87 protein-coding genes, 3 tRNA genes and 3 pseudogenes are annotated in these 115,343 nt (G+C 71.8%); 51 read left to right on the top strand and 42 right to left on the bottom strand.

Annotation, left to right across the window (positions count from 1 at the left end):
• Positions 1-226: 226 nt before the first annotated feature.
• The 3 genes from B073_RS0114830 to B073_RS0114840 all read right to left on the bottom strand — a co-directional run bounded on the left by B073_RS0114830 (position 227) and on the right by B073_RS0114840 (position 3,670).
• On the bottom strand, positions 227-571 hold the full coding sequence (locus tag B073_RS0114830) for a DUF4233 domain-containing protein (RefSeq protein ID WP_018538872.1): 345 nt from the start codon (positions 569-571) through the stop codon (positions 227-229).
• Positions 572-573: 2 nt separating this feature from the next.
• Positions 574-2,127: a bifunctional tetrahydrofolate synthase/dihydrofolate synthase gene (gene folC / locus B073_RS0114835; RefSeq protein WP_018538873.1), complete on the bottom strand. Its 1,554-nt coding sequence runs from the start codon at positions 2,125-2,127 to the stop codon at positions 574-576.
• Between the two features lie 94 nt (positions 2,128-2,221).
• Positions 2,222-3,670, bottom strand: coding sequence for a peptidoglycan D,D-transpeptidase FtsI family protein (locus B073_RS0114840; protein ID WP_018538874.1), 1,449 nt, complete (start codon positions 3,668-3,670; stop codon positions 2,222-2,224).
• A gap of 286 nt (positions 3,671-3,956) precedes the next feature.
• Between B073_RS0114840 and B073_RS39990 the strand changes: the two genes are divergently transcribed.
• Positions 3,957-5,174 (top strand): hypothetical protein, encoded by a 1,218-nt coding sequence (locus B073_RS39990; protein ID WP_018538875.1) that lies wholly within the window; start codon positions 3,957-3,959, stop codon positions 5,172-5,174.
• On the opposite strand, the gene B073_RS0114850 is transcribed toward B073_RS39990, so the two are convergent.
• Positions 5,140-7,758 (bottom strand): valine--tRNA ligase, encoded by a 2,619-nt coding sequence (locus tag B073_RS0114850; RefSeq protein ID WP_026247380.1) that lies wholly within the window; start codon positions 7,756-7,758, stop codon positions 5,140-5,142. The two genes, B073_RS39990 and B073_RS0114850, sit on opposite strands and share 35 nt — an antisense overlap.
• Before the next feature lie 170 nt (positions 7,759-7,928).
• On the opposite strand from B073_RS0114850, the gene B073_RS0114855 reads away from it, so the two are divergent.
• Positions 7,929-8,939, top strand: coding sequence for a hypothetical protein (locus B073_RS0114855; RefSeq protein WP_018538877.1), 1,011 nt, complete (start codon positions 7,929-7,931; stop codon positions 8,937-8,939).
• Positions 8,940-9,036: 97 nt separating this feature from the next.
• Here the strand turns inward: B073_RS0114855 and clpX are convergent, their stop codons facing one another.
• The 5 genes from clpX to B073_RS0114880 all read right to left on the bottom strand — a co-directional run bounded on the left by clpX (position 9,037) and on the right by B073_RS0114880 (position 13,841).
• Positions 9,037-10,320: an ATP-dependent Clp protease ATP-binding subunit ClpX gene (clpX, locus tag B073_RS0114860; RefSeq protein ID WP_018538878.1), complete on the bottom strand. Its 1,284-nt coding sequence runs from the start codon at positions 10,318-10,320 to the stop codon at positions 9,037-9,039.
• A gap of 194 nt (positions 10,321-10,514) precedes the next feature.
• Positions 10,515-11,189, bottom strand: coding sequence for an ATP-dependent Clp protease proteolytic subunit (locus tag B073_RS0114865; RefSeq protein WP_026247381.1), 675 nt, complete (start codon positions 11,187-11,189; stop codon positions 10,515-10,517).
• Positions 11,190-11,253: 64 nt separating this feature from the next.
• Positions 11,254-11,856 carry an ATP-dependent Clp protease proteolytic subunit gene (locus tag B073_RS0114870; protein ID WP_026247382.1) on the bottom strand — a complete coding sequence of 201 codons (603 nt, stop codon included), beginning with the start codon at positions 11,854-11,856 and terminating at the stop codon, positions 11,254-11,256.
• A 299-nt stretch (positions 11,857-12,155) separates the two neighbouring features.
• Positions 12,156-13,553, bottom strand: a complete 1,398-nt coding sequence (gene tig, locus B073_RS0114875) for a trigger factor (protein ID WP_018538881.1) — start codon at positions 13,551-13,553, stop codon at positions 12,156-12,158.
• A 211-nt stretch (positions 13,554-13,764) separates the two neighbouring features.
• Positions 13,765-13,841 (bottom strand) — tRNA-Pro (locus B073_RS0114880).
• A gap of 135 nt (positions 13,842-13,976) precedes the next feature.
• On the opposite strand from B073_RS0114880, the gene B073_RS0114885 reads away from it, so the two are divergent.
• Positions 13,977-14,047, top strand: a tRNA-Gly gene (locus tag B073_RS0114885).
• Positions 14,048-14,234: 187 nt separating this feature from the next.
• A complete protein-coding gene (locus B073_RS0114890) occupies positions 14,235-14,615 on the top strand; it encodes an arsenate reductase family protein (RefSeq protein WP_018538882.1) in 381 nt (126 codons plus the stop codon).
• A gap of 118 nt (positions 14,616-14,733) precedes the next feature.
• Here B073_RS0114890 and B073_RS0114895 read toward each other — a convergent pair whose 3' ends face one another.
• Positions 14,734-14,928 carry a hypothetical protein gene (locus tag B073_RS0114895; protein WP_026247383.1) on the bottom strand — a complete coding sequence of 65 codons (195 nt, stop codon included), beginning with the start codon at positions 14,926-14,928 and terminating at the stop codon, positions 14,734-14,736.
• A gap of 408 nt (positions 14,929-15,336) precedes the next feature.
• Between B073_RS0114895 and B073_RS0114900 the strand changes: the two genes are divergently transcribed.
• The gene (locus B073_RS0114900; protein ID WP_018538884.1) at positions 15,337-16,569 is read left to right on the top strand and encodes a cation:proton antiporter; all 1,233 of its coding nucleotides are present in this window, start codon (positions 15,337-15,339) and stop codon (positions 16,567-16,569) included.
• On the opposite strand, the gene B073_RS0114905 is transcribed toward B073_RS0114900, so the two are convergent.
• Positions 16,550-17,695, bottom strand: coding sequence for a PP2C family protein-serine/threonine phosphatase (locus B073_RS0114905; RefSeq protein ID WP_051094012.1), 1,146 nt, complete (start codon positions 17,693-17,695; stop codon positions 16,550-16,552). The genes B073_RS0114900 and B073_RS0114905 overlap by 20 nt on opposite strands.
• 127 nt (positions 17,696-17,822) lie before the next feature.
• On the opposite strand from B073_RS0114905, the gene B073_RS0114910 reads away from it, so the two are divergent.
• A complete protein-coding gene (locus B073_RS0114910; protein WP_026247384.1) occupies positions 17,823-19,052 on the top strand; it encodes a GNAT family N-acetyltransferase in 1,230 nt (409 codons plus the stop codon).
• A gap of 25 nt (positions 19,053-19,077) precedes the next feature.
• Here the strand turns inward: B073_RS0114910 and B073_RS0114915 are convergent, their stop codons facing one another.
• Positions 19,078-19,899: an Fpg/Nei family DNA glycosylase gene (locus B073_RS0114915; protein ID WP_018538887.1), complete on the bottom strand. Its 822-nt coding sequence runs from the start codon at positions 19,897-19,899 to the stop codon at positions 19,078-19,080.
• Between the two features lie 144 nt (positions 19,900-20,043).
• Positions 20,044-20,532, bottom strand: a complete 489-nt coding sequence (locus tag B073_RS0114920; protein WP_018538888.1) for a ribose-5-phosphate isomerase — start codon at positions 20,530-20,532, stop codon at positions 20,044-20,046.
• A gap of 188 nt (positions 20,533-20,720) precedes the next feature.
• Between B073_RS0114920 and B073_RS0114925 the strand changes: the two genes are divergently transcribed.
• Positions 20,721-22,187, top strand: coding sequence for an amino acid permease (locus tag B073_RS0114925; protein WP_018538889.1), 1,467 nt, complete (start codon positions 20,721-20,723; stop codon positions 22,185-22,187).
• Between the two features lie 69 nt (positions 22,188-22,256).
• Here the strand turns inward: B073_RS0114925 and B073_RS0114930 are convergent, their stop codons facing one another.
• Positions 22,257-22,856, bottom strand: a complete 600-nt coding sequence (locus B073_RS0114930) for a biotin transporter BioY (RefSeq protein ID WP_018538890.1) — start codon at positions 22,854-22,856, stop codon at positions 22,257-22,259.
• A gap of 345 nt (positions 22,857-23,201) precedes the next feature.
• On the opposite strand from B073_RS0114930, the gene B073_RS0114935 reads away from it, so the two are divergent.
• From B073_RS0114935 to B073_RS0114945, 3 genes are all read left to right on the top strand, one after another.
• Positions 23,202-24,596: an amino acid permease gene (locus B073_RS0114935; RefSeq protein WP_018538891.1), complete on the top strand. Its 1,395-nt coding sequence runs from the start codon at positions 23,202-23,204 to the stop codon at positions 24,594-24,596.
• A 275-nt stretch (positions 24,597-24,871) separates the two neighbouring features.
• Positions 24,872-26,293 carry an amino acid permease gene (locus tag B073_RS0114940; RefSeq protein WP_018538892.1) on the top strand — a complete coding sequence of 474 codons (1,422 nt, stop codon included), beginning with the start codon at positions 24,872-24,874 and terminating at the stop codon, positions 26,291-26,293.
• Between the two features lie 200 nt (positions 26,294-26,493).
• Entirely contained in the window at positions 26,494-27,135 is a 642-nt protein-coding gene (locus B073_RS0114945) for a superoxide dismutase (protein WP_018538893.1), read from the top strand.
• Positions 27,136-27,278: 143 nt separating this feature from the next.
• Here B073_RS0114945 and B073_RS0114950 read toward each other — a convergent pair whose 3' ends face one another.
• Entirely contained in the window at positions 27,279-27,923 is a 645-nt protein-coding gene (locus B073_RS0114950) for a DsbA family protein (protein ID WP_018538894.1), read from the bottom strand.
• Between the two features lie 114 nt (positions 27,924-28,037).
• On the opposite strand from B073_RS0114950, the gene pepN (B073_RS0114955) reads away from it, so the two are divergent.
• The 3 genes from pepN (B073_RS0114955) to B073_RS0114965 all read left to right on the top strand — a co-directional run bounded on the left by pepN (B073_RS0114955) (position 28,038) and on the right by B073_RS0114965 (position 33,021).
• On the top strand, positions 28,038-30,626 hold the full coding sequence (pepN, locus tag B073_RS0114955; RefSeq protein WP_018538895.1) for an aminopeptidase N: 2,589 nt from the start codon (positions 28,038-28,040) through the stop codon (positions 30,624-30,626).
• Between the two features lie 124 nt (positions 30,627-30,750).
• Positions 30,751-31,776, top strand: coding sequence for a hypothetical protein (locus B073_RS0114960; protein ID WP_018538896.1), 1,026 nt, complete (start codon positions 30,751-30,753; stop codon positions 31,774-31,776).
• A gap of 213 nt (positions 31,777-31,989) precedes the next feature.
• Positions 31,990-33,021 carry an aspartate-semialdehyde dehydrogenase gene (locus B073_RS0114965; protein WP_018538897.1) on the top strand — a complete coding sequence of 344 codons (1,032 nt, stop codon included), beginning with the start codon at positions 31,990-31,992 and terminating at the stop codon, positions 33,019-33,021.
• 88 nt (positions 33,022-33,109) lie between these two features.
• Here B073_RS0114965 and B073_RS0114970 read toward each other — a convergent pair whose 3' ends face one another.
• From B073_RS0114970 to B073_RS39995, 3 genes and pseudogenes are all read right to left on the bottom strand, one after another.
• The gene (locus tag B073_RS0114970) at positions 33,110-33,439 is read right to left on the bottom strand and encodes a helix-turn-helix domain-containing protein (RefSeq protein WP_018538898.1); all 330 of its coding nucleotides are present in this window, start codon (positions 33,437-33,439) and stop codon (positions 33,110-33,112) included.
• A pseudogene (locus B073_RS43970) lies at positions 33,436-33,808 on the bottom strand (type II toxin-antitoxin system RelE/ParE family toxin). The gene B073_RS0114970 and the pseudogene B073_RS43970 overlap by 4 nt, the downstream one beginning before the upstream one ends.
• A 16-nt stretch (positions 33,809-33,824) precedes the next feature.
• Complete coding sequence (locus tag B073_RS39995; RefSeq protein ID WP_158690130.1) at positions 33,825-34,061, bottom strand: hypothetical protein; 237 nt, start codon at positions 34,059-34,061, stop codon at positions 33,825-33,827.
• Positions 34,062-34,184: 123 nt separating this feature from the next.
• On the opposite strand from B073_RS39995, the gene pepN (B073_RS0114985) reads away from it, so the two are divergent.
• The gene (gene pepN, locus B073_RS0114985; protein WP_018538901.1) at positions 34,185-36,758 is read left to right on the top strand and encodes an aminopeptidase N; all 2,574 of its coding nucleotides are present in this window, start codon (positions 34,185-34,187) and stop codon (positions 36,756-36,758) included.
• Positions 36,759-36,909: 151 nt separating this feature from the next.
• Here pepN (B073_RS0114985) and alc read toward each other — a convergent pair whose 3' ends face one another.
• The 6 genes from alc to B073_RS0115015 all read right to left on the bottom strand — a co-directional run bounded on the left by alc (position 36,910) and on the right by B073_RS0115015 (position 43,268).
• Positions 36,910-38,055, bottom strand: a complete 1,146-nt coding sequence (gene alc, locus B073_RS0114990) for an allantoicase (protein WP_018538902.1) — start codon at positions 38,053-38,055, stop codon at positions 36,910-36,912.
• Between the two features lie 96 nt (positions 38,056-38,151).
• Complete coding sequence (locus B073_RS0114995; RefSeq protein WP_018538903.1) at positions 38,152-39,114, bottom strand: LysR family transcriptional regulator; 963 nt, start codon at positions 39,112-39,114, stop codon at positions 38,152-38,154.
• Positions 39,115-39,214: 100 nt separating this feature from the next.
• Positions 39,215-40,189 carry an acyl-ACP desaturase gene (locus B073_RS0115000; RefSeq protein ID WP_018538904.1) on the bottom strand — a complete coding sequence of 325 codons (975 nt, stop codon included), beginning with the start codon at positions 40,187-40,189 and terminating at the stop codon, positions 39,215-39,217.
• Between the two features lie 283 nt (positions 40,190-40,472).
• A complete protein-coding gene (locus tag B073_RS0115005) occupies positions 40,473-40,721 on the bottom strand; it encodes a hypothetical protein (protein ID WP_018538905.1) in 249 nt (82 codons plus the stop codon).
• Positions 40,722-40,826: 105 nt separating this feature from the next.
• Positions 40,827-43,001 (bottom strand): 4-alpha-glucanotransferase, encoded by a 2,175-nt coding sequence (gene malQ / locus B073_RS0115010; protein ID WP_018538906.1) that lies wholly within the window; start codon positions 42,999-43,001, stop codon positions 40,827-40,829.
• 6 nt (positions 43,002-43,007) lie between these two features.
• Positions 43,008-43,268 carry a hypothetical protein gene (locus tag B073_RS0115015; protein ID WP_026247385.1) on the bottom strand — a complete coding sequence of 87 codons (261 nt, stop codon included), beginning with the start codon at positions 43,266-43,268 and terminating at the stop codon, positions 43,008-43,010.
• Positions 43,269-43,840: 572 nt separating this feature from the next.
• Here B073_RS0115015 and B073_RS0115020 point away from each other — a divergent pair.
• Positions 43,841-46,798: a beta-N-acetylglucosaminidase domain-containing protein gene (locus B073_RS0115020; RefSeq protein ID WP_018538908.1), complete on the top strand. Its 2,958-nt coding sequence runs from the start codon at positions 43,841-43,843 to the stop codon at positions 46,796-46,798.
• Positions 46,799-46,872: 74 nt separating this feature from the next.
• Here the strand turns inward: B073_RS0115020 and B073_RS0115025 are convergent, their stop codons facing one another.
• On the bottom strand, positions 46,873-47,409 hold the full coding sequence (locus B073_RS0115025; RefSeq protein WP_018538909.1) for an HNH endonuclease: 537 nt from the start codon (positions 47,407-47,409) through the stop codon (positions 46,873-46,875).
• A 290-nt stretch (positions 47,410-47,699) separates the two neighbouring features.
• On the opposite strand from B073_RS0115025, the gene B073_RS0115030 reads away from it, so the two are divergent.
• The 17 genes and pseudogenes from B073_RS0115030 (at position 47,700) to B073_RS0115115 (ending at position 72,688) form a co-directional block, all read left to right on the top strand.
• On the top strand, positions 47,700-48,788 hold the full coding sequence (locus tag B073_RS0115030; protein ID WP_018538910.1) for a mechanosensitive ion channel family protein: 1,089 nt from the start codon (positions 47,700-47,702) through the stop codon (positions 48,786-48,788).
• 149 nt (positions 48,789-48,937) lie between these two features.
• Positions 48,938-49,276 carry a hypothetical protein gene (locus B073_RS0115035; protein WP_026247386.1) on the top strand — a complete coding sequence of 113 codons (339 nt, stop codon included), beginning with the start codon at positions 48,938-48,940 and terminating at the stop codon, positions 49,274-49,276.
• A 340-nt stretch (positions 49,277-49,616) separates the two neighbouring features.
• The gene (locus tag B073_RS0115040; protein WP_234025082.1) at positions 49,617-50,801 is read left to right on the top strand and encodes an ROK family transcriptional regulator; all 1,185 of its coding nucleotides are present in this window, start codon (positions 49,617-49,619) and stop codon (positions 50,799-50,801) included.
• 190 nt (positions 50,802-50,991) lie between these two features.
• Positions 50,992-51,237, top strand: a pseudogene (locus B073_RS47820) (carbohydrate ABC transporter permease); the annotation flags it as partial.
• A gap of 61 nt (positions 51,238-51,298) precedes the next feature.
• Positions 51,299-52,648, top strand: a complete 1,350-nt coding sequence (locus B073_RS0115050; RefSeq protein WP_018538914.1) for a 6-phospho-beta-glucosidase — start codon at positions 51,299-51,301, stop codon at positions 52,646-52,648.
• Entirely contained in the window at positions 52,639-53,631 is a 993-nt protein-coding gene (locus B073_RS0115055; RefSeq protein ID WP_018538915.1) for an N-acetylglucosamine kinase, read from the top strand. The genes B073_RS0115050 and B073_RS0115055 overlap by 10 nt, the downstream gene beginning before the upstream one ends.
• Positions 53,632-54,023: 392 nt before the next feature.
• Positions 54,024-55,478, top strand: coding sequence for a hypothetical protein (locus B073_RS0115060; RefSeq protein WP_018538916.1), 1,455 nt, complete (start codon positions 54,024-54,026; stop codon positions 55,476-55,478).
• Positions 55,479-55,492: 14 nt separating this feature from the next.
• On the top strand, positions 55,493-56,500 hold the full coding sequence (locus B073_RS0115065) for a glutamate ABC transporter substrate-binding protein (RefSeq protein ID WP_018538917.1): 1,008 nt from the start codon (positions 55,493-55,495) through the stop codon (positions 56,498-56,500).
• A gap of 151 nt (positions 56,501-56,651) precedes the next feature.
• Complete coding sequence (locus B073_RS0115070) at positions 56,652-57,947, top strand: hypothetical protein (protein ID WP_026247390.1); 1,296 nt, start codon at positions 56,652-56,654, stop codon at positions 57,945-57,947.
• Entirely contained in the window at positions 57,944-60,472 is a 2,529-nt protein-coding gene (locus B073_RS0115080; RefSeq protein WP_078508023.1) for a serine/threonine-protein kinase, read from the top strand. Before B073_RS0115070 ends, B073_RS0115080 begins: the two co-directional genes overlap by 4 nt.
• Before the next feature lies 1 nt (position 60,473).
• Complete coding sequence (locus tag B073_RS0115085; protein ID WP_018538920.1) at positions 60,474-61,853, top strand: PP2C family protein-serine/threonine phosphatase; 1,380 nt, start codon at positions 60,474-60,476, stop codon at positions 61,851-61,853.
• A gap of 97 nt (positions 61,854-61,950) precedes the next feature.
• Positions 61,951-62,793, top strand: a complete 843-nt coding sequence (locus B073_RS0115090) for a hypothetical protein (RefSeq protein ID WP_018538921.1) — start codon at positions 61,951-61,953, stop codon at positions 62,791-62,793.
• Between the two features lie 548 nt (positions 62,794-63,341).
• The gene (locus B073_RS43980; protein ID WP_324608794.1) at positions 63,342-64,520 is read left to right on the top strand and encodes an FHA domain-containing protein; all 1,179 of its coding nucleotides are present in this window, start codon (positions 63,342-63,344) and stop codon (positions 64,518-64,520) included.
• Between the two features lie 132 nt (positions 64,521-64,652).
• Complete coding sequence (locus B073_RS0115100) at positions 64,653-65,057, top strand: globin (protein WP_018538923.1); 405 nt, start codon at positions 64,653-64,655, stop codon at positions 65,055-65,057.
• A gap of 269 nt (positions 65,058-65,326) precedes the next feature.
• Entirely contained in the window at positions 65,327-68,782 is a 3,456-nt protein-coding gene (locus B073_RS0115105) for an ABC transporter permease (RefSeq protein ID WP_018538924.1), read from the top strand.
• 1 nt (position 68,783) lies between these two features.
• A complete protein-coding gene (locus tag B073_RS46370) occupies positions 68,784-71,570 on the top strand; it encodes a hypothetical protein (RefSeq protein ID WP_158690131.1) in 2,787 nt (928 codons plus the stop codon).
• Positions 71,571-71,659: 89 nt separating this feature from the next.
• Entirely contained in the window at positions 71,660-72,688 is a 1,029-nt protein-coding gene (locus B073_RS0115115) for an ABC transporter ATP-binding protein (RefSeq protein ID WP_018538926.1), read from the top strand.
• Between the two features lie 160 nt (positions 72,689-72,848).
• Here B073_RS0115115 and B073_RS0115120 read toward each other — a convergent pair whose 3' ends face one another.
• The 7 genes from B073_RS0115120 to B073_RS0115150 form a co-directional block, all read right to left on the bottom strand.
• On the bottom strand, positions 72,849-73,655 hold the full coding sequence (locus B073_RS0115120) for a hypothetical protein (RefSeq protein WP_018538927.1): 807 nt from the start codon (positions 73,653-73,655) through the stop codon (positions 72,849-72,851).
• A complete protein-coding gene (locus B073_RS0115125) occupies positions 73,652-74,086 on the bottom strand; it encodes an acyl-CoA thioesterase (RefSeq protein WP_018538928.1) in 435 nt (144 codons plus the stop codon). The genes B073_RS0115120 and B073_RS0115125 overlap by 4 nt, the downstream gene beginning before the upstream one ends.
• Before the next feature lie 4 nt (positions 74,087-74,090).
• Positions 74,091-75,755 carry an energy-dependent translational throttle protein EttA gene (ettA, locus tag B073_RS0115130; RefSeq protein ID WP_026247393.1) on the bottom strand — a complete coding sequence of 555 codons (1,665 nt, stop codon included), beginning with the start codon at positions 75,753-75,755 and terminating at the stop codon, positions 74,091-74,093.
• 262 nt (positions 75,756-76,017) lie between these two features.
• Positions 76,018-77,421, bottom strand: coding sequence for an LAETG motif-containing sortase-dependent surface protein (locus B073_RS0115135; RefSeq protein ID WP_037811733.1), 1,404 nt, complete (start codon positions 77,419-77,421; stop codon positions 76,018-76,020).
• Positions 77,422-77,653: 232 nt separating this feature from the next.
• On the bottom strand, positions 77,654-78,208 hold the full coding sequence (locus B073_RS0115140; RefSeq protein ID WP_018538931.1) for a single-stranded DNA-binding protein: 555 nt from the start codon (positions 78,206-78,208) through the stop codon (positions 77,654-77,656).
• Between the two features lie 559 nt (positions 78,209-78,767).
• On the bottom strand, positions 78,768-80,960 hold the full coding sequence (locus tag B073_RS0115145) for a GTPase (RefSeq protein WP_086023793.1): 2,193 nt from the start codon (positions 80,958-80,960) through the stop codon (positions 78,768-78,770).
• 281 nt (positions 80,961-81,241) lie between these two features.
• Positions 81,242-82,993 (bottom strand): dynamin family protein, encoded by a 1,752-nt coding sequence (locus B073_RS0115150; protein WP_078508028.1) that lies wholly within the window; start codon positions 82,991-82,993, stop codon positions 81,242-81,244.
• 311 nt (positions 82,994-83,304) lie between these two features.
• On the opposite strand from B073_RS0115150, the gene B073_RS0115155 reads away from it, so the two are divergent.
• Positions 83,305-83,377 (top strand) — tRNA-Arg (locus B073_RS0115155).
• A gap of 162 nt (positions 83,378-83,539) precedes the next feature.
• Positions 83,540-83,836, top strand: a complete 297-nt coding sequence (locus B073_RS47825; protein ID WP_026247394.1) for a hypothetical protein — start codon at positions 83,540-83,542, stop codon at positions 83,834-83,836.
• A 414-nt stretch (positions 83,837-84,250) separates the two neighbouring features.
• Here B073_RS47825 and B073_RS47830 read toward each other — a convergent pair.
• Positions 84,251-84,478, bottom strand: a pseudogene (locus B073_RS47830) (recombinase family protein); the annotation flags it as partial.
• Here B073_RS47830 and B073_RS47835 point away from each other — a divergent pair.
• A complete protein-coding gene (locus B073_RS47835; RefSeq protein WP_234025083.1) occupies positions 84,371-85,171 on the top strand; it encodes a hypothetical protein in 801 nt (266 codons plus the stop codon). The pseudogene B073_RS47830 and the gene B073_RS47835 overlap by 108 nt on opposite strands.
• A gap of 104 nt (positions 85,172-85,275) precedes the next feature.
• On the opposite strand, the gene B073_RS46375 is transcribed toward B073_RS47835, so the two are convergent.
• The 3 genes from B073_RS46375 to B073_RS0115185 form a co-directional block, all read right to left on the bottom strand.
• A complete protein-coding gene (locus B073_RS46375) occupies positions 85,276-85,425 on the bottom strand; it encodes a hypothetical protein (RefSeq protein WP_018538934.1) in 150 nt (49 codons plus the stop codon).
• 342 nt (positions 85,426-85,767) lie between these two features.
• Entirely contained in the window at positions 85,768-86,733 is a 966-nt protein-coding gene (locus tag B073_RS0115180) for a TRM11 family SAM-dependent methyltransferase (protein WP_018538935.1), read from the bottom strand.
• A 20-nt stretch (positions 86,734-86,753) separates the two neighbouring features.
• Positions 86,754-87,410: a hypothetical protein gene (locus B073_RS0115185; RefSeq protein ID WP_018538936.1), complete on the bottom strand. Its 657-nt coding sequence runs from the start codon at positions 87,408-87,410 to the stop codon at positions 86,754-86,756.
• A gap of 512 nt (positions 87,411-87,922) precedes the next feature.
• On the opposite strand from B073_RS0115185, the gene B073_RS0115190 reads away from it, so the two are divergent.
• From B073_RS0115190 to B073_RS47145, 13 genes are all read left to right on the top strand, one after another.
• The gene (locus tag B073_RS0115190) at positions 87,923-88,237 is read left to right on the top strand and encodes a type VII secretion target (protein WP_018538937.1); all 315 of its coding nucleotides are present in this window, start codon (positions 87,923-87,925) and stop codon (positions 88,235-88,237) included.
• A gap of 233 nt (positions 88,238-88,470) precedes the next feature.
• Positions 88,471-89,319, top strand: a complete 849-nt coding sequence (locus B073_RS40005) for a WXG100 family type VII secretion target (protein WP_234025084.1) — start codon at positions 88,471-88,473, stop codon at positions 89,317-89,319.
• Between the two features lie 6 nt (positions 89,320-89,325).
• Positions 89,326-89,940, top strand: a complete 615-nt coding sequence (locus B073_RS0115200; RefSeq protein WP_018538939.1) for a hypothetical protein — start codon at positions 89,326-89,328, stop codon at positions 89,938-89,940.
• A 438-nt stretch (positions 89,941-90,378) separates the two neighbouring features.
• A complete protein-coding gene (locus B073_RS0115205) occupies positions 90,379-91,122 on the top strand; it encodes a hypothetical protein (protein WP_018538940.1) in 744 nt (247 codons plus the stop codon).
• A 358-nt stretch (positions 91,123-91,480) separates the two neighbouring features.
• Positions 91,481-91,861: a pilin gene (locus B073_RS0115210; protein WP_026247398.1), complete on the top strand. Its 381-nt coding sequence runs from the start codon at positions 91,481-91,483 to the stop codon at positions 91,859-91,861.
• Positions 91,862-92,268: 407 nt separating this feature from the next.
• The gene (locus B073_RS43990; RefSeq protein WP_078508025.1) at positions 92,269-93,843 is read left to right on the top strand and encodes a hypothetical protein; all 1,575 of its coding nucleotides are present in this window, start codon (positions 92,269-92,271) and stop codon (positions 93,841-93,843) included.
• Positions 93,844-93,848: 5 nt separating this feature from the next.
• A complete protein-coding gene (locus B073_RS0115225) occupies positions 93,849-94,799 on the top strand; it encodes a PrgI family protein (RefSeq protein ID WP_018538944.1) in 951 nt (316 codons plus the stop codon).
• Positions 94,796-96,670: a VirB4 family type IV secretion system protein gene (locus tag B073_RS40010; protein WP_106731855.1), complete on the top strand. Its 1,875-nt coding sequence runs from the start codon at positions 94,796-94,798 to the stop codon at positions 96,668-96,670. The genes B073_RS0115225 and B073_RS40010 overlap by 4 nt, the downstream gene beginning before the upstream one ends.
• A gap of 8 nt (positions 96,671-96,678) precedes the next feature.
• Positions 96,679-99,081, top strand: coding sequence for a helicase HerA domain-containing protein (locus tag B073_RS0115235; RefSeq protein WP_037811750.1), 2,403 nt, complete (start codon positions 96,679-96,681; stop codon positions 99,079-99,081).
• Positions 99,082-99,127: 46 nt separating this feature from the next.
• Complete coding sequence (locus B073_RS0115240; RefSeq protein WP_018538947.1) at positions 99,128-100,117, top strand: replication-relaxation family protein; 990 nt, start codon at positions 99,128-99,130, stop codon at positions 100,115-100,117.
• The gene (locus B073_RS0115245; RefSeq protein ID WP_018538948.1) at positions 100,114-101,049 is read left to right on the top strand and encodes a C40 family peptidase; all 936 of its coding nucleotides are present in this window, start codon (positions 100,114-100,116) and stop codon (positions 101,047-101,049) included. Before B073_RS0115240 ends, B073_RS0115245 begins: the two co-directional genes overlap by 4 nt.
• The gene (locus B073_RS0115250; RefSeq protein WP_018538949.1) at positions 101,046-102,083 is read left to right on the top strand and encodes a hypothetical protein; all 1,038 of its coding nucleotides are present in this window, start codon (positions 101,046-101,048) and stop codon (positions 102,081-102,083) included. The genes B073_RS0115245 and B073_RS0115250 overlap by 4 nt, the downstream gene beginning before the upstream one ends.
• 204 nt (positions 102,084-102,287) lie before the next feature.
• The gene (locus B073_RS47145) at positions 102,288-103,232 is read left to right on the top strand and encodes a MarR family transcriptional regulator (protein WP_026247400.1); all 945 of its coding nucleotides are present in this window, start codon (positions 102,288-102,290) and stop codon (positions 103,230-103,232) included.
• Between the two features lie 157 nt (positions 103,233-103,389).
• Here the strand turns inward: B073_RS47145 and B073_RS0115260 are convergent, their stop codons facing one another.
• Positions 103,390-105,498 carry a LamG-like jellyroll fold domain-containing protein gene (locus B073_RS0115260; RefSeq protein WP_158690132.1) on the bottom strand — a complete coding sequence of 703 codons (2,109 nt, stop codon included), beginning with the start codon at positions 105,496-105,498 and terminating at the stop codon, positions 103,390-103,392.
• 157 nt (positions 105,499-105,655) lie between these two features.
• Positions 105,656-108,106 carry a LamG-like jellyroll fold domain-containing protein gene (locus tag B073_RS0115265; RefSeq protein WP_026247402.1) on the bottom strand — a complete coding sequence of 817 codons (2,451 nt, stop codon included), beginning with the start codon at positions 108,104-108,106 and terminating at the stop codon, positions 105,656-105,658.
• Between the two features lie 374 nt (positions 108,107-108,480).
• Here B073_RS0115265 and B073_RS0115270 point away from each other — a divergent pair, with 374 nt between their 5' ends.
• Together B073_RS0115270 and B073_RS44000 are read left to right on the top strand one after the other, a co-directional pair.
• Positions 108,481-111,864, top strand: a complete 3,384-nt coding sequence (locus tag B073_RS0115270) for a hypothetical protein (RefSeq protein WP_026247403.1) — start codon at positions 108,481-108,483, stop codon at positions 111,862-111,864.
• A gap of 78 nt (positions 111,865-111,942) precedes the next feature.
• The gene (locus B073_RS44000; RefSeq protein WP_018538951.1) at positions 111,943-112,332 is read left to right on the top strand and encodes a hypothetical protein; all 390 of its coding nucleotides are present in this window, start codon (positions 111,943-111,945) and stop codon (positions 112,330-112,332) included.
• Between the two features lie 101 nt (positions 112,333-112,433).
• Here B073_RS44000 and B073_RS0115280 read toward each other — a convergent pair whose 3' ends face one another.
• Positions 112,434-112,733, bottom strand: a complete 300-nt coding sequence (locus tag B073_RS0115280) for a hypothetical protein (RefSeq protein ID WP_018538952.1) — start codon at positions 112,731-112,733, stop codon at positions 112,434-112,436.
• On the opposite strand from B073_RS0115280, the gene B073_RS47840 reads away from it, so the two are divergent.
• A complete protein-coding gene (locus B073_RS47840) occupies positions 112,725-112,910 on the top strand; it encodes a hypothetical protein (RefSeq protein WP_234025085.1) in 186 nt (61 codons plus the stop codon). The two genes, B073_RS0115280 and B073_RS47840, sit on opposite strands and share 9 nt — an antisense overlap.
• A gap of 496 nt (positions 112,911-113,406) precedes the next feature.
• Here the strand turns inward: B073_RS47840 and B073_RS0115290 are convergent, their stop codons facing one another.
• From B073_RS0115290 to B073_RS46390, 3 genes are read right to left on the bottom strand one after another with little or no spacing between them, the layout of a single operon-like run.
• A complete protein-coding gene (locus B073_RS0115290; RefSeq protein WP_018538954.1) occupies positions 113,407-113,613 on the bottom strand; it encodes a hypothetical protein in 207 nt (68 codons plus the stop codon).
• A gap of 34 nt (positions 113,614-113,647) precedes the next feature.
• Positions 113,648-114,694, bottom strand: a complete 1,047-nt coding sequence (locus B073_RS46385) for a hypothetical protein (RefSeq protein WP_158690133.1) — start codon at positions 114,692-114,694, stop codon at positions 113,648-113,650.
• Between the two features lie 11 nt (positions 114,695-114,705).
• Positions 114,706-115,152, bottom strand: coding sequence for a WXG100 family type VII secretion target (locus B073_RS46390; protein WP_158690134.1), 447 nt, complete (start codon positions 115,150-115,152; stop codon positions 114,706-114,708).
• Positions 115,153-115,343: the final 191 nt, after the last annotated feature.

Here is a 115,343-nt window from a genome sequence, read left to right on the forward strand (position 1 = left end):
CCCCCTGCCCCGCAGGCCCGGCACCGCACCCAACAGCCCCGCGCAGCGGACCGGCCCGCCGCCAGGCGCAACGGCGGGGAACCCGGCAACGTGGGAAGCCAGCCAAGCGCAGCGGACCAACAACGCCCGCGAAGCGGGCCGGAAAACGCGCCGTCAGGCGCAACGGCAAGCGCCGCCAGGCGCAAGCAAGGCGAACCCCTACGGCGGGGAAGCCGACAACATGGGCTCAGCCCGCCGCCGTCGCCTCGGCCGCGAAGCGGGCCTTCGCGGCGTCCACCTTGCGGCCGAAGTGGACCGAGGCCCACCACAGGGCGGCGAAGACCGCGCCGAGGAAGAACATCGTGGGGACGACCAGGCCGCTGGCGATCAGGGCGATCTGGAGTGCCCAGCCCAGCTGCACCCCGCCGGGGCGGGACAGCATCCCGCACAGCAGCAGGCTCAGCAGCATCGCGATGCCGCTGACGATCCAGATGGTGGCCCGGGAGATGTCGGTGAGCTGCATCGCGACCAGGCCGGCGAAGCCGATCACGAAGAACTCCCCGATCAGGGTGCCGGCACACAGGGTGCGCATGGTCAGTTCCTTCCCAGGAGGAGCCGGGCCTCGCCGACCGTGATCACCGAGCCGGTCACCAGCACGCCGGCGCCGGCGAACTCGCCCTCCTCCTCGGCGAGGGTGATCGCCGCCTCCAGGGCGTCGTCCAGCCGCGGTTCGACCTGGACCCGCTCGGCACCGAAGATCTCCACCGCGACGGCGGCCAGCTCGTCCGGATCCATCGCCCGCTGGCTGGAATTACGCGTCACCACGACCTCGGCGAAGATCGGCTCGAACGCCTCCAGGAAGCCCCGGACGTCCTTGTCGTCGCTGGCACCGACCACACCGATCAGCCGGCTGAAGCCGAACGCCTCACTGACCGCGTCGGCCGCCGCCCGCGCGCCGCCCGGATTGTGCGCCGCGTCCAGCACCACCGTGGGGCTGCTCCGGACCACCTCCATCCGGCCGGGCGAGGCGACCGCGGCGAACGCGGCGCGGATGGTGTCGATGTCGAGGGTGCGGGCGTGGCCGGCGCCGATGCCGAAGAACGCCTCGACGGCGGCGAGCGCGACCGCGGCGTTGTGCGCCTGGTGGGCGCCGTGCAGCGGGAGGAAGACCTCCGGGTACTCGCCGCCGAGCCCGCGCAGGGTCAGCATCTGGCCGCCGACCGCCACCTCGCGGGAGAGCACGCCGAACTCCATGCCCTCGCGGGCGACCGTGGCGTCCACCTCGACGGCGCGCTTGAGCATCACCGAGGCCGCCTCCACCGGCTGCTGGGCCATGATGACGACCGTGCCCGCGGCGCCGGCCGCTGTCGTAGCAGACTTCTTGATGATCCCGGACTTCTCGCCGGCGATCTGCTCGGGCGTCGCGCCCAGCCGGTCGGTGTGGTCCAGCGAGATCGGGGTGATCACGGCGACGTCGCCGTCGATGACGTTGGTCGCGTCCCAGGTGCCGCCCATGCCGACCTCGACGACCGCGACGTCCACCGGGGCGTCGGCGAACGCGGCGAAGGCCATCGCGGTGAGCACCTCGAAGAAGGAGAGGCGGTGCTCCTGCTGCGCGTCGACCATCTCGACGTACGGCGCGATGTCGCGGTAGGTCTCGATGAAGCGCTCGGCGGAGATCGGGCTGCCGTCCAGGCTGATCCGCTCGGTGACGGACTGGATGTGCGGGCTGGTGTAGCGGCCGGTGCGCAGCTCGAAGGCGCCGAGCAGCGCCTCGATCATGCGGGCGGTGCTGGTCTTGCCGTTCGTCCCCGTGATGTGGATGGACGGGTAGGCGCGCTGCGGGGAGCCCAGGATGTCCATCAGCGCGGCGATGCGCGCGGTCGACGGGTCCAGCTTGGTCTCGCCCCAGCGGCCGGCGAGTTCCTCCTCGACGGCGCGCAGCGCGCGGTCGACCTCCGGGTCGGCGGGGCGGGCCGGGATCTGGTCCCCCTGCGGCGGCCCGGCCTGGGCGCGCAGGGTCCGGCTGCCGGCCTCGATCACGGCGAGGTCGGGGTCGCGTTGCGTCTCGGCCTCCACCATCTCCTCGAAGGCGTCGGCCGGGTCGGGCGTCGGGTCGGGGTCGTCGTTCTGGGGGCGCTCGCTCACGACGACAAGTCTACGAGGCGCCACCGACAACGGGCCTGCGGCGCCCCTCGCGCCGCCGCTTCCCCGGACCGGCCGCCCGCCCGCCACGCCCCGGTCAGGACAGCGCGGCCTGCATCATCGCCTTGGCGATCGGGGCGGCCAGGCCGTTGCCGGAGACCTCGTTGCGGGCCGCGTGCCCGTCCTCGACCATCACCGCGACCGCGACCCGGTGCCCCTTGCCGTCGTCGGCGTACGAGACGAACCAGGCGTACGGGGTGCCGCTGTTGTCGACGCCGTGCTGGGCGGTGCCGGTCTTTCCGCCGACGGTCACCCCGTCGATCTTCGCGTTGGACCCGGTGCCCTTGTCCACGACCGTCTGCATCGCCGAGCGCAGCTGGGCGGCGGTCCGGGCGGACATCGCCTTGCGGTAGGTCCGGGGACCGTTCTGCTGGAGGGTGTTGCCGCCGCCGTCGGTGAGCTTGTCGACCAGCTGCGGGGACTTCAGGTCGCCGCCGTCCGCGATCGCCGAGGCGACCATCGCCATCTGGAGCGGGGTGGCCTGGTCGTCGAACTGGCCGATGCCGGAGAGCGCGGTCTGCGCCTGGTCCATGGCCGAGGGGTAGACGCTCTTGGTGGCGCGCACCGGGACGTCCATCTTGGCGTCGTTGAAGCCGAACTTCTCGGCCTGCGCCCGCACCTTGTCCTTGCCCAGGTCGACGGCCATCTTGGCGAAGACGGTGTTGCAGGAGTACTGGAGCGCGGTGCGGATGGTGGCGTTCTTGCAGGGCGCGGAGGCGCTCTCGTTGGTCAGCTGGGTGCGGGTGTTCGGGAGGGTGTACGGGTCGGGGCTCTCGGTGGGCTGGTCCACCGACGCGTACAGGCCGTTCTCCAGCGCGGCCGCGGCCACCACCAGCTTGAAGGTGGAGCCGGGCGGCAGCGGCTGGCGCAGCGCGCGGTTGAGGTTCGGCTGACCGCCGTCCTTCGTCAGGGCCTGCCACGCCTTCTGGTCGGCGGCGGAGGACCCGGCGAACTTCCCCGGGTCGTACGACGGGGTGCTGACCATGCCCAGGATGCGGCCGGTCGCCGGGTCCAGGGCGATGGCCGCGCCCGTCTTGCCGCCGAGCGCCTCGTAACCGGCCTTCTGCACCTTGGCGTCGATGGTGGCGGACACGTCGCCGGCCTTGGGGCGCTCGTGCAGCAGGGTGTCGGCGGGGCTCTGGAGACGGCTGTCGGTGCCGCCGAGCAGCGGGCCGTAGAGGCTCTCCAGCTGGGTACTGCCGAAGATCTGCGAGGAGAAGCCGGTGACCGGGGCGTAGAGCGGGCCGTCCTTGTAGGTCCGCTTGTACTTCAGCGAGGAGGAGGTGGCGGCGGAGCCGGTGACCGGCTGGCCGTCGACGAGGATGTTGCCCAGCGGCGAGGAGTACCGGGCGATGTTCACCCGCGGGTTGTGCGGGTCCTCCCGGTAGTCGCTGGCCTTGGCGCCCTGGATCCAGGTGGCCCAGCCCATCAGCGCCAGGATCAGCGCGAGGCAGACGACCGAGATCCGTCGCAGGGGTTTGTTCATGGGCGCGGCTCCTCGGTGTGCGGGACGGGACCGGGCATGCGTTTCCGCCGGAACCCCGGCATTCCGGTCCACGGTGCCTCGCCTTCATGAGAGCGTCATGAAAAGCGCGTAACCCCTCGATGTGAGGGATCGGACCGCCGGGCGGGACAACCTTTCCGCCGCCGCAGGCCCTCTTAGACGGCGGGGTCTGAAAAGCCCCCGGACCGCAAGAACGTGCGACCGCGGTCGTCGCGAAGAGTGTGTGGAAAGCAGGAGCTGAAGAGGCGTGCCGGCAATCAGTCAGCGGATGCATTTGGTGCTGCTCACCGCATGGACCGTGCTGTGGTTCATGATCGTCGAGCCGCACGGCGGCTTCTCCTGGCACTATCTGCGCACCGGCGGCGAGCTGATCTACCAGGGCAGCTCCGGCGACGGCACCGGCGGCCTCAACCTCTACGCGCACCACCCCGAGCTCCAGATGGGGCCGATCAGCTTCCTGACGGCCGGGCTGTTCAACCCGTTCCCGGAGGCCACCGGGCAGTTCCTGGCCGCGGCCCTGATGTCCGCGCTGGGCCTGGTCATCCTGGTACTGGCCGGCCGCAGCGCGGCCCACCACTTCCTGGGCACCGGCACCAACCACCAGCGGCTGCGGCAACGCGTACTGATCGCCGGGCTGGCGTTCATCCCCATGTGGATCGAGGTCGCGGTCCGCTTCGGGCACCTCGACGACGTCCTGGCGCTGTTCTTCACCGCCCTCGCGGTCCGCGCGGTCACCAGCGGCAACGCGGTCCTGACCGGCGCGTTCCTGGCGCTGGCGATGGACTCCAAGCCGACCGCGCTGGCCTTCGTCCCGCTGCTGCTGGCGCTCCCCCGGCACCAGTGGCTCAAGGCCGGCCTCTGGTGCGCGGGGCTGGTCGCCGTCGCCTGGCTGCCGTTCTTCCTCGGCGACGCCCAATCCTTCGCCGCCGCCAAGTTCGCCATCCCCAACCAGCCGGCGTCCGCGCTGCGCTGGCTGGGCGCCGACGACCCCGAGACGCCCGGCTGGGTCCGGCCCGCGCAGTTCGCCCTCGGGCTGGTGCTGGGCGGCCTCGCGGTCTGGCGGGGCCGGTGGGCGGCGGTCGTCCTGCTCGGCGCCAACGCCCGGATCGTCCTCGACCCCAGCGTCTACACCTACTACACCGCGTCGGTCCTGCTCGGCACGCTGCTGTGGGACGTCATCGGGCAGCGCCGCCTGGTGCCGTGGTGGAGCTGGCTGGCGCTGCTCGTCCTCTACGGCAGCGTCTTCGCGGTCCCCGACGACTCGGCGCGGGGCCTGATCCGGCTGGCGTTCGTGGCGGTCTCCACCGCGTACGTCCTGCTCTGGCCGGTCCGGGAACGGGGCGACCGCGGCGGCCGGCGGGGGCGCCGGGGACGGCGCAGGCCCCCCGCCCGTACGGACGAGGGGCCTGCGGAGGAGGGCGCGGGTCCCGGCGGCCGGCCGGGGGCGCCGACTACGCGGTGGGCAGGGCCGCCAGCTGCGAGCTGATCCGCTCGATGTCGGACTCCGCGGTCGCCAGCCGGCCGCGGATCTTGTCCACCACCTGCTCCGGCGCCTTGGCGAGGAAGGCGTCGTTGCCCAGCTTGGCGGTGGCCTGCTTCTTCTCCTTCTCGGCGGCGAGCAGATCCTTCGTCAGCCGCTTGCGCTCCGCCTCGACGTCGATCGCGCCGGACAGGTCCAGGGCGACGGTGGCGCCGGCGACCGGCAGCGACGCGGTGGCGGTGAAGTCCTCGCCGGCCGGCGTCAGGCGCAGCAGCGAGCGCATCGCGGTCTCGTGCGGCGCCAGCGCGGTGCCCGTCAGGTCCAGCCGCGCGGGCACCTTCTGGCCCGGCTGCAGGCCCTGGTCCGAGCGGAACCGGCGGACCTCGGTGACGACCTGCTGGAGCGTCTCGATCTCCCGCTCGGCCGCCGCGTCCCGGAAGCCAGAGTCCTTGGGCCAGTCGGCGACGACCACCGACTCACCGCCGGTCAGCGCCGTCCACAGCGACTCGGTGACGAACGGGACGACCGGGTGCAGCAGCCGCAGGGTGACGTCGAGGACCTCGCCGAGCACCCGGCGCGAGGCGTCGGCCGCCGGGCCGCCGGCCGCGAAGGTGGTCTTGGACAGCTCCACGTACCAGTCGAAGACCTCGTCCCAGGCGAAGTGGAAGAGGGTGTCCGACAGCTTGGCGAACTGGTAGTCGTCGTAGTACGCGTCGACCTCGGCGACGACCGAGTTGAGCCGGGACAGGATCCACCGGTCGGTCGCCGACAGGGCTTCCGCGGGCGGGAGTTCGCCCTCCACCGTCGCGCCGTTCATCAGCGCGAAGCGGGTGGCGTTCCAGATCTTGTTGGCGAAGTTGCGGGAGCCCTGGACCCAGTCCTCGCCGATCGGCACGTCGACGCCCGGGTTGGCACCGCGGGCGAGCGTGAACCGCACCGCATCCGACCCGTAGGTGTCCATCCAGTCCAGCGGATTGACCGCGTTGCCGAAGGACTTGGACATCTTCTTGCCGAACTGGTCGCGGACCATGCCGTGCAGCGCGATGGTGTGGAACGGCGGGGTGCCGTCCATCGCGTACAGGCCGAACATCATCATCCGGGCGACCCAGAAGAAGAGGATGTCGTAGCCGGTGACCAGGACGGAGTTCGGGTAGAACTTCTCGACGCTCGGGGTCTGCTCGGGCCAGCCGAGGGTGGAGAACGGCCACAGACCCGACGAGAACCACGTGTCGAGAACGTCGGTGTCCTGGTGCCACCCCTCGCCCGTGGGTGCCTCGTCCTCGGGTCCGACGCAGACGACCTCGCCGTTCGGCCCGTACCAGACGGGGATGCGGTGGCCCCACCACAGCTGGCGCGAGATGCACCAGTCGTGGAGGTTGTCGACCCAGCCGAAGTACCGGGACTCCATCTCCTTGGGGTGGATGGCGACCTTGCCCTCGCGGACCGCGTCGCCGGCGGCCTTCGCCAGCGGTCCGACCTTGACCCACCACTGCATCGACAGCCGCGGCTCGATGGTGGTCTTGCAGCGCGAGCAGTGCCCGACGGAGTGGGTGTACGGGCGCTTCTCGGCGACGATCCGGCCCTCGGCGCGCAGCGCGCCGACGATCGCCGACCGGGCCTCGAAGCGGTCCAGCCCCTGGAACGGGCCGTGCGCGGTGATCACGCCGCGCTCGTCGAGGACGGCCAGGCTGGCCAGGTCGTGCCGGCGGCCGATCTCGAAGTCGTTCGGGTCGTGCGCCGGGGTGACCTTGACGGCACCGGTGCCGAACTCCGGGTCGACGTGCTCGTCGGCGACGACCGGGATCCGCCGGCCCGTCAGCGGCAGTTCGATCTCGGTGCCGACGAGGTGGGCGTACCGCTCGTCCTCCGGGTGAACGGCCACGGCGGTGTCGCCGAGCATCGTCTCGGCACGGGTGGTGGCGACGACGATGGAGGTGTCCCCGTCCCCGTAACGGATCGAGACCAGCTCGCCGTCGTCGTCCTGGTACTCCACCTCGATGTCGGAGATGGCGGTCAGACAGCGCGGGCACCAGTTGATGATGCGCTCGGCGCGGTAGATCAGCTCGTCGTCGTAGAGCCGCTTGAAGATCGTCTGGACGGCCTTGGAGAGGCCCTCGTCCATGGTGAAGCGCTCCCGCGACCACGCGACGCCGTCACCGAGCCGACGCATCTGGCCCGAGATCTGGCCGCCGGACTCGCCCTTCCACTGCCAGACGCGCTCGACGAACGCCTCGCGCCCCAGGTCGTGCCGCGACACGCCCTCCTTAGCGAGTTCGCGCTCGACGACGTTCTGGGTAGCGATACCGGCATGGTCCATGCCCGGCTGCCAGAGCGTCTCGTAGCCCTGCATGCGCTTGCGGCGGGTGAGCGCGTCGATGAGCGTGTGCTCGAAGGCGTGGCCCAGGTGCAGCGAGCCGGTGACGTTCGGCGGGGGGATGACGACGGTGTACGGAGGCTTCTCGCTCTTCTCGTCCGCCTCGAAGTAGCCCCGCTCTACCCAGCGCTCGTACAGCGGCCCCTCTACCTCGGCCGGCGTGTACTGAGTCGGCAGTTCGGGGACGCTGTGCTTCTGCTGAGTGTTCTCGGTCACGACCGACAGTGTACGGGCGCCCATGTAGCAGCTTCGAATCGGTTTGGCCCCCGGGGCACCGGCTGTCAGCGGCGTCGTACAGGATGTCGGGAGCGCATAAACACCACGCCGACGCCCGGACGCCTCGCGCGGCCTTCCGGAGTCACCGCAGTCACGAGGGGAACCGCTCCATGAGCTTCAACCAGCCGCCGCCGGGCCCGTACGGCCAGCAGCCCCAGCAGCCGGGCCCGTACGGCCAGCCGCAGCCGCCCGCCCCGCAGCCCGGCTACGGCTACCCCCAGCAGGGCGGCCCGGTGCCTCCCCAGCAGGGCGGCCCCGTGCCTCCCCAGCAGGGCTACGGCTACCCTCAGCAGGCCCCGCAGCAACAGTTCCCGCAGCAGGCGCCGCAGCAGCCGCCTTACGGCCAGCCCCAGCAGCCGGGCCCGTACGGCCAGCAGCCCCCTTACGGCAGCCCGCAGACTCCCTACGGCGGCCAGCAGACCCCCTACGGGATGATCCCCGAGGAGCCGGAGACCGGCGGCAACGGCAAGAAGATCGGCCTGATCATCGGCGCCGTCGCGGTCGTCGCGGCCATCGGCGTCGGCGCGTACTTCGTCTTCGGCTCGGGCGGCAAGGTGAAGCCTTACACGATCGCGCTGCCGGACAAGCTGCTGAGCGGGCAGTTCAGCAAGGTTCAGGTGCCCGGACAGGCCGGCGGCGGTACCGAGAACTTCTCGAACGACAAGGACGCCAAGGCCCTCGGCATCACCAACGGCAAGGGTGTCGGCGGCAAATACAAGGACGCCACCGGGCTGCAATTGTCGGTGTCCGGTCTGTACGGAAGCGTCGCCGACCCGCAGGGCGCCGTGACCCAGGCGTTCGCCAAGATCGACGAGAATCTCAAGCAGACGACCACCGGCCGCAAGGTCGAGGACGTCACGCCGGTCACCGAGTACTCACCGAGCGACTTCGACGGCGACGTCGTGAAGTGCCGGACTCAGAAGATCACCATCGCCGCCGGCGGGATGAGCGTGCCCGTCACCGCCTCCACCTGCATCTGGGGCGACAACAGCGCCCTCGGCATCGTCTCCATGGTGGCCGCGCCCGACCCCAACGGCGGCGGCTCCGCCACCACCCCCAGCGCCGAACAGCTCGCGGAGAAGACCGCCAAGATCCGCAACGAGGTCCGCAAGGAGAAGTAGCAGAGCAGCGGCGCCGGGCCATCCGTACCGGCACGCACCACCGCCCGGCAGCAACTGTGCTGCCGGGCGGTGGTGTTGAGAGTGCGGGGTGGTGCGGCTACGCGCTCTTCTCGTGGGGTTCGCCCGAGTCGCCGCGAGTGCGGGGGACGAGGGTGGGGTTGACGTTGGAGTGGACCACGTCGGCGGTGATGACGACGCGGGCGACGTCCTTGCGGGACGGGATCTCGTACATCACCGCCTGGAGGACCTCCTCCATGATGGCGCGCAGGCCGCGGGCGCCGGTGCCGCGGAGGATGGCCTGGTCGGCGATGGCCTCCAGGGCCGGGCGGTCGAAGTCCAGCTCCACGCCGTCGAGTTCGAAGAGCCGCTGGTACTGCTTGACCAGGGCGTTGCGCGGCTCGACGAGGATCTGCAGCAGCGCCTCGCGGTCGAGGTTGTGGACCGAGGTGAGGACGGGGAGACGGCCGATGAACTCGGGGATCATCCCGAACTTCACCAGGTCCTCCGGCATCACGTCCTGGAGCTGGTCCTTGGACTCGATCTCGCGCTTGGAGCGGATGGTGGCGCCGAAGCCGATGCCCTTGGCGCCGGACCGGGCCTCGATGATCTTCTCCAGGCCGGCGAAGGCACCGCCGACGATGAAGAGGACGTTGGTGGTGTCGATCTGGATGAATTCCTGGTGGGGGTGCTTGCGGCCCCCCTGCGGCGGCACCGAGGCCGTGGTGCCCTCCAGGATCTTCAGCAGGGCCTGCTGGACGCCCTCGCCGGAGACGTCCCGGGTGATCGACGGGTTTTCGCTCTTCCGGGCGACCTTGTCGATCTCGTCGATGTAGATGATGCCGGTCTCGGCCTTCTTGATGTCGAAGTCCGCGGCCTGGATCAGCTTCAGGAGGATGTTCTCGACGTCCTCGCCGACATAGCCGGCCTCGGTCAGCGCGGTCGCATCGGCAAACGCGAAGGGGACGTTGAGCATCCGGGCGAGGGTCTGCGCGAGCAGGGTCTTGCCGGAGCCGGTGGGGCCGAGCAGCAGGATGTTGGACTTGGCCAGCTCGATGCCCTCGTCGCCGCGGCCGGGGCCGTTCTCGCCCGCCTGGACGCGCTTGTAGTGGTTGTACACGGCCACCGAGAGCGCCTTCTTGGCGGGCTCCTGGCCGACGACGTAGCCGTTGAGGAACTCGTAGATCTCGCGGGGCTTGGGGAGTTCCTCCCAGCGCACCTCGGAGGTCTCGGCGAGCTCTTCCTCGATGATCTCGTTGCAGAGATCGATGCACTCGTCGCAGATGTACACACCCGGTCCCGCGATGAGCTTCTTCACCTGCTTCTGGCTCTTTCCGCAGAACGAGCACTTGAGCAGGTCGCCGCCGTCACCGATGCGTGCCACGAGGTGAATCCCCTTCGCCTGGGATCCGCATTGCTCCGCGGACCCGGGTGCTTGCCTATCGACGGTACCTTGCCGGGCCCCCCGTACGGGCCCCCCTTGGACCGACTCGGTTCACTCGGTCCCGAGCCGGTCCAAGGGGGCAACGCTCCGGCGCAATTCGCGAACCTCGCGTGAACTTCGCGAGAAGAACGCGATCAGACGGAGACGGAGGTCTTCCGCGTCGAGACGATCTGGTCGACCAGACCGTACGCCAGCGACTCCTCGGCGGTGAGGATCTTGTCGCGCTCGATGTCCTCGCGGATCTTCTCGATCGGCGTGGACGAGTGCTTGGCCAGCATCTCCTCCAGCTGCTGGCGCATCCGCTGGATCTCGCGGGCGGCGATCTCCAGGTCGGAGACCTGGCCGCGGCCGGTCTCGCTGAAGGGCTGGTGGATCAGGACCCGGGCGTTCGGCAGCGCCATGCGCTTGCCCGGGGTGCCGGCCGCCAGCAGCACGGCCGCCGCGGAGGCCGCCTGGCCCATGCAGACCGTCTGGATGTCGGGCTTGACGAACTGCATGGTGTCGTAGATCGCCGTCAGCGCGGTGAAGGAGCCACCGGGGCTGTTGATGTAGACCGAGATGTCGCGGTCCGGGTCCATCGACTCCAGGCACAGCAGCTGGGCCATGACGTCGTTGGCGGAGGCGTCGTCGATCTGCACCCCGAGGAAGATCACCCGCTCCTCGAAGAGCTTCGCGTACGGGTCGTACTCGCGCACGCCCTGCGAGGTGCGCTCGACGAAGCGCGGAACGATGTAGCGGGACTCGGCGGTCATGCCGGAGAGCTCGGCCTTGGTGCGCTCGTAGAGGCCGCTTCCGGGGAAGTTGTTCATCTGGAGGTTCACCGTCCTGGTGGCGAAAGAGGGCTGGGGTCGACTGCGAGGCGTGGGCCGGGGCTCAGGCCCCGGTGCCGCCCCCGCCCGGAACGCCGGCGGCGGAGGGCATGACGTCGTCGATGAGGCCGTACGCCTTGGCCTCCTCGGCGGAGAACCAGCGGTCGCGGTCGGCGTCCCTGGTCCACTGCTCCAGCGTCTGGCCGGTGTGCAGAGCGGAGAGCTCGCCCAGGCGCTTCTTGGTGCGCAGCAGCTGCTCGGCGTGGATCTTGATGTCGGAGGCCGAGCCGGCCAGGCCCGCGGAGGGCTGGTGGATGAGGATCTCGGCGTTCGGCAGCGCGAAGCGCTTGCCCGGGGTGCCGGCGCTCAGCAGGAACTGGCCCATCGAGGCGGCGAGGCCCATGGCGATGGTGACCACGTCGTTCTTGATGTACTGCATGGTGTCGTAGATCGCCAGACCCGCCGAGACGGAACCGCCCGGAGAGTTGATGTAGAGGAAGATGTCCTTGTCCGGATCAGCGGCGAGGAGCAGCAGCTGTGCCGTGATCTTGTTGGCGATGTCGTCGTCGACCGGCTGGCCGAGGAAGATGATCCGCTCGCCGAGCAGCCGGTTGTAGACCTGGTCGCCGAGGCCACCGGAGGTCGGCTCAGCGGCGGCGGAAGGCATCGGGATCGTCACGTGTCCACCTGCTCGTTGTCGGACGGCTCGGGGCCGTCTTAGCGTCGTCTTCTGGGCCGGGGGCCGGCGCCGTGCGGTGCGCCCCGCGCACTTTCAGCAACTCCCCTGCCCTCGTATCTACGGACCCTAACGCGCAGGTCGGACAACGCCATCCCGCAGCGAGAACTGTTCGCTGTGAGCGCAGGCTCACGGACCGGGACGAGAGACGGGCCCGAACACGCTCAGGTGCGTGTTCGGGCCCGTACTCACCGCTGGAAACGCCCGGGGAGGCCCCGGACGGCCGGGGCTCAGCCCTCGGTCTTGGCGGCCTCCTCGGCCTTCTCCTCGGTGCCCTCGGCCTCGGCGACGACGGCCTCGGCGGCCTCCGCCTCGTCCTCGTCCTCCAGGTCGACGACCTCGCCGTTGGTGTCCTTGACCGTGGCGGCCTCGACGACCACCGCGAGGGCCTTGCCGCGGGCGACCTCGCCCACCAGCATCGGCACCTGGCCGCCCTCGACGACCGCCTGGGCGAACTGGTCGGGGGACATACCGGAGGACTGGGCGCGCCGCATGAGGTGCTCGGTGAGCTCCTCCTGGCTGACGTTCAGCTTCTCCTTGTTGACCAGCTCGTCGAGGACGAACTGGGTCTTGATGCCCTTCTCCGCCTGCTCCTTGGTCTCGGCGTCGAACTCTTCCTCGGTCTTGCCCTGGAGCTCCAGGTACTTGGCGAGGTCGAGGCCCATCTGGCCGAGCTGGTGGTGCTCGAGGTTGTGCTTGCGGGTGCGGATCTCGTCCTCGAGCAGCTTCTCGGGGATCGGCACCTCGATCAGACCGAGCAGCGCGTCCAGGACCTTCTCCTGGGCCTGGGTGGCCTGGTCGAACTTCTTCATCCGCTCCAGGCGCTTGCGGCTGTCCGCCTTGAGCTCGTCGAGGGTGTCGAACTCGCTGGCCAGCTGGGCGAAGTCGTCGTCCAGGGCGGGGAGTTCGCGGGCCTTGACCTCGGTGACGTCGACCTTGACCTCGGCCTCCTTGCCCTGGGCGGAGCCGCCCTTGAGCTCGGAGGTGAAGGTCGCGCTGCCGCCGGCCTCCAGGCCCTTGACGGCGTCGTCGATGCCGTCAAGGAGCTCACCGGAGCCGATGGTGTAGCTGACGCCGTTGGCGATGCCGTCGGCCAGCACCTCGCCGTCGACCTTGGCCTCCAGGTCCACGGTCACCACGTCGCCGTCCTCGGCGGCGCGCTCGACCACGGAGGTCGAGGCGAAGCGCTCACGCAGCTGCTCGACGGACTTCTCGACGTCCTCGTCCGACACCTCGACGGCGTCGACCTCGACCTCGATGCCGGAGTAGTCCGGGATCTCGAGCTCGGGGCGGATGTCGACCTCGGCGGTGAAGGCCAGCAGCTCGTTGTCCTTGAGCTCGGTGATGTCCACCTCGGGCTGGCCGAGGACGTTCAGCTCCGCCTCGTTGACCGCGTTGGTGTAGAACTTCGGGAGCGCGTCGTTGACGGCCTCCTCCAGCACGGCGCCACGACCGAACCGCTGGTCGATGACGCGGGCCGGGACCTTGCCCTTGCGGAAGCCCTTCACCGTGACCTGCTGGTTGATCTTCTTGTACGCCGCGTCGAGGCTGTCCTTGAGCTCCTCGAAGGGCACCTCGACAGTGAGCCGAACCCGGGTCGGGTTCAGGGTCTCCACGGCGCTCTTCACGGTTCGGTCTCCTTGGGCTGACTTTGGGGGTTCTGCTTCAGATCAGCCGGCTTCCGGCACGTCCCGGTCCGGCCGATCGCGCCCGGTACAGAGACATACGGGCACGCAGCTTGCATAGTAACCGCAAGGAGGAGGGCACCCACAACGCGATCTTGAACGGACACTTATGCCCGCTTTTGTCTACTGTGCGACATGCGGGACGGGTACCTGCTGGTCGGGGTGGCCGGATTCGAACCGACGACCTTCCGCTCCCAAAGCGGACGCGCTACCAAGCTGCGCCACACCCCGTCGGTGCGACACGTAGGGTACATGGCCGCGGACGGTGTGGCTGCCTGATATTCGGGAGCGCGGGGCAGTGTGCACGGCGGCCCCCTCACCCGCTACGATGCTCTGCGTGCCGGGGTCCCACCGACCGTGGCGCTCGCGGGCGTAGCTCAATGGTAGAGCCCCAGTCTTCCAAACTGGCTACGCGGGTTCGATTCCCGTCGCCCGCTCCGTAACGGCCCGGGGCCGGATCGCAGACTTTCCGCGATCCGGCCCCGGGCCGTTTTTGTCCTGGCTGGCGCAAGGGGCATATCGCCCTGCCGAAGACCGGTGTGGAGCGAGCCGAGCTTGAGGTACTGAAGAGAATTCGCGAGGAGGACTGGCCGCGGAGCACATCAAGCACCCTAGGGTGCTGCCATGGAGATCTGGATCAACCCGGCCTGTTCCAAGTGCCGTTCCGCCGTGCAGCTCCTCGACGCGGAGGGGGCGGAGTACACCGTGCGGCGCTACCTCGAAGAGCCGCCGAGCGCTCAGGAGCTGCGCGAGGTGCTGGCGCGGCTGGCTCTGGAGCCGTGGGACATCACCCGCACCCAGGAGGCCGAGGTGAAGGAACTCGGCCTGAAGGACTGGGGCCGCACGGTGGACGACCGCGAGCGGTGGATCGAGGCGCTGGCGGCGCACCCCCGGCTGATCCAGCGCCCGATCATCACTGCCGACGACGGCTCGGCGCTGGTGGGACGCAGCGAGGAGGCCGTAAGGGACGCGCTGGGGCGGACCGGGGGCGGACGGACCCCCTGAAGCGGCAGGCCGGGAGCCGGCAGCCGAGAACCGGCCCGCGGACCGGCCTGGAAGCGACCGCGAACGTGATCCGGAACGTGAATCAGAAGGCGACCCAGAGCGTGATCTAGAGCATGGCCTAGAACGTGATGTGGTTGATCGTGTTCGCGATCGAGTTCAGGAATCTGTTGATCGACGGCGCCATTCCCGTGGAGGCGAGGAAGAAGCCGAAGAGTATGGCGACGAACGCCGGGCCGGCCTTGATCGCCTTCTGCTTGATCAGTACGACCAGGATGATCCCCAGCATCAGGACAACTGACAGCGATAGAGCCACAACTGATCACACCCTCGGTCGGAACGCCTCACCGGCCCTGGAGCATGCCGCGCACACCCCCGGCACCCATCGTGCCATCAACTCCATGCCCATCGCAGGCGGGTGACGAATCTTCGGCCAACGCTTCGCCCGATTCACGGGGTTGGAGTGGAGTGGGGCGAGTGTGGGGTTGTGGGGTGATCCGATGCGGCCGCGCCACCCCGAACCACCTCTCGCCACTCCGCCCCTCCCCTCCCTGCCCCGGACGGTCGTCGCGGATCAGTACCGCGGGCCGGGCACCGGCATCGTCATGAATCGTTTGGTAATCTAAGTATTGATGATCTCTTGACGCACTCTTGACCAAACCGGCCGGAGCGCTTGACGACCAGGAGGAACGGGCCCATCGGACACGCAGACACCCTGATCGCCATGGGCGGTGCCTTCCTCGCCGCCGCCGTCCTCGCCCGCCTCGGCGGCCGCATCGGACTCCCCACCATCCCGCTGTTCATCCTGGCCGGAATCCTGCTCGGCCCGCACACCCCCGGCATCGTGCTGGTCGCCGACCCGCACGACCTGGAGATGCTCTCCCTCCTCGGCCTGGTGCTGCTGCTCTTCTACCTGGGCCTGGAATTCCATGTGGACGACCTCAAGGCCGGCGGCCGGCGGATGGCGCTGGCCGGCGGCGCGTATCTGACGCTGAACGTCGGCGCCGGCCTCGGCTTCGGCTTCGCGCTCGGCTGGGGCACCTCCGAGGCGCTGGTGCTCGCCGGGGTGCTCGGCATCTCCTCGTCCGCGATCGTGACCAAGGTCCTGGTCGACACCGGGCGACTGGGCAACCCCGAGACCAAGCCGATCCTCGGCATCATCGTCGTCGAGGACATCTTCCTGGCCCTGTACCTGGCCGCGCTGCAGCCGGTGCTCTCCGGGGCGGACTCGCTCGCCTCGGCGGCGCCGGCCGCCGGTAAGGCGTTCGGCTTCCTGCTGCTGCTCGCCGCCGCGGCCCGCTGGGGCACCCGCGTGATCGGCCGGCTGATCGCCACCAAGGACAACGAACTGCTGGTGATCTCCTTCCTGGGCGCCGCCGTCCTGGTCGCCGGGGTCTCCGAGTGGTTCGGCGTCGCGGACGCCATCGGGGCGTTCATGGTGGGACTGATGCTCGGCGGGACGCGGTCCGGGCCGCGGATCCGGAAGCTGGTGCACCCGCTGCGGGACGCGTTCGGGGCGATCTTCTTCTTCGCGTTCGGGCTCTCCATCGACCCCGGCGACCTGCCGAGCGTGGTGTGGCCGGTGCTGATCGCGGTGGCGCTGACGCTGCTGATGAACGTCCTCGCGGGGCTGGCCGCGGCCCGGATCCACGGCTTCGGCCCGGGCCAGGCCGCGAACATCGCCACCGCGCTGCTGGCCCGCGGGGAGTTCGCGCTGATCCTGGCGACGATGGCGGCGGGCGCCGGACTCGACGAGCGGCTGGCGCCGTTCATCGCCGGCTATGTGCTGGTCCTGGCCGTCCTCGGCCCGCTGGCCGCCGGACGCGCCGGGCTGCTGGCCCGGATACTGCCGGGCGGCGGCGCGGGGCAAGTCACGGAGCCGAAAACGGAGTTGGAGTCGGAGTCGGAGTCCACGCCGGAGGCCACACCGGCGCCGGTCAGCCGTCCCGGCAGATGAGCAGCAGCGCCCGGTCGTCGTTGACGTCCTTGGCGACCGCCTCGATCAGATGCCAGGCGGCGCCGGCGAAGCCGCTGTGCACATAGCGCTCGGCCTCGCCGGTCAGCCGGTCCATGCCCTCGGCGATGTCGCGGTCGGCGGCCTCCACCAGGCCGTCGGTGAACAGCATCAGCACGTCGCCGGGGCGCAGCGTCCCCTTGACCGGGTCGAACTGGGCGCCGTCGTAGACCCCGAGCAGCGGGCCCTCCCCGGCCTTCTCCTCCCAGCGGCCGGTGCCCGCGCTGAGCTGGAGGCCGGGCAGATGGCCCGCGGAGAACAGTTCGTAGTCGCCGGACTCCAGGTCCAGGACGAGGTGGACGGAGGTGGCGAAGCCCTCGTCCCAGTCCTGGCGGAGCAGATAGCCGTTGGCGGCGGGCAGGAAGCCGTGCGGCGGCAGGGAGCCCAGCAGGCCGCCGAAGGCGCCGGAGAGCAGCAGCGCGCGGGACCCCGCGTCCATGCCCTTGCCGGAGACGTCGGTGAGCACGACCTCCAGGATGTTGCCGCCCTGGGTGCGGGAGGCCACCACGAAGTCGCCGGAGAAGGACTGGCCGCCGGCCGGCCGGAGCGCCATCTCGTGGTGCCAGCCCTTGGGGAGCTTGGGCAGCGTGCTCTGTACCCGGATTCGTTCCCGCAGGTCGAAGAGCATGGTGCCGCCGCGCCGCCAGGGCACCCCGACCCGGCTGCGGAACTGCGCCACCAGCAGCCCGGAGAGCCCGACCGCGGCGACCACCAGGACCGTGCCCGGGGTGATCCGGTCGCGCCCCTCGTCGTACGGGCCGAACAGCGCCGCCTCGACGATCAGTGCGGCGGCCGAAGCGGCGTACAGGACGAGGAGGTTGGCCGGCCGCAGCAGCAGCCCGCCGGCGATGACCGGGAGGACCAGCGCGGTCGGCGCGATCCACTCCGGGTGCCAGAGGGTGCCGAGGGCGATGGCCGGGACGGCCGCGAGCAGGGCGGCCAGCGCGAGCCAGTCGGAGCCGTCGCCGCGGAAGTAGTCGACGCCGGCCTTGCGCATGCCGATGCGGGCCCGGTGCAGCCGTTTGTGCATCCGGGCCCTCAGGCTTTCCGCTCCCGCGCCGCGTGTCATTTCCCTGGGACCTTATCCACCCGTTCGGCGGCGCGTCGATTCGCCGCACGTCACTCCGGGGAATTGCCGGGAATTCGCGTTCGAAATGCGGTCGCGCGGCCGGAGAGCCGGCTGCTAGGGATGGCTCATGACGACAGAGTTGCGGCCGTTGCGCGAGAGCGAATGGGATGCCTGGTACGACAAGCTGGACTTGGCGTTCGGCGGGGTGCCGGACGGGCCGGAGAGGCGCGCGTGGTGGCATGAGATCACCGAGGTCGGGCGGGCCTTCGCGGTGTGGGACGGCGACGGGATCGTCGGTACCGGCGGATCCTTCTCGTTCGGACTAACCGTGCCGGGCGGCGCCGAACTCCCCGTGGCCGGCGTCACGTTGGTCAGCGTGCAGCCGACCCACCGGCGGCGCGGGGTGCTGCGCTCGATGATGCGGCACCAGCTGGCGGACGTGCACGAGCGTGGGGAGTCGCTGGCGGTGCTGACCGCCACGGAGCCGGCGATCTACGGGCGGTTCGGGTACGGCCCGGCCACCCAGGAGCTGCGGATGACCGTGGACACCGTACGGCTGGCCGCCCCTCAGCTGCCGGGTGTGGACGGCGTCCGGCTGCGGCTGGTGGACCCGGCGGCGTCGGTGGCGGAGTGCGAGCGGGTCTACGGGCAACTGGTGCCGGCCCGGCCCGGGATGCTGGCGCGCCGCCCGCACTGGGAGCGGCAGGGCGTGCTCGACCCGGAGGACGAGCGGCACGGGGCCGGCCGGCTCCAGTGCGTGCTGGCCGAGGTGGACGGCGAGGTGCGGGGCTACGCCCGGTACGCCGTCAAGCCCGACTGGAACGGTGCCGGGCCGCGCGGGGCGGTGCTGGTGCGCCAGCTCGACGCGCTGGACCCGGTGGCCTACGCGGCGCTGTGGCGCTATCTGTTCGGGATCGATCTGACGGAGTCACTGGTGCTGCGCGGCCGGCCGGTGGACGACCCGCTGCTGCACCTGGTGGCCGACCACCGGCGCTGTGACATCGACGTGCGGGAGTCGCTGTTCGTCCGGCCGGTGGACGTCGGGGCGGCGCTGGCGGCCCGGACGTACCAGGCGCCGGTGGACGTGGTGCTGGAGGTCGCCGACGACTTCTGCCCATGGAACGCCGGGCGCTGGCGGCTCTCCGGCGACGCGACGGGCGCGGTCTGCGAGCGGACCACCGATCCGGACGAACTCGCGCTGTCCGTACGGGAGTTGGGATCGGCCTATCTGGGCGGGTTCACGCTGTCGGCGCTGGCCGGGGCCGGGCGGGTGCGGGAGCTGCGGCCGGGGGCGCTGGCGGCGGCGTCGGTGGCGTTCGGGTCGGACGTGGCGCCGTGGCTGCCGCACGGCTTCTGAGCGTCGCCGGCGCCGGCCGTGGCCCTCAGAGGCGGGCGGCGGGCGGCTGGCAGCGGGGGCACCAGAAGAGGTTGCGGGCGGCGAGGTCGGCGGTGCGGATCTCGCTGCCGCAGAGGTGGCAGGGGGCGCCGGTGCGCCGGTAGACGTAGACCTCGCCGCCGTGGTCGTCGACCCGGGGCGGGCGGCCCATGGCCTCCGGGGTGTGTTCGGGGCGGACGGTGTCGATCCGGTTGTTCCGCACGCCCTCCCGCATCAGGGCGACGAGGTCGGCCCAGACCGCGTCCCACTGGTCCCGGCCGAGGGCGCGGCCGGGGAGGTAGGGGTCGATGCCGTGCCGGAAGAGGACCTCGGCGCGGTAGACGTTGCCGACGCCGGCGATCACCTTCTGGTCGAGCAGCAGCGCCGCGATGGTGGTGCGGCTGCGGGCGATCCGCCGCCAGGCCCGTTCGCCGTCGTCCTGCGGCCGCAGCGGGTCGGGGCCCAGCCGGTCGTGTATCGCCTGCTTCTCGGCGTCGGTGAGCAGCGCGCAGGCGGTGGGGCCGCGCAGGTCGGCGTGGTGGCCGGCGCCGACCAGCCGCAGCCGGACGGTGTCGGCGGGCGGCGGGGGCGGGGCGGTGCCGAAGCCGAGTTTGCCGAAGAGGCCGAGGTGGACGTGGACCCAGCGGTCGGGGCCGAAGCCGAGGAAGAGGTGTTTGCCGTGGGCCTCGGCGGTGTCCATGACCTGGCCGTCGATGAGGGCGGCGCCGGCGGCGAACCTGCCTTGTGGGCTGGTCGCCCGGATCGCGACGCCCTCGAAGCGCTCCCGGTGGTCCAGCGCGAGGCGGTGGATGGTGTGCCCCTCGGGCATCGGGTCGTGTCCTCCGGCGGTTCGTTCTGCTGGTGCGGCCCGGGGGCCGGTTCGTGCCCACCCTCCCCCAAGCTCTTGACGAGCAGGGGGGACCCCATCGCCCTGGGGGAGGAAGGCGGCCCACAAACCGGCGGGCGGCGGCGGTCAGCCGTGCTGCGGGTGGTGGGCCGGGATCGGGGGGAGTTCGCCGGTGGTCTCGTAGCGGGAGAGCATCTCGATGCGGCGGGTGTGCCGCTCCTCGCCGGAGTACGGGGTGGTGAGGAAGACCTCGACGAAGCGGGTGGCCTCGTCCTCGGTGTGCATCCGGCCGCCGACGGAGATCACGTTGGCGTTGTTGTGCTCGCGGCCGAGCTTGGCGGTCTCCTCGCTCCAGGCCAGCGCGGCGCGGACGCCCTTGACCTTGTTGGCGGCGATCTGCTCGCCGTTGCCGGAGCCGCCGATCACGATGCCCAGGCTCTCCGGGTCGCCGGCGGTCCGCTCCGCGGCGCGCAGGCAGAACGGCGGGTAGTCGTCCTGGGCGTCGTAGATGTGGGGGCCGCAGTCGACGGGCTCGTGGCCGTTGTCCTTGAGCCAGTCCACGAGGTGGTTCTTGAGGTCGAAGCCGGCATGATCGGAGCCGATGTACACGCGCATGGCATGAGTGTGGCATGCCGTTCTCGGGGTAGACGCCACCGGGGCGTGGCCCGTCCGCTCGCCGCGGCCCCGGCACTTCAGGCAACTCGCCAGTAACGACAACGATCCGGATTCGGCTCTTCCAAACGGTCGTTAACAACGTTCTAATGCCTGGGTTCGACACCGAGAACCACCGAAGGACGGTGCACATGGGCGCGCACCCGCCTACTTCCCCCGCGGTCCCCACCGCCGGTCAACCCGGCAACGGCTCCGCGAACCGGTCGCCTGACGGGCTCCAGGCCGGTCTCAAGAACCGCCATCTGTCCATGATCGCCATTGGCGGGGTGATCGGCGCCGGCCTGTTCGTCGGATCCGGAGCCGGCATCAACGCCGCCGGCCCGGGCATCCTCCTCTCGTACGCGCTGACCGGCCTGCTGGTCGTGCTGGTGATGCGGATGCTGGGCGAGATGGCCGCGGCCTCCCCCACCTCCGGATCGTTCTCCGCCTACGCGGACCGGGCGCTGGGCCGCTGGGCCGGCTTCACCATCGGCTGGCTGTACTGGTTCTTCTGGTCGGTGGTGCTGGCGGTCGAGGCGACCGCCGCGGCGTCGATCCTGACCGGCTGGATACCGGCGGTGCCCCAGTGGGCCTGGGCACTGCTGGTGATGATCGTGCTGACCGGCACCAACCTGGTGTCGGTGGCCTCGTTCGGCGAGTTCGAGTTCTGGTTCGCCGGGATCAAGGTCGTGGCGATCGTGATCTTCATCGTGGTCGGGGCGCTGGCGATCTTCGGGCTGCCGCCGGGGCACCACGCGGTGGGCACCGCGAACCTGCTGGGACACGGCGGGTTCCTGCCGAAGGGACCGGGGGCGATCCTCTCCGGGATGCTGCTGGTGGTCTTCTCGTTCATGGGCAGCGAGATCGTCACGCTGGCGGCGAGCGAGTCGCCGAACCCGGTGGTGGCCGTCCGCAAGGCCGTCAACAGCGTGATCTGGCGGATCGCGCTGTTCTACATCGGGTCGATCGCGGTGATCGTGACGCTGCTGCCGTGGGACAGCGAGGCCGTGACCAAGAGCCCGTACGTGGCGGTGCTGGAGTCGCTGAAGATTCCGTACGCGGGCACGGTGATGGACGTGGTCGTGCTGACCGCGGTGCTGTCCTGTCTGAACTCCGGGCTCTACACGGCGTCCCGGATGGCGTTCTCGCTCGGTGAGCGCGGCGACGCGCCGAAGTCGTTCGCGACGGTCAACAAGGGCGGTGTCCCGGCGGTGGCGATCTGGGCGTCGGTGGCCTTCGGCTTCATCGCGACGATCTTCAGCTACACCTCGAAGGACACCATCTTCCAGTTCCTGCTGAACTCCTCGGGCGCGGTGGCACTCTTCGTCTGGCTGGTGATCTGCGTCTCGCAGCTGCGGATGCGCCGGACCATCGAGCGGGAGGCGCCGGAGCGGCTGACGGTGCGGATGTGGCTGTACCCGTGGCTGACCTACGCCACCATCGCGCTGATCGTCTTCGTCGTGGGCTACATGTTCTACGACAAGAACGGCCGGGAGCAGATGGTGCTGTCGGTGGTGGCGGCCGTGGTGGTGCTGGTGGCCGGGCTGGTCCTGCAGAAGCGGCGCCCGCGGGAGGCGGCGGAGCCGGTGTCGGTCGTGAAGGCGCCGGAGCAGGCGTAACCGCCCCGGACGGCGAACGGGGCCCGCACCCTCGGTGGGTGCGGGCCCCGTCGGCATCGGTGCGGTGCGTCAGCCGCGGCGCCCGGCCAGCTTCCAGGCGGTGGGCAGCGCGCCCGTAGCCAGGGCGATCTTGAGGGCGTCGCCGATCAGGAACGGCACCATGCCGACGGCGACGGCCTGGCCGAAGGACATCCCCGTGCTGAGCGCGAGGTAGGGGACGCCGACGGCGTAGATCACGGCGTTGCCGGCGGCCATCGTGGCGACGGTGCGCAGCGCCCCGCGGTCGCCGCCGCGGCGGGCCAGCGCGCCCACCGCGGTGGCGGCGAGCAGCATGCCGAGGACGTAGCCGAAGGTGGCGCCGCCGGCACCCGAGGCGCCGCCCGCGAACCACGGCACGCCGGCGATGCCCGCCACGGCGTAGAGCGCCAGCGACAGCAGGCCGCGGCGGGCGCCGAGCGAGGCGCCCACCAGGAGGGCGGCGAAGGTCTGGCCGGTGACCGGGACCGGGGAGCCGGGGACCGGAACCGCGATCTGGGCCGCCAGGCCGGTGATCACGGCGCCGCCGGCGACCAGCGCGGCGTCGCGGACGCGGGCGCGGGTGGCGGTGGCGGCCGGCAGCAGGTCGGCGAGGACGGCTCCGGGCCGGAGGGCGGGGGCGGCTGTGCTCATCAGGGGACTCCGCGGGTGTGAGGGGACCGTCCGGGGCGGACCGGTCCGGCGGGACGTGATGACGTTAGTTCAGACAGGCGGCGGCGATCACGGGCGGGCGGTGACAAAGCCGTACCGGCCCGCTTGGGGAGTTCCGGACAACCGCCAGAATGCCGGAGCCCACCGGGGCAGGGGGCGTCTTCGCAGGTCGCGTGATGCTCGTCACGGGCGGGGCGGCGGTGCGGGGCCGGTTTTGTGGTAGCCGGGCCCGGCCGGGGACACTGGGACGGCTCCGCGGCCACCTGTGGAGTTCCCCCGAACCGGGCGGCGATCCCGCCCTTGCGCCCCTTGCGAGAGTACGAGCCGATGCACGACGCACTGCCGCCCGTGGCCGAGACGGCCGAGAAAGAGCCGCTGTCCGCGGGGCTCAAGCAGCGCCATCTGACGATGCTGGGGCTGGGCGGGGTCATCGGGGCGGGGCTGTTCGTGGGCTCCGGCGCGGGCATCGCGGTGGCCGGGCCGGGGATCGTGCTGTCCTATCTGATCGCCGGGGCGCTGGCGATGCTGATCATGCGGATGCTCGGGGAGATGTCGGCGGCGATGCCGGCGTCGGGGGCGTTCTCGGTGCACGCGGAGCGGGCGCTGGGGCGCTGGGCCGGGTTCAGCGTGGGGTGGCTGTACTGGTTCCTGCTGGTGGTGGTGCTGGCGGTGGAGGCCACCGGGGCGGCGCAGATCGCGCACGGCTGGGTGCCGGCGGTGCCGCAGTGGGGCTGGGTGCTGGTCTTCATGGTCGTCTTCACCACCGCCAATCTGGCCGCGGTGAAGAACTTCGGCGAGTTCGAGTTCTGGTTCGCGGCGCTGAAGGTCACCGCGATCGTGCTGTTCCTGGCGCTGAGCCTGCTGGCGGTCTTCGGCGTGCTGCCGGACACCGAACCGGTCGGCCTGGCCAACCTCACCGGGCAGGGCGGCTTCCTGCCGCACGGCTGGTCCGGGGTGGTCTCCGGGGTGCTGGCCGTGGTGTTCGCCTTCGGCGGTCTGGAGGTCGTCACCATCGCGGCGGCCGAGTCGGACGATCCGGCGCGGGCGGTGGGCCGGGCGGTGCGCAGCGCGGTGTGGCGGATCCTCTTCTTCTACGTGGGCTCGATGCTGGTGATCGTCACCGTGCTGCCCTGGTCGTCGATGCGGCCGGGGAAGAGCCCGTACGTCATGGTGCTGGACCACATCGGGGTGCCGGGCGCCGGGCAGATCATGAACATCGTGGTGTTCGTGGCGCTGCTGTCGGCGCTGAACGCCAATCTCTACGGCGCGTCGCGGATGGTGTTCTCGCTGGCCGAGCGCGGGGAGGCGCCGCGCGGGCTGCTGAAGGTGTCCGGCGGAGGGGTGCCGCGCCGGGCGGTGCTGGCCTCCGTCGCGTTCGGCTTCGTCTCGGTGCTGCTGAATCTGAAGTGGCCGGATTCGGTCTTCCTGTACTTGCTCAACTCGGTCGGTGCGGTGCTGCTGTTCGTCTGGGGGCTGATCGCCGTCTCCCAGCTGCGGCTGCGGCCCCGGATCGAGCGGGCGGCGCCGGAGCGGCTGGTGCTGCGGATGTGGGCGTTCCCCTATCTGACGTGGCTGGCGCTGGCGGCGATGGGCGCGGTGATCGTGCTGATGCTGACCGACGACACGGCCCGGCCGCAGCTGCTGTGGTCGGCCGGGGCGACCGCGGCGGTGCTGGTGGTGGCGGGTGCGCGGGAGCTGCGGGCGCGCCGGGCGCGGCGCTGAAGGGCCGCCGCCGGCCGGGCAGCCGGGGCGGTTCCGGGCCGTCCCGGCGCCCTTGAGACCGACGTCACATTTGTCGCATTCGACGATGCATCAGGCACGTTCGGTCACGATCGCGTCTGAATACCGAACAATCGCTGCACGACTGTTGCCCTGAGCGGACAGCCACGCTCAGACTGAGCCAGCTTTGCCGAGGACCCCGGAAATGAGCCGTCCGCGGCCCCGGGAGAACGCAGTATCGCCCCCGCCCGCATCTCACTTACTGGGACAGGTACGACATGAATCGGACACCCTCGTCCGCCGGGTCCGCCGAGGCGCGGTCCGCCGAGGCCCCGGGCACCGGCCAGGACGGCGGCGCGCTGTCGCACGGCCTCAAGCAGCGCCACCTCTCGATGATCGCCCTCGGCGGCGTGATCGGCGCGGGGCTGTTCGTCGGCTCGCGCGAGGGCATCGCGGCGGCCGGCCCGTCGATCGTGCTGGCGTACGCGGTCTCCGGCGCGCTGGTCATGCTGGTCATGCGGATGCTCGGCGAGATGTCCGCGGCCCGGCCGGCCTCCGGCTCCTTCTCCGTGCACGCCGAGCGCTCCATAGGCCCCTGGGCCGGCTTCACCGTGGGCTGGATGTTCACCGCGCTGCTGTGCGTGGCGGTGGCGGTCGAGGCGCTGGGCGCCGCGGACGTGCTGCACCAGTGGTTCCCGGCCACCCAGCCGTGGATGTGGGTACTGCTGATCATGGTGGTCTTCACCGCCACCAACCTCACCGCGGTCGGCAACTTCGGCGAGTTCGAGTTCTGGTTCGCCGCCCTGAAGGTCGCCGCGATCGTCCTCTTCCTGGTCCTGGGCGTGCTGGCCATCTTCGGCCTGCTGCCCGGCACTTCGGCGCCCGGCGCCAGTCATCTGACCGGCGACGGCGGCTTCCTGCCCAAGGGCGTCGACGGCCTGATGGTCGGTCTGCTGGCGTCGGTGTTCGCGTACGGCGGTCTGGAGACGGTGACCATCGCGGCCGCCGAGTCCAAGGACCCGGCCCGCGGGGTGGCCCGCGCGGTGCGCACCGCGATGTGGCGGATCGCCCTGTTCTACGTCGGCTCGATGGCGGTCATCGTCACCGTCATCCCCTGGAGCGCGCCGTCCATCGCCAAGAGCGGCCCGTACGTGGCGGTGCTGGACTACCTCAAGATCCCGGCGGCCGGCCAGATCATGAACGTGGTCATCCTGGTCGCGCTGCTCTCGGCGGTGAACGCCAACATCTACGGCTCCTCGCGGATGGCCTACTCGCTGATCGCCCGCGGCCAGGGCCCGGCCTTCTTCGGGAAGGTGAACGGCGGGGTGCCGCGGCGCACGGTGCTGCTGTGCGCCACGTTCGGCTTCGTCGCGGTGGTGCTGAGCTTCGTGTGGCCGACCACGGTCTTCCAGTGGCTGCTGAACATGGTCGGCGCCGCCGTCCTGGTGGTCTGGGGCTTCATCGCCGTCGCCCAACTGCGCACCCGGCGGGAGCTGGAGCGCGAGGCGCCCGAGCAGCTGATCGTGAAGATGTGGGCGTTCCCCTACCTCACCTGGGTGGCGCTGGCCGGGGTCGTCGCGGTGCTGGTGCTGATGCTGCGCGACGACAGCCAGCGGATCCAGCTGTTGTTCACCGCCGGCTTCGGTGTGGTGCTGACCGTCGTCGGGCTCGTCCGGCAGCGGGCGCTGAGCAGGCAGTAGGGCCGCACCCGGGCCGGCGACGGCCCCTCGTTCCCCAGGCGGGGCGGGACCTCCATCGGAGGTCCCGCCCCGCCTTACGTCTTTGGGACCAGGTCGCCCGCCACCCCGGGTCGATGATCCATCCTGCTGATAGCGTGCTCTTGCACATTGATTGCAACTACGTAACTACGGCGATATCGCAGCTTGGAGGCGGGGTCGGCATGGCGACCTACACACTTCCGGAACTCCCGTACGACTACTCGGCGCTGGCGCCCGTCATCAGCCCGGAAATCATCGAGCTGCACCACGACAAGCACCACGCGGCCTATGTGAAGGGCGCCAACGACACCCTTGAGCAGCTCGCCGAGGCGCGTGACAAGGACCAGTGGGGCAGCATCAACGGCCTGGAGAAGAACCTCGCGTTCCACCTCTCCGGCCACATCCTGCACAGCATCTACTGGCACAACATGACCGGCGACGGCGGCGGCGAGCCGCTGGAGAAGGACGGCGTGGGCGAGCTCGCCGACGCCCTCGCCGAGAGCTTCGGCTCCTTCGCCAAGTTCAAGGCCCAGCTGACCAAGGCGTCCGCCACCACGCAGGGCTCCGGCTGGGGCGTCCTGGCCTACGAGCCGGTGACCGGCCGCCTCATCGTCGAGCAGATCTACGACCACCAGGGCAACGTCGGCCAGGGCTCGGTCCCGATCCTGGTCTTCGACGCCTGGGAGCACGCCTTCTACCTGCAGTACAAGAACCAGAAGGTGGACTTCATCGAGGCGATGTGGCAGGTCGTCAACTGGCAGGACGTGGCCAAGCGCTACACGGCCGCCAAGGAGCGCGCCAACAACCTGCTGCTGGCGCCGTGAGGCCCTAGCAGTCCGATGCGTCCTGCCTCGTGATCGTCTTCTCACCTTTCACCTGGCAGGCGGATAACGGCGGGCCCCCGCGAGGACGTGACTCGCGGGGGCGCCGCTGTGTTCGCCGCCCTCCGGTGGGCGCGGACGGGACGTCAGTCGAACTGCGGCGGTGCCGTCCGTGTCCGCTTGAGCTCGAAGAAGCCGGGGATGGAGGCGACGGCCAGCGTGCCGTCCCAGAGCTTGGCGGCCTGGTCACCCTTGGGAGCCGGGGTCACGACGGGTCCGAAGAACGCGATCTGGTCGCCGTCCGAACCGGGCACCGCGATCACCGGCGTGCCGACCTCCTGGCCGACCAGGTCGATGCCCGTCTTGTGCGAGGCGCGCAGCTCGGCGTCGTAGGTGTCCTTGTCGGCGTACTCGATCAGGTCGGCGGGCAGGCCGGCGTCGGCGAGGGCGCCCGCTATGGCCTCCCGGGTGACGCCCTCGCCGGCGTTGTGGATGCGGTTGCCGAGCGCGGTGTAGAGCCTGCCGACGACCTCGTCGCCGTGCAGCTGCTGGGCGGCGGTCACCACGCGGACCGGGCCCCACGCCTTGCCGCCCGGGCGCATGTTCTCCGCGTACTCCGGGGGCAGCTCGTCGAGTTTGTTCTCGTTGAGCACGGCCAGGCTCATCACATGCCAGCGCACCTGGACCGGGCGGACCTTCTCCACCTCCAGCATCCAGCGGGAGGTCAGCCACGCCCAGGGGCACAGCGGGTCGAACCAGAAGTCGGCTGGGACTTTGGCGGTCTCGGACACGAGGTCTCCTCTTGAGAGCTTCGGCGGCGTTGTTCCGTACACGCTTCAACCGACGGCATGCGTGCCATGATTCCCCGTGTTCGATATCCGAGACGAGGGTGAGGGAGGCACACCGTGCCAGGTGAGAATCTGTCCCGGGAAGAGGCACGTGAGCGGGGCCGGCTGCTGACGGTCGACGGTTACGACGTGGCGCTGGACGTCCGCTCAGCGGTCGCCCGGGGCCCCGAGGCGGCCACCTTCCGCTCCCGGACGACGATCCGCTTCCGCTGCGCCGAACCCGGCGCGACCAGCTTCGCGGACCTCCTGGCCCCCTCGGTCTCCTCGGTGACCCTCAACGGCCGGGAGCTGGAGGTGGCCGAGGTCTTCGACGGCACCCGGATCGCCCTGGCCAGCCTGGCCGCCGAGAACACCCTCGTCGTCGACGCGCAGTGCGCCTACAGCCGCACCGGCGAGGGCCTGCACCGCTTCGTCGACCCCGAGGACGGCGAGGTCTACCTCTACACCCAGTACGAACCCGCCGACTCCCGCCGGGTCTTCGCCAACTTCGAACAGCCCGATCTGAAGGCCCCGTTCACCTTCGAGGTGACCGCGCCGGACGGCTGGCTGGTGCTGAGCAACGGCGCCCAGGAGGGCCCCGTCGAGGGAAGCACGCGCCGGTTCGCGACCACCAAGCCGATCTCCACGTACATCACCGCGGTGGTCGCCGGGCCGTACCACTACGTGACCGACAGCTACCGCCGCACCTTCGAGGACGGCACCGAGCTGGAGGTCCCGCTCGGGGCGCTCTGCCGCAAGGGGCTGGCCCGGCACTTCGACGCGGACGACGTCTTCACCGTCACCAAGCAGGGCCTGGACTTCTTCCACGACCACTTCGACTTCCCGTACCCGTTCGGCAAGTACGACCAGGCGTTCGTGCCGGAGTACAACCTCGGCGCGATGGAGAACCCCGGCTGCGTCACCTTCCGCGAGGAGTTCATCTTCCGCGGCAAGGTCACCGAGGCGTCCTACGAGCGCCGGGCCAACGTCATCCTGCACGAGATGGCGCACATGTGGTTCGGCGACCTGGTCACCATGCACTGGTGGGACGACCTGTGGCTGAAGGAGTCCTACGCGGACTTCATGGGCAGCTTCGCGCAGGTGGGCGCGACCCGCTTCACCGACGGCTGGATCACCTTCGCCAACCGCCGCAAGTCCTGGGCGTACCGGGCCGACCAGCTGCCCTCCACCCACCCGGTCACCGCCGACATCCGCGACCTGGAGGACGCCAAGCTCAACTTCGACGGCATCACCTACGCCAAGGGCGCCAGCGTCCTGAAGCAGCTGGTGGCGTACGTCGGCCAGGACGCGTTCCTGGAGGGCGCCCGGCGCTACTTCAAGCGGCACGCCTACGGCAACACCCGGCTCGCGGACCTGCTGTCGGTGCTGGAGGAGACCTCCGGCCGGGACCTGGCCACCTGGTCCCGCGCCTGGCTGGAGACGGCCGGCCTCAACTCCCTGACGCCGCAGGTCACTTACGACGCCGAGGGCCGGATCACCGAGCTGAGCATCCTCCAGGAGGCGTCCGAGAGCCACCCGGAGCTGCGCCCGCACCGGGTCGCGGTGGGCCTGTACCGCCGCCTGGACGCGGACTCGGCGCTGGTGCGCTACGCCCGCGCCGAGGTGGACGTGGCCGGGCCGCGGACGGCGGTGCCGGAGCTGGCCGGGGCCGAGCGGCCGGAGCTGATCCTGGTCAACGACGAGGACCTGACGTACTGCAAGACCCGCTTCGACGAGGGGTCGCTGGCCACCCTGCGGGCCCGGCTCGGCGATCTGGCCGACCCGCTGGCGCGGGCGCTGTGCTGGGCGGCGGTGTGGGGGCTGACCCGGGACGGGCTGATGCCGGCCCGCGACTTCCTGGCGCTGGTGCGGCGGTTCGCCGGCGCGGAGACCGTCGTCGGGGTGCTGCAGTCGGTGCTCGGCCAGGCAGAGGCGGCGTTGGAGCACTATGTCGCGCCGGAGTACCGCGAGCGGGCCGCCCGGGAGCTGTCCGAGGGCGCGCTGCGCGAGCTGCGGCTGGCCGAGCCGGGCAGCGGCCACCAGCTCAGCTGGGCCCGGCACTTCGCCGCGGTGGCCACCACCCCGGCCGACCTCCAGCTCCTGCGCGGGCTGCTGGACGGCACCGCCAAGATCGACGGGCTGGACGTGGACCAGGAGCTGCGCTGGGCGTTCCTGCTGCCGCTGGCCGCGCACGGGACCGCCGACGAGGCCGCGATCGCCGCCGAACTGGCCCGCGACGACACCGCCTCCGGCAAGCGGCATCAGGTGCGCTGCCTGGCCGCCCGCCCCTCGGCCGAGGTCAAGGCGGCCGCCTGGGCGGACGTGATGGAGTCCGACACTCTCTCCAACGCCCTGGTGGAGGCGACCCTCAGCGGCTTCGCCCAGCCCTCGCAGCGGGAGTTGCTGGCGCCGTACGCGCCGCGCTACTTCAGCGCGATCGAGCGGATCTGGCGGGAACGGTCCATCGAGATCGGGATGTCGGTGGTGCGCGGGCTGTTCCCGTCCTGGCAGGTGGACGCGGCCACGCTGGCGGCCGCGGACGGCTGGCTGGCGGAGCACCCGGAGGCGGCGCCCGCACTGCGCCGGCTGGTGCTGGAGGAGCGGGACGACCTGGCCCGGGCGCTGCGCGCACAGGCTTGTGACGAGGCGGCCGGCCCCAGGCCGTAACCCCGCCCCCGACCTGCCATCATCGGCCGTCGAACGCCCGTACTTGAGGGCAGGATTGTCCCGCTTGTGCCACAGGCGGGTAACAGCGGTTAGGGGGTGGAGCGGGGCCGGGAATCTGCCCGGCATGAACCACGACACCCCGCTCTCCCCGCTCCCCCTCCACCACCTCGCCGACGGCAGCTGCCCGGTGCTGACGACACATCAGCTCCGGGCGTACGGCGTCCCGCCCGCCGAGATCGCCGAGCGCTGCCGCCCGGGCGGCCCCTGGCAGCAGCTGCTGCCGGGCGTCCACCTGCTCCACCAGGGGCCGCCCACCAGCGAGGAGCGGCTGCACGCCGCGCTGCTCTACGCCCGCCACCGCGCCCCGTCCGTGCCGGCCCAGCCCCGGTCCGCGGAGCCCGTCCCGGAACCGATGATCACCGGGCTGGCGGCGCTCGCCCTGCACGGCTTCGCCGCCGCTCCCCCGCTGCTCTCCCTGGACCGCATCGAGGTCCTGGTGGCCCGCACCCGGCGGCTGCGCCCGGCCGGCTTCGCGGGGATCGTCCGCGGCGCGGACCTGCCGCAGCCCGAGGAGGTCACCGGCGTGCCCACCGCCCCCGTCCCGCGGGCGCTGGCCGACGCGGTGGCCGGCCTCTCCGACGGCACCACGGTGCGCCGGCTGCTGACCGAGGCGGTGCGCGGCGGGCACTGCGAGGCGGCCTCGGTGGTGCGGGAGCTGAGCCGGGCCCGGCTGCTGACCCGGCCGCACGTGGTGGACGCGGTGGACGCCCTGATGGCCGAGGGCCGGGCCCTGGCCGAGCAGCGGCTCTACGACCTGGTGCGCGCCTTCGGGCTGCCCGACCCGGTGTGGAACGTCGACCTGCGGCTGCCCGGCGGCCCGTACCTGGGTGCGGCCGACGCGTACTGGCCCGAATACGGGGTGGCCGTGACGCTCGACACCCGCACCCCGCGCCCGTCCGACCACCGCCCCGCCGATCCGCCCCGCGACGAGCAGCGGGAGCGCCTGGAGCGGCTCGGCATCACCCTCGTCCGCTGCCGGCCGCGGACCCTGCGGGAGGCCCCCGAGCAGCAGGCGGCGGTGGTCCGCACGGCCCTGATGGCGGCGGTGGACCGGGAGCCCGCCTCGTACGTCGTCGTCCTGCCGCACTGACCGCACCCCGCCCCGGGCGGGTGACCGCGGGTGACCGCGGGAAACGCTCCGTGGGCAACCATGCGGCCCGCATCTCCGTCTGTGGGAACGGACGGCAATCGATTGGACAAGGCGACGGGTCTCACACACATGATGGGAGCGCCACTGAGCAGGTGTCCCGGCAGAGACACCCGTAGCCCGGCCCGGCGGGCCAGGTCAGAAAGAAGGAGTCCCATGAGGATCGGAATCGTCGGAGCGACCGGACAGGTCGGCGGCGTGATGCGGCGCATTCTCGCCGAGCGGAACTTCCCGGTCGAGCAGCTGCGGCTGTTCGCTTCGGCCCGGTCCGCCGGACGGACGCTGCCCTGGCAGGACACCGAGATCACCGTCGAGGACGCGGCCACCGCGGACTACTCCGGTCTGGACATCGTGCTCTTCTCGGCCGGTGGCGCCACGTCCCGGACGCTGGCGGAGAAGGTCGCCGACGCCGGCCCGGTCGTGATCGACAACTCCTCGGCCTGGCGCCGCGACCCGCAGGTCCCGCTGGTCGTCGCCGAGGTCAACCCGCAGGCCATCACCGACCGGCCCAAGGGCATCATCGCCAACCCGAACTGCACCACCATGGCCGCCATGCCGGTGCTGCGCCCGCTGCACGAGGAGGCCGGACTGGTCTCCCTGGTGGTCGCCACCTACCAGGCGGTCTCCGGCAGCGGTCTGGCCGGCGTCGCCGAGCTGGACGGGCAGGCCCGCAAGGTCATCGAGCAGGACGCCACCAAGCTGACGCACGACGGTGCCGCGGTGGAGTTCCCCGCCCCCGAGAACTACGTCCGCCCGATCGCCTTCAACGTCCTGCCGATGGCCGGCTCGATCGTCGACGACGGACTGAACGAGACCGACGAGGAGCAGAAGCTCCGCCACGAGAGCCGCAAGATCTTGGGCATCCCGGAGCTGAAGGTCTCCGGCACCTGCGTCCGCGTCCCGGTCTTCACCGGCCACTCCCTCCAGGTCAACGCCCGCTTCGCGCGGCCGATCGCGCCCGAGCGCGCCCAGGAGCTGCTGGCGGCCGCCCCCGGCGTGGCGCTCTCCGACGTCCCCACCCCGCTCCAGGCCGCCGGCCAGGACGCCTCCTTCGTGGGCCGGATCCGCCGCGACGAGACCGTCGACCACGGCCTCGCGCTGTTCCTCTCCAACGACAACCTCCGCAAGGGCGCGGCGCTCAACGCCGTCCAGATCGCCGAGCTGGTCGCCGCCGAGCTGCGCGGCTGAGCGGCTTCCCGCGACAACGGCCGGGGCTCGCACGGAAAGCGTTCCGTGCGAGCCCCGGCCGTTTCAGGTATTGCCCATCGGGCCCGCCTCACGCCACCTTGACCGCGGTCTCGCCCCGCCGGACGACCACGGATACCTCACCGCCCAGAGCCTCGGCATACGCCCGCAGTACGTCCAGACTGTCGACCTGACCATGCTCGATCTGAGAGATACGCGCCTGGCTGACTCCGAGAGCCGCCGCGAGGCCGCCCTGTGTCAGCCCCGCCTCCCGCCTGAGGGCCGCGAGTTCATGGCCGCGGACCCGGGCCACGTTCTCCGCACGCACCCGCGCACGCGCCTGCTCCGCCTCCTCGGAAGCCATCCGGGGGTACCGCTCAAACGCCTCGGCGCGCACCTCGCGCCACGAACGCCCCTTCATCCCTCGTCCTCCCGCTTCCTACTGTCCGTGTACTGTCCGTAACGAAGCTCAGCGAGCGGAATGTTCTCCGTGTACCACTGGGACCATCTGCCCGACTTGTCGCCTGCCACCAGAATGACGGCCCTCCGCTCGACGTCGAAGACGAAGAGCATCCTGACCTCCGAGGTGCCTCTGGACCCCGGGCGCAGCTCCTTGAAGGTTGTGCAGCACGCTGCCATGGATCCGGTCGACCATGGGGCGACCGAGTGACGGACCGCCGGCGGCGAGATGGTCGAGTGCGTCCGTGACCCTGTCCGCAGATGCTGGATCGTCCCGGCACAGCTGGAGAAACCAGCCCTCGACGGGCTCCAGCAAAATGATGTCCCACATACCGCGAACATAAGGTCTACCTTATACCCCTGGCCGAGCTTTCCGCCTCCCTCACCTGGGAGAGTGACGTTGCCGATACGTGGTCATGCCCTGCCTCCGGCGACCGCCACCCAGAGGCTGTCGGGGTCTGGACATCGAGTCCCTCGTCGGAAAGCCCGTCCCCCGTGAACCGGTCCCAGAAGGCGGCGTCCCCGCTCGCATACCACTCGTCCCAGGCCGCAAGGTAGTCCGCCTCGCTCACACCCGTCTCCATGAGCTGAAACCTACCGACAGTTGCCGTCTGAGCACTACCGGAAAGTGCCCGATACCCGTCCCGATGCACGTGGAAGGATGGCCCGACGCTGCGACAACCGTTGACTGTGAAGGAGTGGCACGGGTGCCTGGTACGAATCTGACCCGGGAAGAGGCCCAGGAGCGGGCGCGTCTGCTGACCGTGGACGCGTACGACATCGAGCTGGACCTGAGCGGGGCGCAGGAGGGAGGCACGTTCCGGTCGGTGACGACGGTGCTGTTCGACGCCGCGGAGGAGGGCGCCGCGTCGTTCATCGACCTGGTGGCGCCGACCGTGCACGAGGTGGTGCTCAACGGCACCGCGCTCGATGCGGCGGCGGTGTTCCAGGACTCTCGGATCGCGCTGCCCGGGCTGCGGGCCGGCCGCAACGAGCTGACGGTCGTCGCCGACTGCGCGTACACCAACACCGGTGAGGGGCTGCACCGGTTCGTCGACCCGGTGGACCAGCAGGCGTACCTCTACACGCAGTTCGAGGTGCCGGACGCCCGGCGGGTGTTCGCGTCCTTCGAGCAGCCGGACTTGAAGGCGACGTTCCGGTTCACCGTGAAGGCCCCGGCGGGCTGGACGGTGATCTCGAACTCCCCGACGCCGGAACCGGCCGGCGACGTCTGGCGCTTCGAGCCGACCCCGCGGATCTCGACGTACATCACCGCGCTGATCGCCGGCCCGTACCACAGCGTGCACAGCACCTGGGAGGGCGCGGACGGGCGGTCGGTGCCGCTGGGGATCTACTGCCGGCCGTCGCTGGCCGAGCACCTGGACGCGGAGGAGATCTTCGCGGTCACCCGGCAGGGCTTCGACTGGTTCCAGGAGAAGTTCGACTACGCCTACCCGTTCGCCAAGTACGACCAGCTCTTCGTGCCGGAGTTCAACGCCGGCGCCATGGAGAACGCCGGCGCGGTGACCATCCGCGACCAGTACGTCTTCCGCTCGAAGGTGACGGATGCGGCCTACGAGGTGCGGGCCGAGACGATCCTGCACGAGCTGGCGCACATGTGGTTCGGCGACCTGGTCACCATGGAGTGGTGGAACGACCTGTGGCTGAACGAGTCGTTCGCCACCTACACCTCGATCGCCTGCCAGGCGTACGCGCCGGGCAGCAAGTGGCCGCACTCCTGGACCACCTTCGCCAACTCCATGAAGACCTGGGCCTACCGGCAGGACCAGCTGCCGTCCACCCACCCGATCATGGCGGAGATCCGCGACCTGGACGACGTCCTGGTCAACTTCGACGGCATCACCTACGCCAAGGGCGCCAGCGTCCTCAAGCAGCTGGTGGCCTACGTCGGCATGGACGAGTTCTTCACCGGCGTGCAGGCGTACTTCAAGGCGCACGCCTTCGGCAACACCCGGCTGTCGGACCTGCTCGGGGCGCTGGAGGCGACCAGCGGCCGGGACCTGGCGACCTGGTCGAAGAAGTGGCTGCAGACGGCCGGCATCAACATCCTGCGGCCGGAGCTCACGGTCGACGCGGACGGCACCGTCACCGCGTTCGCGGTGCGGCAGGAGGCGCCGGCGCTGCCCGCCGGGGCGACCGGCGAGCCGGTACTGCGGCCGCACCGGATCGCCATCGGCTACTACGACCTGACCGACGGCAAGCTGGTCCGCACCGGCGGCGTCGAGCTGGACGTGGACGGCGAGCGGACCGAGGTGCCGTTCCCCGAGGGCTTCCGCCGCCCGGACGTCATCCTCCTCAACGACGGCGACCTCTCCTACGCCAAGGTCCGGCTCGACGAGGAGTCGCTGAAGGTGGTCACCGCGCACCTCGGCGACTTCACCGACTCGCTGCCGCGGGCGCTGTGCTGGGCCTCGGCCTGGGACATGACCCGCGACGGCGAACTGCCCACCCGTGACTACCTCGCGCTGGTCCTCTCCGGCATCGGCAAGGAGTCCGACATCGGCGTCGTCCAGTCCCTGCACCGCCAGGTGAAGCTGGCGCTGGACCTGTACGCGGCGCCCGAGTGGCGCGAGAGCGGCCTGGCGCAGTGGACCGAGGCGGCGCTGGCGCACCTGCGGGCGGCCGAGCCGGGCAGCGACCACCAGCTGGCCTGGGCGCGGGCGTTCGCCGCGGCGGCCCGCACCGGCGAGCAGCTGGACCTCCTCGCCGGCCTGCTGGACGGTACCGAGGAGATCCCCGGGCTGGCCGTGGACACCGAGCTGCGCTGGACGCTGCTGGAGCGGCTGGCGGCCACCGGCCGGGCCGACGAGCCGGAGATCGCCGCCGAGCTGGAGCGGGACAAGACCTCGGCGGGCGAGCGGCACGCGGCGACGGCGCGCGCCGCGCGGCCCACCGCGGAGGCGAAGGCGGAAGCCTGGGCGTCGGTCGTGGAGTCCGACAAACTCCCCAACGCCGTCCAGGAGGCGGTCATCGCCGGCTTCGTCCAGCCCGACCAGCGGGAGCTGCTGGCGCCCTACACCGCGAAGTACTTCGCGGCGGTCAAGGACGTCTGGGAGAGCCGCAGCCACGAGATGGCGCAGCAGATCGTGGTGGGCCACTACCCGGCCCTCCAGGTCTCCCAGGAGACCCTGGACGCCACCGACGCCTGGCTGGCCCGGGCCGAGCCCAGCCCGGCGCTGCGCCGGCTGGTCACGGAGTCCCGGGCCGGCGTCGAGCGGGCCCTGAGGGCCCGCGCGGCGGACGCGGCCGCCGGGGCCTGACCGGCCCACGGCATGGAGTCGCCCGGCGGACGGCGCGTCAGGAGCGTGACCGTCCGCCGGGCGGGTCGGGAAGCCCCCGGCTCCGGGGAGCGCGAAGGAGTGCCGCCGGGCTCCGTCCCCCTCGCACGGGGCCCGGCGGAAGGCGGGGGGGTCAGCCGCTCAACTCGTCGAAGCGGCGGACCAGTTCGGCCCGGCCGGCCTCGGTGAGGTCGCCGTGCACCCGCATACGGGCCAGGCCGCCGTCGGGGTAGACGTCCAGGCGGAGGTGGGTGGCGGTGACCCGGCGGGGCAGCACGAAGCGGTGCGGGGTGTCGGGCTGGAGCCGCGTCGTGGGCAGGATCTCGAACCACGCGGACGCGTCGTCCGGGTTCCCGTCGCAGCCCGAAAGCCGGGCCCAGCCGGCCGAGTTGCCCTTGAGGCAGGCGGTGTCGATCTCGACGGCGCGGATCTCGCCCTGTGCGGCGAGCCGGAAGCGCACCCAGTCGTTGGTGCCGCGGACCCGGCGGCGGCGGTTCTCCCAGCCGTCGTCCATCTTGCGCGAGAGGTCCGGCTGGATGATCTGGGTGGGCGAGGAGTAGAAGCGGTCCGAGGCGTCCTCGACGGTGCCGCCGTGCATCACCGACACCAGGTCGAGGGTGCCGAGCACGTCCAGCCACTCGGGGTCGGGGACCACCTCGCCGTGGACCCGGAGGCGGGCTATGCCGCCGTCGGGGTGCTGCTTGAGGCGGAGGTGGGTGAAGCGGCGCTCGGCGGTGACCTCGAAGCCGTTGGCGGCGTGGCCGCGTACGGGGGTGCGGGGGACGATCTCCTCCCACTTCACGTCGTCGGCGAGCAGCTCCTCGGGGCCGGGGCTGCCGGGCAGCGCGGTGGCCTCGACGGTGACCTGCTGCGGGTAGTTGCCGCGGAAGTGGGCGGTGTCGACGACGACGCCGCGGATCACGCCGGGGGCGGCGAGGCGGATCAGCGCCCAGTCGTGCGCGTCCTCGGTGGGGAAGGGATGGTCGCCGTCGGCGCCCCGGCGGCGCCGGGTCTCCCAGCCGTCCATGATCTTGCCCTTGTGCCCGAAGCGCTCGGGGTCGAAGACCGCCGGGCCCGGCTTCAGCAGGTTCTCCCGCTCGGCGAAGAACTCGTCGTTGGCGGCGATCACACCGGCTCCGAGGCGGCGGTCGGCCAGGTCGACGAGCGCGGTGAAGGGGAAGTCACCGCCGCGGTAGTCGGCGTACGGATCGCCGCCGGCGTAGGGCTGGGCGTCGTTGGCGTGCGGATCGGTGGCATCGGCGGCCGGGGTGGCGGACATGCGTTGCCCTTCTGCTCCTGTGTGCGGTGCTGGGGACCGGTCCACCGTCGCAGCGGAACACCTCACAGGTCCATCGAAAGTTCGTGAGGAATATTTTCAGTCGGACTGAAAGGTCGCAGGTGGCGGGGTGCCCGGCCCGGCCTGGGCGGCGGCCGCCTGGCGGAGCGCGGCCAGCACCCGGGCCAGGCCGGGCGCCGCCTCGGAGCCGCGCCGGGCGGCGGCGATCACATGGCGGCGCGGCTGGTCGGCGTGGAGCACCCGCAGCGCCACCCCGCCGCCGTGCCCGGGGGCCCGCAGCCCGCCCGCCCTCGCCATCCGGGGCACCAGCGCCACGCCCATACCGGCCGCGACCATCGCCCAGATCGCGCTCCAGTCGGCGGCGGCGTGCGCCTGCTCCGGCACGAACCCGGCGTTCTCGCAGGCGGCGAGGGTGATCTGCGACCACGGGCCGCTGCTGCCGAAGATCCACGGTTCGCCGGCCAGGTCGGCCAGCCGCAGCCCCGGCTCGGCGGCCAGCGGATGGCCGGCCGGCAGCGCCACGTCCAGCGGGTCGGCGAGCAGCACGACCCGGCTGAACTTCGGGTCGCGCGGGGTGGGCGCGTGCGCCGCCAGCGACAGCGCCAGATCGACGCTGCCCTCGGCCAGCAGCTCGTACGCGGCCTCCGCCTCGGCCTCCCGCACGGTCACCGCCAGCCCCGGGTGGCTGCGGCGCAACTCCTGGACGGCGGGCACCACCAGCGCCGGGACGGCGGTGGAGAACGCCCCGACCCGCACCGTGCCGGCCTCCCCCTGGAGGTAGCCGAGGAGGTCCGCGTCGGCCCGTTCCAGCTGCGCGAAGACCGCCTCGGCGTGCCGCAGCACCAGGTGGGCGGCGCCGGTGAGCCGGACCCGGCGGCCGTGCGCCTCCAGCAGCGTCACCCCGAGGGACCGGGCGAGCCCGGACAGCTGCTGGGAGACCGCCGAGGGCGTCATGTGCAGCGCCTCGGCGGTCGCGGTGACCGTGCCCAGCTCCTGGAGGGTGCGCAGGATGCGGAGCTTCTTGATGTCCCAGTCGGCCATGCGGGCAGCGTACGCACCCGGCGCGGCCGGCTCGTTCATTCAGAAACACTGAAAGGAATCGGGCCCGGGTCAGTCGGGTCGACCCCCGGCAGCCCCGGGATCAGTCCCGGGCCGCCCGGCGGGCCAGGATCGCGGCCTGCCGCTCGTCGAAGCGGCGTGCCTGCGCGTCCAGGCCGTCCAGGAACAGGCCCAGCTCCTCCTGGGCGGCGAGCCCCTCGGGGCCCAGTCCGCCGCGCTCCAGCACCTTCAGGTGGCGCAGCACCGGCTGGAGCACCTCGTTGTGGTGGATGCGGAGGTTGTAGATCCCGCCGAGCGCCATCCGGGCGGCGGCCCGCTCGAAGCCGGGCATGCCGTGGCCGGGCATCCGGAAGCCGGTGACCACGTCCCGCACGGCGCACATCGTCCGGTCGGGGGCCAGCTCGAAGGAGGCGCCGAGGAGGTTGCGGTAGAAGACCATGTGGAGGTTCTCGTCGGTGGCGATCCGGGCCAGCATCCGGTCGCACACCGGGTCGCCGGAGTGCCGGCCGGTGTTGCGGTGCGAGATCCGGGTGGCCAGCTCCTGGAAGGCGACGTACGCCACCGAGTGCAGCATGCCGTGCGCGTTGTCGGACTCGAAGCCCTCGGACATGTGGGCCATCCGGAACCGCTCCAGCTCGACCGGGTCGACCGCGCGGCTGGTGAGCAGGTAGTCGCGCATGACGATGCCGTGCCGGCCCTCCTCCGCCGTCCAGCGGTGGACCCAGGTGCCCCAGGCGCCGTCCCGGCCGAAGAGGGTGGCGATCTCGTGGTGGTAGCTGGGGAGGTTGTCCTCGGTGAGGAGGTTGACCACCAGCGCGGTGCGGCCGATGGGGGTGACCTTGGACTGGTCGGGGGCCCAGGGCTCGCCGTCCAGCACCCCGTCGAAGTTCCGTCCGTCGCTCCACGGCACGTACTCGTGCGGCATCCACTCCTTGGCGACCTTCAGATGCCGGTCGAGCTCCCGCTCGACGACCTCTTCGAGGGCGTAGAGCAGGCGGGTGTCGGTCCAGGCGGCCTGGCCGCGCGCTCCGTCGAGGCGGTCGGGGGCGATGGTCACGGCAACTCCTGGGGACGACGAACCTACGGGGCCGTAGGTTTTGACCTACGGCCCCGTAGGTTACGTCATCGTAGGTACGCTCCGGTTAAACATCTCCCCAAGGGGTAATCGCCCGGAAAGTCCCAACTCGCGCGCTATATCCGGTTTTTCGTGATCGTTTGCTCGTCGGCCCGCGCATGCGAAAAGGGGCGCCCACCGGTCCGGGAAGAACCGGTGGGCGCCCCTGTGAAGGCGTCCGCGTCGTGGACGCGAGCGGGCCGGGCGGGCCCGCGCAGGGCTGGGGTCAGCCCTTGGGCTGGGCCTGCTTGCGGGACTTGTCGGTCGCGATGACCAGTCCGGCGATGATCAGGAAGAGCACGATCGGCGCAGCGACGTAGAGGCCGAGCGTCTGGATCACGCTCAGGCCCGGACCCGGGTCGTCACCGTCGTCGCGGGTGAGCGCAAACGCGGGGGACGACATCAGCAGCATCAGCGCGGTGCCGGCGGTGATGGTTCCGGCGCGCAGGGCGGTGTTCTTGACCTTGTTGCTCACCCGTTCAACGTAGCGGACGGTGCTCCGCCCCGCGCGTCCGGGGTGGGGCGAGCGGCATACCGGCAGGCCGGACGGCCCGCCGCCGTCGCCCGCGGTGGGCCGCGGTCAGTCCGCCAGGGCCGCCACCTCGCGCATCAGGGCGTGCAGCCGGGGCGAGGCGGCCAACTCCTCCAGGGTGTGCGGGCGGCCGTCGGGGCCGGCGATGGGCAGGCGCCAGTTGGGGTACTCCTGCCAGGTGCCGGGGAGGTTCTGCGGGCGGCGGTCGCCGACCGCGTCCGGCAGCCAGATGCCGACCATCCGCGCCGGGGTGCGCAGCAGGAAGCGGTGGACGGCCTTGACCACCGCCTCCTCGTCGCCGCCGCCCTCCGGCAGCAGGCCGTGGCGGGACAGCACGCCGAGCCATTCGCGGAGCTCGTAGGCGGCCCTGGAGCGCTCCTGCTCCGGCGGGCCGGTGAGCAGGCCGAGGCGTGCGCGCAGGGCGACGTCGGCGCCGCTGAACCGGGCGGCGGTGGGCGGCAGGTCATGGGTGGTGACGGTGGCCAGGCAGCCGGCGCGCCACTCGGCGGGGGCCAGTATCCGAGCCTCCTCGGCGGCGGCCGCCGCCGGCACCGGGCCGCCCCCGTCCGCCGTCCCGCCCGCGTCGCCCGGCCCGTCCCCGTCGGTCCCGGAGCCGTTGCCGTAGTCCCGTTCGAACCACAGGACGGAGGTGCCGAGGACGCCGCGCTCCGCGAGGGCCTCGCGGACGCCGGGCTCGACGGTGCCGAGGTCCTCGCCGATCACGGCGGCGCCGGCCCGGTGGGCCTCCAGGGCGAGCACCGAGAGCATCGCCTCGCCGTCGTAGCGGACGTAGGCACCGTCGGTCGGCGGCCGGCCCTCGGGGACCCACCAGAGCCGGAACAGGCCCATCACGTGGTCGATGCGGAGCGCGCCGGCGTGCCGGAGCAGCCCGCGCAGCAGGTCGCGGTAGGGGGCGTAGCCGGCGGCGGCCAGGGCGTCCGGGCGCCAGGGCGGCAGACCCCAGTCCTGGCCGCGGGAGTTGAAGGCGTCCGGTGGCGCCCCGACGGACATCCCGGCGGCGAAGGCGCCCTGCTGGGCCCAGGTGTCGGCGCCGGAGGGGTGGACGCCGACGGCGAGGTCGTGGACGAGGCCGACGGCCATCCCGGCCTCGCGGGCGGCGCGTTGGGCGGCGGCGAGCTGCTGGTCGGTGAACCAGGCGAGCCGGGAGTGGAAGTCGATGCGGTCCAGCAGGCGGTGGCGGATCCGGGCGGTCTCCGGGGAGCGGGGGTCGCGCAGGCCGGCCGGCCAGCCGCGCCAGTCGGGGCCGTGCCGTTCGGCGAGCGCGCACCAGGTGGCGTGGTCGTCCAGGGCCGGGCCCTGCTCGGCGAGGAAGTCGCAGTACGCGGCGCGGCGGCCGGGGCCGAGCGGGACGGCGCAGAGGAGTTCCAGGGCCCGGCGCTTGAGGTCCCAGACGGCGTCCCGGTCGATCAGTCCGCCGCGGTCGAGGACCTCGGCGCGCAACTCGCCCGCCCGGGCGGCCAGTTCGTCGGCCCGGGCGCGGGCGTCGCCGGCCAGGTGGGCGTACTCGGGGATCAGCTCGATCCGCAGGTGGACCGGGTCGGGGAAGCGGCGCGAGGAGGGGCGGTAGGGGGAGGGGTCGGTGGGCGGGCCGGGGACCGCCGCGTGCAGGGGGTTGAGCTGGACGAAGCCGGTGCCCAGGGTGCGGCCGGACCAGGCGGCCAGGTCGGCGAGGTCCCCGAGGTCGCCCATGCCCCAGGAGTGGCGGGAGAGCAGGGAGTAGAGCTGGACGAGGAAGCCGTGACTGCGGCCGGGCGGGGCGGGCACGGTGCCGGGCGCGACGATCAGGTGGGCCCGGCCGGTGCGGCCGTCGGGGGCGGCGGCACGGAGGGCGTGGACGCCGAGGGGGAGCCCGGCGAGCGCCGCGGGGTCCCGGGCGCCGCCGTGCGGGGCGCCGTCCCGTACTTCCGCGCCGGCGAGAGCGCCGTCCTCGGTACGGACGCTCAGGACGGTGCCGTCGGGCAGGTCGGGCAGGTGCGGCGGGCGGCCGGCGCGGGCGGTGACGGTGGGCGGCAGCAGGGCGCGGCCGGCGGTCTCGTCGTGGGCGGCCAGGGCGGCGCGGACGGCCTCGGGGGTGGAGGCGTCGACTCCCAGTGCGGCGAGCACGGCGACGACGGTGTCCTCGGGGACGTGGACGGTGCGGCCCGGTGCGGGCTCGTAGGACGTGGCGATGCCGTGGAGCCGGGCGAGCCGGGCGCGGCCCATGGCGGCTCAGACCTCCATCGACTCCGTGCCCAGCCCGGTGGCCGTCGGTTCGCTGGTCAGCGGGAGTTCGGCGGTGATGGGGACCTCGCTGGTGAGCGGGGCGCTGTCGGCGAGCGGGGGCTCGCTGGTGAGCGGCGGCTCGGTGAAGCTGAACGAACCGGAGCCCTCCAGGCCGGAGTCGGGGCCGGAGACCCCGTCGAAGAGCCCGGACTCGCCGTCGGGTTTCGCAGCGAGGGCGTCGAGGAGCAACTGAGCGGATGCGGCCACGAGGGGCCTCCCGTTCATCGGTAGTGGGACACGTCTGCCCTACCCAGTCGACACGGCCGCAGACGTCTTCACCCAGCAAACGTGAGTCACGTCACAATACGGCTCCGACCGGCGATTTCACGGCGGGGAGCGCCGCACGGCGCACAGAACGGCGCGCGACGGGCCGGTGCGACGCAATTCCTGCGGCGGCGAAGGGGGCGCGCCCCGGCCGCACCCCGGGACGAAAGGGATGATCCGGCGGGAGGCCGGGCGCGCGCCCGAGGCCCGGTTGACACCCTCACCGCGACAATGGTGGGCTCACGGCCGAAGGTCTGTCCGAACTGGTACCGACGGGTGGCGAAACCCCCGGTTCCGCGCCGCGCGCACCACGACCACCACCCGCACCGCGGTTCCCGTCCGCCGGTCGGGCCCCCTGGCGCGCGGGGCCGGCGCGACGGCCGGACGACGGGTCACACAGGGGGAACCGGCACAAGCCGGTGAGCACGAGAGACGGGGAACGAGGAGCGACCGTGCGAATCCGGGGCGTATGGGGCGGAAGAGCCGGTACGGGCAGAGGCGGCGGCCGGGCGCGGGTGGCGGGCACCACCGCGCTGGCCGCGGCCGTCATAGGAGGGCTGCTCGGCGGCGCACCGGCCGCCCAGGCGGCCCCGGCGGACCCCGCCGCCGGCACCCCCGACCAGCCCGGCCGGCCGGCCGACGCCGGCACCCCGCCCGCGGTCTGGCCGCGCCCCCAGTCGATGCGGCAGCTCGGCGCGGCGGTGCCGCTCGGCCCGGCGGCGGTGCTGGTGGCCGCGCCGGACACCGACCCGTACGCGCTCGACGTGCTGCGCGGGCTGCTGCGGGAGGCCGGGGTGCGCACCGTGCGGGAGGCCGCGCCCGGCGACCGGCTGCCCGCGGACGGGCCGGTGCTGCTGGCCGGCGGGGCGCCCGCGGACGACGCCCTGCGGACGCTGCGGGTGCCGGCCCGCGGCGATCTGCCGTCCGGCGGCTACCGCCTGGCGGTGGGTCAGGTCGCCGGCCGGGACACCGTCGCGCTGGACGGCGTCGGCCCGGACGGCCTCTTCCACGCCGCGCAGACCCTGCGCCAGCTGGTCACCGAAGGTCAGGACGGGGGGCGACAGTTGACCTCCGTGGCCGTCCGGGACTGGCCGGCGACCGGTGTGCGCGGCACCACCGAGGGCTTCTTCGGGCAGCCGTGGAGCCGGGCGCAGCGGCTGGCCCAGCTGGACTTCATGGGCCGCACCAAGCAGAACCGGTACCTCTACGCCCCGGGCGACGACCCGTACCGCCAGGCGCGGTGGCGCGACCCGTACCCGGCCGAGCAGCGGGCGGACTTCCGGGCGCTGGCCGAGCGGGCCCGCGCCAACCACGTCACCCTCGGCTGGGCGGTGGCGCCCGGCCAGGCGATGTGCCTGTCCTCCGAGGACGACCTGAGGGCGCTGCGCCGCAAGGTGGACGCGATGTGGGCGCTGGGGGTGCGCTCCTTCCAGCTGCAGTTCCAGGACGTCAGCTACAGCGAGTGGCACTGCGCGGCCGACGCGGAGACCTTCGGGACCGGGCCGCAGGCCGCCGCCAAGGCGCAGGCCGGGGTCGCCAACGCGCTGGCCCGGCACCTCGCCGAGCGGCACCCGGGCGCCGCGCCGCTGTCCCTGATGCCGACCGAGTACTACCAGGACGGGGCCACCGCCTACCGCGGCGCACTGGCCGCGGCGCTCAACGACCGGGTGGAGGTGGCCTGGACGGGCGTCGGGGTGGTGCCGCGGACCATCACCGGCGGCGAACTGGCCGCCGCCCGCGCGGCGTTCGGCCACCCGCTGGTCACCATGGACAACTACCCGGTCAACGACTACGCCCAGGACCGGATCTTCCTCGGCCCCTACACCGGCCGCGAACCGGCCGTCGCCACCGGCTCGGCGGCGCTGCTCGCCAACGCCATGGAGCAGCCGCTGGCGTCCCGGATCCCGCTGTTCACCGCCGCCGACTACGCCTGGAACCCGCGCGACTACCGCCCCGCACAGTCCTGGGCGGCGGCCGTCGACGACCTCGCCGGCGCCGACCCCGGGGCCCGTGCGGCGCTGCGCACGCTGGCCGGGAACACCGCGTCGTCCCTGCTCGACGGCGCGGAGTCGGGGTACCTCCGGCCGCTGATCGACCGCTTCTGGCAGACCCGCGCGGCGGCCGTCAACGGCGGCCGGCCCGGGGACGACCCGGACTTCGCCAAGGCCGCGCAGGCGCTGCGGGCCGCGTTCCGCACCATGAGCGCCGCGCCCCGGGGCCTGGCCTCCGACCTGCGGGCCGAAGTGAGGCCGTGGGCCGAGCAGTTGGCCCGCTTCGGCGACGCCGGGGCACAGGCCGTGGACACCCTGCTGGCGCAGGCCCGGGACGACGGCGACGCGGCCTGGGCGGCACAGCGCACGGTGCTGCGGCTGCGGACGCAGCTCGACGGCAGCCCGGCGACGGTCGGCAAGGGCGTGCTGGCGCCGTTCCTGGACCGTGCGATGACCGAGGCGGACGCCTGGACGGGGGCCCACGGCAAGGCCCCGGCACCGGACCGCGGCGACGGCCGCACGGCGCTGACCGTGCCCTTCCCGCGGGTCCGCCCGCTGGCCGCGGTCGGCGCGCTCACCGATCCGGGCCCGGCGGCCGGCGCGGTCTCCCTGGAGGCCCATGTGCCGGGGTCCGGCTGGCAGCGCCTGGGTCCGCTGTCGGCGACCGGCTGGACGGAGACCCGCACGACCGGGCTGCGCGCCGACGCGGTACGGCTGACCTGGGACGGCGACACCCCGGCACCGTCCGTGCACGCGCTCACGCCGTGGTTCGACGACACCCCGCGGGCCGGCCTGGAACTGTCCCGGGCCTCCACCGACGCCCAGACCGGCGGCCGGGCCGCGGTGGAGGCCCGGATCTCCTCCCGCCGCCCCGGCGAGGTGCACGGCCCGCTGACGGTCACCGCCCCCAAGGGCTTCACCGTCCACGCACCGAAGGAGGTGACCGCCCCGCGGGGCGGCACCGCGCTCGTCCCGGTGACCGTGGACGTCCCCAAGGACACCCCCTCGGGGACGTACGAGGTCTCCGTCGCCTTCGCCGGCCGGGAGCAGAAGCTGACCCTGCGGGTCTTCCCGCCCACCGGCGGCCCCGATCTGGCGCGCGGCGCGGACGCCTCCTCGTCCGGCGACGAGACCGACGACTTCCCGGCGTCCGCGGCCACCGACGGCGACCCCAGGACCCGCTGGTCCTCCCCCGCCGAGGACGCCGCCTGGCTGCAGTTCGCGCTGCCCCGCCCGACCCGGCTGGGCCTGGTGGTCCTGCACTGGCAGGACGCCTACGCGGCCGCCTACCGCGTCCAGGTCTCGTCCGACGGGCAGACCTGGCGCACCGCCGCGACGGTCCACGACGGCAAGGGCGGCCGGGAGGCGGTGCGGATGGACGCGAACGACGCCCGCTACGTCCGTGTCCAGGGCGACAAGCGGGCGACACGGTTCGGGTACTCGCTGTGGGGCGTGGAGGCGTACGCGGTGGCGGGCGGGTGACGCGTCTGTGGCGGGGCCCCTGGGAACCCCCGCCACACCGGGACCGCCGTCCCGTATGACGCAAAAACCCGGATCTACGCCGATACGGCATCGATCCGGGCCAACGCGTCGTCCGCGCCGTACGGCTGCAAGTAGGGCAGCCAGCGCGGGTCCCTATGCCCCGTGCCGATGATGCGCCAGGCCAGCCCGGACGGCGGGGCGGGCTGATGGCGCAGCCGCCAGCCGATCTCGGCGACATGGCGGTCGGCCTTGACGTGGTTGCAGCGCCGGCACGCGGCGACGACGTTCTCCCAGGTGTGCTGGCCGCCGCGGCTGCGCGGGATGACGTGGTCGACGCTGGTTGCGACGCCACCGCAGTACATACAACGCCCGCCGTCCCGGGCGAACAGCGCCCGTCGGGTCAGCGGGACAGGGCCTCGAAAGGGCACTCTCACAAACCGCTTCAAGCGAACCACGCTCGGAGCCGGTACGACACGGGTCGCGCTGTGCATCAGGGCGCCGGATTCCTCAAGGCTGACGGCCTTCTCATTGAGGACGAGGATGAGCGCGCGGCGGAGCGGTACGACGCCGAGCGGCTCGTACGACGCGTTGAGGACCAGGACATGCGGCACGGGTGCCTCCTTGTACGCCGGCGGCGCGTGGCTCGCGCCGGGACGATCTCCCCACAGTGTCCCCCGGTGCCTGGTCGGAGCGCCACCATGACCAGGTAACGGGCCGGAGGTGTTTTCGACCACAGGGCCGCAGATCCCGCCAGATCCGACCCATTCCACCCTTCCCGGCAGCCCCATGATCGAACACAGGGGCGGGCCGCCCGCGTTGCCCCGTTAGTGTGGTAGATCTGCCCGGCTTTCTCGGGTCCCAGAGCGGGCCGGGCCTGCTGTCCCTCACGGAAGGTTCCGCTGTGTACTGGTCCGCCCCGTCGGCCGCCGCTGCGCCCCTGCGCACCGCCGCGTCCGGCTCCACCGGTCCTACCTCCCTCGACGAGGCCACCCAGAAGGCCACCAACGCCGCCGACTGGATACAGGCGAACTGGGGGACGTGGCTCACGTCCGGCCTGCAGATCATCCTGATCATCGTGATCGCGGTGGTCCTGCGGCATGTGATACGCCGCACCATCACCAAGCTGATCGAGCGGATGAACCGCACCGCCGCCGCGGCCCAGCACACCGCGCTGGGCGGGCTGCTGGTCAACGCCGAGCGGCGGCGGCAGCGGTCGGAGGCGATCGGCTCGGTGCTGCGCAGCGTCGCCTCGTTCGTGATCATGGGCACCGCCGCGCTGACCGTGCTCTCGGTGCTCCAGATCAACCTGGCGCCGCTGCTGGCCAGCGCCGGTGTGGCCGGTGTCGCGATCGGTTTCGGCGCCCGCAACCTCGTCACCGACTTCCTCTCCGGCGTCTTCATGATCCTGGAGGACCAGTACGGCGTCGGCGACGAGATCGACGCGGGCGTGGCCACCGGCACGGTCATCGAGGTCGGCCTGCGGGTCACCAAGCTGCGCGGCGCCAACGGCGCGATCTGGTACATCCGCAACGGCGAGGTCAAGCGGATCGGCAACCTCAGCCAGGGCTGGTCCACCGCGAGCGTGGACGTACTGGTCTCCGCGGACCAGGACCTGGAGCGGGCCCGCACGGTGATCACCGACGCCGGCGAGGCGATGTCCAAGGCCGAGCCGTGGAACGAGCAGCTGTGGGAGCCGGTGCAGGTGCTGGGCCTGAGCGAGGTGTCGCTGGACACCGTCACGGTCAGCGTGTCGGCCAAGACCATGCCGGGCAAGGCGGCCGGCGTCGAGCGGGAGCTGCGCTGGCGCATCAAGCACGCGCTGGACGCGGCGGGCATACACCTCGCGCCGCGCCCGGTCGAGGAGGAGGACGAGGCGGCGCCGGCCGACCCTTCCGCGGGGATCGCCGCACCCTCGGTGCTCGGCAACCCGTCGTCGGCGCAGTCCCAGGCGACGACGCCGATCCCGCCGCCGCAGCTGGACAAGCAGTAGCCCTGCGCCCCGCGGGCGGGGCCACGGAGACGGACGACGAGGCGCATGTGACCCAGATCACATGCGCCTCTGTCATACGGGACGCGGCCCCGCTTCGTGTCCGGGGTGTCGGCACCAACGACACCAAGGACGGAGAAGGAGACTTCACCATGAAGATCCGCAATCGCGTGGCCACGGGGGCCGTCGCTTCGGTTCTGATGCTCGGCAGCGCGGCGGTCCTGACCGCCGCGGCCCCCGCGTCCGCCGCGGCGCGGCCGCAGATCAAGAACGACCTCAACTGCACCACGACCACCGACGGACGCCGCGGCACCGCGGACTGCACCAACAACACCAACCGCACCATCGCCTTCCGGGCGACCGTGGTCTGCGGCTGGTGGCCCGACCAGACCGGCCCGTGGCGGACCCTCAACCCGGGCGCCCGGGACCACTCCGAGGCCACCTGCGACGGCGGCACCGGCGTCGGCAGCGTCGGCTGGGAAGAGGGCTGAGGCCCGGCGTAGCACGGGACGGGGGATCGAAGAACCAAAAAGAACACGGGGACTACGGGGGACCACGGGGGACCACGGGGGACCACGGGGGACCACTGAGGGGCGCACCGGCCGACCGCCGGGCGCCCCTCTTTGCCTGCCCGGCCACACCCGACCCGCCCCCGGCGGACGAAACCTCCGTCCGGGCCATTGACGCGCAACTGGCCGCCGCCCTACCGTCCTTCCCATAATTGGAAGGTTTCCTAACAGATGCCTTCCGGTCGACTGCCGATCGGCTTCGGGCCGGCTTCGGGCCGGCTTCCGGTCGGCCTCCGCACGGAACACGGGGTGGGCAGCAGCCATGGCAGCAGGACAGGGAACGCCGGGCACACCGAGGGTGCTGCGGGCGATGAACGACCGCGCCGCACTCGACCTGCTGGTCTCCCAGGGCCCCCTGACACGTACGCAGATCGGCGAACTGACGGGGCTGTCCAAGCCGACCGCCTCCCAGCTGCTCGCCCGGCTCACCGCGGCCGGACTCGTCCGGACCACCGGCAACGTCACCGGCCGCCCGGGGCCCAACGCCCAGCTGTACGAGGTGAACCCGGCCGCCGCACACGTCGCCGCGCTGGCCGTGGACCAACTGGGCATCACCGCGGCCGTCGCCGACATCACCGGCCGGGTGCTCGGCGAGGAACGCCTCGGCGCCGAGGCGGCCCACGAAGGCACCACCGCCCAGACCGCCCGGCTGGTGGCGCAGGCCGTCGACGGGGCGCTCGCCAAGGCCGGGCTGGCGCGGGGAGCGCTGCACCGCGCGGTGATCGGCACCCCCGGCGCCCTGGACCCGCAGACCGGCCTGCTGCGGTACGCCCCCCACCTGCCGGGGTGGCAGTCGCGGACGCTGAAGGACGAACTGGCCGAGGCCCTCGGCGTCCCGCTCGTCATCGAGAACGACGTGAACCTGGCTGCCGTGGCCGAGCAACACGACGGCGCCGCCCAGGACTTCGACGACTTCGTGCTGGTGTGGGTCGACGAGGGCGTGGGCGCCGCGATCGTACTGGACGGGCGGCTGCTGCGCGGGGCCACCGGCGGCGCGGGCGAGATCGGCTACATGCCGCTGCCCGGCGCCCCGCTGGCCCGGGACGGCGACCGCAGCGCCGCCCGGCCGGACGCGGGCGGCGGCTTCCAGCGGCTGGTCGGCGCGCCCAGCGTGCTCGCCCTCGCCCGGGCGTCCGGCGCCCCCGAGGTCCGCACCGTCGCCGAGGCACTGGCCCGGGACGACGTACGGACCGAGGTCGCGCGGCGGCTGGCGACCGGTCTGGCCGCGGTGGTCGCGGTGGTCGACCCCCGGCTGGTGGTGCTCTCCGGCGAGGTGCCGCAGGCCGGCGGGGAGGAGCTGCGGGCCCTGGTCGAGGCCGAGTTCAGCGGGCTCGCGCTGCCCCGCCCGGAGATCCGCCTCAGCGACCTCGCGGGCAACCCCATCCTCACCGGAGCGCTGCGCACGGCACTGGCCGAGACCCGCGACGTGGTCTTCGACACCGGGTGAGCCCGCCGGCCCCGGGCCCGTCCGGTGCGTCGGACGGGCCCGGCAGCCGCCGCGGCCGGGAGCCCGCCCGGGCGCCCCGGGAACCCCCGACGGAAGGAAGTCCGCATGCCGCTCGTGCCGTTCATGCCGCTCTCCCGCCCGGGGGCCCGACGGCCGCGGCCGCACGGCCGCCCGCGTCCCCGCGCCCACCACCCCCGGCTTCCTCGACTGGTGGCGGAACTCGCTGCTCTACGCGGGTCTGGGCACCTTCTTCACGGTCTGCTCGGCGATCCCGGTCGCCTATGCGCTGGCCCGCTTCCGCTTCCGCGGCCGGCGCACGGCGATGCTGGTCGTCGTCTCCACGATGATGCTGCCGCCCCAGGTCGTCGTCATCCCGATGTACCTGGTGTGGGCGCAGCAGCTGCATCTGACCGGCTCGGTCTGGCCGTTGATCATTTCGCACAGAGGGCCTTCGTCGAAGGCGTCACACTCACCGGAGTGAAGGGCTGAAACCGCTCATGCTGCCAACGTCCGGGGGCCGCCCCCCGCACTCCCCCGTCAAGATCGCCGTGGTCGGCGGCGGCTCGACCTACACCCCCGAACTCATCGACGGCTTCGCGCGGTTGCGGGACGCGCTGCCGGTCGGCGACCTCGTCCTGATCGACCCGGCCACCGAACGGCTGGAACTGATCGGCGGACTGGCCCGCCGGATCTTCGCCCGGCAGGGCCACCCGGGCCGGATCACCTGGACCGACGACCTCGACGCCGGCCTCGACGGCGCCGACGCCGTCCTGCTCCAGCTGCGGGTCGGCGGGCAGGCGGCCCGCAACCAGGACGAGACCTGGCCGCTGGAGTGCGGCTGCGTCGGCCAGGAGACCACCGGCGCGGGCGGCCTCGCCAAGGCACTGCGCACCGTCCCGGTCGTCCTGGACATCGCCGAACGGGTCCGCCGCCGCTGCCCGGACGCCTGGATCGTGGACTTCACCAACCCGGTGGGCATCGTCACCCGGGCCCTGCTCACCCACGGGCACAAGGCCGTCGGGCTGTGCAACGTGGCCATCGGCTTCCAGCGGAAGTTCGCCGGGCTGCTCGGCGTGGCCCCCGAACGCGTCGAGCTGGAGCACATCGGCCTCAACCACCTCACCTGGGAGCGGGCCGTCCGCGTCGACGGCGCGGACGTCCTGCCCCGGCTCCTCGCCGAGCACGGCGACGCCCTCGCCGCCGACATCCGCATGCCCCGCGCGCTCCTCGACCACCTGGGCGTCGTCCCCTCCTACTACCTGCGCTACTACTACCAGCACGACGCGGTGGTGGCGGAGCTGCGCACCAAGCCCTCCCGCGCCGCCGAGGTCGCCGCCCTCGAACGCGAACTCCTCGACCTCTACGCCGACCCGGCCCTGGCCGAGAAACCCGCCCTCCTCTCCCGCCGCGGCGGCGCCTTCTACTCCGAGGCAGCAGTCGCCTTGACGTCGTCTTTGCTGGGGGGCGGAAGCGGGGCGGCGGGGGCCGGGGCCGGGGGGCATCCGGTCGGCGACGTGCGGCCGGTCGGTGACGTGCAGATCGTCAACACCCTCAACAACGGGACGCTGCCGTTCCTGCCGGACGATGCGGTGATCGAGGTGCCGGCGGCGGTCGGCTCCCGGGGGGCCTCCCCCCTCCCCCTCCGCCCCCTCGCCCCCCTCTTCGCCGGGCTCGTCGCCCATGTCACGGCCTACGAGCACCTGGCTCTGGACGCGGCCCTCAAAGGCGGCCGCGACCGGGTCTTCTCCGCACTCCTCGCACACCCCCTCATCGGCCAGATCGACCACGCGGACCGGCTCGCCGACGCGTTGATCGCACACAACCGGGAGCACCTCACGTGGGCCTGACCGGCACGGCGCTCGCCGTCGACGCGGGCAACAGCAAGACCGACGTGGTGCTGGTCGCCACCGACGGCAGGGTCCTCGGCCGGGCCCGCGGCGGCGGCTTCCAGCCGCATGTGGTCGGGGCCGCCCGCGCCGTGGACGTACTCGCCCCCCTGATCGCCGAGGCCCGGCGCCGGGCCGGACTGCCCGCCGACGGCCCGGTCGCCCAGCTCTCCGCCTTCCTCGCCAACGCCGACCTCCCCGCCGAAGTGACCCGCCTGACCGCCGAGATCGCCGCCCGCGGCTGGGCGGACCGCATCACCGTCCGCAACGACACCTTCGCGCTGCTCCGCACCGGACTTCCGGACGGCGCGGAGCAGTTGGGCGTCGCCGTGGTCTGCGGCGCCGGCATCAACTGCGTCGGCGTCGGCCGCGGCGGGGCCACCGCCCGTTTCCCGGCCGTCGGCCGGATCTCCGGCGACTGGGGCGGCGGTTTCTTCCTCGCCGACGAGGCCCTGTGGCACGCCGCCCGAGCCGAGGACGGCCGCGGCACACCGAGCGAACTCGCCCGCGCGCTACCGGCCCACTTCGGCCTGACGACCATGGCGGAACTGATCGAGGCCCTGCACCTGCACCGGATCCCGGTCGACCGCCGGCACGAACTCTCCCCCCTGCTCTTCGCCGTTGCGGCGGACGGCGACGCCGTCGCCCGCTCCCTCGTGGCCCGTCAGGCGGAGGAGATCGCCCTGATGGCCTCCGTCGCCCTCCAGCGCCTCGACCTCCTCACCGAACCGACCCCGGTCATCCTCGGCGGCGGCATCCTCGCCGCCCGGCACCCCCTTCTCCAGGACCACGTCACCGAACTCCTCGCCGCCCAGGCGCCGAAGGCCGTTCCGCACCTCGTCACCACGCCCCCGGTCCTCGGCGCCGCCCTGGACGCCCTGGACCGGGCCACCCCCAGACCACCCCGACGCGCCTACGCACGCCTGCGGGGTGAATGGACCTAGACGCAGACGTAGATGCAGATGCAGATGCAGATGTCCGTCTCCGCCCGGACGGCGCGACACGTGGCCCGCTGGTGCTCGGCGCCCGCGCGCTCAGCCGGCGGCGGAGCGTCCGGTCCCGGTCGCCTGGTGCCCGGCGACTCCCCGTAGGAGTAATGCGGGGAACCGGGGGCGGCGGGCGGGCGTGATGAGGGGTGGTGGGGGGGCGACGGGAGGCCGCGGGAGGACCGCGGGGTGTTCGGCGTTCCGAACAAGATCGGGTCAAGTCCGGTGTGCCGGCCGGGGGACACGGACATACTGACGGCCGTGCGCCTCGTGCCCGCGGGCGCCGGGCGCAGGGCCGGCCCGCAGTCAGCGACCCAGGGGGTGGTTCGTCGGTGTCGTCGGTGTCGTCAATGTCCTCGGTCTCCTCGGCGTCCGCTGTGCCGTCTGCCGCGTCGGTGCCCCCCGGGGCGCCCCGCGGCCCCGGCGAGCCGTCCGCCGCGCGCCGGCGCACCGCGTGGGCCGAGGGCGTGGACCGGCTGCGGGCGGCCGCGACGACCGAGCCGGGGCGGCTGCGCGCCCTCGGGGCGGTGCTGGCGCTGCTGGTCGTGGTGTTCGGGGCGGCCACCGCCTGGCAGGTGACGGACCGGTCGCGGGCCGCCGCCGACGTGGTGCTGCGCAGTCAGCCGCTGACCGCGGACGCGGCGAGCATCTACCGCTCGCTGGCGGACGCCGACACCACGGCCGCCGGCGGGTTCCTGGCGGGCGGCACGGAGTCCCCGGCGACCCGGACGCGCTACGAGCAGGACCTGGCGACCGCGTCGCGGCTGCTGGTGAAGGCGGCGGCGCAGGCGCGGGTGCCGGGCCCGGAGCACGGGGCGGCGGATCCGGCCGGGGCGCAGATCGCCCGGCTGAACACCCTGTTGCCGCGGTACACCGGGCTGATCGAGACGGCCCGCACCAACAACCGGCAGGGGCTGCCCCTGGGCGGCGCCTATCTGCGGTACGCCAACGAGCGGATGCGGACGGAACTCCTCCCGGCGGCCCGGGCGTTGTACGACGCGGAGCGGCAGCGGCTCGCGGCCGACCTGCGGCGGGCCACCGCGCGGCCGTGGTGGGCGCTGGCCGCGGCGGTGCCGGCGCTGGCCGCCCTGGTGTGGGCGCAGCGCCGCGACCACCGCCGCACCAACCGGGTGTTCAACCGCGGTCTGCTGGCGGCGACGGCGGCCTCGGTGGCGGTGCTGCTGTGGCTGGTGGCGGCGCATGTCGTGGCGCGGGCCGGGCTGACCGACGCATATGCGCACGGCGCCCGGTCGCTGCAGGTGCTCAACACCGCCCGGATCGACGCCTTGCGGGCGCGGGCGGACGAGAATCTGACGCTGGTGGCGCGCGGCGCGGTGCTGACCGCCGACCAGAAGGACTTCTACGAGGTCGACTTCCAGGCGAAGATGGGGCGGCTGGCGGGCCCGGCGGACGGTCCGGGCCCGGTGGGCGGCGCGGGGGAGCTGGGGCGGGCGCTGGTGCTGGCGTGCGACGAGACGGGGCGGCGGCCGGTGCGGGGCGCGGTGGCGGCCCTGGGGCAGTGGCGGGTCCGGCACGCCGCGGCGCGGGCGGCGGACGACCGGGGCGACTACCACCGGGCGCTGGCGCAGGTGATCGGCGGGGAGGGGTCGACGGGCGCGTCGTTCGACCGGGTCGACACCGGGCTGGGGCGGGCGCTCGTCCATGAGCAGGCGCGGTTCCGGTCGGCGGCGGAGCGCGGGCGGGCGGCGTTCGGCCTGCTGGCCGCGGGCGCCGGGGTGTTGGCCGTCGTGGCCGCGGGCGCGGCGGTGCTGGGGATCGGGCGCAGGCTGTCGGAGTACCGGTGAGGAGGTCAGGGGAGATGGGGAAGCGCGGGCGGGGGCTGCGGAATCTGCGGGCCGTCCTGGCGCCGGTCGTGGCGGGCATGGCCGTGATGGCGGCGACCGCGACGGTGCTGGTGCCCGCGCTGGGCCATGGGGCGCACCCGGGGCCCCCGGGCCCGGTGGCGACGCACCGCGCGTACGGGCCGGGGACTCCGCACGCGACGCCGGCCGCGGCGCGGTGCACGCCGGGCACCGCGGCGCAGAGCCTGCGGCCCTCGCCCGACGACGGTCCGGCGGTGGAGCGGATCAAGCAGAAGGGCCAACTGGTCGTCGGGGTGGACCAGAACACCTACCGGTGGGGGTACCGCGACCGGGACACCGGGCGGCTGGAGGGCTTCGACATCGACCTGGCGCGGGCGATCGCCCGGGACATCCTGGGGCCGGACGCCAAGGTCGTCTTCCAGGCGGTGCCGACGAACCAGCGGATTCCGGCGGTGCGGCAGCGCACGGTGGACATGGTGGTGCGGACGATGACGATCAACTGTGCGCGCAAGGAGCAGGTGGCGTTCTCCACGGCGTACTTCCAGGCGGGGCAGCAGGTGCTGGCGCCGAAGGAGTCGCCGATCACGGCGTTCGACGACTCGCTGCGCGGCCGGCGGGTGTGCACCGCGGCGGGTTCGACGGGCGAGGCGGAGCTGGCGCGGCGCGATCACGGCGCGCGGGTGCTGACCGCGCCCAACCAGCTGGACTGCCTGGTGCGGCTCCAGTTGGGCGAGGCGGACGCGGTGGTCACCGACAGTGCGCTGGCGGCGGCGCAGGCGGCGCAGGACCCGACGGTGGAGCTGAAGGGGCGGCCGTTCACCGACGAGTCGTACGGGGTGGCGATGAACAAGGACGACCCGGATCTGGTGCGCCGGGTCAACAAGGTCCTGGACGACTACCGCGGCGGCGGGGACGGCAGCCCCTGGATGCGGGCGTACCGGAAGTGGTTGCAGGCCGATCTGCCCGGCATATCGGGGCCGCCCGCGCCGGAGTACGGCGACTGAGGGCGGCGGGTCCGCGGGCGGGTGCGCCACGGGGCGCCGGATGGGTCCACTATGGAGGGGCTGGAGCGGGGACGAGGGAGCCGAAAGACCCGGCGGGCGACGCCGGGCGCACCAACCGCCGTGCAGGGTACGCGTATTGGAGAGGTGATCGATGGGGGTCCCTGGACCCTTCCCCGGCTCGGCGGGAAGGCCCGATGCCCCGGCTGTGGACCGGGAGGAGGTGGACCGCGCGCTGGCGCGGCTCGGCGCGGAGTACGAGGCGATCGAGACGTCGCTGCTGGCGTTGCAGGACCACGCCGGCCGCCGGCTTCTGGAGGGCGCCGAGCTGTCGGGCGTCAGCAAGGAGCGGTGGGCCGAGACGGAGCGGTCCCTCGGGGTGCTGTGGTCGCTGTTCGACGCCTATACGGAAGTGCTGGCGGCCGCCCGGGAGTTGCGGGCGCGGCGCCGCTGGCCGTCCGCCGAGGAGCTGGCGGAGCTGTCCGAGCTGCTGCACGGCGCCGAGGTGACGGTCCCGGCCGCGGCGGGCGGCGCCGGGGAGCGGATCGGGCTGGCGGAGCTGGTGGACCGGCTGAACGGGCTGTACGCGCGGTCGCTGGACGTCATCGTGGCGGCGGACGCGGTGTGGTCGGCGCTGCCGGCCCGGATAGACCTGCTGGCCGAGGAGTTGCGGCGGACGCGCTCGCTGGCGCATTCGGTGGGGGTGCGTCCGGGGGAGCATCCGGCCGGTGACGATCTGGAGCGGATCACCGAGGAGCTGACGCGGCTGCGGGCCCTGGTGATCGCCGATCCGCTGGCGTTCTGGGTGCCGTCGGGGGCGGGCAGCGCGGCGCCGGGCGGGGGCCGGCCGGACACCGCCCGCTACGACCGGGCGGCGCGGGCGCTGGAGGACATCCGGCGCGAGGTGGCGGCGGTGCTGGACGTGCGGCAGGACGCGGAGCGGCGGCTGATGCTGCTGCGCGACGTGCTGTCGCGGGCGGACCGGACGCTGACCGAGGCGCGGCAGGCGCGGGGCGAGGTGCTGGCGAAGATCGCCGCGTCGGAGGTGCCGGCGGTCAGCGGCCCGTCGACGGTGCTGCACGAGCAGTTGGCGGCGGCCGCGGAGTACCGCCGCCGGTCGCAGTGGCACCGCTTGTCGCCGCTGCTGGACAGCCTGGAGGAGCGGGCGGAGGACGAACTCCGGCGGGCCCGGGAGTCGTTGACGGCGGTGACCGCGCCGCTGGCGGTCCGGGCCGAGCTGCGCGGGCGGCTGGACGCGTACCGGGCGCGGGTGGCGCGGCACGGCCTGGCGGCCGATCCGATGCTGATGGAGCGCTATGACGTGGCGCGCCGGATGCTGTGGAGCGCGCCGTGCGATCTGCGGGCGGCGGAGCAGGCGGTGTGGCGCTATCAGGAGGCGGCGGCGGAGGCGATGGTTCCGGAGCCGCGGGACGGCAGGGCGGAGCCGTGACGGAGCGGGACGGGGGCCGGTGCCAGCGCCGGGAGTGCACCGGGCGCTACGAGGACGTCGGCGACGGGGAGTTGTACTGCGAGGTGTGCGGGCTGGCGCCGGTGGTGTCGGCCGAGGGGCTGCTGTCGGCGACCGTGACGGTGCTGACGCAGCGGGTGGACGCGGGCGGTGCGACGGTCGCGGCGCCGCCGCCGTCCGGTGCCCGCAAGCTGCGGACGGCCGGGACGCACGTCCCGGGGCAGCGGGCGGGCGGCGGGTCCGGGAGCGGTCCGGGCGGCCGGACGCCGCCGGTGGTGCGCGGCAGCGGCCGGGGAGCCGGCGGCCCGGCCTCGGGGCCCGGGGGTGGTTCCGGTGCGTCGCGGGGGCGGCTGGGTGCCGGGCTGGTGACGGTGCCGCAGGTGCCGGTGCGCGATCCGCGGTCGGCGGTGCTGGCGCATCCGGAGGTGCCGGAGCGGAAGCGGTTCTGCAGCCGGGGCGAGTGCGGGGCGCCGGTGGGGCGGGGCCGGGACGGCCGGCCGGGCCCGGCGGAGGGCTTCTGCACCAAGTGCGGCCATCCGTACAGCTTCGTACCGAAGTTGCGGGCCGGGGAGCTGGTGCACGGCCAGTACGAGGTCGCGGGGTGCCTGGCGCACGGCGGGCTGGGCTGGATCTATCTGGCGCGGGACCGGGCGGTCGACGACCGGTGGGTGGTGCTCAAGGGCCTGCTGGACACCGGCGACGAGGAGGCGCTGGCGGCGGCGGTGTCCGAGCGGCGGTTCCTCGCCGCGATCGAGCACCCCAACATCGTGCGGATCTACAACTTCGTCGAGCACCTGGACGAGGCGACCGGCAGCCGGGACGGCTACATCGTCATGGAGTACGTCGACGGCACCTCGCTGAAGGACCTCGCCAACGAGCGGCGCACGCCCCAGGGGCGGCGCGATCCGATGCCGGTGGAGCAGGCGTGCGCGTACGGCATCGAGGCGCTGGAGGCGCTCGGCCATCTGCACGGCCGGCGGTTGCTGTACTGCGACTTCAAGGTCGACAACGCCCTCCAGCAGCACGACCGGCTCAAGCTGATCGACCTGGGCGCGGTACGGCGCATGGACGACCACGAGAGCCCCCTCTACGGCACGATCGGCTACCAGGCGCCCGAGGTCGGCGAGGTGGGCCCGTCGGTCGCCTCCGACCTCTACACCGTCGCCCGCACCCTCGCCGTCCTCACCTTCGACTTCCAGGGCTTCACCAACGTCTTCGCGGACTGCCTGCCGGATCCGGAGCACATCGAGGTGTTCCGCGCCTACGAGTCCTTCTACCGGCTGCTGGTGCGGGCCACCGATCCGGATCCGGGCCGGCGCTTCGGGTCGGCGGAGGAGATGGCCGAGCAGCTGACGGGGGTGCTGCGGGAGGTGGCGGCGCTCCGTACGGGCGAGCCGCGGCCGGCGCACTCCACCTTGTTCGGGCCCGAACTGCGGGTCGTGGGCACGGAGTTGCTGGGGCCGCCGGCCGGGGACAGTTCACTGCTGGGCGGGCGGCGCGCCGGGCGGGCGGCGGCACCGGGCCCGGTGCGGGCGGACGGCGGGCCGGAGCTGCGGCCCCTGGACGTGGCGGCGGCGGCGCTGGCGCTGCCGGTGCCGCGGGCGGACCCCGGCGACCCCAACGCCGGGTTCCTGGCCGGTCTGCACGCCGCGACGCCGGCGGAGCTGCTGGCCGCCCTGCGCGCGGCGCCCGCCGACTCGCCGGAGCTGCGGCTGCGGACCCTGCGCGCCCAACTGGAGCTGGGCGAGAGCGCGGCCGCCTTCGAGGGCGGCGGGGCGGTGGCGGACGCGGCCGCGGACGACTGGCGGGTGGTCTGGCACCGCGGGCTGGCGGCGCTGGCGACGGGCGACCGGGAGGGCGCCGCGCTGGCCTTCGACGCGGTCTACGACGCCTTCCCCGGCGAGCCGGCGCCGAAGCTGGCGCTGGGCATCAGCGCCGAACTCCTCGGCCAGTGGGAGAACGCCGCGGAGTACTACCGCCTCGTCTGGGCGACCGACCGCGGGTATGTGAGCGCCGCGTTCGGGCTGGCCCGGGTGCGGCTGGCGGCCGGCGACCGGGCGGGCGCGGTGGCGGCGCTGGAATCCGTACCGGAGGCGTCGATCCACCACACCGCGGCCCGGATCGCGGCGGTCCGGGCCCGGCTGCGGCAGCGCTCGCCCCGGGAGCCGCTGCTGCCGGATCTGCGGGCCGCCGCCCAACAGGTCGAGGCGCTGGCCGACTTCGGCCTGGACGACCGGCGGCGGGAGCTCCTGGTGACCGAAGTACTGGGCAGTGCCCTGGACTGGGTACTCTCCGGGAGCCACGGCGACGGGCCCGGGGCGCCGGGCGGCGGGGAGCCGGCCGGTGCGGCGGGGCCGACGCTGCTCGGCAGTCCGCTGGACGAGCGCGGGCTGCGGTTCGGGCTGGAGCGCTCGTACCGCCTGCTGGCGCGGCTCGCGCAGCGTGGCGAGGAAAGGATCGAGCTGGTGGAGCGGGCCAACCGCCTCCGCCCCCGGACATGGGTGTGACATGGGTGTGACTGGGCCGTCCCGCTGCCGGAACTGCGGTGAGCCGTTCGCCGCGCGGGACAACTACTGCGGGCGGTGCGGCGCCGATCCCCTGATGTCGGGCGGCCACGGCCTGCCCGCGGGACTCGGCGCGCCCCCGGCGGTGTACGGGGCGGGGCCGGCGGCGCAGCCGGGTCCGCCGCCGCCCGACCCCACGACCCGTCTCGCGTACGGGGACCACGGGGACGCGGCGGTGCCGTCGGCCGGTGCCGGCGGCCGGCCGGCCGACCCGCGGGTGGTCGGCTACGAGGCGGTGGCCGACGCCGCCGCGGGGGGCGGGGCGCGGCCCGAAGCGGACGCCCCGGCGGCCGCACCGGCCGGGGCCGCCGCCGGCTCGGAAGCGGAGCCCGCGGCGGGCACCCCGACGGACGCCGGGACGGCCGTCCCTCCGGGGCCGGCGGCGGACGCCGGGGAGCCGGGCGGAACGGTCTTCGACGCGCCCGCGGGGTCCGCCGCCGCCCCCGCCGCGACCGGAAGCGGAACCTCCCCGGACACCCCGGTGCGCCCCGAACGCGACCATCTGGAAGGAGAGTTGCCGGGCGTCGCCGCGGTCAGCGACGTCGGCCACCGGCACCACCGCAACGAGGACTTCTTCGCGCTGGCCGGCACCGCGCTGCCGGACGGCTCGCCGGCGGTGATCGCGGTGGTCTGCGACGGGGTCTCCTCGGCCACCCGCCCCGACGACGCCTCCCGGATCGCCGCCGAACGGGCCGCCGGGGCACTGCGGATGGCGCTGCCGCGCGGCGCCCACCCGCAGCAGGCCATGCACGACGCGGTACTGGCGGCCTCGACGGCGGTCGACGCGCTGGCCGCCGACCCGTCGCTGGCGCACGACGAGTTCCGCCAGCAGAACGCCCCGGCCTGCACCTTCGTCGGCGCCCTGGTCGGCGGGGGGCTGCTGACGATCGGCTGGGTCGGCGACAGCCGGGCGTACTGGATCCCCGACGACCGCACCGCGCCACCGGTCCGGCTCACCGAGGACGACTCCTGGGCGGCCCAGATGGTCGCCAACAACCTGATGACGGAGGCCGAGGCCAACGCCGACGAGCGGGCGCACGCCATCACCGGCTGGCTCGGCGCGGACGCCTACGAGGTCGAACCGCACATCGCGGCGTTCCGGCCGGACGGGCCGGGCACGGTGGTGGTGTGCACGGACGGGCTGTGGAACTACGCCGAGCGGGCCGAGGCGATGGCCGCGGTGCTGCCGCCGGACGCGCCGGCCCGGCCGCTGGACGCCGCGCGGGTACTGGTCGACCACGCCCTGGCCGGCGGCGGCCACGACAACGTAACGGTCGCGGTGGTGCGGTTCCCGGCACCCGCGCAGGGGGCAGGATCGGGCTGAGCCCGCAACCGCACCGCCGGACCCGGCCACCACTCGACGGGCCGTCCGACCCGCCGGTGGACCGGCCGGCGACGGCCGCAAGGAGCGGACGTAACCCATGGCCAACCTCGCCAAGTCGCGGGTGCCGCGCTTCACCGCCGAGGTGCACCACAACCCCTTCCTCCCCGAGGGCGGGCGCGGGCTGCACGCCGTCGTCACCGTCACCGCGACCGGGGGCGGTTCGACCGGCGGGCGGCCGGTGCCCGGGCCGCGGCCGGAGGGGAGCGTTCCGGCGGCCGGCGCCGCGGCCCCCGGCCCGGAGGCCGGCGTCGTACTGCGGGTGCGGACGCCGCTGGGCGCCGAGGTCGGGTTCCTGCGCCAAGTGGCGCCCACCGCCGAGGACCTGACCGGGCACCGAAGAGCGTCGGGGCCGCGCTCGGGCGACTACCCGACCGGCCCCTGGGGCGACGAGTCCCGCGACTACCACCTCTTCCTCCGCGTCCCGGACCCCGGACTCGGCCGGGAGATGCTGGCCGCCCGGCTCTCGGTGCTGCTGCCGGCGCCCGACGGGACCGCGCCCCGGGTCGTCGCGCAGGGTCTCGTCCGCGCCGTGTGGACGGACGATCCGGCCGCCGTCATACGGATCGACCCACACGTGGCGCACCACACAGGACGGTCCGAACTGGCCCAGGTCATCCAGCGGGGACTGGATGCGGCGAAGTGGGGAGATGCCGCCCGCGCGGTGTCCGAACTGCGGCGCGCGACGGGGCTCGCCGCCGGCCTGGGAAGCGGGGACACTGCGAAACTCCTTGCGAAGGTGGTGGGCGACGCCGAACCCGCGACCGGTACTGTGCGACAGGCGGCGAAGGCGGCCGAGGCCGGACGGGAGAGCTCCCGGACGGCGCCCGGCCCCCGCACGACGCCCGGAGAAACCGCAATGAACGAGCACGTTCAGAACTGATCAGTACCACCCGGAAGTAACGGTACGGAGGGGGAAGAACCGACATGCCGACCTGCCCGAGCGGCCACCAGTCGGTGGCCGAAGACTGGTGCGAGGTGTGCGGCCAGCGCATGGCGGGTGCCGTTCCCCCGCCGCCCTCCCTGCCGGCGGGATTCCTGAACACGCCGCCGCCCGCCGAGCCGAACGGCCCCACGGGCCCGCCCCCCGGCCAGCATGGTCCGCCGCCGCCCGGCCAGCACGGTCCGCCGCCCGGAGCGCCGGGTCCCGGCCCGGCCGGTCAGCCCGGTCCGCCGCCGCCCGGCNTGCCCGGTCCCGGCGGCCGGCCGCCGCAGGGCGGTTACGGCTTCCCGCCGCCCGCGGCCGGTCCCGGTGGTCCGGGCGGTCCCGGCGGTCCCGGTATGCCGGGTCCCGGTGCCCCCGGTATGCCGCCCGGTGCGCCCGCTCCCGCGCCCGGCCCCGGCGGTCAACCGCCGCAGGGCGGTTACGGCTTCCCGCCGCCGGCACCCGGCCCCGGTGGTCCGGGCGCCCCCGGCATGCCCGCCCCCGGCATGCCCGCACCCGCTCCCGGCACGCCCCCGCACGGCACTCCGCCGCACGGCGCGCCCGCCCCCGGGATGCCCGCACCCGGTGCCCCGGCTCCCGCGCCCGGTCCCGAGCAGTCCACGGAATTCTGCCCGCAGTGCCGCACGCCGCGCGAGGGCATGGCGCCGTTCTGCACGGAGTGCCAGTACAACTTCCTCACCAACTCGCCTGCGTCGTTCGCCCCGCCGCCCGGCGCCCCCGTGCCCGGCCCCGGAGGCCAGCCCCCGCAGGGCGGCTACGGCTTCCCCCCGCCGGCACCCGGCCCCGGCGGTCCCGGTGCGCCCCTGCCCGGCCCCGGCGGTCAACCGCCGCAGGGCGGTTACGGCTTCCCGCCGCCGCAGGCCCCGTTCGAACAGCCGGCGCCCTTCGAGCAGCAGGCACCGCAGCAGCCGGGCCCGCCGCCCGGGATGCCCGGCCCCGGCGGCCACCCGGGCCAGCCCGGCCCACCCCCCGGCATGCCCAGCCCCGGCCCGGCCGGCATGCCCGGTCCGCCGCCGCCCCCGCAGCAGGGCGGCGACGACTGGACGCTGAACCCGCCGCACCAGGCGCAGGCCGCCAACGCCGCCCCGCCGATGGCACCCCCGCAGCCCGGACCCGGCCCGCAGGCCCCGTTCGAGCAGCAGCAGCCGCCGGCCCCGTTCCCGCCGCAGCAGCCCCAGCAGGGGCCCGACGGCCAGTGGGGCGGCGGCCCCGGCCAGGCTCCGGCGGCGCCGCCGCAGGGCCCGCCGCCGGTGGTCGGCGACGGCTGGGTGGTCGCCATCGGGCCGGACCGCGAGTACTTCATGGCGATGATGAGCCGCAGCGGCCCGGAGGCCGCGGGGCTCAACCTCCCCTCGTACTCCCCCGAGCAGGTGCTGCCGCTCGCCGGCGGGCAGGTCTCGGTCGGCCGCCGCCGGAACAGCACCGGCGAGGCCCCGGACGTCGACCTGGGCCGGACCCCGGAGGACCCGGGCGTCTCGCACCAGCACGCCCTGCTCGTCCAGCAGCAGGACGGCAGCTGGGCCGTGGTGGACCAGAACTCCACCAACGGCACGACGGTCAACCTCGCCGAGGAGCCGATCCAGCCGTACGTGCCGGTGCCGCTCCACGAGGGCGACCGGGTGCACGTCGGCGCCTGGACGACCCTGACCGTCCGCCGCGGCTGACCGCCGCACGACACCTCGCCAACTCCGGGGCGTGATCGACCGATCGCGCCCCGGAGTCGCGTCCGCCGGCGGCCGTCCAGGGTCCGGCCGAAGTCCCGGATCCCAGGTCGCGACGTCTGCCACCATGGACGGGTGAACGACATTCCGCACGGCACTCTTCAGGAGCAGACCTTCTACGAGCAGGTCGGTGGCGAGGACACCTTCCGCCGTCTGGTGCGCCGCTTCTACGAGGGCGTCGCCGAGGACCCGCTGCTGCGGCCGATGTACCCGGAGGAGGATCTGGGGCCGGCCGAGGAGCGCCTCGCCCTCTTCCTCATGCAGTACTGGGGCGGCCCCCGCACCTACAGCGAGAACCGCGGCCACCCCCGGCTGCGGATGCGGCACGCCCCGTTCGCCGTCGACCGGGCCGCGCACGACGCCTGGCTGCGGCACATGCGGGACGCCGTGGACTCCCTCGGGCTGGCCGAGGACCACCGCACGCAGCTGTGGAACTACCTCACGTACGCCGCCGCGTCGATGGTCAACACCGCGGGCTGAACCGCGGACCGAGAGAACGGTCACACCGACCGGGATCCCCGCGTCCTGATCACGATCCGGTCAAGACCCCCCGCGAACCGCCCTCCCGGCACAGCGCACTCTGCAACGATCGACGCCGTCCGAGCACGCTTTCGGATACTTCGGATACCTCGCGTTCCCGGTTGCCGAACGCTTCTGGGTGCCGAACGGGTTCGGATGCCGAACGTTTCGGGTGCTGAGAGCCGCCGGCGCACCCCCGCCGGGGGCCCGAGCCGCTCCGGGGGGATGTCGTGTCCGGCTTCATCGTGCGGCGGGTGCGCGCGCACCGCGTGCTGCCGGCCGCCGCCCTACTCGCGGTGCTGCTGACCGCCACCGTCCTGGCCACCCTCTCGGCGTTCTCCGACGCGGTCGGCGACGCCGGCCTGCGGCAGGCCCTGCGCACGCGGTCAGCGGCCGCAGCGGCCCTCCAGATCAAGGCCCAACTCCCGGCCGCCGCACGGCAGTCGGCGGATCAGGCGGTGGCGCGGGGCGCCCGGCGGGCCTTCGACGGACTGCCGTTCACCGTCCGCACGCTGACCCGCTCCGGGCCGTACGCGCTGCCGCGCGGCCTCCGTCCGCCGGGCGCGGCCGGGCAGGGCGCGGGCGCGGCGGGCGACGGCGAGCCGGACCTCGCCCACCTCGCGGCCCTCGACCGCAGCCGGATCGTGCTCACCGCCGGACGCCGGCCCGGTGCGGCCGCGCACGGCCGGGTCCCGGTGGCGCTGCCGGAGGCGGCCGCCGACCGGCTCGGCCTGCGTCCCGGCCGCCGTCTCACCCTCGACAACCGGCTGTCCGGCCCCGCCCACCTCACCATCGAGGTCACCGGCGTCTACCACCCCAAGGACCGCACCGACCCGTACTGGAAGCTCGACGAACTCGGCGGCCGCGGGGTGCGCACCGTCGGCTTCACCACGTACGGGCCGCTGCTCGTCGACCCGGGGGCGTTCGGGGCCGGCGGGCCGCTGACCCAGGACTCGGTGGCCTGGCTGGCCACCGCGGACTTCCGGGCGCTGACCGCGGACCGGCTGCCCGCGCTGACCGCCGCCGCGCGCCCCGCCGCCCGGGCGCTGATGGCCGATCCGGCGTTCGGCGGCCGGGTGACCGCCGGCACCGAACTCCCCGACGTCCTGGTGAAGTTACAGCGGTCGCTGCTGGTGAACCGCTCCACGCTGCTGATCGTCGCGCTCCAGCTCCTGCTGCCGGCCGGGTACGCGCTGCTGCTGGTGGGGCGGATGCTGAGCGCCGAGCGGGCGGGTGAGCGGATCGTGCTGCGGGCCCGCGGCGCCTCCCGGCGGCGGCTGGCCGGAGTGGCCCTCGCCGAGGCGCTGCTGCTGGCGCTGCCCGCCGCGGTCGCCGCGCCGCTGCTGGCCGGGCCGCTGCTGCGGCTGCTGGCGGGCGGCGGCCCGGCCGGCGGCGGCGCACTGCCGCTGGACGCCGCCCGTATCGGCGCCACCTGGCCGACCGGTGCGCTGGTGGCGCTGGGCTGTGCCGTCGTGGTGGCCGCGCCGGCCGTGCTGCGGTCCGGCAGCACGGCCGGTGCGGACGGCCCGGCGGGGCGCGGGCGGACGCTGCCGGCCGCGGTCCGGGCCGGCGCCGACCTGGGGCTCCTGGTGGTCGCCGGGGTGGCGTACTGGCAGTTGTGGCGCCGGACCGGGGTCGCCGCCACTGGGGCCGCCGGGGTGCTGACCGAGGACGGCGGCGGCCAACTGGGCGTCGACCCGGTGCTGGTGGCCGCCCCGGCGCTGGCGCTGCTGGCCGGCACGGTGCTGACGCTGCGGCTGCTGCCGCCGGCCGCCCGGCTCGCCGAACGGGTCGCGGCCGGCGGCCGGGGGCTGGCCGCGGCGCTGGCCGGCTGGCAGATCAGCCGCCGCCCGCGCGGCCTGGGGCCGGTGCTGCTGCTGGTGCCGGCCACCGCGCTGGGCATGCTGGCGATCGGCCAGCGCGCCTCGTGGGACCGCTCGCAGGACGACCAGGCAGACTTCCGGGCGGCCGCCGCGGTACGCGTCACGGGCGGCCGGACACCGCAGTTGGGGCAGGGCGGCGGCTATGCGGCCGTCCCCGGGGTGACCACGGCGCTGCCGGTCGGGTACTCCGTCCTGGACCTGCCGGACGGCCACGCCTCGTCGCTGCTGGCCCTCGACACCCGCCGGGCCGCGGGTGCGCTGCGGCTCCGGGGCGACCTGGCGGGCGGCGCAGCCGACGGCGCGGCGGGCGTCCGGGCCACCGACGCCATGCTGCGGGCGGCGGCACCTCCGCCCGGTTCCCCGCCCAGCACCTCGCCCGATTCCCCCTCCGTCGCCTCCTCCGGCGTCCAACTCCCGGCGCGCACCGCCCGTTTGCGCCTCACCTTCACCCTGACGTCGCTACGGGCCCTGCCCGCGCCCCCGTCCCCACCGGGCGGCGGCACCCCCGCGGGCGCCGCCGAACCGGGCGCCGCCGGCCCGGTCCCCGCCACCGTCTCCGCCCTCCTCACCGACGCGTACGGCAGCCCGCACACGCTCCCGCTCGGCCAGTTCCCGGCCGACGGCCGTCCGCACACCGGAACCGCGGACCTGGCCGCCGCGGCCGGCGCCCCGGCGGGCCGGCCGGCCGACCCGCTGCGGCTGACCGGCCTCGTCCTCGACATGACCCAGCCGACGGTCCCGCACCGTCAACGGCTCACCGTGGACGCAGCGCAGGCGGACACCGCCGACGGCACCCCGCACCGTCTCACCGCGCCCCGCGGCCTGGCCTGGACGGCCCGGATCGGCGACCGGAGCGCCTCCGCCGACGCGCCCGCCGGGCCCCGGGCCGGCCGCTCCGAGGTGCCCGCCGGCGGCCTGCTGGCGCAGACCTACGACACCGGCGCCGCGCAGGACGCGTGGGGCGCCGCGGTCACCACGGTGCGGATCACCGCCGCGCACCCCGCGCGCCCGCCGCTGGCGGCCGTCGCCACCGACGCGTTCCTGCGCGCCGGCGGCTCCCGGGTCGGCGCGGTCGTCGACGTCACCGTCAACGGGCAGGCGCTGAGGGCCAGGATCGTCCGGGCGGTCCGCGCGCTGCCCGGCCCGGCGGACGAACCGCCCGGCTCCGGCGGGCTGTTGATGGACTTCGGCGCGGTCAACGAGGCCCTGTCCGACGTCGGCGCCACCCCGCTGGAGGCCGCCGAGTGGTGGCTGCGCACCCGACCCGGCGCCACCGCGTCGGTGGTGGCCGCGCTGCGGGCCCGCCCCGATCTCGACCCCGGCCAGGTGCTGGTGCGCGACGAGATCGCCCGGGAGCTGCGCGACGATCCGCTGGGCCGGGGCCCGCGGACCGCGCTGGTCGCCGCCGCGGCGGTCGCGGTGGCGCTGGCGGCGACCGGTTTCGCGGTCGGCGCGGCCGGCGCGGTCCGCGAACGGGCCCGGGAGTTCGCCGTCCTGCGGGCCCTGGGCGCGCGCCGCCCGCAGCTGGCCCGGATGATCGCCGCCGAGCAGGGCGTCCTGATCGTGCTGGCGCTGGCCGTCGGCACGGCGCTGGGGGCGGTGCTGACCCGGGCGGTGGTCCCGCTGGTGGTGCTGACGCAGGAGGCGGGCCGCCCGGTGCCACCGGTGCTGGTGGAGCTGCCGGCCGGCCAGGTCGCCGGGCTGGTGGCGGCGGTGGCGGCGGTCCCGCTGCTGGTCGTGGCGGCCGTCGGCCGGCGTCGCGGCGACCCGGTGCGGGCGCTGCGCACCCAGGGGGAGCACTGAGATGGCCGGACGGAGTACGAAGACAGCTGGCCCGACCGGGGCGGGCCGGGCGGCGCCGAGCGGACCCCGGCGGGCACTGCGGCGGGTGTTACGGCGGGCGCTGCGACGCACGACGACGCCGTCCGGCGGACCGGCCGCGCTGGCACTGGGCGCACTGATACTCGTCACCGCGTTCCTCGCGGCGGCCTTCCCGCGCGGCGTGGACACCTACGAGACCCGCGGCGTCCGGGCGGCCCTCTCCGACGCCCCACCGGAGCAGCGGGCGATCGAGATCACCGCCGACCGCCTCGACACCACCCCCGCCCACTACACCCCGCTCCTGACAACCCGTCAGGACATGGCCCTCCGTGCCACGTTCACCGCTCCCCTCCGCATCACCCCCGCCGACGCCGTCCACGGCATCCGCACCACCGCCGCCCTCTCCTCCCCCGACCCCGGACTGCCCCGCCCCGACGGCCCCGGTCCCGCCTTCTCCCTCTACGCGCTCTCCGACCTCGCCCGGCACGCCACCGTCACCCAGGGCCGGCTCCCGCGCCCGGCCGCACCCGGTTCCCCCGCCCGGGAGGCGGCGCTCACCGTCACCACCGCCCACACCCTCCACCTGCGCCCCGGCAGCCTCCTGCACCTCGGTGGACTGACCCTGCGGATCTCCGGGCTGCTCACCCCCCGCTCCCCCGACGGCCCGTACTGGGCGCTCGACCCGCTCCTGACCGCCCCCGCCCTGACGGCCACCGGCACCCCGCCGCAGAAGCTGTGGCGCGCCGCGCTGCTGCTCGCCCCCGAGGACGCGCCGGTGCTGCCGGCCACCAAGGGGCGGCCGGAACGGTTCTGGCACTACCCGGTGGACGCCGGCACCCTGACCGCCACCGAAGCCCCCGCGCTCCAGGACCGGGTGCGCTCCCTCCAGCACGGCCCCGGCCTGACCCGGCTCCGCGCGGTGGTGGGCCCCGGCGGACTGGCGGACAGCGGACTGGACGGCCTGCTGGAGGGCGCCGCGCGGACCCGGGACGCGGTCGCGCCGATCGTCGCGGTGGCCGCGTGCGGGATCGGCACCGTCGCCGGCATCGCCGTCCTCCTGACCGGCGCGCTGGCGGCCCACCGCCGCCACCGCGAACTGGCGCTGCTACGGGCCCGCGGCGCCTCCCTGGCCGGGCTGACCGGACGACTGGCGGCAAAGACCGCGACGGTGGCCCTGCCCGCGGCCGCCGCCGGCTGCGCCCTCGCCGTCCTCCTCGTCCCCGGCGACCGCCTGCTGCCGTCCCTGTTCGCCGCGGCCGGCGTCGGACTGCTCGGCACCCTCGCGCTCCCCCTGCGGGCCGCCGCCGCACACCGCACCACCCGCCCCGCGACCCGCGCGGACCTGGTCGGCGGCCGGCCGTCCCGGCGCCGCACGATCGCCGAACTCACCGTGCTGGCCCTGTCGGTGGCCTCGGTCGTGGCGCTGCGCCGCCGCGGCCTCGGCGCCGGCGGCGTGGACGCCCTGGTCAGCGCGGCGCCGGTACTGGTCGCGGTGATCGCGGCGCTGCTCCTGATGCGGCTGTACCCGTGGCCGCTGCGGCTGGCGGCCCGGCCCGCCGCCCGCACCCGGGGGCTGACCGGCTTCCTGGCGCTGGCCCGGGCCGGCCGCGCCCCGGCCGCCGGGCTGCCGCTGCTCGCCGTCCTCGTGGCGCTGACCACCGCCTCGTTCGGCGGCTCGGTGCTCGCCGGGGTCGCCGCGGCCCGCGACCGCGCCGCGCTGACCGCGGTCGGCGCGGACGCCCGCCTGACCGCCGAAAAGCCGCTCCCGGCAGCCCTGTTGAGGTCCTTGACGACCGTCCCCGGCATCCGGGACGCCGTCCCGCTCCGCCTGAGCACCCAGCCCGCCGACGACAACGGCCCGCCCCTCTACCTCGTCATCGCCGACGCCGACGCCTACGCCCGGCTCGCCCGCACCACCGGCCTGGGTGCCTTCGACGCCACCGCCCTGGCCGACCCCGGCGACGACCGCCCGCTGCCGGCCCTGGTCTCCCCGGGCATCCGCACCCGCTTCGGAAACGCCCCGATGGTGCTGGAACCGGAGTTCGGCCAACTCGTCGTCCGCCCCGCCCTGGTGCGCCGCGACACCCCCGCCCAGCCCGGCGGCGACTTCGTCGTGGTCGACGCCCGCAGCGTGGCGCGGCTCCACCCCGACACCTACGCCGACCCCGCCACCGCCCCCTCCGTCGTCCTGCTCTCCGGCCCCTCCCTCGACCCCACCGCCCTCCGCGCCACCATCCGGGCCCACACCCCCGCGAGCCTCCCCACCCGCCTCACACTGCGCTCCACCACCCGCGCCCGCTTCGCCGACTCCCCCCTCCAGCAGGGCGCCGAACGCCTCTACACCGCGGCCGTCGTCGCCGGCGCCGGCTTCGCGCTGCTGGCCCTGCTCCTCTCCCACCTCCAGACCGCCCCGGAACGCACCCGCCTCCTCACCGGCCTCCGCGCCCTCGGCCTCCCCGCGCCCCAGGCCCGCCGCCTCCTCGTCCTCGAAGCCCTCCCGCAAACCCTGCTCGCCACCCTCGGCGGTGCCCTCACCGGCGCCGCCACCCTCCACCTCCTCGGCCCCGCCACCGACCTCACGCCCCTGGCTCTCCCCCTGACCTCGTCCCCCACCCCCACCACCCCCGTACTCCTCCACCCCGACCTCCCGTCCCTCCTCCTCCCCTCCACCACTCTCCTCGCCCTCTCCCTCACCACCGCCCTCCTCCACTCCCACAGAACCCAACGCCACACGGACGCAGCAGAGTTGCGGGCCCACGAGTCCGGGTGACGGGCCCACCTCCCGCCAACGAACCAAAACGCCACCCCACCCACAACAAACCCACCGCAGCACGCCCCCACTCCGACGGGAGCCACCCCATGCCACCCCACCCCGAGGACACCCCGCCCCCCTCACCACCACCCCCCGCCCCACCCCCGTCCTCCGTCACCTCCCTCACCGACCTGGAGCAGCGTGCCGCCGCGCGGCGCACCCGCCCCGCCTACGGTCACGACGCCCTCATCGCGTGCGACCGTCTGGTCCGCGTCTTCACCGCCGACGGGGTGGAGGTCCAGGCCCTCCAGGGGCTCGATCTGCTGGTCGCCGAGGGCGAGTTGCTGGCGCTGGTGGGCGCGTCCGGAAGCGGCAAGTCCACCTTGATGAACATCCTGGCCGGGCTCGACGTCCCGACCGCCGGCGCGGCCCGCGTCGCCGGCCGCGACCTGCTCACGATGGACGCCCGCACCCGCCTCGACTACCGCCGCAACATCGTCGGCTTCGTCTGGCAGCAGACAACCCGCAACCTGCTCCCCTACCTCACCGCCCTGCAGAACATCACCCTGCCGATGCAGCTGCGCGGCGGCCGCCGCCGCGCCGAACGCACCAGGGCGGCCGAGGAGTTGCTGTCCCTCCTCGCCCTCACCCACTGCCGCGACCGGCGCCCGCACCAGCTCTCCGGCGGCGAGGCCCAACGCACCGCCATCGCCGTCGCGCTGGCCAACACCCCGTCCGTCCTGCTCGCCGACGAACCGACCGGTGAACTGGACTCACACACCGCCGAGCAGGTCTTCGCCGCGTTCCGCACCGCCAACGAGGAGCTGGGCACGACGATCGTGATCGTCACCCACGACCAGAAGGTGGCCGGCGAGGTCCGCCGCACGGTCGCCATCCGCGACGGACGCACCTCCTCGGAAGTCCTGCGCCGCACGGAAATCGACGCCACCACCGGCCAGGAGTCCGTCGTGGCCCGCGAGTACGCCACCCTCGACCGCGCCGGCCGCCTCCAACTCCCCGCCGACTACACCACCGCCCTGGCCCTGCGCGACCGCGTCCTCCTCCAACTACAGCCCGACCACCTCACCATCTGGCCCGACACCCCGCCCCCTGACACCCCCACCCGGCCCACCTGACCCCCGTCCCCAGCCCGCAACATCCGGCCCGTCCGGCGTTTGAGGACGAGCCCAGGGCGGTACCGAGCCCGCAAGGGCGAGCGCGCAACAGAAACGGGGACCGCGCAGAACGGTCCCCGCAAACAAGCACCCCGACGGCGCCCCGTCAGGGGCCGGCCGCTCACACAGGCGTAACCGTAAGCCCCGACAACCCGTTCACCCCCGCCGCCCGCCGCACCCGCACGGCAACCGATCCATACGGCGTGCTCAGCCGCAGCCACCCCCCGGCAGCCAGCAGCGCCGGCTCCGGAACCGCCGTCGGCACCGCCGCCCCGGCCGCCGCCACACCGCCCCCGGCCCCCGCCGGGACCGCCGGCACCACCCCCCGCAAAAACCCGAGCGCCTGCGCCGCATGCACCGCCCGCAACGGCAGCTCCGTGTCGCCCAGCGTCCGCGACCAGATCTCCCGGCCGATCCGGTCCCGCTCGTCCCGGGTGCGCCGCTGCGGCGGCAACGCCTCGTCCCGGGCACGGAACTCGGCGACCGCGGCGGCCACCGCACGCCGCAACGCGTCCGGGGACGGCAACCCGGGCACCCGCGTCCAGCCGCCCCGCGGCGGCAGCACCCCGGCCCACGGCGGCCCGGTGACCGCGGCGGGCACGACGAGACGGCCCGCGGCCTCCTCGATGCCCTCGAGAAGCTCCCCCGCGGAAACGGTCACATCGAGCGCCGGACCACCGACGCGCCCGTGACCGACACGCCCCCGCCCGACCTCGCCGCCGGCCACTCCCTCGGCACCGCCGTCCCCCACCAGCCGCGCGGTCCGGATCGCCAGCACCTCGAAGGACGGCGGGCGGCCGAAGACGGCCAGCACCCCGCCGCCCGCCTGGAGCCGTACCGCCGCCCCGCGGTCGTAGTGGATCAGCCGGGCGAGGAAGGCCGCGAGATCCGCTGCCTCCCCGGCGTCGGCCAGCCGCAGCACCGTCATGCGCCGACGGCCCCTTCCTGATGCGCGGCGTCGTCCAGATAGTCCTTGAGGATCGCCTTCTCCTCCGCCGTGATGCGGCGCGGCCGCCCCGCGGCGAAGTCGAACGGCACCACCACGGTCGAGGCCCGCAGACAGACCGTGTCCGCGTCCTTCACCTCGTACCCCACCGTCATCGACGCGGCGCTGATCTTCCGCACCCACAGCTCGACGGTCACCGGCTCGGGCCGGTGCACCAGCTGCCGCAGGTAGTCGATCTCGTGCCGGGCCACGACCGAGCCGCCCTGGAACGCCGTACTGCCGCCCCCCGGCGCCAGCCGGCGCATGAAGTCGATCCGCGCCTCTTCGAGGTAGCGGACGAACACCGCGTTGTTGACATGGCCGTTGGCGTCCATGTCCGACCAGCGCAGGGGGCAGGAGTAGAGGTGGCGCACGGCGTCAGCCCCGGGTCAGCTTCTTGTACGTCGCACGGTGCGGACGGGCCGCGTCCGCACCCAGCCGCTCGATCTTGTTCTTCTCGTACGACTCGAAGTTGCCCTCGAACCAGAACCACTTGGAGTTGCCCTCGTACGCCAGGATGTGCGTGGCGACGCGGTCGAGGAACCAGCGGTCGTGGGAGACGACCACGGCGCAGCCGGGGAACTCCAGCAGCGCGTTCTCCAGGGAGGACAGCGTCTCGACGTCGAGGTCGTTGGTCGGCTCGTCGAGGAGCAGGAGGTTGCCGCCCTGCTTGAGGGTGAGCGCGAGGTTGAGGCGGTTGCGCTCACCGCCGGAGAGCACCCCGGCCGGCTTCTGCTGGTCCGGGCCCTTGAAGCCGAACGCGGAGACGTAGGCCCGCGAGGGCATCTCGACGTGGCCGACGTTGATGTAGTCGAGCTCGTCGGAGACCACGGCCCACAGGGTCTTCTTGGGGTCGATCTTCTCGCGGCTCTGGTCCACGTAGGAGATCTTGACGGTCTCGCCGACCTTGATGTCGCCGGAGTCCGGGGTCTCCAGGCCCTGGATCATCTTGAACAGCGTGGTCTTGCCGGCGCCGTTCGGGCCGATGACGCCGACGATGCCGTTGCGCGGCAGCGTGAAGCTGAGGTCGTCGATGAGGACCTTCTCGCCGAACGCCTTGCTGAGGTTGTCGACCTCGACGACGACGTTGCCCAGACGGGGGCCCGGCGGGATCTGGATCTCCTCGAAGTCCAGCTTCCGCATCCGGTCGGCCTCGGCGGCCATCTCCTCGTAACGCGCCAGACGGGCCTTGGACTTGGCCTGCCGCCCCTTGGCGTTGGAGCGGACCCACTCCAGCTCTTCCTTCAGGCGCTTGGCGCGCTTGGCGTCCTTCTGGCCCTCGACCTTCAGACGGGTCTGCTTGGTCTCCAGGTACTTGGAGTAGTTGCCCTCGTAGCCGTGGAGGCGGCCGCGGTCGACCTCGCAGATCCAGCCGGCGACGTTGTCGAGGAAGTACCGGTCGTGGGTGACGGCGACGACGGTGCCGGGGTACTTCGCCAGGTGCTGCTCCAGCCACTGCACCGACTCGGCGTCGAGGTGGTTGGTGGGCTCGTCGAGGAGCAGCAGGTCGGGGGCCTCCAGCAGCAGCTTGCACAGCGCGACGCGGCGGCGCTCACCACCGGAGAGGTTGGTGACCGGCCAGTCGCCGGGCGGGCAGCCGAGGGCGTCCATGGCCTGCTCGAGCTGGGTGTCCAGGTCCCAGGCGTTGGCGTGGTCCAGGTCCTCCTGGAGCTTGCCCATCTCCTCCATCAGCGCGTCGGAGTAGTCGGTCGCCATCAGCTCGGCGACCTCGTTGAAGCGCTTGAGCTTGTCCATGGTCTCGCGGGCGCCGTCCTGGACGTTCTCCAGGACCGTCTTGGCCTCGTCCAGCGGCGGCTCCTGCATGAGCATGCCGACCGTGTAGCCCGGCGCGAGGAAGGCGTCACCGTTCGACGGCTGCTCAAGACCGGCCATGATCTTCAGCACCGTGGACTTGCCGGCGCCGTTGGGACCCACGACACCGATCTTCGCGCCCGGCAGGAAGCTCAGCGACACGTCATCGAGGATGACCTTGTCGCCGTGCGCCTTGCGCGCCTTGCGCATCGTGTAGATGTACTCAGCCAAGAGAAACCGTCCGCCAGTTTGGATCTATCAGGTGGTCTGGGTGGCTCCGCCGCGTGGGCCGTGGTGCGGCGTGGCCGCGCGAGGGCAGATACACCCCATCTTGCCGTACCGGCGTCCTCGGACGGAAACGGGTTCCGGAGGACGGACGGCGAAGGCCCCGGAGCGGACAGTACGCTCCGGGGCCTTCGACTGGTGTTTCGGGTCACCGTCCGCTCACGGCGTGCCGACGGCACGCTCACCGGCGGTCACGAGGACCGCCTGCTCAGGCGGACTGCCCGGTCTTCTTCTTGCGCAGGAAGAACACCGCGCCGCCGCCGACCAGGACGAGGACGACCGCGATGCCCGCGATCACCGGGGTGGCGTTGCTGGAACCGGTCTCGGCGAGGTCGGTGCCGTGACCGCCGGTGCTGCTGCCACCGGTGGTGCCGCCGGCCGAGGCCGGGCTCGGGTGCGGCGAGGGCTGGCCGCCGTTGCCGGTGGTCTTGCAGTCCAGGACGCCGGAGAAGGTCTTCTTGAAGCCACCGGCACCGGTGATCGTGATCTGGTACGGCTGGTCCTCGCCGACCGGGACGGTCACGGTCTTGGACGTGCCCGGCGCGACCTCGTAGTCCTTGCCGGACAGCTGGAAGCGGAACGCCTCATCGCCCTTGTTGCTCGCGGTGACGTCCACGCCGCCCTTGGCGCAGTTCTTCTCCGCGGTGATCGCCGGGATCGCGCCCTGCTTCTTCCAGGAGGCCGTGGCGGCCGCGGAGACCGTGGACTCGCTGGAGCCGGCCAGGATCTGGGTCTGGCTCCTGGCGTGCACGCCGATGCCGGTGAACGCGCGGCCGACCGGGACCTTGGTCGCGGCCTGCACGGTCAGCGAGGTGGTGCCGTCGGCGGCCCCCTTGGGGACGTCGAAGAACAGCTGGCTGCCGTCGTGGGCGCTGGTGACCGGCTTGCCGTCCTTGCCCACGATCTTCACGCCGGCCGGCGCGTCCGCCGCCGGGGAGACGGTGACGCTGTCGGCGTTGGTGTGCACGGTGACCGGGCCGACCTTGCCGCCGGACTTGCCGGAGACCGCGGGCGGGTCGAGGGTCAGCGACGCCTTGGGCTCGGAGACGCTCTGCGCGTTCTTCTCGAGGTAGTCGGCGAGCTTCTCGGCGGCCGGGTCGACCGCGTCCACCTTGACGTGGTCGGAGAAGCGCCAGATCGCGACCTGGGTGCCGGCCGCGGCGGTCTTCTCGCTCAGCTGCCCGGCACCCGCCTTCGCGGAGAGCGCGGCCAGGTCGTTCACCTGCGGGTAGGAGTTCTGCAGGATCCAGCGGATCTTGCCGGCGTCCGCGTTGTCGTGCAGCGACGAGGCGCTCCAGGGCACTTCCTGGTAGCGGGCCTGCTGCTGCGTCGGGTTGTGGATGTCGATGCAGTACGTCTGGAGCGTGCCGCCGTTGTCCACCGACATCTCGAAGAGGCCGGCGCCGACGCGCTGGTCCCCTCCGTTACCGTGCACCACGGCCTGGTCGAAGGTCTTCAGACCGCCGAGGGTCGCGGTGGCGCCCCCGTGCGATGCGGCCGGGTCGTCCGCCACGGCGGTACCCGCGGTGGCTATCGTGCCCGCCGCGATGAGGCCGGAGGCCACGACCGCGGCGGCAAGGCGGGCTGCGCCCCGCCCCTTCATCGAAAGCATGATTTCCCCTCTGGGCGAGGCGGTCGGCTGGAGAGGTCGCCTCGCCGGAAAGATCCCAAGAACTCAACGGCCGAACTGGTCAGCCTGGTCAGCCCCCGTGAGTACTCGTCGGATCTTATGGAGCGAGCGCATCAGGGTCCCCGGTAATGGCGCCCCATAAGCGATCCGAATCGCAATCGTTACCGAATACGCGCAGGGTGTACCGACATTATCGACAAATCTCTGGACGTTTTCAGGGCACAGATACCTTCTGGGGCGAATTGCCGGTCGGGGCCGCACTCCCCGCCGGAACACCCGCCGGCCGTTCCGGCCCGCCCGCCAATACCACGTTCGTACCTGATTCAACTTCCTTCAACGTCCGCGGTTCCCCGCCCACTTCCCCCGCCGACCGACTCCCCTCCCCCGCTTTCCGCGCCTTCGTCACCCGGCGGAATGCCGAGGTGCCGCGCGCGAGATCGTGGCCGATCGCAAGGGCGTCGACCTCCGCCGAGAACCAGCGCTGACCGCCCTTCTCCGGCGGCTGCTCCCCCTCCCGCACGCGCAACCTCCCCTGGACGACCAGGGGTTCCCCGACCGCCACCGAGGCCGCAACGTTGTCCGCGAGCGCCCGCCAGGACCGCACGGTGTAGAAACTCGTCTCCCCGTCCGTCCAGCACTCCCGCGCCCTGTCCCACCGCCGCGAGGTCGCCGCCATACGGAACCGCGCCACCGATACCCCTGCCGCGGTCTCCCGGTGCTCCACCGCCGTGGCCACGTTCCCCACCAGCGTCACCATCGTGTCGTTCATGAATGACTCCCCCGCTCCCTCTTTTATGACGTCGCTTCAGTGCGTCGCTTCAGCACGTCGCCACGTTCACGCCTTCCAGGGCGCTTCGCCTCTTCGGCACTTCGCCTTCCGCGCTTCGGTATTCCGGCGCGCCGGCCCTGTGTTCCGGCACTCCGGCCCTGCTTCTTCTTCGGTGCTTCTATGTCAGTAAGCGACTTCGGTGCGTGACTTCCTGTGCGCGGCTTCCGCTCGCGAGACTTCCCCGCACGTCATCCATATCCGTATCCGCATCCGCACCCGCGTCCGTGTCCTCTTAGCCGGGCTTTCGTGGAGTCAACCTCCTTGCCATGCACGGTCGTTGATCCAGGTCGATTGATTCAGGTCGATCGCTTTGCACGGCATTGCGCCGGGCCCTTGCGCGCCGTGCTTCGCAGAACCCATCGTGCACGGACACGGGCGCCGGCCGCGGCGGGCTGTGGACGAACGGCCGCCTGTGGAAAACTCCGTCACCCGGACGAGGGGACGGACGGCGTTCCGTCCGCCGCCCGTCCCCTCGCTTCCCGTCCCCTCGCCTCCCGGCTCACACGCCCGACGCCACCGCGTACCGCTCCCGCACCTCGCGGTACCGCAGCAGTTCGGCGGCCACCGGCTCCAGCACCCGCGCCCGGCCGCACCCGGCCGCCGCTCCCCGCAGCCCTCGCTCGGCCTCCTGCCCGTACCGCCGGGCCGGGCCGCGGGCCACCATCCCGCACAACCAGGTCAGCACCGGGCCGCCCACCGAGCCCACGACCGCCGGCAGCACCCCGGACAGCCACTCCGCCGCATCCGTCACTCCCGTCACGGCGCCCAGCAGCCACAACACGCCGACCACCTGAAGGACGAACAGCAGCCCCTGCACCGCGGCCGCCACCGTCCACCACCGCGGTCTCGCGTCCGGCCCGCGCCGCAGCGCCGCCTCGGCCTCGGCCGCCACCGCGTCCAGCGCCTCCGGCAGCCCCTCGGCGCCCCGCCCCGCCGCCTCCCGCACCGCCTGCGCCCAGGGCATCGGCAGCCCCAGCGCGGCCTCGCCCGCCACGGTCCGGACCGCCTGCTCCACCACCGGCCGCGCGGCCGCCCGCCCGTCCTCGCCCCGCACGGACCCGGCGGCCACCGAGCGTACGGGCACGGCCCCGGCGGCCTCGTCCCCGGAACGAACACGCCCAGAACGACCACGCCCGGAACGAGTACGTCCGGAACGAGTACGTCCGGAACGAGTACGTCCGGAACGAGTACGTCCGGAACGGGTGGATTCGGAACGGGTGGATTCGGATCCGGCCGGTCCGGCGTCCGCGGGCCCGGCTCCGGCTCCCGTCCGCGGTGCGGCGATCCGCACCGCCCCCGCCCCGAGGCCGTCTCCGCCGGTCATCGCCGTCGTACCCCGCCGCCGCGTCCGGCGGGCCTTCCGCCGGGACCGCAGCCGCGACCACGGCGAGCCGCACGCCCGCGCGGCGAGGCGCAGCCAGTCCCGTTCCGCGGCCCGCCCGATGGCCACCGCCCCGACCGCCTCGGCAAGCCGGTCGTCGAACTCCTCCCGGGCCCGTTCGGTCAGGCCCACCCGCCTGTCGGCGACATACGCCGTCCGCAGGCGCTCCGCCGCGGTGTCCACGTCCGCCGTCAGTCTGCGGTCCGCCGCGCCCCGTTCCGCGACGAACTGGCCCAGCGTCTCCCGCAGTTCCGCCACCCCCTCGCCGGTCGCCGCGGAGAGCGCCAGGACCGTCGCCCCCGGTTCCCCGTGCTCGCCCAGCGCCAGCCCGTCCTCGTCCAGCAGCCGGCGCAGGTCGTCCACCACCTGGTCGGCGGCGTCACCGGGCAGCCGGTCCACCTGGTTGAGCACCACGAAGGTGACCTCGGCGTAGCCCGCCAGCGGCCGCAGATAGCGCTCGTGGAGCACCGCGTCCGCGTACTTCTCCGGGTCGACCACCCAGACGACCGCGTCCACCAGCTTCAGCAGCCGGTCGACCTGTTCGCGGTTCCCGATGGCCGACGAGTCGTGGTCGGGCAGGTCGAGCAGGACCAGCCCGGCCAGTTCGGGGCTGCCCTGCGCGGGGGTGTGGCGGCGGTGCACCGGGACCCCGAGGCGGCGCAGCAGGCCCTCCGCGCCCGGCCGGCCGCCCGACCAGACGCAGGCCACCGGTTCGGCGGTCGTGGGGCGGCGCGCCCCGGCCTCCGAACGGGGCGCCCCGGCAAGGGCGTTGAACAGCGAGGACTTGCCGCTGCCGGTCGCGCCCGCCAGGGCGACGACGGTGTGCTCCCCGGACAGCCGGTACCGCTCGTCGGCCGCCTCCAGCACCCGCCCGGCCTCGTCCAGCGCCGTCCCGTCCAGCCGGCTCCGGGACAGCGCGATCAGCTCCCGCAACGCCTCCAACCGGGGACGCAGCCCCACCTCCGCGGCCCGCCGCGCCTCACCGGGCACCCACTTGTATCCGGGCCCGCACCCCACGATCTCGTCCTCGACGCCCGCGACGGCCCCGGCTCCGTCCCCGCGGCCGACTCCGGTTCCGCCTCCGGGGCCGACTCCGGGGCCGTCGCCGACTCCGTTCCCGGTCCCGGTACCGCTGCCCCGTCCCGCCCAGGCAACCGCTCCCCCACCTGCCCCACGGACCACTCGCCCACGGACAGCCCCGCCGCTCGCACCAGCCCCACCCCCGCCACCCGCAACGCCATCCCTCTCAGCGCCCGCACCCTCCGCGCCGGCAGACGCGCCGGCAGACGCACCGGCCTCGGCGTTGGCCATGGCCATGGCCATCAGCACGGCGTCCACCTCGTCGACCTCCGCTGCCGCCGGCGCCCCGTCCTCCCGCCCCCCGCTCTCCCGTCCACCGCTGTCCCCTCCACCGTTCTCCCGATCACCGTTCCCCCATCCGCCGTCCTCCCGCGGGTCGTTGCCGTCCATCCGCTCCTCGCTGCGCGCCCGCCGCGCGATCACCCCGTCGTCCCAGGCCCCGTCGGCCCAGGTCACCACCCCCTCCCCGCCCTCGTCGGTCCCCGTCTCCGCCCGTCGCCGCTCGGACTCCGTCACCCGGTCACTGCCTCTCTCCCACACCGATCCGCCGCCGCGCGCCCGCGCGCCCGTTCCGTCTCCCACTCCGTCACCGGCCGTCGCCGGCGCTGCTCCCGCTGCACCACGGACAGCGCGGCGATCAGTTCCGCCTGCTGGTCCGGCGGCACCGTCAGCCGGTCCAACGGGGCCAGCCGGCGCTCCCGTTCACCGTCCAGGGCGTACTGCAGGTACCTGGTCAGCAGCCGGGTTCCCTGGTCGCACAGCCGCAGCGCACTCTGCGCCCCCAACAGGTCGGCGAGGTTCTCCCCGGCCGTACGGGCCCGGCGCCCGCCGAGCAGTGCGGTGGCCAGCAGGGCCGCCGGTTCCTCCACGTTCACCGGGTCGGCCCGTTCACCGGCCTGGCCGCCGCGCGTCTCCCGGGCCTCCTCCTCGGCGAGTTCCTCCAGGCAGCGCCGCCAGCGCCGGACGATCACGCCGATCCGGCCGGCGGCGCCCGCGGCCCCGTCCGCCGCGTTCGCCGCCATCTCGGCCGCCGCGGGGTCCCGCCGCCAGGCGCCCGCGGCCCGCTCGTCCGCCTCCTCGACGGCACAGGCCAGCAGCGCGGTGAGCCCGCAGGTGAGCGCGTCCAGCAGTTCGTCGGGGCGGCCGCCGAGGCCGTGCGCGTGCCAGTGGGCGCGGGCGTCGCCGGCCAGGACCTCCCCGGCCGCGACCTCGCGCCGCACCCGCGCCGCGGCCTCCTCGTACGCCTCCTCGACCCGGCCGGCCAGCCGCAGCGCCGCGGCGTGCTGTGCGGCGGCGGCGCCGGCCAGCGAGGGCATCCGGCTGCGGAGCGAGGCGATCACGCCGGTGGCGGTCCGGTCCGCGGCGGCGCTACGGGCGGCGGGGTCCTGGGCGTGCCGTTCGAGCCACTCGCGCAGGCCGGCGACGGCGGTGGCGGGCAGCAGTCCGCGGCCTCCGCCGGCGGACTCGGGCAGTTCGGGGATGGTGAAACGGGGTACGTGGCCGAGCCCGGCCCGGTGCAGGAGCTCCGCGTACCGCCCCGAGATCTCGGCGGCGATCGGGTGCGGTACCCGGTCCAGGACGGTGACCAGCGTGACGTCGTACTCCTTGGCGGTGCGCAGCAGATGCCAGGGCACCGCGTCCGCGTACCGGGCGGCGGTGGTGACCAGTACCCAGACGTCGGCCGCGCAGATCAGCTCGGCGGCCAGTTCGCGGTTGCCGGCCACCAAGGAGTCGACGTCGGGGGCGTCGAGCAGTGCCAGCCCGCTGGGCAGCGCGGGGTCCGTCTCGATCCGCACGGTCGGCGCCCCGGACTCGTCCGCCGCCGGGCCGCGCCCCCCGCCGTGCCCGTTCTCCCCGCCGTCGTCCCGCTCGCCGTCGTCGCCGCCGTCCTGTTCGGGCACCCACACCCGGCTGAGACCGGGCAACACCCGCTGCCCGGCGAACCAGAGGTGGTCGTCGGGGTGGCACACCAGCACCGGCGTACGCGTCGTGGGCCGCAGCACCCCCGCCTCGGAGACCCGCCGCCCCACCAACGAATTGACCAGGGTGGACTTGCCCGCCCCGGTGGAGCCGCCGACGACCGCGAGAAGAGGGGCCTTAGGGGCGCGCAGGCGGGGCATCACATAGTCGTCGAGCTGGGAGAGCAGTTCGGCCCGGTCCCGCCGGGCGCGGGCGGCGCCCCCGAGCGGCAGGGGAAATCGCGCGGCATCGACGCGGTCACGCAGTGCGGACAGTGCGTCGATCAGCCGGGGTCCTACATCCAAGGTCACCACATGTGAAGAATGCCCAATTTCGTTAGGTTTTTGAAGCGTATAGACCCTTGTGTGCGCGGCGCGGACTCCCACGGAACAACAAAGGTGGCATTTGGTATTTTCGTAACATTCAAGACTCAGGCATAACGAGTGCACAACACCCGCCGCACGAGGCGCCAAAAGCCGTGCAGGATTCGTACCTGCCTGCGATTATCGGGATCGCTTCACCGAACCTCCACAACGTGCCACGGAGGTGAAGCAACCGGGACGAGGCACCCGGGCCTCTATCCTGGTCCGCGGTCCGTGATCCACACCCACCACCGGCCCCCGTAGCTCAGTGGATAGAGCAGGCGCCTTCTAAGCGCTTGGCCGCAGGTTCGAGTCCTGCCGGGGGCGCTCCCTTATGGGCTGGTCAACAGCCCGGGCGGCGATCGCCGCCCGTTCACCGATTTCGGCGAGATCGGGGGCGATGGCCGCCAGAATCGTGGCTTCCAGCTGGACGCTGCGGTCACGGCCGTCGTAGCGGACGCGGAGCCGGAAAGCGTCGAAGATCTCGCGTTGCAGCGCGTCCGGGAGCTTGGCGAACCGGAAGCCGAGCTGCGGGATCACTTCGAGGAGATCGAGGTCGCCCGGCCCTTCCGGCGCCGCTTCCGCGCGGAAAGTCTCCAGTCGGGCAAGGGTCTCCCGGCGCTCGTGCTCCAGTGCGTCGAAGCGTTTCCGGATGCCTCTGCGGAATTCGGCGGCAGTTTCGGGATCGCCGTCACCCTCGTCCGGGCTCGCAAGCTGGTCGAGGAGGAGCTCCTTGCGGCGGGCGAGGCTGTCCGCCTCGTTCTGGAGGCGCTGGATGTCGTTTGACCGGTCGGGGCCGGTGGCTGTCGCTGTTGTGGTCATGGCCGCTTCGAGGAGTGGGCGGCGCTGGGGGCCGAAGATGCGGTCTTCGAAGAAGGTGTGGATGGCTTCGAGCATGGCTCGCTCGCTGATCCACACGGCCTTGGGGTGGGCGGCGTACCAGTCGGCGTCCTGGTGCTGGTCCTTCTTGGGCTGGCAGGCGTAGTAGGAACGCCCCTTGCTGGCCTTGCCGTACATCCGGTGTTCGCAGAGCGTGCAGAAAAGATAGGAGCGTAGGACGTACGAGCGGTCCGCGGAGGCCGCGGCGGCGCGGGCCGCTCGTTCCTTCTTGACGCCGGGGTGGGCGGAGGCGCCGGGCCAGGCGGCAGCGAAGAGTTGTCGGGTGACGAGGGGTTCGTGGGTGGGTCTGGGTGACCAGATCCATTCGCTGACGGGGTTGGCGCGGTTGCCGCGTTTCTTGCGGGCCTTGCGGTTCCAGACCTGGTAGCCGGTGTACTTGGGGTTTTCCAGGATGGAGCGGACCGCGGAAGCGGTCCAGCGGTGCTTGGTGGTATCGGCTCGATTGGGCCGGGGCGGCGGATACTTGTGCAGGTCGGTGTTCAGCTCGGCGGCGATGCGGGCGTAGCCGAGTTTCCGCAGAACACGCATCCGGAAGATCTCGGTGACGACGTGCGCGCGCTGCGGGTCGGGGATGAGGCGGTGTTTGGTGAGCCCTTGTTCACGCTTGGCGGGCACGGGGTGCGGGACACGCTCGGCGAGGTAGCCGTAGGGCGGTTTGCCGATGTTCCAGCCCTGCTCGATGTGCTGGATGAAGCCGTCCCAGGACAGCTCCAGCATCTGCAGGACGTACCACTCGGAGACGGCCTGCTTGACGCGGCGGGTGAGCGTCGGTGTGGCGCGTTTGGCGCGGCTGTCGGTGAGGATCGGTTCATCCGCGGCACACAGCGCGACGCCGGTCTGCTCCAGCTCGTACTCGATCTTCGTGCCGAAGTAGGTGCGGCGGGCGACGCGTTCGATCGACTCGCAGATGACGGCGGCGAAGCGCCGGTCGGGGTTCTTGGCTTCTGCGAGGAGGTCGGAGATGCCCCCGTCTCTGGGGATCGGGATGTTGAAGCTTTCGTGGGCGCGGCTGTGTCCGCGCATGGCGATGTCTTTGCGGCCGGATTCGACGTCGTAGAAGTGGGCGACGATCACCCAGCCGGGTGGGAGGGCCGCGCGGGCGTTACGGAGCTGGCGGGGCAGGGAGAGCGTCGGATCCTGGGCGTCCTCGGTGGAGGTGCGGCCCAGCCAGGCGACCGGCACCGTGGTCTGCGGTGCCGGCCGGTCCGGTTCGATCGGTGACCACGGCATGCCGGGTGGGGAGGGAGTGAAGGCGAGGATCGGAGCCCTGTCCGTGGACATTCCAACGCGTACCTTTCTGTCAATCGGCTGCCGTGAGACCACCGTTATTCGGTGGCTTTGTCAGCTGTGTCGTCATCGCTCTCCGGATGGGAAGCGAGCCAGGCCAGGGCCCGGCGGATCGCGGTGATCTGGCGCTGCTGGAGGGCCTCGCCGTCGTCGCCGTCGATCGCGACGTACTGCACGGTCACCTGCAACGGCCGCTCCCGCGGGCGCCGTTCTGGCGGAACGCCCCTGGTGGTCGGTCGTTTGCCGGTGGCCGACGACCATGGACGCTCCGTCTCGGACCGGTCGTCAAGGCCGCGATCTTCTGTGTTGACGTGGGGGAAGGGCGGGGTGTTCACCGGGCGGCTCCGGCTCGCACGTCGTACCGCCGCGGGTGGTGGTGCGGGGATGCCGAGGGCTGCAGCAGGTGCCAGCGGCGAGTCCGGAGCGGGGCCGGCGACTGCAAGGCCCCGGCATCCGATGTGTCTGCCCAGGGCGGCCTGGACACCAAGGTCCAGGCCGCCGATCCCACGGAAAGACTCCCGAGAGGAACGTCAGTGGCCACCGTGGTGGTCCCTCCGCCCGCAGGTGCGGGAGCGGAAGGAGGCCCGTGGGGCTGAGTGCATTGAACCCTCGGGTTCGCCCCAACCATCCTTCGGTTCGTATGAACTCCGGGCCTTCCCTGGCTTGGTGAAGACGAGCACGTCTTCGTGCTGGACCACGGACAGGGGGATGCCCTGTCGGCGGGCATCGCGGACGTTCTTCATCTGGAAGAACGACGGGCGGGTGACCAAGCGGCTGTTGCGGATGCCGGCGAGCATGGCGACGCAGCGTTCGGTGGGGAGGAGTCCTGCGGCTTTGCCGGCGGCGAGGACGGCGGAGGGGAGATCGATCAATTCGCCGCGTTCGCGCCAGGGGCGGGTGGTCACGACGGCGGTGCCGCCGGGACGGAGCATCTGGCAGCACCGCGCGAGGATTTCGGTGAAGGCGACCAGGAGCCGGTCGGTGGAGACATGGGCGAGGTTGGTGGGGTCCTGGCTGTAGCGGAAGTCCTTCTTGACGACGCCGCGTTCGCCGGTCTCGCGAGTGGAACGGACCTGTCCATGGACGCTGGGTCCGTACGGAGGTGAGGTGACTACGAGAGCCACCTCACCGCGGGCGTCGGCGGGGGCGAGGTCGGTGAGCCGTCGGGCATCTCCGCAGCGGACGATTCCGGTCCCGGTGCCGCTTGTTTGTGCGGCGGCGCGTGCGTTGAGGGAGGCGAGGGTGGCCCACTGGGGTTCGTACTCGACACCGAGGGCGTTGCGGCCGAGGTGGAGGGCTTCGACGAGGGTGGTGCCGATGCCGCACATGGGGTCGAGGACGAGGTCGCCGGGGCGGGTGTAGGTGGCGATGGCGTGGGCGGCGATGCCGGGGTGCATCTTGGCGGGGTGGGCCGCCGAGCCGGGGACGTAGCGGCCCTTGCGCTGGGCGGGGGCAGAGGTGGGGGCGGTGTTCCACACCGAGTCGTAACGGGGCACTGGGAACTCCTCGCTGCTCATCAGGCGTGGATCGCTGTCAGGGCGACAAGGTCGCTGTGGAGGACGCCTGGGTCGGCGTCGGCAGGCGGGTCGGGGACGAGGTGATCCGCGGCGGGGTGGGCGTGCGCGACGATGACGTGCTGGAGGTAGCGGAAGCCGGCGGTGCGGGCGCAGGCGATGAGGGAGCCGAGCGGGTCGGTCAGGCCGGCGTCGTCGTCGCGGCGCTGGCGGGTGGCCAGCAACAGCAGCCCGTCGGCGGGCAGGAGCCGGTGGGCACGGTGGAAGAAGCCGGCCCAGCCCTCGTCCATGGCCCTGGGCATCTCGCCGACGGTCCCGGGGAGGCCGTCGGTGGGGGCGGGCAGAGCGTTGGGGTGGAGTTCGGCGAGCAGCATCGACAGCCGACTGGGCGAGCCGTCGGTGTAGGTGATGACGGGGGTGCGGGCGTCCATGCCCGGCTCGGCGTCCGGGACGGAGAGCTTCAGCAGCGGCGCGGGGGCTTGGCCGGGGCGGTTGGTGAACTCGGTGCGGATCTTCTCGATCGCCCAGGGCGGCAGCACGGTGCCGGGGGCTGGGACGGCGTCGGGCTGGTCGGGGGCGGGGAGCCAGAGGGTGGTCGGCAGCGGGCGGGGAGTGCGGCGGCGTACAGCGCTTTCGGCGCGGCGGCGGTTTGTGGACATCGGCGGGTGGCGCCCGGGAACGGGTTCCAAGCCGTCTGGTGCTGACGTAAGTGATAGGGAAACGACGGCCCGGAATTGTCATCACCGCTGGGGTGTTCGAATCCATCGAGCGACCACCGGCCCAATGCGTCGACTGAGGCTCGGCTTGAACGGCTGGTCGGCTTCGCACAGGTCAGTGGCCGGTCGAGCCAGTGGCGAGCCACCTGCGAGCCAGTGCTGGGCGGGGCCGTGATCTCCGGGAGCAGAGCCCGAAAATTCTTCGTTTTCGATTCAGGGCGATGGGCCACCGGAGTGGTGCTCACGGTCGTCGGAACCAGGCCACGATTGCTGGCACCGATGATTGTGCTCGCTCTGTGTGAGCCAGCCCGGGCTGCACCAGGAGCTTGTCCGGGAACGTCTGGATCGCGTTAGGGGCCCGTGAAATCCATGCCTTACGCATCCGATCAGCGATGCCTGTCTGCCTACGCTCCCTGGGCATACCGATCACACACGACATCTCCACGGGGACAGCGATGGCGCACGAGCACTTTTCGATCCACCCCGAGCCGGTCACGGCTCTCGGCAAGGACTTCACTGCCTCCGCCGACCACCTCGATAACCGCATCAGCGCCTTCGCCTCACGCGCGGAGAACGTGAACGACGCCTTCGGCGTGATGTCCGAGTCCACCGAGACCCTCTCCCAGTACGTGGAAATGACCCGCCACACCGTGACCGCCCTGCAGCAGTTACGCACCGGACTGCAGCACTACGCCGAGGGTCTGCAGCGCACCGTCGCCACGTACCAGGCATCCGATGCCGCGCAGGCGCAGCAGTTCGGGGGGAAGTGACATGGCCGGTCAGCAGCAGGAGCAGCAGCCGCAGATCGAGAAGAGCTTCGACCTGTTCAACCCCGGCGGGGACCCGTCGGTGCTACAGGCCTGTGCCGAGGCGTGGCGGGGCATGGCCCACGATCTGAAGAGCACGATCGAGACCCAGGACCATGAGGTCCCGGCTCGGCGACAACTGGACCGGTGCCGCCGCCGACGCCTTCCACGCCCACTGGAACCACACCAAGGGCCAGGTGGAGAAGGCGCTGCCGCACTTCGAAACCGTCGCCCAGCAACTGGAACACACCGCGGATGCCATCAAGAAGGCCAACGACGAGGTCCACCGGGTGGCCGAAGAGATCGCCGCGACGGTGGCGATCGGCATCGGCCTGACGGTACTGACCGGCGGCTTCTCCGACGCTGTCGCGGCCGGAGCGGCAGCCGCGGAAGTCGCCGAGGCGGCGGGCGAGGTCACCCGACTCGGGCAACTCCTGATCAAGGTTGCCGAGGTGATGGAGAAGATCAGGACGGCGATGAACAGCAGCAAGCTGCTGAAGTTCGGCTTCGAGTTCGGCAAGAGCATGGACGCCAACTTCATCGGCAATGTCGGCGGGCAGTGGGCCACCGGGCAGAAGGTCACGTGGGGCCAGGACCTCCAGGACGCCGCCGTGTCCGCGGTCGCGGGCACAGGAATCTCCACAGCCGGGAGGCAGCTGGCGCCAAAGGTAGGCCGCTGGGCGCAAGCCGCCGGCGAGCATGGGCAAGCGTGGGCACCGGGCAAGAAACTCGCCGCAGCTCTGGACGACGACCAGTTGCCCGGCAAGATCGCCATGGGCGGGCTGGGCAGTGCGGGCGGGCAGGCCGCAGCGGACGGAGTGGACATCGCCCAGGGGCAGCACAAGGACATCCTGTGGGATGCGGCGTTCAGCGGCGGCGCCGGAGCCGCTGCCGGCGGCGCGAACCACCTGGGTGAAAAGGTCAACGTCGGCGATGGCGAACGCCGTGCCACCAGTCGCGAGTCGTTCCCCGCCTGGCAGGAGGTCCCCGTCGACGGCATTCTCTACGGCGCCGGCAACGCCGCCAACTCTGAACTGGACAGCTGAACCACCGTGTTCGAGGTACGCAAGAGCATCAAACGCTTCCGCAATGACCCGGCCTGGTGCTACCACGCAAAGGATCAGGAGTACCTCGCCACGTTCGAGCATGGCGGCTACCCGTTCAGCCTCGGGCCGGGTGGCCTCGCCATTCGCGACCACCTGCGGGGCGGCGTGAACGGCCGGGAGGTAAGCATGTTCCACCTCCTGGCATGGGGGCGCCTAACAGGAAGTGGGGCAGCGGCCTCGCGGACGTACTCCGTGGCCGTGCTCCCCCTGCCCCGCGCTCTCCCGGCCACTGGCTTCACCAGCCGCCTGCTGTTGTGGGATACCAATGATGGGAAGCGCCGGGCACTTCCGCACTCGTCGAATAGCTACACGTACTTGCCGAACCTCGGCACCCACCTGGTCCGGCACTACTCGATGGAGCACGATTTCGCCGCCCTCATCAACACGCACGCCATGGAGCGACTCATGCACGACGCCCGGCTGGGCTGGCGCATCGAGGGAAACCGCATGATCGGGTGGACGTACGGACGCAAGACCTACGAGGACCTCCTGGCCATGGTCGACACACTCACCACCATCGTCGACGGCTTCCCCGAACAGACATGGCGCTGGCCGGAGTGACAGAAAGCCGACACGGGTCGCCAGCGCGGAGAAGATGAGCGAAGCACGTATGGCACAGCCGCTGCCACCGGACATATGAACCAGTGGCGGGCCACCTGCGAGCCACTGCCGAGCCAGTCCTGGCCGAGGCGGTGGCCTCCGCCAGCACAGCCCGAAAATTCTTTGTGTTCGATTGTCGGGCGATGGGGCACCGGGATGGTGCTGGTCATGTGGGGTGGTCCAGCGGCGGGCCATCGCACATGCCGGGCCAGTGGCTCGGCAATCGCCCGGTGCTGGTGCGCGGGAGGACCGTGAGTGGCGCGGAGGGGTGAGAGGGCTTGCGGCGACAGTGATCGCCACTCCCGCAAGGAGCCGCACATGCACCCCCACCACACCTCCCGCCCCACCGTCCGACGCACTACCTGTACGCGTTCAGCAGGCCGCTCACCTCTGCGGGCGTTGGAGGAGTCCTTCCTCGCGCTTGCCACTGCGGCCCAGCCGCTCACGCTGCCGGCTCATCTGGTGTGTGAGGAGCCGGAGCAGCCTGTGCTTCCCGTTGACCAGATCCGCACCCGCCTTGCCCACGCCGCCACTTCGCCGACGCTGCGTCAGCTGACCTGGTGTGAGGTGGTGCGACGGGCTCAGCGTCTGGGCGATCCGTGGGACCTCGTGGCCGTGGGGATGACGGTTCCGGTGCTGCGCCGGATGCTGGCTCGCCTGGCCTGTCCCGCCCACGTGGAGCGTGCCGAGGTCGAGCAGGAGGCCCTGGCCGCCGTCACCTCTGCCGTGTCCACCGTGGATGCGGGCACCGCGGACGTTGCCCGGGAGCTGTTCGCGGCGGCCGACCGGGCGGTGAACCGGCTGGTGTATGCCGCTCGGCGCCGCATCGAGCAGGAGACGCACCAAGCTGTTCACCTCGGCCGTCTCACCCAGTCGACGGCGCGGACCGCCTGTCGGGCCGCCTCCCCGGAGGTTGGGAGTGGTGAGGCGGAGGACGAGTACGCGGTGTTGGTGCGTGCGGTCAGCGCCGGTGCTGTGGGTGTCGCGGAGGCGCAGCTGATTGCCCGTACGCGGCTGGACGGTGAGCCGATGCAGCGTCTGGCGGATGAGCGGGGTGTGAGCGTGCGTCAGCTCTATCGCCACCGTGCTGCTGCCGAGCAGCAGCTGGCTTCCTATCTGCGCCACCAGATGCGTGGGCAGTAACCCTGAGGCATCTGGGGGACTTTCGGCCAGCGATGTCAGTTTTCGGGGTCACAAGTCCCTATTACCAGTGAACGTCGCAAACCGGATGCGCACCACGCACCCGGCGGTGACGGTCCCCGGCACAGGCCCCCTTCCGGGGCTGCTGCCAGGTCGTTGCCGTGTGGGGTGAACGCACCGTCTCGTGCTGACACCCGAGCCCCTGCTCCCACCGCCTCAAGGAGGACGGCCCCGGGACAGGTTCCGTGTTCACCCCACACCGCACGAACCCCCTGCGATGCGCCTGGTCGCGCCTGGTCGCGTCGCACTTCGACGATCCGCTTTTCCCGTGCCGTGTTGTGTCTGCTGGAGGGCGTCCGCCATGCTCGCAAGATTTCGCCGGCCATACCGGAGGCCAAGCCGCACGAAGGGCCGCTGGGTGACCCGGTTCGCCTTCGTCACGGCGGGCGCTGCGCTGGTGCTGTTGGCGAACTCGCCCCGTGTCTGGGCGGTCGCGGACATTCCCACCGTGATCAAGAATCTGCGGAACTGGGTCGTCGGCATCCTGTCCGGACTCGCCACGCTCTTTCTGACCTTCGGCGGCCTGCGATACCTGATGGCCGGGGGCGACCCGGGTGAAGTCGAGTCCGCGAAGAGGGCCTTGAAGGCCGCGGCTATCGGGTACGGGCTGGCGGTCCTGGCCCCTGCTCTGGTCACCGTGTTGCAGCACATCGTCGGCGTCGGCGGCGGTGAAGGAAAGTGAACCGCGCCAGGCGCCTCACGCGGGCCGTGCCCGCTCTCTGCATCCTGGCAGTGCTCACCCCCGTAGCACTGTCCCCGCAGAACGCCGCGCCGAGAACGGCTTACGCGGCGGCAGCCGCTCGGGCGCCCGCAGCTCCGGAGCCGCCCCAGCCCGCCCCCGGCCCCACCGCCACCGCTCCGAAGCCACCTTCCCTCTCACCGAAACCTGACCCCGTGCCCGGGCCGACCTCCACACCGGGCCGTCCGTCTCCGAAGCCTTCACCGCCCTCGCAGCAGCCTGCACCGCCCTCGCGGCCGTCGTCCCCTGAGCCGAAGCCGGGGCCTACGCCTTCGGCGTGCGAGGCCGAGGGGCGCGAGTGCGTCAAGGACACCTCCTCGGGCTGGGATCTGCTCCCCGACTTCCCCGGGATGATCGTGAACGCGATCACCTCGTTCCTGGGCACGCTGATCGAGCAGGTCATGAAACCGCTCCGCGAGTTTCTGGCCGACACCCTGCTGGCGACCCCCGACGTCACCCAGCACGCCGACGTCAAACGCCTGTGGAAAGCCACGCTGGGGATCACGGTCGGGATCTACGTGCTGTTCGTGACCGCCGGCGGCATCACCGTCATGGGCTACGAGACCGTCCAGACCCGCTACGCCCTCAAACAGATTCTCCCCCGGCTGCTGTTGGGAATCGTCGCGGCGACCAGCTCGCTGACCGTGATGAGCAAGGCTGTCATTCTGTCCAACGCCCTCGCCCACGCCATCATGGCCACCGATCTTGCCGACGCCGGGCAGGGCATGGTCGAACGCGTCCTGCCGTTCGCCCTGTTCAAGGTGGCCGGGCTGAAGCTGTATCTGCTGCTGTTGGCGATCATGATGATCGCGCTGCTGCTGGCGGTGATGATCGGCTTCATGGTGCGGGCCGCGGTACTGGCACTGGTGGCCGTCTGCGGACCCCTCGCTCTCGCCTGCCACGCCCACCCGCTGACCGATCCGATCGCACGGCTGTGGTGGCGGGCCCTGGCCGGGTGCCTGGTCATTCAGGTCGCGCAGTCGATCACGTTCGTTCTCGCCCTCCGGCTGTTCTTCGCTCCAGGTGCCTCGACGCTGGGCATCCCTAAGGCCGACCAGCTGGGCACGCTGCTCGCCGGACTCGGCCTGTTCTGGGTGCTGTTCAAGATCCCCGGCTGGACCATGCAAGTCATCCTGCGCGGCACCCCCGCCCACAGCCCCCATGCACCTTCTGCCGTACGGGTGCTCAAGCACCTGGCGCTGTACCGGCTCATGGACCACTACGTGCCCGGCATGAGCCTTCTACGGCGCCGGCCCGGCGGAGGCGGCGCAGCGGGACTCGGGCCAGGCCGTGGAGGGCCGGCGGGTGGCGGGGGACGTCCTGGTCCAGGTGGGGGCGGCGGTGGCGGTCGGCCCTCTGCAACAGGGCCGGGGAGCAGGAGAGGTGGTTCGCGACGAACGTTGCTTCCCCGCGGTGGTTCCTCCTCAGGACGTTCCCAGGCGCGAACCGCCACCGGTGGCCGGTCGGCACCGGCACCGACAGCCCCGGCAGCAGGCGGGGCACTTCCGGCGACGGCCATCGCCAACGCGTCCTCACGGACTCCCTCAGGTACTACTTCCGGCGTCCAGGCTGCTCTACGTCCCGGCCCACGCTCCGCCCCTCTCAGCCGTACACCGACAGGTCCCCGTTTCGTACTTCGTCCCAGCCCGCCCCGTCGGATCCGGCAACTCGCCTGCCCTGTCACCACCGAGCGCATCCCACCCCGGGCGGCCCGACCAACACAGACGTCGCTGCCGATCCATGCCGAATGCACAACCACGCCTACGCCCGGCTCCCCCACCCGGCGGGCCACTCCACCGCCTGCCTTCCCCTCGGCAGCACCACAGTCACGGCCACTGCCCCTCCGCACTCCCGCCGCACACGTACCCCCACGGCCGCCGCGCCCCCTGCAGCTGCGGCTGCCCCTCGAACCACCCCGGAGGTAGGTCCCATGGCAGCACCAGACGACCCAACCAACACCCCATACGCCACACGTATCCCTGCAGACATCTCCCGCCCCGACCGCCTCCTGGGCCCCTTCACCGCCCGGCAGACCGCCGTCCTCGCCGCCGCGGCCGTCACGCTGTACGGCGGCTGGTGGGCAACACGCGCCTTCATGGCACCGCTCGCCTACGCGGCCCTGGCCGCCCCCATTGCCGGAGCCGTGGCAGCGCTCGCGCTCGGCCACCGGGAAGGCGTCGGCCTGGGCCGCTTCCTGCTCGCCGCGCTCACCCACACGCGCACGCCCAAGCGTCGCGTACACGCCCCCGAAGGCGTTCCCCCACTGCCGGCCATCGTGCCGCATCGCTGGGCCAAGGCCGCAGGTCCGCCCCCGGCCGCCATGCGCATGCCCCACGGCGGCATCACTGCGGAAGGGGTGCTCGGCCTGGGCAGCGAGGGAGCCGCGGCCATGGCGAGGTGTTCCACGGTCAACTTCGAGCTGCGTTCGGCGGCCGAACAACAAGGGCTGACCGCCGCGTTCGCCCGCTGGCTCAACTCCCTCACCGGACCGACACAGTTGCTGGTGCGTTCCCACCACGTCGACCTCACCCCGCTGGCCGATGCCTTGCACCACGGGGCCGCCGCCCTGCCGCACCCGGCACTGGAAGCAGCCGCCCACGCGCACGCCGACTTCCTCACCGACCTCGCCGCCGGCGGCAACCTCATCGGCCGGCAGATCCTGCTCGTCGCCCGCGAGGAATCCCCCACCTCCAGCGTCATGGGCACTGCGAGCGCGGGGCGGGTGCTCCAGCGCCTTGACGAGGCCGCCCGCGCCCTGGCACCGGCCGAGATCACCGTCACGCCCCAGGACGGCCCGGCCAGCACCCGCCTGGTGCACGCGGCCTGCAACCCCGACACACCCACCCCGCACAGGACCGCATCGGAAGGTGACCTCACGTGACTCAACGTCTTCTCCGCCGCCGTCACCGCCCAGCCCCCACCACCGACGGTGCGGCATTGCTCAACGCGCCTGGTCCCGAGGCCATCGAGGTGCACGCCCGCGCCCTGGCCATCGGCGCCGACCTGACCACCACGCTTGTGGTCACCGGCTACCCGTCGGAGGTCACCCCCGGCTGGCTCGCCCCCCTGATGAACTTCCCAGGGCATCTCGACATCGCCCTGCACATCGAGCCCGTCCCCAACCCGGTGGCCGCCGCCGGACTGAAGAAGCAGCGCGCCCGCCTGGAATCCGGCCGCCGCACCGGCTTCGACAAAGGCCGCCTGGACGACCCCGAAGTGGAAGCCGCCGCTGCGGACGCCGCGGAACTCGCCTACCGCATCGCCCGCGGCGAAGGAAAACTCTTCCATCTCGCCCTGTACCTGACCGTGCACGCGCCGAACGAGGACACCCTCGCCGAGCAGGCTGCCGCCGTCCGCGCCATCGCCGAGTCCCTGCTCATGACAGTCGCGCCCACGACCTACCGGGCACTCCCCGGCTGGCTGGCCACCCTCCCGCTCGGCCTCGACACCCTCAAGATCCGCCGCACCTTCGACACCGCGGCACTGGCCACGTGCTTCCCCTTCACCAGCCCCGACCTACCGGTTGTCACAGGCGACGACGGCGTGGCCTCGGGAGTGCTGTACGGACTGAACGCGGTCTCCGGTGCCCCCGTGATGTGGGACCGCTTCGCGCAGGACAACTACAACTCCGTCATCCTGGCCCGCTCTGGCGCCGGCAAGTCCTACCTGGCCAAACTCGAACTGCTGCGGCTGCTGTTCACCGGTGTCACCGCCTCGGTCATCGACCCGGAGGACGAGTACGTCCGCCTCGCCGAGGCCGTCGGCGGGCACGTGGTGCGGCTGGGTACGGAAGGTGTATGCCTCAACCCCTTCGACCTCCCGGTATCCGCACGCGACAGTGAAGACGCCCTGACGCGGCGCGTGCTGTTCCTGCACACCTTCCTCACCGTCCTGCTCGGCACCGACCTGACCGCCGCCGAGAAAGCGGTGCTGGACAGAGCGATCCTCGGCACGTACACCCATGCAGGGATCACCGCGGATCCTCGGACCTGGCAGCGCACTCCGCCCACGCTCGCCGACCTGGCCACCGTCCTGAACGAGGACGGCAGCGAGGTGGCCACGGGCCTCGCCGACCGACTGGTCCCCTACACCACCGGCTCGCACGCCCACCTGTTCAACGGTCCCAGCACCGCTGCTACCTCCGGGCACCTGGTCGTCTACGCGCTCCTCGGCCTGCCGGAAGAGGTCACGGCCCCGGCGATGCTGCTCGCTCTGGACGCCATCTGGCGGCAAGTCACCTCCCGTCCGAGCGCGGGCCGCCATCTGGTCGTGGTGGACGAGGCATGGCGGCTGATGCGTGAGGGGGCCGGCGCCCGCTTCCTGTTCCGCATGGCCAAAGCCGCCCGCAAACGCTGGACCGGACTGGCGATCGTCACCCAGGACGCTGACGATGTCCTCGCCTCACCGCTGGGCCGGGCCATCGTCTCGAACGCAGCCACTCAGATCCTGCTCCGCCAGGCCCCACAGGCCATCGACACCATCAGCGAGAACTTCCACCTCTGCCACGGCGAGCGGGAATTCCTCCTCTCTGCCTCCCGAGGCGAGGCGCTGCTGCTTACCGGGGACCGCCGCCACAAGGTCGCCCTGATCAGCGTCGCCGCTCCGGGCGAACACGACGTGATCACGACTGACCCCAGCGAGCTGTTCAGCGCCGTCACCGCTCAGCACCCAAGAGATGAGGGATCCGTCTACGCCGATGGCTGCGCAGACGACAGCACCTGCGGCGACGGCGACGAGGGGCGGATGCTGTGACCGGCCCCATGCTGCGAGCCATCGCGCCGCCGGGCGGACCGTTGGTGGACTTCCTCATCCACCCTGAGATGTTCGCCGCCACCGCGCTCCATGCCACCCTCGCCTGGTGCACCGCGGCTGCGCCCCTCCTGATCCCCACCGTCTTCGTGTCCGCAGCATGCGGGTGCGCAGCCCGGCGCCGTCTGCTGCGTTCGCGTCAGCAACGTCTTGCCGATGGTGCCCGCTGCGTGGAGATCCTCGCTCCGCCCCATGTCGCGCCCAAGGGCGGCGAGGTCCTGTGGGCTCAGCTCTCCGGTTTGCTGCGCCCGTGGTGGCGCCGCCTGTCCACTGGCCAGCCCCACCTCTCCTTCGAATACACCTGGTCGCACAGCGGCCTGCGCATCTGCATCTGGGTCCCAGGCACCGTCCCGATGGGCCTGGTGTGCCGCGCCGTCGAAGCCGCCTGGCCCGGCGCCCACACCCGCGTCACCGCACCCGCTCCCCTCCTCCCGGACTCAGACGACGCCGTCGCCCGCACGGCCGGGGGCCTGCGGCCAGCCCGCCCCGATGTCCTCCCTCTCCGCTCCGATCACCCCACCGACCCTCTACGCGCCCTGCTCCAGGCCGCCACCGGCATGGCCGACCATGAATCGGCCTGCGTGCAGATCCTGGCCCGCCCCGCCACCGGCCGCGCCCTGCGCCGTGCCCGCCGCCAGGCACGGCGGCTCAAGGCCGGCCACGCCCCAGCCCGCCTTTCCGCCCTGGCCGCGCTCCTCCTCCACCGTGCTCAACCCGCCGCCACCGGCAAGCAGGACCCCGACCACGGCACCGCCGTACGTCAGATGGTGGCCAAACAATCCGGCGCCCAGTGGCAGTGCACCCTCACCTACGCCGCCGCCTGCTCATCGAAGGCCGACCGGGCACAGGATGTGGCGCGGGGCCGGGCCCATGCCATCGCCTCCGCCTTCGGCCTGTACGCCGACCGCAACTACCTCACCCGCACCCGCCTCCGTCACCCCGAACCACGTCTCACCGCCCGACAGTTCCCCGCCTCCTGCCCGGCGCTGCTCTCGGTGCCCGAGCTCGCCGCCCTCGCCCACCTCCCCTACGACCCCGACGCCCCCGGCCTACGACGAGCCGGCGCCCGCTCCGTCCTCCCACCCCCACAGATCCCCAAGCCCACCCCCGGCAACGGCGTCAAACCCCTGGGCCACTCCGATACCGGTGCCCGCCGCGGCGTAGGTCTCGCCGTCGCCGACGCCCGCCACCACCTGCACGTCATGGGCGCAACCGGCTCTGGCAAGTCCACCCTGATCGCCAACCTCGTCCTCGACGACGTCCGCAATCACCGCGGCGTCATCGTCATCGACCCCAAGGGCGACCTGGTCACGGACCTGTTGGACCGCCTGCCCGACACCTGCGCCGACCGCCTCGTCCTCATCGACCCCGACGATCCCCACACGCCCCCGTGCCTGAACGTGCTCGACGGCACCGACATCGACGTCGTCGTGGACAACATCACTGGCATCTTCCGCCGGATCTTCACCGCCTTCTGGGGACCCCGCACCGACGACGTCATGCGCGCCGCCTGCCTGACCCTCCTCAAACACCGCAACCGCACTAGCCAGTTGGTCACTCTCGCCGACGTTCCCCGTCTACTGGGCGAGTCCGCCTACCGGCTGCGGATCGTCCCCGCCCTCCAAGACCCGGTCCTGCGAGGCTTCTGGGCCTGGTACGAGTCGATGTCCGAACCCTCCCGCGCCGCGGTGGTCGGCCCGGTCATGAACAAGCTGCGTGCCTTCCTGCTGCGCGACTTCGCCCGCCGCGCCATCTCCGCCGGCCCCTCCACCTTCGACCTCACCGACGTCCTCAACGGCGGCATCCTGCTGGCACGCCTCCCCAAAGGAGCCCTCGGGGAGGAGACCGCCCGTCTGCTGGGCTCCTTCATCGTCGCCGGCACCTGGCAGGCCGCCTCAGCCCGCGCCCGTACCCCTGAACGCCAGCGCGTCGACGCCACTCTCAGCATCGACGAGGCTCACAACTTCCTGGTGCTGCCCTACCCGTTGGAGGACATGCTCGCTGAGGCCCGCGGCTACCGCCTGTCCATGCTCCTGGCCCACCAGCACCTCGCCCAGCTCCCCCGCGACCTGCGCGAAGGCATCTCCGCCAACGCCCGCAACAAGGTCTTCTTCAACGCCTCCCCCGAGGACTCCAACGCACTGGAACGCCACACCCTGCCCACCCTCGCCGCGCACGACCTCGCCCACCTCGGCCCCTACCAGGCCGCCGCCCACCTCCTGACCAACGGCGCGGAATCCACCGCCTTCACCCTCACCACCCACCCCCTGCCACCCCCGGTACCCGGCCGCGCCAAAGACCTGCGAACCGCTTCCGCCTCCCGCACCGGCCCACGACAAGCCACCCGCCCCTGACCAACCACCCCACCAGTCCCTCCGCCCTACCCAACGGTGATCCGCCATGCCCGCACTCCCCCGCCCCGCCTCCGGCCCCGGCTCCCGCTACACCGCCCGCGCCGCAACCAGCCGCACCCGCCCCACCCAACACACCGACATCGCCGCCCTGGCCCGCCGCCTCACCACCCGCGACCTGTGGCTGGTCCGCATGCTCCACGAGCACCGCGTGCTGACCACCCACCAGATCACCCGCCTCGCCTACACCTCACTCCGCTCCGCCCAACGCCGCCTACGCGCCCTCCACCACCACGCGGTCGTGGACTCCTTCCGCCCCCTGACCCAGACCGGCTCCGCCCCCGAGCACTACACCCTCGGCCCCGCCGGAGCCGCCCTCCTCGCCGCCCAGGCCGGTCTCGACTCCGAAGCCGTCGGCTGGCGCCCCACCCACACCGGCCGCATCGCCTACTCCCCCTCCCTCGGCCACGACCTCGGCGTCAACGACCTCCTCACCCACCTCGCCGCCCACACCCACACCACCCCCGCCGCCTGCCTCGCCCTCTGGCTCTCCGAACGCTCCGCAGCCCGTCGCTGGGGCGACATCATCCGCCCCGACGCCTACGCCCACTACCACGACGGTGACCGCCTGCTGCCCTTCTTCCTCGAATACGACACCGGCAGCCAACCCCTCGCCCGCGTCGAAGCCAAACTCACCGGCTACGCCGCCTTCACCACCGCCACCAGCACTCGCCCGGCCCTGCTCATCCACACCCGCACCCAGTCCCGCGACCAAGCCCTGCGACATCGCCTCGCCAACACAGCAAGAGACTTGGGGCTGAACGTGGCGACCTCATCCGCCGACTTCACCACCACCGAACCCTGGGGCCCCTGGTGGGCACCACTCCAACCCGGCGCCCGCCGCACCACCCTCGCCACCCTCACTGACCACTGGCCCACCCTCAGCCCCGCCTCCGGCCTGGAACCAACAGACGTCGACACACCCCTCACCCTCCTCGTACCCCCACAACCGCCCGCCGCTCCCAAGGCCGGATCGTGAGCTCCCTGCTCACAAAGGCGATCACCGGCATCAGCTGCACAGTCCTGGCCCTGCCACTCCTCGCCGCCCTCACCATCGCCGCAGCGCTCGGCGGACTTCCCGCGGACAGCAGCGCACCGACGTCCCCGAGCACACACGCCCTGAACGACATCCCGTCCCGCATGCTCGCCCTGTACCAGCGCGCCGCCCTCGCCTGCCCCGGCCTGTCCTGGACCGTCCTCGCCGCCATCGGCAAGACCGAGACCGACCACGCCCGCAACCCCACCATGATCTCCACCGCAGGCGCCGTCGGACCGATGCAGTTCCTCCCCTCCACCTTCCAGTCGTACGCCCACCCCGTGCCCCCCGGAGGAAGAACGCCGCCCACCCCCTGGGACCCAGTCGACGCCGTATATGCCGCAGCACGCCTGCTGTGCGCCAACGGCGCCCGAGGCGGCAAGAACCTCCAGACAGCGATCTTCGTCTACAACCACTCCCACGCCTACGTCAGCCAAGTCCTCGCGACGGCACGCAGGTACACGACCATCGCTCCAACCCCAACTGGCGCTGGTACCGAGGCCGTTGCCTTCGCCCGTGCCCAGCTCGGCACTCCCTACGTCTGGGGTGGCAACGGACCCTCTGACGGCGGCTTCGACTGCTCCGGCCTCACCCAAGCCGCCTACCGAGCCGCAGGCATCCGCCTCCCCCGCGTCGCACAAGCCCAATACGACACCAGCCCCCATGTCCCAAAGGACACTCAACTGGCCCCGGGCGACTTGCTGTTCTTCGGGACCAGCCCGGACCACATCGCTCACGTCTCGCTGTTCATCGGCGCCGGACAGGCGATCGACGCACCGCACTCCGGAGCGGTCGTCCGTCAGGGCCCGGCACGCACAACCGCTTCCTCCTTCCAAGGGGCAACCAGGCCCACAGCCCGTAGGGGAGATCGGTGAAGCAGATCGAAGCCCGCGAGGCCATCAGCCTCCTCAGATCGATGACCCGGGTCCTGTGCGTCGTGGGGATCCTGGCGCTGGTCTTCACCACGGTCAACGTCACCCGATTCGCCACCAGCCGCGACGTCCCCCTCCCCATCGCCGTCCTCCTCGACCCCATAATCGGCACCGCGCTCGCCGGCGTTTTGTACGTCGACGCACGCCTGGCCGCCTGGGGCATCACCCCACCCGCCTGGTCCACCACCCTGCGCTGGAGCGCCGGCTCCACCGCCGCCCTCATGAACACCTGGCAAAGCCTCTGGCCCGACGGCCAGATCGGCTGGCCCCACCACGCCGACCCCGCAGCCGTCCTCCTCCACCTCACCCCCGCCCTCCTCCTCATCGCCCTCACCGAAACCATCGCCGCCTACCGCCGCACCATCACCCACCTCCTCGACCACCTCACCTCCCCAAACCCGCCCACCGCCCACACCCTCCGACCGCCCACCGCCCCCATCACCGCGGCCGCCCGACCGCCGACCGCCCACCGGCCGCCCGCCTCCACTCCGGCCGGCGAAACCGACCGCTGTCCAACCACGGTCACTACCCCCGCCAGCACAAACAGGGACCCAACCGGGTCCGAGACCGGCGACAACACACCCAACGGCCAGCCCCCGCCCACCGACCGCCCACCGGTCGGTACGGGGGCGGCAGACGCCGACGTATGGCCCCAGGCCCTCGCCCTCGATGAAGCCGCCCGCGCCACCACCGGCAAACCGGTCACCGCCTGGCGGCTACGCAACGAACTCGGCGTCGGCTCCAAACGCGCCCGCCGACTCCACAACCAACTCCAAACCCACCACACCGACCGCCCACCCCGATCGGATGAACCCGCCCCGCCCACGGCACCGCCCGGATCACCGACCACCCGCACACCGGGACCGCCCCCACACACCGCCCCAACCGGGACACGCCACCCCCGCTCTCCAAGCTCCGCCCCATCGACCGCACCATCCACCCTGACCAGCAGCAATTCTGGCAATCCCCTCGCTTGACATCCCCCACGGTTCGAGCGTCCATGGTCGTGGCCGCCGAGCCCAGTGGGTTCCCCAGCGTGAACCCGCCCTCGTCACAGCCACGTTCGCCCGGATGAACGCGCCGCGCACGCGCCGGCGAACACCGCGGCCCGACAACGCAGCGCCGCACCCCGGCCGGGGACCTCAACGACCCACACTGCATTCGGAATCGAGGACCCCAACATGTCCGACACCAACCCCGACACCACACCCACGCCAGACAACGCCTCCGCCCCGGAACCGCCCACGGGCCTGACCGGCGCAGCCGCCGCTGTCTACACCGAACTGATCGGCCAGACCGAACCCGTCACCGTCGCCGAACTCGCCCACGCCGCAGGCATCGGCCACTCCACGGCCGGACGCGCCGTAACCACCCTGGAGAAGCGCGGCCTCGCCGCCCGAACCCCCGGCGGCCACGACGGCCCCCGCCGCATGCCCGACCTCTGGCACCCCGTACCCCCGACGCCCACCTCCGAGACCACTAACACGCCAGAGCACGACGCACAGCCCGCCGACACACAGCCGCAAAGCACTCCCACCGATTCCGCGGAACGCGTCAACAACGACGTAGAAGGCGATGAGGAAACGTCCGAGGACAGGACGTCCAGCACCACCCCAGCCCCTGTCCCCGACGACCCCAACCCCACCATCACGGACGACACCGACCTGCCCACGGACACCCCGCCCGATGTCCCCGATACGCCGGCCGCCGACAACACCGACCCCAGCACCGAGCCGGAAGCCGACACCCCTCACGTAGAAGCGTCCCAGGGCACCGAGCAGCCCGACGGCAACAACAGCCAGGAAGACGGCCCGCAGTGCGGGGATGACGACGCCCCCGTGTCGAGCGAAGCCGCCGAGGCGCATAGGGCACCGGCGCAACCGGCACCGACCAAGGACGGGCGGCTCGCACCAGGCGCACTCCGACAGATGGTCACCGACCACCTCCACGCACACCCCGACGAGGCATTCACCGCCACCCGCATCAGCCGCGTCATCGAGAAGTCCTCAGGCGCCATCGCCAACGCCCTCGTCAAACTGGTCGGATCGGGAATCGCCGAACAGGTCACCGACCAGCCGCGAACCTTCCGGCTGGCCCAGGCCACCAAGGCGGCCGACAACGGTTAGCCACACACACCGGACCGGGCGTACCCCGCAGACCAAGCGGGGTACGCCCTCGTGTGTCCTGGTCCCTCACGTGCCCAGCGAACGGAATGTATTCGTGTCAGGGGCCCGTCCCCTCACGTGGCGTCAACGCGCCCGTAAGTCTCGCTGGAGTGTCCTGTCAGCGAGGGGTGACGGTTGGGGCGCAGTGGGATCTCCTCCATTGCAGGTACTGGTCCGGGCGATTGGTGATTATTCCGTCAACGCCCCACGACGTCGCGGCCTGCCAGTCACCTTCATAGTCGACTGTCCAGACGAACGTCTTGACCCCGGCTGCCTTGAGCTGGTCCACCACCGAATGCCGGGCCGAGAGTCCCTTGAAGCTCACCGCATACGCAGTGAGAGAGAATTTTCTGGCCGTCGCCACGGGATCGGCATCGAGGTTGTCCCGGAGCAAGGCGACCTTGAATTTGTACGGTGACGAAGCCGCGTACTGCACCACAGTCTCGTCGAAGGACTGGACCATCGTGCGTTCGGTCATTCCGGCCTCGGAGACGAGCCTGAGAGCGTGATTCACGTCCGTGGGTGTTTGCGGCCCCTTTATTTCCAGGAGAAGCTGGGCGGACCTGACTTTGGGTGAGGACAGCACCTGCTCGAGGGTGGGGACGCGTCCTCCGCCCTTCATCGTCAGCTTGGATATCTCTGCTGCCGTGAGCTGATCAATGCGTCCCTGACCGTCGGTCATCCTGTCCACGGTCTCGTCGTGCATGATGACCGGTTGGCCGTCCTTGGTGAACTGCACATCAGTTTCAACCCAGTCCGCACCGCGGTCAATCGCCACCTCCAGCGAGGCGACTGTATTCTCCGTGGCGATCTTCGGGGCACCACGGTGTCCGACAGTTTGAATAGACGAGCAATCGACGAGAGGGGTCTCCGCGGAGATGCGGACGTCGTCGATTGTTCCGGCGAAGTATTCCTGCCAGGTGCCCTTGTAGAAGAGTCGACCGATTTGCAGTCCGCCATTAGCCCGCCACGGAGTTGTGAATTTCGTCGACTCCTGGAGCTCACCGTTCAGGGACAGCGATACCGTCTGCTTGGCCGCGTCGTACACGCCGGTCAGCTGCGTCCAGACACCCGTCTGCGCTACGTCCTTGCTTATCGAGCGGACGATCGGCGTGTCGTCGGTATCCTTGGCATGCCGATTGAAGATCCATTTGTCGTAGTACTTGGAGTAGTACAGCTGAAACCCGCTGGCGTGGTCACCGGCCTGGGACAGAAACGTGTAATTGCGGTCCTTGTTGTCGAGCCTGACCCAGGCTGATACCGAGAACGACTTGGTGGTGTCCACCACCGGTCCAGCCGTGGCCGCGTATGCGGATGTTCCGTTCAGCTTCAACGCGGTGCCGATCTTACCTTCGACGCCCAGTTCGGCTCCGCCGCCGGCCAGGGTCGCCACCGGCCCTGCGCCCTTGCCTCCGCTGACCGTTGCGCTACCTGATGCCTCATCCAGCGGGAAGGAGGCCAGCTCTTGCAGGTGTGCCGGAAGAGCGCCGCGAGCGATGGCGGTGGCATCGGCCGGTGTTATGGCCGACTGCGCGATCCGAACATCGTCGATGAGGCCGTGTGCGTTTTCCTGCCAGGTGCTCTTGTAGAAGAGTCGGCCGATTTGCAGTCCGCCATTTGCCCGCCACGGAGTTGTGAATTTCGTCGACTCCTGGAGTTCACCATTCACGAACAGGGATACCGTCTGATGGCTCGCATCATAGGAACCAGTCAGATGAGTCCAGGCGCCTGGCTGCGCGGCTTCCGCGCTTGTTACCCGAGTGATCTCGGTGTCATTCGTGTCGGTAGAGTGCCGGTTGAAGATCCATTTGTCATAGTACTTGGAGTAGTACAGCTGAAACCCGCTGGCGTGGTCACCGGCCTGGGACAGAAACGTGTAATTGCGGTCCTTGTTGTCGAGCCTGACCCATGCTGATACCGAGAACGACTTGGTGGTGTCCACCACCGGTCCAGCCGTGGCCGCATACGCCGATGTCCCGTTCAAACGCAGTGCAGTGCCGGACTTTCCGACAGCACCCAACTCGGCACCACCACCCAGTCGCGCGAAAAACTCCTTGGCTGCGCCCCCCGACACCCGCCGTGAACCAGCGCCCTCATTGAGGGTGAAATTCGCATTCTCGGCCGAGAGTGTCGTCTCGGCGGCGGGGGATTGCGCACTAGATGATGCCGCTAACCAGTCACTCGATACTGCCATCCACAGGGTTGCGGCAAGTACCGTTATCAACATCAATGGCAGTATGAACCCGCCACGCAGTTTCATTTCGGAACCTCACTAATTGAGTGAATCAATACAAAGGGAGGCGGATTCCACCTCGACAATAAACAAGGGCTGGCCCGGCAGGGTTCGCCGGGCCAGCCCCGGTATGAAGATGATTCACCGACCGCTAGTTCTTGATGCGGAGGCCATCGTTGATGATTTCGCCAGCGTCGACGGACCGGTCCCAGATACGGATATTGTCGATAGTTCCGGCGAAGTTCTCCTGCCAGGCACCCTTATAGAAGAGTCGGCCGATCTGAAGAGCACCGCTGGCCCGCCAAGGGGAGGTGAAGTCGGCTGCCGTCTGCGGCTCGCCGTTGACGAACAACTGGATCTTCTTGGCTGCCGCGTCATACACGCCGGTCAGCTGTGTCCAGACACCCGTCTGTGCTACGTCCTTGCTTATCGAGCGGGCGATCGGCGTGTCGTCGGTGTCCGTGGTGTGTCGGTTGAAGATCCATTTGTCGTAGTACTTGGAGTAGTACAGCTGAAACCCGCTGGCGTGGTCACCGGCCTGGGACAGGAACGTGTAATTGCGGTCCTTGTTGTCGAGCCTGACCCAGGCCGACACTGAGAACGACTTGGTGGTGTCCACCACCGGTCCAGCCGTGGCCGCGTACGCTGACGTCCCGTTCAGCTTCAACGCGGTGCCGATCTTGCCTTCGGCACCCAGTTCGGCTCCGCCGCCGGCCAGGGTCGCCACCGGCCCTGCGCCCTTGCCTCCGCTGACGCGTGCGCTACCTGATGCCTCATCCAGCGGGAAAGAGGCCAGTTCCTGTAGATGCGCAGGCACACTGCCACCTGCGATCGCCGCGACATCGGCCAGCTCGACTGCCGACTGCACAACTCGCACATCATCGATGCGACCGCGGGTGTTCTCCTGCCAGGTGCCCTTGTAGTACAGCCGGCCGATCTGCAGACCGCCATTAGCCCGCCACGGCGTGGTGAACTGCACCGACTGCTGCAACTCACCGTTCACGAACAAAGACAGCGTCTGCTTGGCCGCATCGTACGAACCGGCCAGATGGGTCCACACACCTGACTCTGCGGCGTTCTTGCTCATCGCGCGGATGATGCCCGTGTCGTCGGTGTCCTTGGCGTGCCGGTTGAAGAGCCACTTGTCGTAGTACTTGGAGTAGTACAGCTGAAACCCGCTGGCGTTGCTCCCCGCCTGCGACAGGAAGGTGTAATTGCGGTCCTTGTCGTCGAGCCTGACCCAGGCCGACACTGAGAACGACTTGGTGGTGTCCACCACCGGTCCAGTCGTGGCTGCGTACGCTGACGTCCCGTTCAGCTTCAACGCAGTGCCGTTCTTGCCTTCAACACCCAGCTCGGCGCCGCCGCCCAACCGAGCAGCAAACTCCTCGGGTACGCCACCTGACACACGCCGCGAACCGGCATCCTCATCCAGGACGAAGCGCGCCTTCCCGCTGAAGGTGCTGCCGTCTAGCCATGGGACGATGTTGTCGGTGCGGGCCGCGACCGAGCTGTCACCCTGTCCAGCCTGGCCCAAGCAGCCGCCGTGATCGGCACGGCTCTGTACAGCCGCGATACGACCGTTCGCGTCGAGGATCGGACCTCCGGCGTCACCCTTGCACGCCAGGCCCCCGGTCAGCTTCAAAGTGGTGTCGGTGGTGCTGCTCTGGGTCACGTTGCTGTGATGCGGGCTGTTGGGCACCCACGTGGTGTCGGTACGACCGAATCCCGCGGCGACCAGCGATGCTCCAGTAGGGGCACTTCCAGCCAGCGTGGCGGGGGTGATGCCGGTGACTGGGGTGGCCAGGCGGGCGAGCAGCACGTCCCGGTCGCTACGCGGTATCAAGTAATCGATCTTTACTGGGGCCTGCCCGGCGAATGAGGCTGTGGCGTCGAGCATCGGAGCCGCTGCGGCTCGCATCGGCTTGGCCGGATTGTCTGCGAAACAGCTTGCCGCAGTCAGCACCCACGTCCTGTCGACCAGAGCACCCGTACAGCTCCGCCCGCCTTCGTGCCCCGGCTTGTTCACGGTGACGCGAGACAGCCACGAACGGGCGGAATCGCCGGACAACACCGACGCCGGCTTGCCCTGGCCGACGCTGATCTCGACCAGAAGGTGCTCGCGGCGCTGGGGGTCGATGGATTCACCGACCGGCGTCCACTCGTCCTTGTCGTTCTTGGGGACCTCGACCTCGCGCTTCTCGTTGTCCGGTGTGGTGAGGGTGAGGCGCGCGGCGTGGTCGGTGCTGCCCTTGACGGCGAATACGGCCGGGATCTCCAGGGCTAGATAGCCGGAGTCGCCGGTGATGCGGAAGCAGGTCTTTCCCTTCCGCGACTGCACCTCCATCAGGTCCGTAGAGCTGCCGCACTCGGCGAGGGTGATGTGGCCGTCTCCGCGCTTGAGTGTGATCCCCTTCTCTTCCTTGAGCTTGTCAGCGTCCGGGTAGGTGAAGTCCTCGATGGCATAGCCGGGTTGCTCGTCCGCCACCGTCATCATCGGTGCCGGGGCTGTGGACCCATGGGAGGTGGTGGTGGCGATGACCACGGCCGCGCAGGCCGCCGCCGTCGCACCCGTGACGGTGACCCGCCGTAAGAGCTTCATGCAAGGTCCTTGTGTGAAAGGTGAGCTGAGTCGCGCCCGCCCGTTCCAGGACACACACCGTCAAGTGCGGTGTGGTGCGGGCACGGAGAGGCAAAATACAAACACGGGCGCGTATCTCACACCACCCTCATAAACCTGCATAATTCGGATAACGTGGCACATAAAGGCTTTGTAGCCTTTCTCACGCCTTCACAGCCTGCACACAGGTAGCCAACGCGCCCTTTACCTACATATGGTCACGAGACGCTCGGTTGTGACCCAGTGCAACTCGCGTACCACTACCGGGACATACCGGCGATGACCACAGCACGAACTTGTCTGGCGGCGTGCCGCCGCATGTGGGCTGCCGCCAGGCGCCATCGGATAGGACCACCTTGGACACCACCTACTGGAGCAGGCGGCGCCTACTGGCTGCTTTAGCAGTCACCACTGCTGCCGCCACCACCTCAAGCCTCGTCCTCAACCCCATAGCCGCCCGAGCTGACACCCCGTCGGCCGACGGCGATGACGGTGACCCATTCGCCCTGCCTGACACCGACCGGGCGAAAGCCGTGAAGGCGTGGATGCAGGGTGGCAGGGCCGCCCGCGCCGCGGCTGAAGCGGCGCTGATCGGCTCCGACACCGACATCCAGACCTTCCTGACCGTCGAACTCCCCAAGGCCACGGCTGAGGACAACCGCATCGCCGTCGCCACCTCCCTCGCGGGTGGCGGTAAAGGCACCCGCCGCGAGGCGTCCAGAGCACTAGATGGCGGCGACGACACCATCGCCGACTACCTCAAGGGCGGCTTCAAGGCCGGCATCATGGAAGACCTGCGCGTGGCCACCGCGACCGTGATGGCCTCGGGTGCCAAGGCCGTACGCCGCGACGGCAGTACCGCCCTCACTACGGACACCCAAGAAGCGCTCGAGGAGTACCTCACAGAAGGCCAGTACACGGCCCGTCTGGAAGACATGCGCGTCGAGGTGTCCACCCTGATGGTGCAAGCGGGCCCGGAGGTGAAGAAGTACGCCTCCCGAGCCCTGTCCGGTACCGCCATCGACGTCGAATGGTTCCTGGACACCGGTCAGCACATCGCCCGCGCCCGCGACCAGGAAGCTGCGACGATCGAGGAACTCGTCGCGCTGGTCGAACGCGAAGGCAAGAAGGCTGACGCCAAGACAAAGCAGGCCGAGGAGGCCGCCGCCCGTGCTGTGGAGGCGGCCCAGGAGGCCAAGGAGGCAGCAGAAAACGCTGCATCCGAAGCCAAGGCGGCTCAGGAAGATGTCGTCAAGTCCGGCAAGGCGGCCCGCAAGGCAGCAGGCGCCGCGCAGGGAGCAGCCGACTCCGCCCGCGTCGCCATCCGTGCCTCTCACGCCGCCGTCCAAGCGTCCCGCCGCGCCGCCTACGCTGCTACCGCCGCGAGCCAGGCCGCAGCCGCCGCTGGATCTGCCGCCGCCAAGGCGTACAGCGCTGCCATCGCCGCATCCAAGGACGCTTCCAAGGCATCCGGCGCCAAGGACGCTGCCGTTGCCGCCCGCAATGCCGCAGCCAAGGCCCGCAGCGCAGCAAAGGCCGCCGACTACGCCGCCACCGCATCGGCCCAGGCCGCGAGCGCCGGGTCCGCAGCCGCGTCGGCAGCCCGTAATGCAGCCGCTGCCGCGAACGCTTCCGCCACAGCGGCCTCCGCCGCAGGCAAGGCGCAGGCCCAGGCAGCGGAAGCCAAGCAACAGGCACAGATCGCGAGCGCCAACGCCTCCATCGCCACCAATGCTGCTGGCACAGCGCAGGCTTTGGCGAACACAGCAGCGAAGGCAGCCCGTACCGCACGCGACGCTGCGAACAGCGCGGCCGACCACGCGGAGAAGTCCGCGGAGGCCGCCGAATGGGCTGCCAAGTACGCGGGCCAGGCCGTCGAGTACGCGAAGAAGTCCTCCGAGTTCGCCAACGAAGCCACCAACGCCGCCAACACCGCCACTGACGCCGTCAACCAGGCGATAGAGGTGGAGAAGCAGGCTCGAGAGGCCGAGTGGCAGCGCCTGGACGAGGACAGGAAGCAGGCGATGGAAGAGGCCCGCCTGCTCGCGGAGATCGAAGAGCAGGAGAGGGCGGACCTCGCCGAGAGACGTACGCAGGCCGAGCAGGCCGACAAGGCCACCAAGGACCTCATCTCCAAGGCCGAGTCAGCGCTGAAGGCGGGCGACACGGGACTCGCCGCCACCCTCGGGCGCAAGGCGGCCATCGCCCTGATGGACTCCCGCGGCGCCTGGTCGCGCGAGGCCGCACGGTTCGCCCTCTCCGGCACGGACGCCGACATCCATGCCTGGATCGACACCGACCGGCAGATCGCGCAGAGGCAGGACGACCGAGAGACCGTCCTGTACATCGCTCAGACCTCCGCCCCGGACGTTGCCGATGCCGCGGCCAAGGCGCTGGAGAGCGACGCCCCGGACACCGCCACGAAGTTCCTCGACACCGGCGTCATCGAGGCCGCCGCGACGGACAACCGCGTCGCGGTCTCCCGCGTTCTGGCGAACCAGCCCGGCAGCGCGGTGAAAAAGGCAGCGAACGACGCGATGAACGCCGGGACCGCCAAGGCCCTCTACGAATTCCTCAGCACCGGATATGAGTCGGCACAGCGGGAGGACGACGCGGTCGCTGCCGCCACCCTCATCGCCACGGCAGGCCCGTACACCAAAGCCCACGCCCAGGCCGCGCTGGAAGGCCCGGCATGGATGCGCCGCAACTTCCTTGCCTCGGTCCAGTTCAAGACCGCACAGCTCGACCACGACGCCGCCAGCCACATCGCCGGCGTCCAAGGCGCCATCGCCGCCGCTGCGAAGATCGCGCACAAGGCGCAGGAGGATGCCGCGCGTGCCCAGGAAGCGGCGGCGAGAGCCCGCGACGCAGCCACAGAAGCACTGAAGTGGGCGGATAAGGCGAAGAATTCCGCCCAGCAGGCCGCCCAGTCCGCGAAGAAGGCGGACGCGAACGCGGACGCCGCCGAGAAGTCGGCCAAGGACGCACAAGCCTCGGCCGACAGGGCGAAGCAGGCAGCCGCCACCGCCCGTACGGCCGCACGTTCGGCGAACTACTCAGCCAACCGCGCTGTGGATTCCGCGCGCCGCGCGGTGTCCTCCGCCAACTCGGCTCAGGTGTCGGCCTCTTCCGCGCGCAGCTCTGCCATCCAGGCCGGCAAGGACGCGAAGACGGCGGCCGACGCCGCAACCCAAGCGCACCGCATCGCCACCGTCAAACGGCAGGCAGAAGCAGCAGTGGCGGCCAGGAAGGCCGCCGAGGAAGCGCATAAGGCCAAGACGGCCGGCAAGAATCCAGCCGACACGCCCGAAAACGACACGGTCAAGCTGCTCAAGGACATCTACCAATGGTGGAAGGGGGAAATGAGATGGCTGGCGGACGTTACCAACTGGGCCAGCATCGGAACCGGATTCATCTCGGCCCTCCTCGGCGTCGGCGGCCTGGCGGTCGGCGTGTTCTTTCCGCCAGCCGTTCCCTTCGTGGAAGCCGCCGCCACAGGGTTCGGGTACGCCTCACTCGCCTTTGCCGGACTGAACACGCTGTACACCGGAGCCGGATACGGTTTCACGAGTGGCGAGTTCAAGTCATCCTTGGCAAGCACCGCGCTAGGAGTGCTCACCTTCGGCCAGTCCAAGTGGATCGGCGCCCTCGGCGGCACTAAGGTCGCCACGAAGATCACGCAGTTCGGACACGATCTCATATCACCGGTTACCGGACTGTTGGGATCTCTTGGATTCTGAATAGATACGACATGGAACTCGCATCACGGGCTGGCGAAACACCCGCCAGCCCGTGATGCGCTGCCGAAAGGACCCGCCGTGCTCGCGCAGCTTCCCCTCCCCTACCTGCTACTCATGGCAGCTTTCGCAACCTTCATATTCTGTCTGGCCATAGAAAAGTGGATGAAGGCGCGCAAACTGACAGTCGTGCTTCTCATCCTCTCCGTCGGATGCTGCCTCGGAATGATGGCAGTAGGACATATCCAGTATCAGCACTGGAATGCTCGACAGATGCTGGTTCTGTACTCCTTCGCTTGGACCGGACTCACCATAGGCCTTCTTCCGGCCGGAAAACTCTTCCGCAAGTATGGCGAAGAAATGCGCCGAGGTGTAAAGAGAGAGAAGTACGAGTACCCGGCATGGACCGTCGCGACACCGATCATTTCGGTCAGCCTCATGTGCATATTGGCATTCGTGCTCGCGACATGACCGCACGCCGTAAGCGCCGTGCAGCCAGGTGGGTTTCAATCAGCGACGGGGTTCGGTGGTGGCCGGTGCGAATGTGGGGGGAGCGTGACCGTTCGGTCGAGTCAGGCAGTGGCGGCGAAGGCTGCGGTGGCGGCTTTCCCGATGGCGGTGGCGGCCTGGGCCGGGTCGGTGAGTTCCAGCAAAGTGGTACCGGGCAGGGGGCGGGGGCCGGGGTCGAACGCGAGCCACAGCACCGCGCACCCTGCTTGTCGAAGGGCTGTGATGCGCTCGGTGGCGCGGGTGGCCTCGTCGGCGCGGTAGCAGCCGTCGGAGGCGACGACCAGCAGGCGTCCCGGGCCCGGTTGGGTGAGGCCGAGGCCGGCGGTGAGGGCGCCGGCGGCTTCGGCGAGGCTGTGGCCCAACCCGTTGGCGTTATCAGGAAGCGCTATCTCAAGGACGGTGGTTCCGACTTCGTCTGGAGCACCACGGCGGAGGTCGCCAGCCCGAGCAACGACGAGCGGGTCACGAAACCCGTGGCAGACATCCACCGACGCACCAAAATCGAGCACAACACGCTGTCGGATACCGCCTCCTCGTGACTGACGGTGGCCTCGGGGCCCGCTGGGCGGTCGACAGCCATATTGCCGTGGCACTGCCCGGAACGGGGTTGGACACACCCTTGCACCTCCTCGCCTTCAGCGCCTCACTGCTGACCGGCGCTGCCTTCACCCTTCACGAAGCCCGCCCCCCCTTGGACGTGTGGGTCCTGGGACGTTGGCGCGCCGCCGACGGTAAGACACCGCGGGACGGAACGGCGAACGCGGCAAAATGCAGTGCGACAGCGGCAAGAAACTCCGGGACGGGAAAATCACCCCACCCACGGGGATGGATCGAAACCAGCGGCCATGGGGGTTCCGCAGTCCAGTCCAGGAGTAGCTTGAAGTCAGACTCGCTGATGATCGAGCCACGGACGAGTCCAGTAGGGTTGATATTTTTCTAGAATTTCAGATGCTGCCACACAGTGAACGTGCCATAGCACCGAGAACGCCCTACCTCATGAGGCGAACCAGAAGCGCTACCTGGGCATGCATCAGATTACTTTTTCGAATGCTCCAGAATGCAGACAAGCACCAGGCACACCCCTACGATGCCAATCGCAAGGCTGATGAGGGAGCTCATGAAACTGCGCCCCTCGGCAAGGCCCAGAGCGAACCCACCAATGCCTGCACAGGTCGCGAGACCACCAAGGATGACCACGTGGAACGATCTGAGGTTCAGGAACGATCCCAGCAGCTCGTTCAAAGTCCACAGAGGGCCGAACCTCCTGCCGCGAGGTCTACGCGATCGTTCCGCTTCCTCCACGAGACTTCCCCTTTCCATACTCCGGGTTGAATTTATCGGGCCCTATGTTCCGGCTCTGCTGTTCCTTCTTCGCCGCGTCATCCTCGGGGGTATAGGCATAGTCTACAAATGTCGCAACTACTGCAACGGGCACCCCAAGAATCTTCCCTGCGCCCTTGAAAATCCCACTACCGATCTTATTGAAGACGGATCCTCCACCCGAACCAATCTTCGTCTCTGCCGTTTTCGCCATCCCGGCGATAGCATTCGGCGGGGTGCCCCCTACGAAGTAATCCCAAGCTTCCCCGAACCTGCCATGCAGGGCGGAATTTCCTGCATTGATCCACGACTTATAGCTGAGGAACTCTGCTACTGGCTTGATGGTGCCACTGCCCCAGGGGCTAGCTCCTAGCTTGTGCATGCCAGCTTCGGAAGGTTTAGTGGAGGCTTTTTTGTACGAGCTGATCGAGGTATAAACTTTGCCTCTGAAGCCGTCCTCTGGTTTTCCGGAAGTATTGCTGCGGAGGGCCTGGGAGGCGAACTCGTCCGTTTCGTCCGCGTCGTCGAGGATCTGCTTGATCCTGCCGGCGAAGTCTTCGATCTTTTCCTTCTGAAGTTTGCGGATTGCCTCGTTGTCGGGGTCGTCCTGGTTGGGGAGGCTCCGGGTGATGTCGTCGCGAGCCTCGACGTGACCAGTGCTGCTGACGACCAACCCTCGGTCCGGTGCATCGACATCGGCCACTTTATGGAGATCCGCTTTATGTTTCTTTAGCCTGGCATGAGCGTCGCGCAGTATGTCACGGACACCTTTGGCCTCCGTGACTGCGTCTGTGAGCTCGTCATCGGCTTCCTTCACTTGGCTGGAAGCTGTTATTGATGTGACGTCGAGGCTGCGCCAGCCGGCCTGCTCGAACGTCTTGGAGACGTCGCGAGTGAATGCCTCGTCCAGTGATTCGAGGTGGCGGATCTGAGTGTCCCATGCCTCGATGGCGCTGTTCAGTCTGTCCAAGTCGAGGTGGTAGAGCTGTTCATACGTCACCATGCACTGTCACCTCATCCGAAGGGCGTCGTCTTGGGCAGAGACTTGAAGTTCGCCAGATTCTGCTGCTCCGCCCGCTCATAGTTGTCGGCGGTGGTGGTGCACTTGGTGTGGATGTCACGCAGTGTCCTGACCAGCCGTAGGACCTGATCGTCCCAAGTCTTCGCCGTCTGCTCCATTGCGCGACCCAACCTCCCATCCCAGGAAGCGCCTTTGAAAGCAGCCGCCGCGTGCACTGTCTCGTCTTTCGCGCTACGCCCCTTCGTATTCAGCTCTCCCGCGAGTTCCCGAGAATTGTTACCGGACTGACGCAGCTTCGTCGGGCTGTTGATCTGAGCAGCGCCACTGCCCCCTGAGTTGGGAAGGTTGGGCGTGGTTCCCCAGGCCATCACGTGGTCCCCCTTCATGCCGATGCTCTCTCTGCGGACGAGCGGTACCGCCCACAGGGAACCCTTGATCATACAGGTGTACCCCATAGCACCCGCTAGGGGATTGGCGCCCCCTGCAGCGGAGGCTAGCCTTCCGCCCCTGGACAATCGGTCAGTTTGTGGACTCCGGGAACATCGCGGCGTGAGCCCGCTGTGCTGCTCGATCGCTGTTCAGGTCAGGTGCAGTGAATGGCGCAGGCCCCTTGCGGTGGCCTCTCAGCTGC

The organism is Streptomyces sp. MspMP-M5, from assembly GCF_000373585.1.
Lineage (GTDB): Bacteria > Actinomycetota > Actinomycetes > Streptomycetales > Streptomycetaceae > Streptomyces.

Coding starts and splice junctions, on each gene's coding strand:
- B073_RS0114830 (WP_018538872.1), bottom strand. CDS start 571: ATGCGCACCCTGTGTGCCGGCACCCTGATCGGGGAGTTCTTCGTGATC.
- B073_RS0114840 (WP_018538874.1), bottom strand. CDS start 3,670: ATGAACAAACCCCTGCGACGGATCTCGGTCGTCTGCCTCGCGCTGATC.
- B073_RS39990 (WP_018538875.1), top strand. CDS start 3,957: ATGCATTTGGTGCTGCTCACCGCATGGACCGTGCTGTGGTTCATGATC.
- B073_RS0114855 (WP_018538877.1), top strand. CDS start 7,929: ATGAGCTTCAACCAGCCGCCGCCGGGCCCGTACGGCCAGCAGCCCCAG.
- B073_RS0114865 (WP_026247381.1), bottom strand. CDS start 11,189: ATGAACAACTTCCCCGGAAGCGGCCTCTACGAGCGCACCAAGGCCGAG.
- B073_RS0114870 (WP_026247382.1), bottom strand. CDS start 11,856: ATGCCTTCCGCCGCCGCTGAGCCGACCTCCGGTGGCCTCGGCGACCAG.
- B073_RS0114890 (WP_018538882.1), top strand. CDS start 14,235: ATGGAGATCTGGATCAACCCGGCCTGTTCCAAGTGCCGTTCCGCCGTG.
- B073_RS0114900 (WP_018538884.1), top strand. CDS start 15,337: ATGGGCGGTGCCTTCCTCGCCGCCGCCGTCCTCGCCCGCCTCGGCGGC.
- B073_RS0114905 (WP_051094012.1), bottom strand. CDS start 17,695: ATGACACGCGGCGCGGGAGCGGAAAGCCTGAGGGCCCGGATGCACAAA.
- B073_RS0114910 (WP_026247384.1), top strand. CDS start 17,823: ATGACGACAGAGTTGCGGCCGTTGCGCGAGAGCGAATGGGATGCCTGG.
- B073_RS0114915 (WP_018538887.1), bottom strand. CDS start 19,899: ATGCCCGAGGGGCACACCATCCACCGCCTCGCGCTGGACCACCGGGAG.
- B073_RS0114920 (WP_018538888.1), bottom strand. CDS start 20,532: ATGCGCGTGTACATCGGCTCCGATCATGCCGGCTTCGACCTCAAGAAC.
- B073_RS0114925 (WP_018538889.1), top strand. CDS start 20,721: ATGGGCGCGCACCCGCCTACTTCCCCCGCGGTCCCCACCGCCGGTCAA.
- B073_RS0114930 (WP_018538890.1), bottom strand. CDS start 22,856: ATGAGCACAGCCGCCCCCGCCCTCCGGCCCGGAGCCGTCCTCGCCGAC.
- B073_RS0114935 (WP_018538891.1), top strand. CDS start 23,202: ATGCACGACGCACTGCCGCCCGTGGCCGAGACGGCCGAGAAAGAGCCG.
- B073_RS0114940 (WP_018538892.1), top strand. CDS start 24,872: ATGAATCGGACACCCTCGTCCGCCGGGTCCGCCGAGGCGCGGTCCGCC.
- B073_RS0114945 (WP_018538893.1), top strand. CDS start 26,494: ATGGCGACCTACACACTTCCGGAACTCCCGTACGACTACTCGGCGCTG.
- B073_RS0114960 (WP_018538896.1), top strand. CDS start 30,751: ATGAACCACGACACCCCGCTCTCCCCGCTCCCCCTCCACCACCTCGCC.
- B073_RS0114965 (WP_018538897.1), top strand. CDS start 31,990: ATGAGGATCGGAATCGTCGGAGCGACCGGACAGGTCGGCGGCGTGATG.
- B073_RS0114970 (WP_018538898.1), bottom strand. CDS start 33,439: ATGAAGGGGCGTTCGTGGCGCGAGGTGCGCGCCGAGGCGTTTGAGCGG.
- B073_RS39995 (WP_158690130.1), bottom strand. CDS start 34,061: ATGGAGACGGGTGTGAGCGAGGCGGACTACCTTGCGGCCTGGGACGAG.
- alc (WP_018538902.1), bottom strand. CDS start 38,055: ATGTCCGCCACCCCGGCCGCCGATGCCACCGATCCGCACGCCAACGAC.
- B073_RS0114995 (WP_018538903.1), bottom strand. CDS start 39,114: ATGGCCGACTGGGACATCAAGAAGCTCCGCATCCTGCGCACCCTCCAG.
- malQ (WP_018538906.1), bottom strand. CDS start 43,001: ATGGGCCGCGCCCGGCTCGCCCGGCTCCACGGCATCGCCACGTCCTAC.
- B073_RS0115035 (WP_026247386.1), top strand. CDS start 48,938: ATGAAGATCCGCAATCGCGTGGCCACGGGGGCCGTCGCTTCGGTTCTG.
- B073_RS0115040 (WP_234025082.1), top strand. CDS start 49,617: ATGGCAGCAGGACAGGGAACGCCGGGCACACCGAGGGTGCTGCGGGCG.
- B073_RS0115050 (WP_018538914.1), top strand. CDS start 51,299: ATGCTGCCAACGTCCGGGGGCCGCCCCCCGCACTCCCCCGTCAAGATC.
- B073_RS0115060 (WP_018538916.1), top strand. CDS start 54,024: ATGTCCTCGGTCTCCTCGGCGTCCGCTGTGCCGTCTGCCGCGTCGGTG.
- B073_RS0115065 (WP_018538917.1), top strand. CDS start 55,493: ATGGGGAAGCGCGGGCGGGGGCTGCGGAATCTGCGGGCCGTCCTGGCG.
- B073_RS0115070 (WP_026247390.1), top strand. CDS start 56,652: ATGGGGGTCCCTGGACCCTTCCCCGGCTCGGCGGGAAGGCCCGATGCC.
- B073_RS0115085 (WP_018538920.1), top strand. CDS start 60,474: ATGGGTGTGACTGGGCCGTCCCGCTGCCGGAACTGCGGTGAGCCGTTC.
- B073_RS0115090 (WP_018538921.1), top strand. CDS start 61,951: ATGGCCAACCTCGCCAAGTCGCGGGTGCCGCGCTTCACCGCCGAGGTG.
- B073_RS43980 (WP_324608794.1), top strand. CDS start 63,342: ATGCCCGCACCCGCTCCCGGCACGCCCCCGCACGGCACTCCGCCGCAC.
- B073_RS46370 (WP_158690131.1), top strand. CDS start 68,784: ATGGCCGGACGGAGTACGAAGACAGCTGGCCCGACCGGGGCGGGCCGG.
- B073_RS0115115 (WP_018538926.1), top strand. CDS start 71,660: ATGCCACCCCACCCCGAGGACACCCCGCCCCCCTCACCACCACCCCCC.
- B073_RS0115120 (WP_018538927.1), bottom strand. CDS start 73,655: ATGACGGTGCTGCGGCTGGCCGACGCCGGGGAGGCAGCGGATCTCGCG.
- B073_RS0115135 (WP_037811733.1), bottom strand. CDS start 77,421: ATGCTTTCGATGAAGGGGCGGGGCGCAGCCCGCCTTGCCGCCGCGGTC.
- B073_RS0115140 (WP_018538931.1), bottom strand. CDS start 78,208: ATGAACGACACGATGGTGACGCTGGTGGGGAACGTGGCCACGGCGGTG.
- B073_RS0115145 (WP_086023793.1), bottom strand. CDS start 80,960: ATGGCCAACGCCGAGGCCGGTGCGTCTGCCGGCGCGTCTGCCGGCGCG.
- B073_RS0115185 (WP_018538936.1), bottom strand. CDS start 87,410: ATGTCCACAAACCGCCGCCGCGCCGAAAGCGCTGTACGCCGCCGCACT.
- B073_RS0115190 (WP_018538937.1), top strand. CDS start 87,923: ATGGCGCACGAGCACTTTTCGATCCACCCCGAGCCGGTCACGGCTCTC.
- B073_RS0115210 (WP_026247398.1), top strand. CDS start 91,481: ATGCTCGCAAGATTTCGCCGGCCATACCGGAGGCCAAGCCGCACGAAG.
- B073_RS43990 (WP_078508025.1), top strand. CDS start 92,269: ATGATCGTGAACGCGATCACCTCGTTCCTGGGCACGCTGATCGAGCAG.
- B073_RS0115225 (WP_018538944.1), top strand. CDS start 93,849: ATGGCAGCACCAGACGACCCAACCAACACCCCATACGCCACACGTATC.
- B073_RS0115235 (WP_037811750.1), top strand. CDS start 96,679: ATGCTGCGAGCCATCGCGCCGCCGGGCGGACCGTTGGTGGACTTCCTC.
- B073_RS0115240 (WP_018538947.1), top strand. CDS start 99,128: ATGCCCGCACTCCCCCGCCCCGCCTCCGGCCCCGGCTCCCGCTACACC.
- B073_RS47145 (WP_026247400.1), top strand. CDS start 102,288: ATGTCCGACACCAACCCCGACACCACACCCACGCCAGACAACGCCTCC.
- B073_RS0115260 (WP_158690132.1), bottom strand. CDS start 105,498: ATGTTGATAACGGTACTTGCCGCAACCCTGTGGATGGCAGTATCGAGT.
- B073_RS0115265 (WP_026247402.1), bottom strand. CDS start 108,106: ATGAAGCTCTTACGGCGGGTCACCGTCACGGGTGCGACGGCGGCGGCC.
- B073_RS46385 (WP_158690133.1), bottom strand. CDS start 114,694: ATGGTGACGTATGAACAGCTCTACCACCTCGACTTGGACAGACTGAAC.
- B073_RS46390 (WP_158690134.1), bottom strand. CDS start 115,152: ATGATCAAGGGTTCCCTGTGGGCGGTACCGCTCGTCCGCAGAGAGAGC.